Below are 114,672 nucleotides of genomic sequence, written 5' to 3' on the forward strand. Positions count from 1 at the left end.
ATTCACCCACGTAGAGCTAACCAGCCTCGACCGGGTGACTATCTCAGGACGTCACTTTCGCGTTGAACTGCGAAATGACGGCGATGACGATGTGTTTCTTCTGCGGGACGAGGAAAACGTCGCTCGTCCCCGCGCGTACGATGCTTTCGAAATTGCTGATGGGGTGGCGAAGAGACAGTTGATCATTTCCCGCGGTTTTTACGGCGATGAGAAAGCGTTCGAAGAAAGAAGGCAAAGGCTCGATACGTCGGCCATTCCGGGCTACATAATGTACCGCGTCAGAATGGTGAAAAGGTATCTTGAACTCGTACAGGACGGTACTTTCACACGCTCCCAGATCAACGAGTTCTATGACTACTATACCGCAGAAAACGAGAGACAACTGCCTGCCCCGCGGGCCGGACGGAAGAAAATCATTGTCGAGACTCATGATCGCGGGAGCCCAAGGAACTTCCAGCGCTGGGTAGCTCGTTTTGTGGCGAGCGGAGAGAACCCGTTTTCCCTTATGCCTCAGTACAAGGGCAGCTACTACCATGATCCCAAGTTCACCCCCGAAGTGAACAAGCTGCTCGACGAAGAAGCAAAAAAGCTTGCAAACGCTAAGCGCGCGTCGATAGCTCTACACTTCAGATTGCTGGAGATAGACAACAAAGCGCGGGAGTATCCGCGCGAGTTATGCGATCTGCGGACTTTCTATCGTCGTGTCGCGGCTCAGAAGAAGATGCTCATTGACATGGGCCAGAATGGCGCGGACGCCGCTAAGGACACTTATCAGCTATCGAAGACTGCGACCCGCAAGTTCCGCCCGCTGGAGCGCGTGGAGATGGACGAGGACAAGCTCGATATCATCGCGCTTCTGAAAGGCACCAGGCTTTGGAATATCATTCATCCAAAAATTCAGCTCGAAATTGAAAAGCGCAGATTTTGGGCGTCGGTCGCGATCGATTGCGGCACTCGTTCAATACTTGCCTTTCGTCTTCTCGACTCGGACCCGCACGGCCGGTCGGCAGTAGAGACGCTTCATATGGCGGTTATGCCGAAGACGGGTATCGTTCGATGGGCGGGCACAACGGCGGACTGGATCCAGTTCGGCGTGCCCGAGTGCGTTGCGACGGATCACGGCGCCGCATATCTCGACGAAGATTTTCAGTCGACGGTGCTGTCGCTATGCGGCACACACCTCCTCCCGCCGACAAGCAATCCTGGCCTACGCGGTAGAATAGAACGCTTCTTCAGAACCGAGAAAGGATGGCTACGCCTTTTCTCGGGCCAGACGTTCTCAAACCCCATTGAACGGGGGAACTACGATTCCAAAGCTAACGCGTCGATGGACTTCGAGGAACTAGCTCGCTGTCTGGTGAGGCTTATCGTTGATGCGTATCACCTTACCCGGCACAAGGGACTAGGTGATATCAAGCCGATCGATGCCTGGGCGACGATGACCAAAGGTCGCCGGGTAAAGGCCTTAACCGATCCTGAGGAAGAGGGCCGCATCTTCGGGCTCAACGTCGGCACGAGGAAGATTACAGATCGCGGCGTCGTGTGTCTCGGCATCCCCTACTACGACGACCGTCTGCAGCAGATCGTAGCTCATTATAAAAAGGCCGAAATCATCGTGCGTTCGAACCCTTATGACCTCGGGATGCTTGGATTTCGCACGGTAAAAGACAGGGGATTCTATTACGTAAAGGCCGCGGTTCACGGGTTCGACGGCGTATCTGCGATAGAATGGGCAGCGGCCCGCAAACTGATGAAAGAGGCTTACTCCCAGCACGATACTCAGGATGAGAAGATTGTAGCGGAGGCTTTGAACCACGTCCGAAGCGTCGCAAAGGTGGCCGAAGACCGCCACAACATCTCGTCGCACGTCCTGGTCCAGCAGGATTACGACAGGATGGAGCGTGAACTGTTCGCCGGGTATGTGGTGCACAGCAAGCTCACCATGGATTACGACCCCGATCCGGAGACGTTCCTTCTCGACCAGATTGGGAGGGACGGTGTCCTCGCAACCATGACCGACCCGCCGCTCGCGGAACATGTCGAAGAAGGCGTCGCCGTCAGTGCATCTAGCAAGGTTTTTCCGTCGGAAGGTACGTTCAACCCTAGCCAGTTCCAGCACGTCAGGACCGAGGAAGGGATACCTGAACCGATAACAACACCCCCTCCTCTGACAGGTTCGAGGCCAAAAAAGAAGAAGGAGAAGGCTCCCATCGTACCGACGATCGCCGATCTCCTGCGAGGCGGTCCGGCGCGCGGCGCCGAAGCCGAAAACTCGAAAACATCAGGCAGGCGGAGCAAGCTTTTCGACGCCAGCGGAAGTGATGAGGATGCAACCGAATGAATCTGACTTCAGGAAAGAAGCCGCGCTTGGCGGCGGCGACCGACCCCATGGTGCGACGTGTAGCGACTGCGGTCGGCGAGGCAATAAATCCCAAGACGGCGCGCGTTGCAGCGACGATGGACTATGTGAAATCTGCCTACTACACCACTCGGAACGATGCGCTGATCTCGGTTCCCATCGATCGAATGGCGGGGGCTATATCGATTATGGATCCCGACACCTTCGCTGTAACTGTCCACGCCGAGACAGGGGCTGGCAAGTCAACTTTGTTGGAACAGCACGTCCAGGACAGGAAGGAGTTCCAGCCCATTCCCGATGGGTACGGCGACTTCCTATATCCCGTACTCTACGTTCTGGTATCTTCGAAAGCCACCATGACGGATCTGGCGAACGACATCCTCGACGCGATGGACTATCACGTGACGCGTCCGAAGAAACCTTCTTTGCTTTTCAAAGACGTTCGTCAGCAACTACGACTTCGAGGAACACGAGTCATCATCCTCGACGATTTTCAGCACGTCCTTGACGCCCCGAAAACCAAGGGGCCTGAACATATCGCGGATTCCATCAAGAACATGATCCAGGATCGGAAGTGGCCGATCTTCATCGTGCTGCTAGGCCTGCCGGAGATCAAGAACGTCATCTTGTACGACCCAAAGGACCAGTTGCTGCGACGCGTGGACGACTTTCCGCTGCGACCGCTGACCTTGGTCGAAGACGGGGCATTCGTTTCCGCCGTCGTGATCGAGCTGGTTACCCAACGCGCGAAGCTCAATCTGTCGGGGGACTTGGTGGAGAACTTCACTGAACGTTTGATGTTTGGCGGACGCTATCAGTTTGGGGTGATCATCAGGATAATCTATCACGCCATCCAGGATGCTCTCGAAAAGGACAAGGATGCAGTGGATCGGCAGAGCTGGGAAGCTGGCTACCGCCGGCTAGTCAATGCTAGCGATGATCCAGCGGCGAACGTATTCTCTAACGATAATTGGCGACAGATGGCGATCCCCGTGAACCGAACTGGCCCCTACGTGCCGAGCGCAAAAAACTAGGGAACCCAGATGTACCGCGTGCCCCTCTTCGATGACGAGACCCTCACAAGCTACTGCTCCCGCCTTGCTGCGGCCAATGGCAAGGGCCCGGCTGAGTTCTGCCTGGATATGGGCTTCTCCTTCATGGACGTTTCTTACGGCCGGGATTCGGCCATCAAGCGTCTTGCGACGCTTGGGCAGATCGAGTCTGAGCGGCTACACGCGGCGACGGTACCCGTTGTCGAAGGCAATTGTGTCGTAGGCGTCGAGACGTTGTCTCCTTTCACGTACACACGCACTCGACTTCGGGTCTGCACGGCCTGCCTCAAGGAAGACGCCGCCTCGGCCGACAGGAGGCCGAGGACGCGGCAATACGTCAGACGAAACTGGGCGCTAAGATTCCTTCGTACGTGTCCGACCCATCTTTGCTCGATCGTCGATCTCGGCAGCACTAGCATGCGTAACGAAAAGCGGCACGACCTGATTGATGGGCTTGGCCAGTTCCAGCTAGAGCTGCGGGAGGCGACGAGGTCACAGACCGGCCGGGAGATGACGGCGTTCGAATTCTATGCGCTCGACCGCATCAACGGGTTGCGCAACCACGGTGAAATACTTGACGGGATGTCTCTCGACCGCGGCGGCACGCTTTGCGAGCATGTCGGAGTGACGGCCCTTTTTGGCCGACGTGCCGAGGCTGCGGAACTCACCGATGAGCAGCAGTGGGCAGCGGCTCAGTCGGGATTCGAGTTTTTGTCCAGAGGTATTCCTGGGCTTTATTCGTTTCTGGACATGATGCATTCTTCACTACCACACCTCAGGCCGGGGTCCGGGGGCCGGCATCTCTACGGCCGCTTCTATGAATGCTTATCGAGGCGCGAGCAGCCGGAATGGGCCGACGTCAGAAAGCTCATCCGTAATTACGCATTTTCGGTCCTGCCATTGGATGACACTTCAGAGGTGTTTGGGACGTCAACCGGCGCCCGTTATATAGCGGAAGCCGCGATACGTAAGCGGTACAATATGAACCCCAAACATCTGCGACGGATGGCGGTCGCTCTCGGGCTGCACCCATTGGAAGCCCAGGATTCCGGGCCGGTGGAGAAGACTGTCGCCGATAAGGTAGCCGACATACTCAACGATGCGCTCCTCCCGACGCAAGCCGCCAAAGTGATCGGCACTACCCACCCGAAGTTCAACATCTTCGTGAAAGAGGGCTTCTTCCAACCCATTATCCAGTCGGGACATGGAATAGCAGTGAGCCCCCGATACTCTCGTCGGGCGTTGGAGACGTTCATCGACGCTATAAAGCCGGTTGATCCCTATCTGGGCTCGGCCGAGCTTATGTCGCTTTTCGCCGTCTCGAGGAAACTGACGTGCAAGATCACTGAACTAATGGCGCTCCTTCGAGACGGGAAGCTGCACAAGGTCGGTTGGGATGCGGGACATACCGGGCTGGACGCAGTTAGAATTGATCCCCTTGAAGTGTCGGCGATCCTTACCGAAACGCTTACGGATGATCTACTAACTATAAAAGAGACGGCGAGCTTTTGCCAAACTTCCTGGACGGTCGCGGCTTATCTAATAAGCGAAGGCCACCTCCCAAAGATCGTCGCACGCAACCCGCGAAAAAGAGCGTCTCAGACGTACGTAAGGCGTGAGGACGCCAAGGCGTTCTGCGACAAGTATGTCAGCTTCATCAACGCCATGAAGGAATACGGAGTCGGGAAAGACTTACTGAGAGCCGCTCTGACTACTGCGGACATGTCCCCTTCAATTCCGGTCGACCTCATCGGCGTCAAGTTCTTTAACCGGGCTGAATTAAGAGTCGCGATCGACCGCACGCGACCTACATTCGTTCCAACAAAAGCAACGGAATACAATCGAGCTTATCAAGCCAAGCGTCGTGATAAGTTAGGTTTGCCAACATCAGGTTAGGACAGCCGCTATTCAAGGACTGCGACGTAACCGGGCGGGTGCTCAGGCGGCGAGCGCCTACTTCTCAAACCGATCGCTGAGCGTCGCACCATCGCACTTCAGTGAAATCTCAGGCTCCGACTTCCCCGGCGCCGTGCCAATCACCCCCTGGAAGCAATTTCAACAGCGTCAGGTTCCGCCGATTTGTCGACGATGAATGTTCCTATCAGCGCTCGATTGTCCGCCGTTATGCCGCTCCACCGTGCATCCCAGACCTTGTAGGCATGCCATGAATATCCAAGTTTCATCGACCTGCTCATGCTATCCATCGAGAACTTCACAGCCTCTAGGAAGGTCTTCTCCACCGCCGTGTTTCTCACGTCAATTAGGCTTCCGAGGTATGTCAGCCAAGAGGCAAGCTGCACGTATTGAGGCCACGCCTGAGACTGGCCGGTCAGCGCCATTTTCTTTGCGATAACGTCCTTGAACGTCTCAACGACGACGTCCTCTTCAAGGCTAACACCGACCGCGCCGATGGAAGAGGCGATCTCATAGAACGAGCTTTCGACCTGGAGGTATGCTTCAGTGAACTTGTGCTTCTCGTAGAGGACCTTCTTGATGTTGGTAACCGAGTCAACGAGGCACTTTTCGGCCGCAGGCAAATTACCATTCAGATTTTTGAAGAACTCTTCGACCTCGGTGTTCGGTATGACTCGGATGCCGTAGCAGTTCGAATAGTAGTCAGATATTCTTTGATCGACCGGCCTTCTTGAGACCAAGAACACGCTGTTGCTGACGAAATGATTCCTTACGAAACCTCGATAGTCGCTAAGGATCGACTTTAAGTTCGTATCCCCGAGTGAGTATCCCATGATGACGACGGTGTTCTCGTGGAGAACCGTACTAAGCTTTCGCGAGAAATAGGATTCGGAGTGCATGAAGCTGAAATAGTCGTCCGCAGTCACTACCATTCTTCCCGGAACGTCAATCGATCCATGAACGTGATAGACCTTCACCCGGCTGGTCGATCGCGGTACCGGCCGTCCGGGAGCGAGCGGCTGGCAATCAGGCCCGGCAAGATTTTCCGAAAGCTTGTCGTAGTTCGTGGTGACCACACGAAAGCTGCGTTCCTTGAAGAACTTTTCGGTCTCAGGATAGCTTCCTGATAAGGCCACACCCGATATGAGCGAGGCGATCTCCTCATGAATGTCCTTCCCGATCTTCGAGAGCTCAATCGAAATCACTTGGGCAGCTTCATCGAGCTGGAGGGCGTTCACGCCGTTGAGAGGAAACAGCGCCTCTTTGAAGTCCGGCTTTCCAATGTGCGTGTCGCAGATCTGCTCGAGCAGCTCCTGCCAGCCGGGCGCGGCGTTCGCACTCAAAGCCTTGGAAAATCCGGTCCCGGTAAAAATGCATAGACGTTTCGCTGCCGCCGCGTACGCAATCTCGAAATACTCGCTCATCGAAAACCTCCCCGCGGACCACTCAAGTGGCACATCAAGCGCAAGTTGTGTAGCGCGTCATTCGCGACTCGTGAAGCTGATTTGGCCAGCGACGTCATAAACTGGAACCATGTTGCCAGACTAAAACACTGTCATGGGAGCCACCAAGATATGTCCTGCCTAACAGTGATCGGACAGCTCCAGCATTCTGGGCGATAAGTGCCGTATCAGACGAATTGCTTTGAAGCTCGTCAACTGTCGCGTGGACCAAAAAGCGTACTCCTACCGAATTGTCGACGCTCTGGACCTGACTGGGCTGAAAAGGTCGAGCTTAGCTCTTATCATTAAGTCGCGACGAACTATCCTGTCGGGATGACAAATTGACTGTCATATACCCCTTTGAATATTCAGATGTTTTATCATTGTCGGCGGACAAAATGACTGTCATCTCGCAGTTCTCCTATTCTGACTTAGCAAAACCGAATATCAGGAGTGATGATGACAAGGCTTGACGCCTTCAAACTCAAGCATCTGCGCATGCTCGTCGCTCTGGAAGAGCACGGCAAGGTCGGCAGCGTAGCCGGAATGTTCGGCTTGTCCCAGCCCTCGCTGTCGCGAACGCTGGTCGAGCTCGAATCACTGGCCGGGCATCGGCTGTTCGAACGGCACAACCGCGGAACGGCGCTGACGCCGGAGGGCAAGGTTCTGGCGCGCTACGCCCGGACCTTGCTGGCGGAAGCGGCACGCGCCGAATACGACATGAAGGTCATTGCCTCGGGCAAGCGCGGCAGCGTCAGCATCGGCACGGTGATGACGCCCGCTTCCGAGATCGTCGTTCCCGCCCTCAACGATGCGCAGGCTGGGTATCAGGATCTCGACATCAACGTCTCGCACGGCAGCAGCGATGCGCTTCTCGCACAGCTGAGCGCCGGGAGCCTCGATTTCGCGATCTGCCGTCTGCCCGAGAATTTCAACCGGACAATGTTCGACTACGAGCCGCTCGGCGAGGAAACCTTCCGGATGGTGGTGGCGCGCGGGCATCCGCTGGCTGCAAAACCGGCCGTAGAGGAGGCAGATCTCGAGGGGCTCGACTGGGTGCTGCAGCCGGAAGGCTCCTATCTGCGGGATGTGATGGATGATTATCACCGGGCGCATGCCATCGTGCCGCGCAGTGTCATTTCCACTTCGTCGGTGCTCATGACCATCCTGCTCGTCAAGAGCAGCGGCCGGGTCGGGATCTTCGCCAAGACCGTCGCCGAGATGCTCGACCAGCACCAGCTGCTGACGGCGCTGCCGATCCACGCCCGCATCGACATTCCGGGCTTCGGCCTGGTGCAATTGAAGGGCAAGGAGCTTTCGCCGCAGGCTCGAAGCGTGTTCGAGGCATTGCGGCAAAAAGCTCGCGAACGCAAGACGTGGGATTGAGGCGAGCAATCCCTGGCCTAAGGCGCCAGACGCCGCACCAGATGATACGCCGTCGAGATGTCGTCGTTGACGACACGCTTGATGCCTCGCACATTTCCGGCAGCAGCACCTGCCGCCTCGCGCGTTCCCGTGCTTGCCAGCCGCCCCTTGAGGGTGACGACGCCGTTCGCCACGGTCGCCTTCACCACGTCATGTGTCAGCCCGAGTTCCATCTGCAGCCGGCTGCGCACGGCAGTCGATAACGCGTCATCGCCGATCGGCACGATATCGTTCACAAACATCACGGAGCTCCTTCTCTCACCGCGAAGTGAACAACGGGCGGGAGCGCTACGCCTTGACGTAGATCAAGCGCCGGCAGGCGTCAGCTTCGCGTCTGATACGAGAGAAGGCACCGCGATCGCCTGGCGGATCTCGCCGATCAGCTGCCGCTCTTCTTTGATATGCCGGCGCGCCGGGCAGCAGAATGAACGGAGCGCATAGGCGATGGCGTCCGCCGAGAGGCTGCTTCGCCCCCTGCTCAAGTCGCACAACACCTTGACGGCGCGCTCTGCCATATCGCGTTGCTCGAGCCGATCGGAAATCCGGCGCTGCTCTTCGTCTCTCGGTGCCGGGACGCTGATAGCGAGGGCAGGATGCCGATCGACGCTGGTCTCTTCCAACTGATGTATCCTCACCAAAAGCGGAACGAGGTCTCGCGTCAGTGTCCTGCACAATCCCTCATCGACATGGCAGGGCAGAAAATCGGCAATCGCCTCGATCAGATCGCACCAAGACGACAATTCGCTAAGGTGCGTTTCCAGTGCATCGAGGCCGCCACGTGTCTCATCTATCATTCCAAGCCCCCTTGAACCGGCGAACACGAGGCCATCGGCGTGTTCGTCCGAAGACGGGCTATAGAGAACAGTCAGGATTTTCTTTGAGATCGATCAACAAGACCGTGATTTGGGCGGCAATGGGCTGTCACTTGACCTTGAAATCGACCAGCAGGGATTTCAGCTCGATCTCGCGAACGCGCCGCGCCGCCTCTTCCGGCTCGACCCAGGCAAGCACCCGCTGGCCTCGCTCCTTGAAGTTCTCGGACTGCTCCAGCACCTCGACCGTATAGACATCGACGATGCAGGGGGCGACGTCGCCATTGTCGAGCCATTTCAGGTACGTGTAGCGGCCGACCGGCTTCTTGCCGACGGTGCCACGCACGCCAGCCTCTTCCCAGGCTTCGGTCGCCGCCGCCTCATAGGGCTTCTTCTTCTTCATCGGCCAGCCCTTGGGGATCACCCATCGCCGGCTTTCGCGCGAGGTCATCACCAGCACTTCGATGCCGGAGCTGCCCGGCGCCTTGCGGTAGCAGAGCGCCCCATATTGCTGGCGGAAGGCGCCGGTGAACAGCTTGTCGGGCGTGGCGGCGAGCTGCTGGAGAAGCGTCTTCGGCTTTTCCGGCGCAAGCTTTCGCTCCTTCTTCTTCGGCACCATCTGAAGGGGCTGGCTCCGCCACCCATCGTGGTGGAGATCTGTGACGAAAAGATTCATTGCTGCTCCGACGGACAGGCACGGCCATCCGTTTTTCATGCCACGTCGGTCGGGCATTAGCAGACAATTTGCAGCCATCGGCCAAAAGGGCAACCCCGCGGGCAGCGCCCACTATGAGATTTTGATCGCAATCCCCGGCTATGGAGGGGTCGCCTCGTCAGAGAGTTGTAGCCGTTTCAGGCACCCTTGCTATGCGTGCGCCCCGGCGCTCCGAGATAGGCATCGAAGGCAGCGGCCACGGCGCGCACCATGAAGCGTGCTTGCTGCGAAACGGTCAGCCGCCCGTCCGCCAGCGTCACCACGCCGTCGGCCAGCAGTTGCGCCAGCCGCTCGTTGCGGCGCGTCAGGAAGGCAGGGTCATATCCGGCTTCGCCGCTGAGCGCAGCAAGATCGGCCTCGAAGCTGCACATCAGCCTTTCGATGACCTTTGCCCGCAGCCTGTCCTCAGCGCTCAGCACATAGCCTTTCGCAGTCGGCAGGATGCCGGAGGCGACGCGCTCCGCATAGCGGCCGGGGGCGACCTCGTTCTGGACATAGCCTCCGGGAAGCTTGCCGATCGCAGAGGCGCCGAGACCAATCAGCGTTTCGCAGTCGTCGGTGGTATATCCCTGAAAATTCCGCCGCAGCGTTCCCTCATGCGATGCCAGCGCCAGCGGGTCATGCGGCAGCGCGAAGTGATCGAGGCCGATGCGGACATAACCGGCGCCGACGAGTTCGTCGGCGATCGCCTCGGCCTGGGCATTGCGCTGGCTGGCATCCGGCAGCTGCGTCTCGTCGATCAGCCGCTGATGCTTCTTGAAGGACGGGATATGGGCGTAACCGAATACCGAAAACCGTTCCGGCCGGAGCTCGACAGCCATCCTGACCGTCTCAAGACAGGAGCGCACGGTCTGCAGCGGCAGGCCGTAGATCAGGTCGAAATTGATGCTGCGGGTGCCGTTTTCCCTCAAGCCTTCGACGGCTGCTTTCGTCTGATCGAAGGTCTGTATCCTGTTGATCGCATGTTGCACCCGCGGATCGAAACTCTGGACCCCGAGGCTGGCGCGATCGACGCCGTTGTCGCCGAGCGCGCCAATCATTGCTGCGGACAGGGTTCGCGGATCGATCTCGACGGCAACGCTGCAATCCGCCTCGAACCGGAAGGCGCTCCTCAGCTTCGCCATCAATGCGGCAAAGGCCTGAGGCGTCATGATCGTCGGTGTGCCGCCGCCGAAATGGATGTTTCGAACCGGCAGATCATTGCCGGCTGCCTGCGACACCAGTTCGATCTCCTCGCTCAGCACGTCGAGATAATCGGCAACCGGTCCGTCCTGGCGCGTCACCGACGTGTGGCAGCCGCAATACCAGCACATCGAGCGGCAGAACGGGATATGCAGATAAAGCGATACCGGATCGGCCGCACCGAGCCGCGCCAGCCCATCCGCATAGGCCTCCGGGCCGACGGCAGCCGAAAAGGCCGGTGCTGTTGGATAACTGGTGTAGCGCGGCAGGCGGGCTTCACCATATTTGGCGACCAGGGCATCGGACATCGTGATTTCCTTCATCTTCGTCTCGCGGGCTTATGCCGCGCGGCCGCTCACCCTTCCTTGTCCTAGATCAACGAACCGGACACGCCTCAGGCGGTCTTGATCGAAATCAAAGTATCGTCTCCATGCATCGCGTAGACTTGGCGCGTTGCGGGCGTGAGAGGACCATTCGATGCGATACGCGATCATTGCTGCGCGACTGGACGAGAGGGAAAAGTGCGGCCGTATCGAGATGCTCGATGGGGCAGTGGCACGCACCGTCATCATCACCCGGCGCGCGCTGCTCAGCATCGCTTCCCCGCCAAGGGCAACAGAAAGCCGGCTTCTGCAACATCTCGAAGCCTTCTGCGATGTCATCAGGACACAGAATATCGAACCCGACGCCACCGGGATGATCTTCATCAATGCCAACCACGTCCGAAACTGGCGTGGCCTGCGCGCGATGGACGATCCGGCGGACAGCGCTTCGATCCATACGCCAAACGCGGCCGGGCTCCCCTTCCCCAACCGGCCAGCCTTATAAATCCGCGCACGCACCCGCTGGAAATGGCAACGGGCAGGGACTATCGTTGCCTACTGAAACCGCAGGCTTCAAGGACACACAATCAGATGAACCTGCCGACTTTCTCTCTGGGCATCCTGGCACTGCTCATCCTGCCCGGGCCGACGAACGCCGTCCTTGCCATGATGTCACCAGGCCTGACGGTGAAACGCCTGACGTCCCTGCTGCTCGCTGTTGTCTCCGCCTATCTGCTGGTCATCCTGCCGGTATCCGGCATCGCCGGTCCATTCCTTCACGCGCATCCGGCCATTGCGCAGGCAGTGCGGCTGATATCGGCGGTCTGGGTTCTGTTTCTGGCATTGAAGCTCTGGCGGTCGCAATCTGAAGGGGCGGCAGCGCCGGTCGGCATCCGCGAACTTTTCCTCACCACCCTGCTCAACCCGAAAGCCATCATCATCGGCCTGACCATGGTGCCGGCCGTCGAGGCGCCGCTCCTGCTGACAGTGCTGATCTTCGTGGCATCGGTCACGGTGACGTCGACGCTCTGGATTGTCCTTGGCCGGCTGATCATCGGGCGGGGCACCGCCATGCCTCTGCTGGCGCAGCGCTGCGCCTCTGCCGTGCTGATGTTTTTTTCCGTGACCCTGGTGATCAGCGCCGTCGGCTGATCAGGGTTTGGTCTTTGCGGTCGAGGTTCTGACGACGAGCGGACCATCGACCTTGATGGTCATCGGCCGCAGCGTCTTGCCGTGGATGGCCATATCGATGAGCGTCTCCGCCGCCTTCTGCCCCATCTCGTAGTTCGGCAGGACCAGCGTCGAGAGCGGCGGATGGGTGTAGCGCGCCAGCTCCTGGTCGTCATAGCCCATGACGGAGAGATCTTCGGGAACGCGAAAGCCCTTCTCGGCCGCCGCTTTCATCACGCCGATCGCCATCAGATCGTTGCCGCAAAAGATCGCTGTCGGCGGATTGCTCATCGACAACAGGTCGAGACCAGCCTCATAGCCGCGCAAGGGCAGCCAGTCGCCGTCGCGCACCAGCGTCTCGTCGAAGGCGACATCGACGGTGGCGAGCGCCTGCTTGTAGCCCTTGAGGCGATCGACCGCCGCGTCCATCCAGGGTTCGCCGTTGATGAAGCCGATGCGCCGGTGGCCGAGCGAGGTCAGATGCGCCGTCGCGGCAAAGCCGCCCGCCACTTCGCCGGGCACGATCGCCATATGCTGACGCGGCTCGGCATAGCAGTTCAGCAATACGGTCGGGATGTTCTTCAGCAGTTCCGGCACCTTCACCTTGCGGGTGAAGATCGTCGCATAGATGACGCCGACGATCGTCGGGTCGCGCAGGATCGAGCGCAGCACGGCGTCTTCGAGATCCGGATTGGAACGCGTTGCATGCGCCGAGGTCAGGAAACCCTGCTCGAAAGCAAAATCGCGCACGCCGTCGAGGCTGACAACGGGATGCGGGCTGGTGGAGATTTCGTCGACGACGAAGGCGATCGTGTCTTTCTCGATTCGCGTGTCCGGCTGAGCTTCATGACGAACTCCAGGTAATTTATAACCAATTTTATGAGCAGCCTCCAAAACCTTGGCCTGGGTGTCCGGCGAGATGCGTGATCCCGACATTTCATTGAGCACAAGCGACACGCTGGACTGCGAAACGCCCGCAATACGGGCAACATCGGTCATTGTAGGCCGTCCAGCCTCACCGCGGCGCCCGTTTTCCCCGCCGCGGCCATTCTTTTTCGTCATCACAATATCCTCCCGATGACTTGCTGCAGCACAAACCAAAATTTGTGCAATAGCTCATAAAATGACGCTTGACTGCTAATATTATTAGCTACAAGATTAGCTCATGTGAAGCAGTTATTGCTCACTGCCGGTTGGGAAGATACCGGAAAATTCGGGAGGAGAAACTGAGATGTCCGCATTCTCACGTCGTACATTCATGCTTGCTGCAACCGCACTCGGCGCCGTCGCCGTGGCCGGCACAGTTGCCATGGCAGAAGTGCCTGCGCTGAAGCAGAAGGAAAAGTACAAGGTCGGCTTCGCGCAGACCGAATCAAACAATCCGTGGCGCATCGCCCAGACCGAAAGCATGAAGGCGCAGGCTGAAAAGCTTGGCTACCAGCTGGTCTATACCGATGCCGCCGGCTCGGCCGCCAAGCAGGTTGCCGACGTCAACTCGATGATCGCCCAGGGCGTCGACCTGATCTTCCTCTCGCCGCGCGAAGAAAAGCCGCTGATCCCGGCCGTCAAGGCTGCCGAGAAGGCCGGAATCCCGGTCATCCTGCTCGACCGTAGCGTCGATCCGAAGCTCGCCAAGCCCGGCAAGGACTACCTGACCTTCATCGGCTCCGACTTCATCAAGGAAGGCCAGCGCGTTGCCGAATGGCTGGCGAAGAACGCCAACGGCAAGAAGAAGATCATCGAGCTCGAAGGCACGACCGGCTCCTCGCCTGCCAACGACCGCAAGAAGGGCTTCGACGACGCCATCAAGGCCGCTGGCGGCTTCGAGATCGTCGCATCGCAGTCCGGCGATTTCGCCCGCGACAAGGGCCGCCAGGTTGCCGAAGCGCTGCTTCAGGCGCATCCGGATGCGGATATCGTCTACGCCCACAATGACGAAATGGCGATCGGCGCCATCTCCGCCATCGAAGCCGCCGGCAAGGTGCCGGGCAAGGACATCCTAGTGCTGTCGATCGACGGCGGCAAGGAAGCTGTCGGCCTCGTGGCTGAAGGCAAGATCGGCGCAGTCGTCGAATGCAACCCGCGTTTCGGACCGAAGGCTTTCGAAACGATGGCGCGCTATGCAAAGGGCGAGAAGATCGAGCCTTGGGTCATCAACGACGACAAGTTCTACGATGCATCCAACGCCAAGGCCGAGCTCTCCAGCGCCTACTAAACTCCCAGCGTGACCGCTCCGGCCGGTTCGGCAGACGCCGTTCCGGCCGGCTTTTCCTTTATTGAATACGGAGTCGACCGGCATGCTGCTGTCGATGCAGGGTATCTCCAAATCCTTTGCCGGGATCGCCGCGCTGCGCGCCGCTTCCCTCGATATTGCCGAGGGCGAGATTATGGCGCTTGTCGGCCAGAACGGCGCCGGCAAGTCGACGCTGATCAAGATCCTGACCGGCGCCTATCAGCGCGACGAAGGATCGATCTGTTTCAACGGCGAGGACGTCGCCTTCTCGACGCCGGCAGAAAGCCAGGCCGCCGGGATCGCCACGATCTATCAGGAGATCAACCTGGCGCCGCAGCGCTCCGTCGCCGAGAACATCTATCTGTCGCGGGAACCGAAGAAATTCGGCTTCCTTGACCGCCGCGCCATGCGCGATGGCGCCCGCAAGGTGCTTGCCACCTTCAATCTCGATATCGACGTCGATCTGCCGGTTGCGCGCTTCAGCGCCGCCACCCGCCAGATGGTGTCGATCGCCCGCGCCGTGACCCAGAACGCCCGGCTGCTGATCATGGACGAGCCGACCTCATCGCTGGACGAGCGCGAGGTCGCCGTCCTTTTCGAGACGATCCGCACACTGCAGAAAAGCGGCGTCGCAGTGATCTTCATCGGCCACCGCCTCGACGAGCTCTATGCGATTTGCGACCGCGTCACCATCATGCGTGACGGCCAGACGGTTGCCGTCAGCGCCATGAAGGATATCCCCAAAATGGAGCTGGTGCGCCACATGCTCGGCCGCGAACTGGCGGCTTTCGAAGCGCTCAGCCGCGATGCCGACAATGCGATCGAACGGCCGGTGCGCCTTGAGCTGCAGGGCGCCGGTTCGGGCCTGCGCGTCCGCGACGTCGATCTGCTGATCCGCGAGGGCGAGATTTCCGGACTGGCCGGCCTTCTCGGCTCCGGCCGCACGGAGACCGCCCGCATCATCTTCGGCGTCGACAAGCTGGAGCGCGGCAGCCTGAGCTTCAACGGCACCTCGCGCAGCTATGCCGAACCGGCCGCGGCGATCGCCGATGGCATCGGGCTCGTTTCCGAAGACCGCAAGATCGACGGGATCATTCCGGATATGAGTATCCGCGAGAACATGACGCTGGCGCTGCTGCCAAAACTGAAGAAAGCAGGCATCGTCGACCGCGCCCGCCAGGACGAGATCGTCGCCCGCTTCATCAAATCGCTCGGCGTCAAATGTGCCTCTCCGGACCAGCCGATCAAGGAACTGTCGGGCGGCAACCAGCAGAAGGTGCTGCTGGCCCGCTGGCTCTGCACCGATCCGCGAGTGCTGATCGTCGACGAGCCGACACGCGGCATCGATATCGGCGCCAAGTCCGAGATCCTGCGGCTGCTGCGAAACCTCGCAGATGATGGCCTCAGCGTGCTGATGATCTCGTCGGAACTGGAAGAGCTGCTGGCCGCCGCCGATCGCGTCACCGTGCTCAGCGACGGTATGTCGGTCGCGGTTCTGCCGAGACGTGAACTCTCGGAGCAAAGCCTCCTTGCCGCCATGGCGCATCAGGTGAATTGACATGACGATATCGGATACCGCCATCAAGCCGTCAACCATGTCGAAGGCGTCAGCGCTTCGCATCGCCAGCCGCTACGGCACCTTAGCTGCATTCCTGCTCTTGATCGCCGTCAACATTGCGATCACCCCGAACTTCTTCTCGTGGCAGACGCTGAACGTCAATCTGACCCAGGTCGCCACGATCGTCATCGTCGCAACCGGCATGACGCTGGTGATCGCCACCGGCGGCATCGATCTTTCGGTCGGCTCGCTGATGGCAATATCGGGCGCCATCGCGCCGATGATCTTCCTGGGAACCCTGTTCCCGATCGACAACGTCGCGCTTGCCGTTGGCCTTGCTTTCGTGGTGCCGGTCATCGTCGCCATGCTGTTTGGTTGGTTCAACGGCTTTCTCGTCACGCATTTCTCGATCCAGCCGATCGTCGCCACCCTGGTGCTGTTCATCGCCGGGCGCGGCATCGCGCAGGTGATGACCAATGGCAATCTGCAGGTCTTCAAGAACCCGGCATTCCAATGGATTGCCATGGGCCATTTCGCCGGCATCCCGGCGCAGGTGGCTCTGATGATCGTCATTGCCGCCCTCGCCTATGCGCTGATCCGCTTCACTGTCATCGGCCGCCAGATCATCGCCGTCGGCGGCAACGAAAAGGCGGCGCGGCTGACGGGCATTCCGGTCAAGCGGGTGAAGACGCTGGTTTATGTGATCAGCGGTGCGCTTGCCGGTATCGCGGGGCTGATCGTCGTGGCCAGAAACTCCGCCAGCGACGCCAATCTGGTCGGCATGGGCATGGAGCTTGACGCGATTGCCGCCGTCGCCGTCGGTGGATCGCTGCTGACGGGCGGGCGGGCCAATATCTTCGGCACGCTGCTTGGCGCCTTCGTCATTCAGCTGGTGCGCTACACGCTGCTTGCCAATGGCGTGCCCGATGCCGCCGCGCTGATCGTCAAAGCGGGACTGATCGTCATTGCCGTCTTCATCCAGCAGCGCGCCGACAAGACCTGAGGACACCGAGATGCTTTCCGCCCTCTTCAAACCCTTCGCCCCGAAATCCGCCGGTGACCTTGCCCGCCTCGGCGTACTGATCGCGCTGGCCGCGCTCATTCTCTTCGGCGCCCTGCGCTACGAGAATTTCCTGTCGCCCTTCAATATCCTGAGCTTCCTGCGCTACAATTCGATGTTCGCGCTGATCGCGCTCGGCATGGCCTTCGTGATCATGACCGGCGGCATCGATCTCTCCGTCGGCGGGGTTGCGGCGCTGGCAAGCGTCGTTTCCGCACTCGCCTCGCCCTATGGCTGGGCGGCGGGGCTGGTGGCGGGCGTCGGCGCCGGTCTGCTCGTCGGCATGCTCAACGGCTTCGTCATCTCCAAGATGCGGATTCAGCCGTTCATCGCCACACTGGCCGCTATGCTCGCCGCCTATGGCACCGCCTTGCTGCTAGCTGACAATCAATCGGTCTCCGTCGACTACGACACCGCTTTCGTATCGATCGGCCAGGACGATTTCCTCGGCTTTCCGATCCCAGCCTGGATCGCGCTCGCTGCTTACATCGCCGGATGGATTTTCCTCGAACGCCGCCCCTCCGGCCGCCATATTCTGGCGATCGGCGATGGCGAGCACACGGCCGCGCTGATGGGCCTGAAGGTCAATCGCACGCTGTTTGCGATCTATGCTCTCTCGGGCGCGCTTGCCGGACTTGCAGGCGTGATCCTCGCTGCCCAGTTCGGCGCGGGACAGCCGACCGAAGGCGTCGGCTGGGAGCTTTTCGCCATCGCCTCGGTCGTCGTCGGCGGCACGCTCCTGACCGGCGGATCCGGGTCGGTCGGGGCAACGCTGGCAGGCGCGCTGCTGCTAGGCATGGTCTTCAACGTGTTGAATTTCGAGAACGGTCTCGGCTGGATCTCGCTGTCTGCCTATTGGCAATCGGTGATTCGCGGCGCTTTCCTGCTCGTCGTCGTCATCCTGCAGGCACGGCTGACGGCCAAATCGGCCACCTAGGAAACCGCGAGACCGCCATCGACAGGCAGCGACACACCGTTGACCATCGATGCACCGTCGCTGAGCAGAAACAGGATCGCCTCGGCGACCTCGTCCGGATCGAGGAACCGGCCAAGCGGAATGCGGGCCTTGACCGGATCGGCCTTGGCCGGATCGCTCCAGGCAAGCTCGCCCATCGGCGTCAGCGTCACCGTCGGGTTGACGCTGTTAACCCTGATGCCTGACGGGCCGAGCTCGGCTGCCATCACCCGCGTCATCGCATCGAGCGCTGCCTTCGAGGCGCAATAGGCGGTGTGATTGGCGACACCGCGCCGCGCCGCATCGCTGGAAACGTTGACGATCGCGCCCTTGATGCCGCGGGCCAGCCAATCCCGCACCACGATCTGCGACAGCACCATCGGCGCGACCGTGTTGACGTTCATCACCCGGTTGAATTCCGCGAGATCACTGGTCACGAAGCTCTGCAGCACGGTCGTTCCGGCGCAGTTGACGAGCAGATCGACCGGAAGCGCCAGGCGGACCGCCGCTTCAATCGCACCGATCCCGGCAAGGTCGGCGCAGATCGTCTCGCAGGCGATCTCCGCGGCAAGGCTCGCCAGATCATCGGCACTGCGGCTGAGAGCGACGACCTTTGCCCCGCGCTTTGCCAGCATCACCGCCGTCGCCCGGCCGATGCCCTTGCCAGCTCCCGTCACCAGCACGCGGCGCCCATTCCAATCCATTCTGTCGTCCTCCTGCTCCTTCATTGGGCCGGATCATGAATGGCGAGCGAAGCGAAATCCACATCTATCGTGACGCCCGTGCCGGAAATTCTGCCGGGACCGCGCCCCCTCCAACCCTCTGAAATAGCGCTTGCATCCGCATCCGCTAAAGACGCCGCGATAGGCTAAAGCGGACGGGGGCTCCAGCGAACTTAAATATCGCCATTGACTAATTGATACGTAGCAATAAGTTGTTGCTACGTATCAATTATGGATATCTCAGGTGACGGGACGGCGGATTACGCAGAAGGAGGTGGCCGAAAGAGCGGGCGTTGCGCAAGCCACCGTCTCGCTGATCCTCAATGGTGGCCGTGAGAAGGTTACGCCTGAGACCGCCGAACGCATCGAGGCGGCAATCCTGGAACTCGGCTATCAGCCGAACCGGTTTGCGCAGGCGCTGCGGACCAAGCGGACCTATGTGATCGCCTGCGTGGTTCCGGATCTCGCGAACCCCTTTTATCCCTCGCTCGTCGTTGCCGTGCAGAAGGTCGCGCGCGCCGCCGGCTACGAAGTGGTGACGATCGATACCGAGGGCGAGCTGAACAATGAGCGGCAGGTGATCCTAGCCGCGCAGCAGGGCCGCTTCGACGGCGTGGTCGGCGTATTCTTCAAGACCAGCGCCAGGGATCTCGCGCCGCTCGGCAAGACGGGCGTTCCCGTCGTCCGTATCGAAGTCTCCAGGAAGGTCGGCGGCCCGCTGCCGATCGACAACCTGTTCATCGACAACGTCGCCGCCGCCCGGACGCTGACCAAGCACCTTCTGAACCTCGGCCACCGGTCGATCGCCATGATCGCAGCGCCCGGCGGTCCGCAGCAGGTCCGCCTGCAGGGCTATCTCGAGGCGATGGCGACCATGGGTGCCGCGCCGATCGTGCTGGAAGCCGCGCATTTCACGCTGGAGGGCGGGCGCGAGATCGCCGACCGCCTGCTGGAAAGCGGCCGTCCGGTCAGCGCCATCATCGCGGCCAACGACCTGATGGCGATCGGCACCATGCAGAGCCTCGCCGCCCACGGCCTGTCCGTTCCCGGCGACGTTTCGGTTGCCGGTTTCGACGACATTCTGGCGGCAGCGCTGGTGACACCGGCACTGACGACAGTCGCACAGTTTCAGGATCGGATCGGCGCCCGCGCCGCCGAGAAACTGATCGAACGGCTGGCAGACGGGGCCTCCGAACCCGGCCAGGCAGAAGAAATGCCATACGAACTCATCATCCGCGCCTCGGTTGCCCCCTTCAAGGGACAGCCGGAGCACATGCATCAAACCAGGGAGGAAACATTATGACCAGGCTGAAGCTTTTCGCCGCCACCGCATTGATTGCCAGCACGTCGCATATCGCCATCGCGCAGGAGAAGGTCTCTTGGTGGTACGAACAGGCGACCCCGGACCAACAGAAGCTGATCCAGAAAGATATCGTCGAGCCCTTCGCCAAGGCCAATCCCGATTACAGCCTTGTCATCGACTATCGCGGCAACGAACTCGACAAGCAGCTGCGCGTTGCCATGCTCTCCGGCAACGGTCCTGATGTCGTCTATACGGCAGGCCCGAGCTATGTCGCGCCGATGGCCCAGTCCGGCCAGCTGATGCCGCTGGATGACTATGCCGCCAAGTACAAGTGGCAGGACCGTATCCTGCCGGTCTTCCTGAAGATGGGCGAGTATAACGGCAAGATCTACGCCCTGCCAAAGACCTACGAAACGGTCGGCCTGTTCTACAACAAGACGCTGTTTGCCCAGAAGAACTGGCAGGCACCGAAGACGCTGGACGAACTCGAGACCGTCGCCGACGCCATGCTGAAGGACGGCATCACTCCGTTTGCGGCAGGCAATGCCGATTGGCGCGGCGCAAACGAGTGGTTCGTGACACTGGCGCTCAACTCGGTTGCCGGCCCCGAAAACCTGAACAAGGCGCTGCGCGGCGAAATGCCCTGGACCGCCGAGCCCTTCGTCAAATCGATCGACCGGCTGAATTCCTGGTGGCAGAAGGGTTATTTCGGCAAGAATTACTTCTCGGTGACGAGCAGCGAACAGGCAGCAGACGCCATGGCATCCGGCAAGGCCGGGATGATGCCGACCGGCACCTGGCAGTTCCAGAATGTCGATACCTACGGCAAGAAGGCAGGCAGCGAGGCGGGCTTCGTCGGCTTCCCGAGTGCTTCGGGCGACCCGGTCTTCCCGCTCGGCATCGGCTCCACCTTCTCGATCGCCACCAAGGCCAAGAACCCGGATGGCGCGGCAGCGGCGATCAACTATGTCTTCTCGCCTGAAGTCTACGAGACGATGAATTCGGCCTGGCAGGGCGAATGGAACATTCCACTGAAGGATATCTCCAACGTCAAGATGGCGAGCGAAGTGACGCCGCTCTTTACCGAGACGATGAAGAACCTCTCCTCATCGGTAAACGACGGCAAATACGGCTACACGACCTGGACCTTCCTGCCGCCGGCGACAGACAGCTATGTCATCAACGGCATCGAGGAAGTCTGGCTGAAGAAGACAACGACCGCCGACTTCCTCGCCAAGATGGACGCTTCCTTCCAGAAGGAAATGAAGGCCGGAAAGGCGCCTGCGGTCCCGGCCCGCTGATCAAAATGGCCGTGAGGGCGCAGCTTCGGCGCCCTCACCTTCGCCTGCGCCGCGTCGGCGCGGGAGTGGCCTGTTTGCCTTGAAAGGTCTGCAATGCACCGACTTTACGTCCTGCCGACATTGATCATCAATGTCGTCATCATCGCCATACCGGCGCTGCTCACGGTGGCTCTCGCCTTCTTCGAATGGGACGGCATCAGCACGCCCGTGTTCGTCGGCCTCGACAATTTCCAGGCCCTTTGGGACGACAGCGTGTTCTGGACGGCGTTGACCAACAACATCATCTGGACGCTTATCTTCCTGACGGTACCGATCGCCATGGGCCTGCTGGCAGCCACCATGATGCTGGTCGTGCGCCGCGGCTCGAACTTCTTCCAGGTCGTCTATTTCCTGCCTGTTATCATCGCCACGGCGATCACCGGCCGTGTCTGGCAGGGCATGATCTATTCGCCGGTCACCGGCATCACCGGCCTTCTGCAGCGCATGGGTCTCGATATCGCCAATCCTCTGACCGAGACGTCGAGCGCGCTCTATGGTATCGCGGTCGTCGACCTCTGGCATTGGTGGGGCTTCCTCTGCGTCATCTTCTTCGCGGCCCTGCGTCAGGTGCCGAACGAACAGATCGAAGCGTCGCGCATCGAGGGTGCAACCTTCTTCCAGACCATCCGCTATGTCCTCCTGCCAGGCATCATGCCGACCATCACGCTGATGATGATCATGACCGTCATCTGGTCGTTCCTGGTCTTCGACTTCGTCTACATCCTGACCCAGGGCGGCCCGGCCTATTCCTCCGAAGTGCTATCGACCTTCGCCTATCGCTCGGCCTTCTACGACCTTGCTGTCGGCAAGGCGGCAGCGATCTCGGTGGTGATCAGCCTCTTCGGCCTGGCCGCAACCGTCTTCTACATCCGCGCCCAAGCGACGGAGTTCGAACAATGAACATCACCGAAAGCCGCCTCACCTTCGCGATCGTCTACATCACCCTGTCGGTGCTGCTGATCGTCACCCTGTTTCCCATCGCGCTGACCGTGCTCAACGCATTGAAGCCATCGGCAGAGATCGTCCAGAATCCGCTGGCGCTCCCCTCCGTCATCCGCTGGGACAATTTCACCCGCGCCTGGACGGACGCGAATTTCGGCCAGACGCTGCTGAACTCCGCCGTGCTGACGGGCCTGACGATCATCCTCGTCTGCTCGACCGGATCGCTGACCGCCTATGTTCTGGCCCGCCAGAAGATCAAGCGCTGGAAAATCCTGACCTTCTATCTCTTGGCCAGCACCACCGCGCCGATCCAGCTCTTCCTCTTCCCGCTCTATTTCGGCTTTGCCCGCTTCGGGCTGATCAACAACCCTGTCGCCGTCGCCTTCATCTATACGGCGGTCTATTCGCCCTTCGCGATCATGCTGCTGCGGACTTACTTCCTTGCGGTTCCCAAGGAGCTGGAGGAAGCAGCGCTGATCGACGGGGCGACGCATTGGCAGGTGTTCCGCCGCGTCTTCCTGCCGATCGTCTCGCCCGGGATCCTGACGGTGGCGCTGATCATCGGCCTCTATTCCTGGAACGAGTTCCTGATCGCCACGACGTTCCTGCAGGGCCAGGACAGGCTGACGGCCGTCGTCTCGTTCTTCCTGCTTTCCGGCCAATACTCGTCCGACTGGGGTGAGATCATGGCCGCCGCCCTCATCATCATTCTTCCCATCGTAATCCTCTTCGTCCTGCTGCAGCGCCACTTCATCGAAGGAATGGCCGGCGGTTCGGTGAAGGGCTGATCAAGGAGTTCGCATGTCCATTCCCGCAGACTACAACAACCGCGTCTATGCAGGCGTTCTCGGCAAGCTGATCGGCGTCTATCTCGGCCGCCCGTTCGAGAACTGGCGCTACAAGGACATTCTCGAAAAGCTCGGCCCGATCACCTATTACGTCCATGACCGCCTCGGCGATCCGCTGATCGTCACCGATGACGACGTGGCCGGGACCTTCACCTTCCCGCGAGCGCTTGACGACTACGGCATCTCGCCGGATCTGTCGGCCGAAGACATCGGCAAGGCCTGGCTGAACTACATCATCGAGGAACGTTCGATCCTCTGGTGGGGTGGTGCCGGCAATTCGACGGAACACACCGCCTGGCTCAACCTACAGCGCGGCATTCCGGCGCCGGCCTCCGGTTCGATCGCCGTCAACGGCGCCACCGTTGCCGAGCAGATCGGCGCGCAGATTTTCATCGACGGCTGGGCGCTGGTCTCCCCCGGCAACCCGGCGCAGGCCGCCAAGCTGGCACGCGCCGCAGGCTCCGTCAGTCACGACGGAGAAGCGGTGAATGCCGCCGTCCTCTGGGCTGCGATGGAGGCGGAGGCCTTCGTCAGCAAGGATGTGAACCATCTGCTCGATACCGGCCTTGCGCATATCCCGAAGGACAGCCTGATCGCCAGGCTGATCGCCGATATCCGCGGCTGGACATCGGGCAACGAGGATTGGGAAGCGACGCGTCAGAAGATCGAGGACAATTACGGTTACGACAAATATCCGGGCAATTGCCATGTCGTGCCCAACCACGCGCTGATGATCATGGCGCTGTTGCATGCGCCGCACGACTTCCAGCGCGGCCAGATGATCGTCAACACCTCCGGTTGGGATACCGATTGCAACGCCGGCAACCTCGGCTGCCTGCACGGCATCATGCTCGGCCTCGACGGTCTCGATGCCGGTCCCGACTGGCGCGGCCCGGTCGCCGACCGTCTCTACATGTCGACCGCCGATGGCGGCCGCTCGATTGCCGACGCCGCCGACGTCTCGTTGTGGCTGGCCAATCTCGGTCGCAAGCTTGCCGGACAGACAGCCGAACCGGCGCCGAAGAATGGCGCGAAATTCCACTTCTCGCTGCCGGGCTCGGTCCAGGGCTTCCGTCCGCAGGCGGGCCAGACCGCTCTTGACGGGCTGAAGGTGACAGGAACCGGATCGGCGCTGGCGATCGATTACCAGGCGCTTGCCCAAGGTCGTGAGGCTGCGGCCACCACGCCGGTCTTCACGCCGCTCGAAGTCACCAAGATGCGCACCTACGATCTGGTCGCCAGCCCGCGCATCCATGCCGGACAGACGCTGCGCGCAACCATCCGCGCCGAAGCGGCAAACAGCGGCTCCGTCGAGGCGAAGCTCCGCATCCGCCACTATGATGGCAGCGATGCCCTCGTCGATATCGACATGCCCTCCGGCAAGCTTCTCAACCCCGGCAATTCGGCAGCGCTCGAATGGACCGTCCCCGCAACCGGCCACCAGCCGATCGCCGAAATCGGCCTGGTGTTGACGGCACCGCAGGGACGAGCAAACGGGCGGGTCCTGGTCGATGCGCTCACCTGGGATGGTTGCCCTGATGTGACCTTCAAGCGTCCGGAAGGCGCCAGCGACTTCTGGCGCCGCGCCTGGGTCAGCAATGTGCATTTCTTCTCGAAGAACTTCCCGCAGGACTTCCGCATCAGCCAGAACCGCGGTGAAGGATTGATCCTGCAGGGCACGCGCGACTGGACCGATTATGCTATCGAGGCCGACCTGATGCTGCATCTCGGCGATCACGGCGGCCTGGCGATCCGCGCCGAGGGACAGCGCCGCTACTATGCGGCTCTGGTTACCCGCGACGGCAAGCTGCAGATCGTCTGCCGCAAGGATGAGAAGCAGACGGTGCTCGCCTCGACCGCACTCCAGGTCGAATTCGAGACGCGCTTTACGATGAAGCTCTCGGCCAGGGGCGACAAGCTTTCCGCTACGGTCGGCGGCACCACGGTCGAAGCCAATGACCAGACCTTTGCCGGCGGATCGGCCGGACTGATCATTCACGAGGGAGCCCTCTCGGCCACCCGCATCCACATCGGCGCGGCGTAAGGAGATCCCCATGGCAAGTGTCACGATCGACAAGGTCGTCAAGCGCTACGGCAGCGCCGAGGTCATTCACGGGATCGATGCGGCGATCGGTGACGGCGAATTCGTCGTCCTGGTCGGCCCGTCGGGTTGCGGCAAGTCCACGCTGCTGCGGATGATCGCCGGTCTTGAGGACATTTCGGGCGGAACGATCTCGATCGGCGGCAAGGTGGTCAACACCCTACCCCCGAAGAGCCGCGACATCTCGATGGTGTTCCAGAACTATGCGCTCTACCCGCATATGACCGTCGAGGAAAACATGGCCTTCTCGCTGACGCTGGCGGGCGCCGGCAAGGCTGAGAAGGAAAAGAAGGTCCGCGAAGCGGCCGAGATTCTCGGCCTGGAAAGCCTGCTGCAGCGCAAGCCGAAGGCACTGTCCGGCGGCCAGCGCCAGCGCGTCGCGATGGGCCGTTCCATCGTCCGCAATCCGCAGGTCTTCCTCTTCGACGAACCGCTGTCGAACCTCGACGCCAAGCTGCGCGTGCAGATGCGCGGCGAAATCAAGAGCCTGCACCGCCGCCTCGGCACCACCATGGTCTACGTCACCCACGACCAGGTGGAGGCAATGACCATGGCCGACCGGATCGTCGTCATGCAGGCGGGCCGCATCGAGCAGATCGGCACGCCACTGGAACTCTACGACCGCCCGGCCAATGCCTTCGTCGCCCAGTTCATCGGCTCGCCGGCGATGAACCTGTTCCCGGCAACCGTCACCGGCGGCAAACTGATCCTGCAGAATGGCCAACCGTCGGGACTTGCAGCGCCATCAGCTGTTCAGGAAGGCCAGAAGCTGCTGATCGGCAAGCGGCCGGAAGAAATCGGCCTTGGGGCAGAAGGCGACCTGCACGCAACCGTCGAGAATATCGAGCCGACCGGCTCCGAAGCCTTCATCGAGCTCAAGCTCGGCGATCAACTCGTCTCGGTGGTGCTTCGCGAACGGCCATGGTTCGATGTCGGCAGCAAACAGACACTGACCCTCACCAAAGGCGCCGTTCACATCTTCGACGCGGCGTCGGGCAACAGGATCGGCTGAGGAAGCGCGCCGCCGGGAAGGCGGCGCTCATTTCAGCCTGTCGAAATCGCGGTAGCCGAATTCCTCGGCCTGCTTGGCAAGCGTCAGCAGCACTTCGTAACGGGCGTCCGGCAGGATGTCGAAATCGACCAGCCCCATCGTATCGCGCGCCACCGCAAGAAATGGCGCGCGGATCGAGGCCATGAGCGCTTCACGAAGCAGCTCAACCTGTTCGTCGGTTGCACCGCCAGACGTGATGAAGGGCAACCCGGGACTGGCAGGCGTGAGCGCAAGCTGCCGGATTTCAGTCACGCGCTCACGGTCGAAGCGTTGGATATTTGCAAGTGTAACGCAATCGATGGCCGCACAATCGGCGCGGCCCTGGGCAACCGCATCGATGCTGGCGCCATGGCTTCCCGTCTCGATAAAGGCAGCAAAGAAGCGCCCCTCCCGGGCAAGAGGAGTAACGGCGGCGCGCAGGAGATTGGCGCCGGAATTGCTGGTCGGGCTATTGATCGCCGCGACTGCGCCACGCAGATCTTCGATCGCAGCAAAAACCGAGTCGCGTCTGACGACGATGACGCTGCGCATCAGCGGCCCGTCGCAGCCCGGATGGCTGTAGACTGGCGTTGCGACGAGGCGGACCCTGCCCCGTAGCTGTGTCACATAGGGATAGCCGCAGGTCTGCGAGAGCAGGAGGTCGGGACGAAGCCAGGCTTCGTCATAGGCCAGATCGGTATCCAGACGATCCGGCAATCCTGAGACACCCGGGCGCGCGAGATATGCGCGCAGGAACTCCCAGAGTTCAGCGGTCGCCGCGGCAAGCGGCGGCGGGGTAACATACATTGCCAGGCAGACAAGATGCATCTTGTGCCTCAGCCGTTCGGGAAGTGCCGCGCAAACGAGAACAGGCCGTGCGGCAGCGCGCTGCCGCCCTCCAGCGCGAGATCCGCCAGAAGTTCGCCGATGACGCTGGTGAATTTGAAGCCGTGGCCGGAGCAGGCGGAGGAGACGACGACATCAGGCGCACCCGGCACATGATCGATCAGGAAGTCCTCGCTCGGCAGCATCGTGTAGCGGCAGGTCGTCGCCCGCACCCGCATCGAAGCCGCATGCGGCAGACGCTTGAGGACGAAGCTGTCAAGAAGCGCGGTATCGGCCTCGTTGACGGGCGGATTGGGAGCACGCGGATCGATCGGCTCGCGGAAATGCGCGTGACGGCCGACCTTGACGCCGTCGATGCCGATATTCGGAAAACCGAAATAGGATCCGCCCTCGCCGTCATCCCGCAGGAAGCAGGGCATGCGCTGCGGCTCGGCAACGAAGCCATCGGATGGCTGATACCAGGCCACCACCTGGCGGATCGGCACGGCACGCGACCGCAGTTGCGGCACGAGCTCGGCGATCCAGGCGCCGGTCGCAACGATGACCTTGCGTGCGCGGTAGGTCGCGGTGCCCGAGACGATCGTCACGCCATTGCCGCTCTGGTCGATCGAAAGCACCGGTTCGCCGAAATGCAGCGCAGCACCGTGTTCGGCGGCCAGCTTCAGGTAGCCCATGATCGCGGCTTCAGGCTTGACATAACCGCCCTGCGGATCGAGCAGCCCGATCTCGCCGTCATCGAGGGCAAAGGCCGGAAACCGCCGCGCCATCTCCTGCTTGTCGAGGATCTGATGCGCCAGGCCATGCATCTCACAGGATGCCTTCGTTCCGCTGACGATCTTGCTGTCCGGTGCGCCGATCTGCAGCACGCCTGTGACGGTCAGGATATCGGTTCGCAGCTGTGCTTCCAGCGCCCGCCAGTTTTCATAGGCACGCTGCAGCAGCGGCACATAGGACGGGTCTTCGAAATAGCCGAGCCGGATGAGACGGCTGTCACCATGCGACGAGCTGAGCGCATGGGCCGGGAAATAGGCTTCGAGCCCGATGACTTTGGCACCGCGCGATGCCGCGAAGGCGGCGGCCGAACTCCCCATGGCACCAAGACCGATGACGGCGACATCGAATTCTGCAGACATGTCCATTCTCTCACTCGGCCGGCTGATGGGTTGATATCAGGGTTCGGAGCGCCTCGATATCGCCATGCAACGGCCGGTCGTCATGGTAATGGCCTGCAACGCCGCGCACCATCGCGTGAATGGCGCCGGTTCCGGTGGCGCGTGCACCGTTGACGGCCACGAAATCATGCGCCTGCGCTGCCGCCATCAGTTCGACGGCCAAGATATATTCGGCGTTATCGATGATGGCGAGCAGCTTGTTTGCCGCCGCCGTCGGATGGGCCAGGAAGTCCTCCTGCAAACCGGAGGTGATGCCGCCGTCGAGCGAGGCGGGTGCCGCGAGACGGCGATTTTCGTTGGCAAGTGCCACAGCGGTATATTGCGCGATCATGAAGCCCGAATGGCTGCCGGCATCGCTGGCGAGAAACGGCGGCAACCCGCTGACAAGCGGATTGACCAGCCTGTCCGCGCGCCGCTCGCTCATTGCGCCGATCTGCGCGATCGCGATTGCGAGAGCATCGGCGGCCTGCGCCAGGGCGGGCGCCACGGCATGCGCTTCGGAGGACACCACGGGACGATCCGGCGTCCCGGAGATCGCGGGGTTGTCGGTCACGGAAGCCAGCTCCTGATCGACGATCCGGGCCGTCTCCTCGAACACGTCCCACGCAGCGCCGTGGGCGTGGGGCACCGAGCGGAGGCTGAGCGCGTCCTGCGTCCGTTTGCCCTTGGCGGCGTCGACCAGCGCGCTGCCCTTTAACCGGGAGCGTAAGCGCCCGCCTACCTTCGCAATACCTTTGGAAGGACGGAGCGACAGCACTGATTTCTCAAAAGCGGCTATCTGGCAGCCGACAGCTTCGAGCGTCAGCGCTGCGGCGGCGTCGGCCCAATCGAGCAGCCGTTCGGCGCGGGACAGGGCAACGGAAGACAAGCCCGTTGCGCAGGCCGTTCCGTTGACGAGGCTCAGGCCTTCCTTGGCTTGAAGCACAAGCGGCGCGAGCCCGATCGCGAGAAGTGCCTCGCGCCCCGTCATGCGCCGCCCGCCGACGGTTGCATGGCCCTCTCCGATCAGCACTAGAGCCGAATGGGCGTTGTGGGTGAGATATCCGGCCGATCCCCTGGACGGCACATCGGGAATGCAGTCCTTCGCGAGGAATGCCGTGAGATGTTCGAGGATTTCAGGGCGCACGCCGGAATGGCCGTGGCCGAAATTGGCGATCTGCGCAGCGATGATCGCGCGCACTTCGCGCGGCGCCAGCAGAGGACCGACACCGCAGGCATGGCTCAGAATGATATTGCGCGACAGGCGGCTCTGCGAGGTGCGGTCAACGACCGTGTCGGACAACGCGCCGACCCCGGTATTAATGCCATAAGCCCTGACGCCGCTTTCGACGATGCTCTCCACGATCTGTCTGGCGCGGGCGACACGGTCGCGTGCTGCGGCCGACAAGGCCAGAGCTTCACCCTCGCCAACGCGGGCGACATCGCGCCACGACAGACGTTCATGCAGGACGATGGTCATTGCCCGGTTCCGAAATGGCCGATGAACTGGCGGAAGGCCGGCGTGGCCGCACTGCCGAACATATCGTCGGGCGCGCCGCTGCTTTCGATCAGGCCTTCGCGCATGAAGACGACGCGGTTGGAAACGTTGCGGGCAAAGCTCATCTCGTGGGTGACGACGAGCATCGTCATGCCTTCCTCGGCCAGCGCGCGCATGACGCGCAGCACTTCGCCGACCAATTCCGGATCGAGCGCCGATGTCGGCTCATCGAACAGCATGACCTTTGGCTTCATGGCAAGGGCGCGAGCGATCGCGGCACGCTGCTGCTGGCCGCCGGAAAGATGCGCCGGATAGGCATGGCGCTTGTCGGCGATGCCGACCTTTTCCAGAAGCGCCTCGGCCTCGGCAATACACTCGGCCTTCGGGCGCTTCAAAACGTGGACCGGCCCCTCGATGACATTCTGCAGGATGGTCATGTGAGACCAGAGGTTGAAGCTCTGGAACACCATGCCGAGTTCGGAACGGATGTGGTCGACCTGCTTCTGGCTGGCAGGACGGCTGCTGCCGTTCTTGTGCACCATGCGGATTTGCTCGCCATCGACCCAGATCTCGCCATCGCTCGCGGTTTCCAGGAGATTGATACAGCGCAGGAAGGTCGACTTTCCCGAGCCGGAAGCGCCGAGCAGCGAAATAACATCGCCGTCCTGGGCCTCAAGGGAAATGCCGCGCAGGACCTCATGGGTGCCGAAGCTCTTGCGGATGTTGCGAACGGAAAGGCGTGTCACACCGGGCATCGCGGTTGCTCCTTAGGCCTTGAGTGCCGGCGGGATGGCGCGGCGGTGTTTGGAGAGTGAATATTCGAGCAGCGCCATGGCCTGCAGGATGATGAAGTTCAGCACCAGGTAGATGATGGCGGCGCACAGGAAGACTTCCATGGTGCGATAGGTCTGCGAAATCAGCCGCTGCGCGACGCCGGTGACTTCCCAGACGGTGACGAGGCTTGCGAGCGCTGTCGATTTCATCATCAGCACGATCTCGGTGGAATAGGCAGGCAGCGCATGACGGAAGGCGATGGGCGCGATGATCCGCCGGATCATCAGCATGCGCGGCATGCCGATGGCGCGGGCCGCCTCGATTTCCTTTGGCGAGACGGCGCGGATGCCGCTGCGGAAGATTTCCGCAGAGTAGCCTGCCGTGCAGAGCGCCAGCGAAAGCACGGCGCAGACCATTGGCTCGCGCAGGAAGGGCCAGAGGAAGGAGTAGCGGATGACGCCGAACTGACCAAGCCCGTAAAAGACCAGGAACATCTGGATCAGCAGCGGGGAGCCGCGGAAGATGAAGATGTAGCCCTTGGCGAAACCGGCCAGCAACGGATTGCCGCTGACGCGAAGCGAGACGATGACGAGCGCCAGCAGGCCGCCGAAAAAGATCGACAGCGAAAACAGGATCAGCGTCGTCGGCACTGCTTTCAGCAGCGTCACCATGGTGGAGAACAGAAATTCGAAATCCATCACGCTTGCCCCATCGCCGACGCAGGCATACTGCGGTTTGCGCGCCGTTCGGCGGTGTTGAAGATCCGGTCCGAGAGACTGGTGAGCAACAGATAGAGAAGGCCGCCGGCGATGAAAAACAGGAAATACTGACGCGTCGAGCCTGCGGCCACCTGGCTGGTGCGCATCAGCTCGGCGAGACCGGTGACGGAGATCAGCGCCGAATCCTTGAGGCTTAGCTGCCAGACATTGCCGAGACCGGGGATCGCGAAGCGCAGGACCTGCGGAATGATGACGCGCCGCAGGCGCAGCGCGCGCGGCATGCCGATCGCCGAGGCCGCTTCCAGCTCTCCCTTGGAGATCGCCAGAAAGGCGCCGCGATAGACTTCCGCCTGATAGGCGCCGGAGATGATGCCGACGGCAAGGGCGCCGGCGGCAAAGGAGGGCAGGCCGAGGAAGCCCTCGTAGCCTAGCCATTGACCGACGGATGTCACCGCCGCCGAGCCGCCGAAATAGATCAAATAGATGATCAGCAATTCAGGCACGCCGCGAAACACGGTCGTATAGATATTGCCGAGCGTCACCAGCAGCATATTGCCGGAGAGTTTGGTCGAGGCGATGATGGTGCCGAGTACGGCGCCGATCGCCAGCGCAGTCGCGGTCACGGCGAGCGTCATCAAGGTTGCAACAAGCAACAATGCGCCCCATCCGTTCGAGCCGAAGCCCAAGAGTCCCAAGGTTCCCATTGCGTCCGTTCCCGTCGATAGCAGCTTCAGGCGTCGAGATTATCACAGGCGTCTCCGGCAAGGTGCCGGAGACCGTATCGGTGATAGCCCGAAGGTTGCTTATTGCGGGCTGACGTCGACCTTGAACCACTTCATCGAGAGGGTCTTGACGGTACCGTCGGCCAGCGCGGACTTGATGGCTTCGCTGAACTTGTCGCGCAGGTCGGTGTCTTCCTTCCGGATGCCGAGACCTTCGCCCTCGCCCCAGATCGAGCCGGCGATTTCCGGGCCGGTGAAGGCAAGCGTATCGTTTGCCGACGCGAATGCGTTGTTGAAATAGACCGCGTCGTCGAAGCCGAGATCGATACGGCCGTTCTGCAGATCGAGATCGCGGTCGGCGCCGGTCTTGTATTCGCGGATTTCGGCGATCGAGCCGAAGTTGTCATAGACGAACTTCGCATAGACGGTCGCGGCCTGGATGCCGATCGTCTTGCCCTTGAAGGCTTCCTTCAGCGCATCGATTTCCTTCACGCCGGTCTGGCCGGGCGTCATCTTGATCGTCACGCCGGTACCGGCGGCATTTGCCAGCGGGCTATCCTTGGCGGTCGCGAAAGCGGCAGGCGTCGCGGCATAGGGAACGGTGAAGTCGATGATCTTCTTGCGCTCTTCGGTGATCGACAGCGCATCCATGATCACATCGAATTTGCCGGCATTCAGCGCCGGGATCATGCCGTCCCAGTCGGACGCGACAAGCTTGCATTCGATCTTGGCGCGCTCGCAGAGCACCTTGGCCAGTTCCGGCTCGAAGCCGCCTAGCGTGCCGTCGGCATTCGTCATGTTCCAGGGTGCGTAGGCACCCTCGAGGGTAATCGTCGCAGTCTTCCAGTCCTTGCCGAGAACCGGCGTTGCGAGAGCGGAGATTGCCACCGCTCCAGACACGATGATGCTATGCAATTTCATGTTCCAAACTCCTCTGAAATTCGATTGACCGTCTTTCCTGCCGATCTCCGCCGGCTTGCCTTTTGCGAAGATCATATCTCGCCGAAGGTTGTATAGGGTACCATATGAATAATTTTGTGATATGCAAGATGGAAAGTTGAGTTTTGCGGCAATTGCTGTCGATGCCAAGGGATTAGGCAATGAAACGTGCCGGTGAAATGAAGCGGGAATTGGCCGAGAATGACGCGACCCCGCTTTATGCGGGCGTCAAGCAGATCATTCTCGACAGGATTCACAGCGGCGAGTGGCCGCCCAAATACCGCGTACCGTCGGAAAACGAGCTAGTTGTCGAACTCGGCGTCAGCAAGATGACCGCCAACCGGGCGCTTCGCGAGCTTGCCAGCGAGGGCGAACTGGTGCGTATTCAAGGCGTCGGTTCGTTCGTTGCCGAACGCAAGGGCGTCTCCGCCCTCTTCGAAGTGCGCAACATCGCCGAGGAGATCGCCGAGCGCGGCCACGCCCATGAAGCGGCGGTTATCGTGCTGGCGCAGGAGACTGCATCGCCTGAAATGGCGGATGCATTGGGTCTGGAGATCGGCTCGGCGGTGTTCCATTCACTCGTCGTCCACAGCGAAAACGGCGTCCCGGTGCAGATCGAGGACCGCCACGTCCACCCGGATGCCGCCCCTGATTACCTTACTCAGGATTTCCGCAGCAAGACGCCGAACGCTTACCTCTCGGAAGTCGCACCGCTGACGGGCTCGGAACACATTGTCGAGGCGGTCATGCCGCAGCCTTGGGAATGCAAGCTGCTGACGATCCTGAAGTCCGAACCCTGCCTGACAATCCGCCGGCGGACATGGTCTTCACGCGGCGTCGTGTCCGTCGCGCGCCTCATCTATCCTGGCCACCGCTACCGGCTGGAAAGCCGCAACGGCGTAGAAGCCAAGTAGTTGTATATGGGAGTTAACGGTGATTTAACCGTTCACCGCTTGTCGGCGTAGTCGCTGCGAACGATCCCGTGACGCTGCATCTTGTCATAAAACGTCTTTCTCGGGATGCCCAAGGCGGCGATCGTCTGCTGCACGTTGCCACCGAACGAGATCAGTGTATCGCGAATGATCCCGGCTTCGTAGTGATCCAGCCGCTCGGGCAGCGGCACGCCGTTGGAAGCGCCGGGATCGGCCTTCGGCGGTTCGGGCTCGGCGGGCTGCATGCCCAGGACGGTGCGCTCGGCGAAATGCGAGAGTTCGCGGACATTGCCCGGCCAGTCATGATCCCGCAGATGGCGGCTGACGGTTGCGGTGATCTGCGGCACATCGCGATGGAAGCGGCGGGCCGCCCGCTCGGCAAAATAGCTGAAAAGCAGCGGAATATCGTCGCGCCGCTCGCGAAGCGGCGGGATCGCCAGCGTCACCACGTTCAGACGGTAATAGAGATCTTCCCGAAAACTCTGGCGTTGTCCGGGATCGCCGAGATCGACCTTCGCCGCCGCAACGATGCGCAGATCGACGGGGCGCACCTCGTTCGTTCCGAGCGGCGTCACCTGGCGCATCTCCAGAACACGCAGCATCTGCACCTGCGTCGACAGCGGCATGCTCTCGATCTCATCGAGAAACAGCGTACCGCCGCTCGAATGCTCGATCCGCCCGACGCGTTTCTTCTGCGCGCCGGTAAACGCGCCGGGCTCGTGGCCGAAAAGCTCGCTCTCGATGATCTGTTCGGGAAGCGCGCCGCAGTTCAGCGCCACGAAATTGCCTTTCGAACGGCGGCTCCAACCATGCAGCAGGCTCGCCACAACCTCCTTGCCACTGCCGGTTTCGCCGGTGACAAGCACATCGACATCGGTATCGGCGATCTGGCGCAGCATATGGCGCAGGCGCTCCATCACAGGGGTCTGCCCAATCAGAGGCATGCCCGGGTCGGCCTGCTGCGCGGCTTCGCGGAGATTGCGGTTTTCGATCACCAGCGCCCGCTTTTCGGCCGCACGCCGTACGCATTGAATCAGCCGCTCGGTGGCAAACGGCTTTGCAATGAAATCATAGGCACCGTCCTGGATCGCCTTGACGGCCATCTGGATATCTCCGTGGCCGGTCATCAGGATAACGGGTAGCTCGGCGTCGAGCTGGCGGATGCGCTCGAACATCTGCAATCCATCGAGGCCAGGCATGCGGATGTCCGACACCAGCACGCCCGGAAATGTGCGGTCGAGCTTGCCGAGCGCTTCCATCGCCGACGTGCAAAGCGTGACGTCGAAGCCGCCGAGATCGAGCGTCTGCCCGGTGGCGCGCAACAGATCCTTGTCGTCGTCAACGAGAATGACCGGGGCTGCCTTGCTCATGCGGAAACCTCCTTCAGATGGACGATGAAGCGGGTGCCGTCGGCCCCGCTCTCGACATCGATGCTGCCGCCATAGTCGGAGACAATGTCCTTGGAGATCACCAGGCCGAGGCCGAGGCCTTTTTCCTTGGAGGAATTAAAGGGTTCGAACAGGGCTTCGAGAATATCGGGGGCAATGCCCGGACCGTTATCGGCGACCGAAATGGCAACGCCGTCGCCGGAAACACCTGCCGAAACCGTCACCCGGCCGCCATCGCGCGCCTCCACGGCTTCCAGCGCATTCTGAAACAGGTTGATGAACACCTGCTCCAGCCGCAGCCGGGTGCCCATGACCTGCAGGCCTTCAGGGACAGGCTCGACGGTCAGCATCTCAAGCCGGCCGGTGAAACGGCTGCGCAGCAACATCAGCGCGCCGTCTATCATCTCCTCGACGCCAACCGCTTCGGGCGCCGTTCGTCCGCGCCGGGCGAGTGCCTTCAGATCCTCGGTGATGGTCCCGATCCGCTCCGTCAGTCCGGCAATCAGCGCAAGGTTCTCCGCAACCGGTTCGGTCTGCTGGCGCTTGAGATAGACCGCGGAATTGTCGGCATAGGCGCGGATCGTCGCGACCGGCTGATTGATCTCATGGGCGACACCGGCCGCGATCTGGCCGAGGATCGCCAGCCGGTTGGCATTGACCAGATCCTGCTGCACGCTCTGCAGCCGCGCATCGGTCGCCCGGTGACGGGTGATCTCGGCCTCGAGGCTATCGCGCGTCCGGCTGAGATCACGCGTCCGCTCGGCAACACGCTGCTCCAGCTCTTCGCGCGCCAGCTGCTCGCGCACGATGGTCATCAGCGCCACATCCCTGCGGCGCAGCCAGATGGCGGCAATGGCAATCACGGTCAAAAGCGCCAGCGCCGTCACCAGCAGGGCCTCGCGCACGGCCGCAGCCACCGGCAATTCGACCGGCAACAGATACTGAAACGTCCAGTTCGTCGAAGGCACAGGCGCTATGATCTTGAGATAGGTCGCGGCCCGGCCACCCGGAAGGATGGCGCGGATCAGCAGCGCGTCGGCTCCCAGCGCCTTCACCGGCCGGAAAGGCAGAGGCAAAAGCGGCGCATCGCCGAACTGCAGGCTCTCGCGGATCGAAAGCAGGCTATCGGCAGCAAGCGCTTCCGACGTCATGAACCGCCAGGAGGGCACGCTGGTGATCAGCACCACGTTGTTCTGATCGACCACGAAGGCCGGACGCTGCGTGTCGCTCCAATCGCTCTCCAGCTGATCGAACTCCATCTTGACGACAACGACGCCAAGCGGAGCCGATGCAGGCCCGATACGGTGCGAGATATAGAGCCCGGGGCGCTTGCTGACGGAGCCGAGCGCAAAATGCTCGGCCATCCCCTCCCGCATGCCGCGGGTGAAATAGCTGCGGAACGTATAGTCGTTTCCGACGAAACTCGTCGCTTCGTGCCAGTTGCTGGCCGAAACCGCGATACCATCCGCGTTGACCACGTAGATGACGGCGGCATTGGTGCCCTTGACCAGATCTTCCAGCTTGCCGCTCAACGCATCCTTCTTTTCCTGACCGGACTGGGTCAGCGCGTCCTCCACATCGCGGTCACGCGACAGCAGAAGGGGCAGCGCACGCGGCCGTTCCAGAACGGCCTGAAGCAGGGCAACCTTCAGATTGGCATCGGTGCGGCCCTGCTGTTGCAGCGCCGAAAGTGCTGCAGAGCGCCCATAGATCGCCGCAGTGGTCAGTGCGGCAGCCGCGATCAGCGCCGATATCAGCGCAAAGACGACCCACGTCCGGCGAATGCCGAGGCGAAGGCGCGCGTCTTCCGCGGATGGAACGGCTATGGCCATCGCCAATATTGAGCACAAAACCGCACTTCATTCAATATAATCCGTGCGGATTTACGCACATTCCGCATCAGACGACTTGCAGACCAATGTATAGTCTCAAAATAAATCAATGCCTTAGTCAGAATTTCCGAGTCTGGCACGCCGATTGCTGATCGTTCTGCGACGAAACGCAATTCGCCCCGGGAGAGCCAAATCCTTGGTTGGGGCTTCATGGAGGATATCATGGACATTGCACACCAAGACACGCAGCCGCGTGCGCCTCTGCCGTTCTACCGGCATCTTTACGTACAGGTGATCGCCGCCATTGTCGCCGGCATCCTGCTCGGCCACTTCTATCCGGATACCGGTACGGCGCTGAAGCCGCTCGGCGATGCCTTCATCAAGCTCGTGAAGATGATCATCGCCCCGGTTATTTTCCTGACGGTCGCGACCGGCATTGCCGGAATGTCCGATCTGAAAAAGGTCGGACGCGTTGCCGGCAAGGCGATGATCTACTTCCTCGTCTTCTCGACGCTGGCGCTCGCCGTCGGCATGCTGATCGCCAACGTTCTGCAGCCGGGCGCCGGAATGCATATTTCCGCCGCCTCGCTCGATGCGAATGCCGTCTCCAGCTATGCCAGCAAGGCGCATGACGCGACCATCACCGGCTTCCTGATGAACATCATTCCGGACACGATCGTCGGCGCCTTCGCCCAGGGCGACATCCTGCAGGTGCTGTTCTTCTCGGTGCTCTTCGGTATCGCGCTCGGCATGGTCGGCGATCGCGGCAAGCCAGTTCTCGACTTCCTGAACGCGTTGACTGCACCGATCTTCCGCCTTGTCGCCATCCTGATGAAGGCAGCACCGATCGGCGCGTTCGGCGCCATGGCCTTCACCATCGGCAAATACGGCATCGGCTCGATCGCCAACCTCGCCTTCCTGATCGGCACGTTCTACCTGACGTCACTGCTCTTCGTGATCGTCGTGCTCGGCGCTGTTGCCAAGTACAACGGCTTCTCGATCTTCGCGCTGATCCGCTACATCAAGGAAGAGCTTCTGCTGGTTCTCGGCACCTCGTCGTCGGAAGCCGCCCTTCCCGGCCTAATGCAGAAGATGGAACGGGCCGGCTGCAAGCGATCCGTCGTCGGTCTGGTCATCCCGACCGGCTATTCGTTCAACCTCGACGGCACCAACATCTACATGACGCTGGCAGCCCTGTTCATCGCCCAGGCAACCGACACGCCGCTCACCTTCGGCGACCAGATCCTGCTGCTGCTCGTCGCGATGCTGAGCTCCAAGGGTGCCGCAGGCATCACCGGCGCCGGCTTCATCACGCTTGCGGCAACACTCTCTGTCGTCCCGTCCGTCCCAGTGGCCGGCATGGCGCTGATCCTCGGCATCGACCGCTTCATGTCGGAATGCCGCGCCCTCACCAACTTCGTCGGCAACGCGGTCGCAACTGTCGTCGTCGCCCGCTGGGAAAACGAACTGGACGAAGGCATGCTGGCCCGAGCGCTTTCCGGTCAGGCAACCGAAGAGCCGGTCCCGGTTCTTCAGGCCGCCGAATAATTCCTCCCAGGGAAGAGACCCGGTCTCCGGAAGGCCCGCCGCTTGCGGCGGGCTTTTCCGTTTGCGGCTCGCTTTATGCGAGATCGAGTGGGCGCTGAAGAAGATCAAAACCCTCATCGATATAGTACGTGAGCGGATGTGCGCCATTTGCCTGCCGCCAGTTCTCCTTGGCGAAGCGAAGTGTTCCCATTGCGGTGATCGCCGCCAGCCGCAGTGCCGACCGCCCTGCCTCACCCGGCCATAATTCGTACATCGCCTCCGCCAGCACGTCCTCCAACTGAATGTGAAGCGCATCCTTGCGCAGCCGAAGCGTTTCCGTCGAGCGCAGGATCCGGTCGGCGAGAATGGATTCCTTGCTTTCATATCTTGAAGCAAGAATCAGGAATGTCTTGCGAGCAGCCTCCAGCGGCGGCTGGTCCGGTGACTGCGCAAGAAAGGTGGGGCGCAGCATGTCGGGAATGCCGCCGCTCTCGTGCGCCAGGAGAACATCCTCCTTCGACTTCAAATAAGAAAAGAACGTCCGGCGCGATATTCCCGACGCCGCCGCGATCGCGTCAAGCGTGGTGGCCTCGTAGCCATTCTCCATGAACAGTTTCAGGCCTGCTTTTGCGATGCGGTCGAGCGTCGATCTGCGTTTGCTTTCGCGCAAGCCGATGGGGGCGGTGTCAGCGGTTTCCATGACCACAACTCTTACCGCAAAAAAGGCGCTTGCCAAACTTGCACTCAGTGCGATATTTATTTTCTGCACTCAGTGCAATTATATCAACGGAGAAGCGCAATATGACATCGGCCAAAGTTTGGTTCATCACCGGAGCGGCGCGAGGATTTGGGCGTGTCTGGGCTGAAGCCGCCCTGCGGCGCGGCGACAAGGTCGCTGCCACCGCACGAGACATCACATCGCTCGAAGAGCTCGCAGCAGCTCATGGTAATGCAATTCTGGTACTGCCTCTCGATGTTGCGGATCGCGGCGCGGTATTCGAGGCGGTCGGCAACGCGCACAGGCACTTCGGGCGTCTGGACGTCGTTGTGAGCAATGCCGGCTATGGCTATTTCGGGGCTATCGAGGAGATCGAGCCCGAGCAGGCCAAGGCCAATTTTGAAACGAACGTGTTCGGCACGCTGTGGCTGATGCAGGCCACCTTGCCGATCCTGCGGGCGCAGGCCAGCGGTCACATCATAACGGTGTCGAGCATCGGCGGCGTCATCGGCTTTCCGACCGGCGGGACATATACGGCAACCAAATTTGCGGTCGAAGCCATTTCAGAGGGATTGGCCGGTGAAGTCGCAGCATTCGGCATCAAGGTCACGATCCTTGAGCCGGGCCACTTCACCACCGGCTTCGGCTCATCGGCCCGGTCTGCACCGGCGATCGACATCTACAACCCGATACGCCAGGCCATTCGCGCCTCGTTCAAGCCGGAAGACTTCGGCGATCCGGAAGCAACAAGTGCGGCACTGTTTCAGGCCGTGGACGCAGATCAGCCACCGCTCCGCTTGGCGCTCGGCACGGGAACGATCGTGAAATTCAAATCGGTCTACGAGGCGCGGCTGAAAAATTGGGGTGAATGGGAAGCCGTGACGTACGCCGCTCAAGGCCGCCCGGACGCCTAAGCCATATAAGCCCCGGGAATTGCTTGACGGCTTCCGGGGCCAGGGCATTCTCTATGCCTGACAAGGCCGGCGTGATCTCACCCTATGAAAGAGCTGAAGATGAAGCTGCTATTGCTTGGCGCAACGGGACTGGTCGGCAACAAGGCATTGGAGTTGGCACTTGCCAACGCCGCGATCTCCGAAGTCGTCGCGCCGACAAGAACGCCGCTGCCTGCCCGCGACCGGTTGTTGAACCCCGTTGCCCCGCGTCTGGAGGCGCTTGTTCAAACCTCCATATCGTACCAGCCGGACGCAATCCTGTGCGCGCTCGGAACAACACAAGCTAAGGCTGGTTCGAAGGAAGCATTTCGCTACGTCGACCACGAATTACCGGTCGCGTTCGGCCAAGCGGCGTTTGACGCCGGCGTCAAAACCTATGCCATCGTCAGCGCCGTTGGCGCATCGGAAAAGTCCATGAATTTCTATTCGCGGACGAAAGGCGAGGTCGAGCGGGACATCCGGAATATCGGTTTTCGATCCCTGACGATCTGCAGGCCGAGCCTGATCGGCGGAGAGCGTAGCGAGACGCGGCGGGCGGAGAGAGCGGCACTCGCCGTGGTTCGGCTTCTGGCGCCGGTCCTGCCGAAGAAGTTTCATCTCAATCCGGCGGAAAGGATTGCCGCAGCCGCGCTCGACGCGGTCATCGCCGCAAAGCCGGGATGTCATTTCATCTATGCTGAACAGATGCGCTGACATCATTCGATAGCGACAGAATCTATGCCTTCGCCAGTTTCTCTATCGTCTGCAGATTGATCACCGCCTTGATCGGCAGATGATCAGAGGCAACGCGCGACAGCGGCGTATCATGCGCTTCAATCGTCGTCAGAACGCCCTTGCGGTTGGCGATGATGCGATCGAGCGCCAGGATCGGCAGTCGCGCCGGGAAGCTTGGAACAGCCGGCGGCTGCGGCCCGAAAGCCGATTGAAAGCTGTTCAGCGACGAGCGGTCGCCGAGCCGCCATTCGTTGAGATCGCCAAGCAGGATCGTCGGCATCTCGTGCCGGTCGGCCATCAGTTCGACCAGCATCTGCGCCTGACGGGCGCGCGAATGGCGCAGCAGGCCGAAATGCGCGGCGATGATGCGCAGTGCCCCGCCACGCTCCAGCTCGATTTCGGCCACCAACGCGCCGCGCGGCTCAAGGCCGGGGAGCTTGATCTGGTGGACGTCGCGCACCAGGCCTTTCTTGAAAAGCACGACATTGCCGTGCCAGCCATGCGCCTTCGCCATGCCGGTGATCGGCACCGGGATAAGGCCGGTCTCGCGCTCCAGACGGGCAAGATCGAGAATGCCGGTGCGCTCGCCGAAACGCGTGTCGGCCTCCTGAAGCGCGATCAGGTCGGCATCAATCTCGTGGATGACGCGGCTGGTCCGCTCAGGGTCGAACCGCCGGTCAGCGCCGACGCATTTGTGCACGTTGTAGGAGGCGATCAATGTGCCTTCGGCACGCGGCCGCGCTTCGGCAAGGGCGGCGTCAAGCCGCTTCTTCCTGTTGCGGATCGAGGCCAGGATGCTGGCGGGGATACTGTCTTTTCTGGCATGCATCGGAGTGGGCAAAGGCTCCGTTGATCGAAAATAGCTCTCCCGGGATTATAGGCGGCACAACAGAAGCTGCCATAGGGGAAGCGCAGAAAATCAGAGATAGGGCGAGCCGAGCCAGAGAACCTTCTCGACGAGACGAACCAGGAAGGGCCGGGCGCGCAAGCCCTCCAGCGTCACCGGCGTTGCCGTGCGCAGCACCTCTTCGGCGTGCTCGTCGATCTCGGCTGCAAATCCTTCATTGAACACTTCGAGATCGATCTCGAAATTCAGACGCAGCGACCGCGGGTCGATGTTGGAGGAACCGACATAAGCCCAGGCGCCATCGACCGTCATAAGCTTGGAATGGCTGAAGCTGCCGGTCGCCCGCCAGATTCGGCAGTAATTCTTGAGGATCTGGTCAAACTGCGCCGTCATTGCCCGGTCGACCAGCATCAGATTGTTGACGGCGGGAACGATGATATCCACCTCGACGCCGCGCCGCGCCGCCGTCACCAGCGCGCTGATCAGTTCACGATCCGGCAGGAAATAGGGAGACATGATGCGGATCGATTTTCGCGCGACAGAGAAGGCACCCATCAGCATCTTGTGATTGGTTTCGACGCTGCGGTCCGGCCCCGATGCAACGACGCGCATGAACACCGGATCACCCGGCTCGCGCTCCGGCGTGGCGGTCTGCCAGGCCGCGCTGTTCAAAAGCTCTCCCGTCGCAAACCGCCAGTCTTCGGCGGCGACATCGAACAGATCGGCGACGGCCGGACCGGTGACAGAAAAATGCGTGTCGCGGGCATAGCTCTCGCCCGACATCTCCTCGCTGAACCCTTCGCGGATATTCATCCCGCCGGTCAGCGCCAGCCGCCCATCGACAATGACGATCTTGCGGTGGGTCCTGAGATTCGCATAGGGCAGCCTGAGGCCTATGATGACGTTGCCGTTAAAGACCGAGACGGTCACGCCGCCCTCGGCGAGATAGCCGAGGATGCTCGGCACGGAATAGCGGGCGCCGACGGCATCGATCAGGACCCGCACTTCCACGCCGCGCTTGACGGCCGCTATCAGCGCATCGGCGATCCTGAGGCCGATCCTGTCGCGGTCGAAGATATAGGTCTCCAGCAGAACGCTGCGCTCGGCACCATCGATCGCCGCCTTCATTGCACGATAGGCATCGTCACCCGTTTCCAGCATGTCGATCGTGTTGCCCGTTGTCAGCGGATTGCGCGCAACGCGGTCGCCGAGCGTCTGCATGGCGGCAAAGCGGTAGCCATAGCCGCTGATCACCATCTCCGCATCGGCATCGAAGGTCTCGAGCTCGTCCAGCGCTTCATCGGGCAGCAGTTCATCGCGCCGGATACTCAGCGACTTGCGGCGGATGCGATTGACGCCGGCAATGGCATAAAGCACGGCACCGACGATCGGCGACAGGATGATGACGCCGACCCAGCCGATCGCGGCGCGCACTTCCTCCTTGGTCATGGCGGCGTGAATCGCCGCCGCGGCTCCCATGGCGATCGAGATGATGAAAAGAATATGCGGCCAGTAGGTCGAGATGAGATAAAACATCGGTCAGGAATATAGCCGCGAAATGGCAGCGTTCAATTCGCCACTCTTCGCGTCAGGCGTGAATCTTTCATGCGGCTGTGAAATGCGGTCAGGCAATGGCGAAAACCACCGATTCCGCCGGCAATCCCTCCCCATGTACCTCGCGGACCAGCTCGAAGATCGTCTGACCATTGACCGCGGGCAGCGTTATCGATTGCGACGTGAGGTTGGCACGCAGCTGCAGCCGCGCGCCGTCCATCGCCCAATCGATCGCCAGGGCGCCATCGGCGGTTTCCGGTGCCTCGGCCTGCATCCGCGGTGTCCGCTTCAGCAGCGGTACGACATGCTGTTGCCGGATCCGCGCAAGCTCCGCGACGAACGCTTTCCGGCGCCTGCCATCCGAAGTCTCGGCGCGCTGCCATTGCAGGGCTGAGCCATCGAAGGTCGCGCGCGCATTCGGGTCCGGCAGCGTCTCCTTCGATTGGCCTTCCTTCAGACCACCGAAGCCTTCAGCTTCCCTCATGCGGCCTTTGCGGATCATATCGCCGAGTTCGCCGGCGTAGTCGCAGAAGAAATAGAAGGGCTGCGTCTCCCCATATTCCTCGCCCATGAACAGGAACGGGATCTGCGGCGCCAGCATCATGATCGCTGTCAGCGTCTCCACCATCGGCGGCCGGGACAGGCTCAGCAAACGCTCGCCGAAGGCACGATTGCCGATCTGGTCGTGGTTCTGCAGAAAATTCACAAAGGCTTCGGGCGGCAGATAGACACGTTCGTCGCGCGGCAGCACCGGCGGATCGGCACGGTCGGGATAGACGAAGCCATGCTGCAGGGCGAGCTTCGTCTTTTCCCAGAGGTCGCCGGCAAAGGGCTTGTAGTGACCGTTGTCCTCGCCGGTTGCGATGATATGCGCGACATGGTGGAAATCGTCGTTCCATTCGGCCGTGTAGGTCTTGACCTCGCCTTTTTCATCCCGCTCCAGCAGACTGACGAGATTGCGCTGATCCTCGACGATCAGGTGAACCTTTCGGCCCGGAAAAGCGCTACGCACTTCTTTCGACAATTCTTCGAGGACATGGCGCTCCGACAGGTCATGGATCTGTTCGACGGCATCGAGCCTCAGGCCATCGAGCTGAAATTCGCCGATCCAATAGAGTGCGTTGTCGATGAAATAGCGGCGCACCGCGGGCTGAGCGAAATCGATTGCCGCTCCCCACGGTGTCTGGCGGTCGGCGCGGAAGAAATCCGGGGCATAGCCGTGCAGGTAGTTTCCTTCAGGGCCGAAGTGATTGTAGACGACATCGAGCAGCACCATGATGCCGCGGGCATGCGCTGCATCGATGAAGGCGCGAAAGTCATCCGGTGTCCCGTAGGCCGAATGCGGCGCGTAATGCAGCACCCCGTCGTAGCCCCATCCGCGCTCGCCGGAAAACTGCGCCACCGGCATCATTTCGATTGCCGTGATGCCCGCCCCTGCCAGATGATCGAGCTTGGAGATCGCGCTTGAGAACGTGCCCTCGCCGGTGAAGGTGCCGACGTGGATCTCGCTGATGACGGCCTCTTCCCAGTCCCTTCCCTTCCAGTCGGTCCGCCAGCGATAGACGCTGGCAGGCACAAGCGACGGGCCATGCACATCGCCGCGCTGCTGGCGCGAAGCAGGGTCGGGCACGGCGCGTCCATCTCCGAGAACGAAGACGTAATCCTGTCCTTCGAGCGGTCCGGGCACGCGCGTCTCGAACCAGCCATCACCGGTATCTTGCATTGCATGGCCGGCGCCAGCCAGCTGCAGAACAACCGCCGCTTCTCCCGGTGCCCAAAGCCGGAACTTGGTCTCATCGCCGTCCCTGATTGGCCCCCAGGCGTGCTTCGCATTGCCGGTCATGCCGTCCCCTTGTCGCTGATATCCGAACATGTTCCGAAATCCGTGATCGCGCCGGTTGTTCCATCGGTACAGACCCACGAACATTAGCAGTGAGAAAAGCACAAGTTTTGTGCAGTATTGCAGGCTGCCAGCGAGCAAAACTGCCCATTTATATTGCACCGCAAACAATATTTTGCAGTGTGTCAAAATTCTTCTTGAAACTGCATGATTCCTCTGGAACCATCCCATCTAGTCTAGCGTTTGACTGCGGCATGTTGTGACGGGAGATCAGCGATGGCAGAAACTCGCGACGAGTGGATCAAGAAGCGTGCATATTCCCTCTGGGAAGAAGAGGGCCACCCGACGGGGCGCGATTCAGTTCATTGGGAACAGGCAAGGAAAGAGCGCGAAACGCTCGAGACCTCTGCCGCATCCAAGGACGGCACCGAAGTCAAGACCAGGGCAAAGCGGACCACAACGGCCGGTGCCAAGACCAATGGCGCCGTGAAGGCCGTGGCCGCACCCAAGAAGACGGCAAGCCGCAAATCGGCTTAGCCTGACATCATTTATCCGATCTTCGCAGACGCGCGGAAACCCGCGTCTGCCTATTCGTGTCATATATCTGAATTACTTGCGTTTTATGGTGTGATTCATGGAGCAGACAGCTCCCCGGGGGATCGATCAGGCCAAATGAAGACCACAATCTGGCATCTTCAAAATATTGCCGCGAAATGGCCACGAATGGCGGAACCAAAGCCCGCCTGGAATGTTATTGGCGGGAATGGGAGAACCGCCATGAACAAAGGCTATTTCGACGTCATCCTCGTGTCCCTGATCGTAGCCAGCTGCTACATGTTCATAGCGCCGGTGTGAGGGAACAATGCTTGTCCTGACGATCGCCGCGCTGGCCTATTTTCTGCTCGCTATCGGGCTGGTGATTATCATCGACAATATGGTCGGCTTCGTCTTTCCGGAGCGCCGTCCGGCATCCGGCCGCTTCTTCGATCTGACCAAGGCGATCGCGGTTGCCCAGCGCTTCGGCCGCAAGTAGTTCCCCCATCTCCGGCAGTCCTTCGCGCGCAAGAATACACGCGTGTTAAGCTTATTTTCCGTCAGGCCTTTCCCAATACGTGCGACCCTCTATTTTAGCCTGCAATTGGGCAGAATCGCGCTGCGAAAGCAGCGGCATCGCACGGAAGTGAATTTGAATGACGGGGCAGACTGAAGGCGATTGGCCGAAGGGTGGCGGCGGGATCGGCAAAATGCTTCGGGATCCGGAGTTCCGCGCCTCAGGTCTGGGACCTGTCGATCAATGGCCCGCCTCGCTCCGCTTCATCGTCGACGCCGCCCTCGATTCCCGCCATGCCAAGTTCATCGCCTGGGGTCCGGACCTCGCCTTCATCTACAACGACGCCTATGTGCCGATCTTTTCGGAGCGCCATCCACATGCTCTCGGTCGTCCCTTCAAGGAAGTCTGGAGCGATATCTGGCCGCAGTTCGAGCCGATCGTAAAGGCAACGCTTGACGGCCAGGCGCAGCTTTTCGAAGAGCTGCTGGTTCCGATGCGCCGCGGCGGCAAGCTTGCGGATGCCTGGTTCACCTTCTCCTATACGCCGCTACGCGACGAGACCGGCTCGATCGTCGGCATTCTCTGTGCGACGATGGAGGTCTCCGGCCAGGTCACCGCGAAACGTGGCGAGCGGCGGGCGCTCGATGAACTCCGGATCAAGTCGGATGCGCTATCGATCGTCAATGCGGCGGGATCGGCGATCACCGCCGAGCTGAATGTCGAGCGTCTGACGCAAACCGCAGTCGATGCCGGCGTAGCACTGACCGGCGCCGAGTTCGGCGCCTTCTTCTACAATGTCGATGACGGAGAAGGCGGCAGCTATATGCTCTATGCCCTGTCGGGCGTTGACCGGAAGAACTTCGAGCGCTTTCCGATGCCGCGCAACACCAAGGTCTTCGCGCCGACCTTCAATGGTGAAGGCGTCGTACGCTCCGACGACATCCTGCTCGACCCACGCTATGGCAAGAACGCGCCGCATGCGGGAATGCCGAAGGGCCACCTGCCCGTGCGCAGCTATCTCGCCGTGCCGGTCAAGTCGCGCGACGGCTCGGTGATCGGCGGCCTGTTCTTTGGCCATGCGCAACCCGGCCGCTTCAATGATGCCGCGGAATCGAGCCTTGTTAGCCTCGCCGGCCAGGCCGCCGTGGCGATCGACAATGCGCGCCTCGTTCGCGCCCAGGAGATGGAACTCAATCAGCGCCGCAATGTCGAGGAACAGCTCCGGCGGCTGAACGAGACGCTCGAGGTTCGTGTTGCCGCAGAGATCGCCGATCGCCAGCATGCGGAAGCTGCCCTCCAGCAGGCGCAGAAGATGGAATCGATCGGCAAGCTGACCGGTGGCGTGGCGCATGACTTCAACAACCTGCTGCAGGTGATTTCGGGCAATCTCCAGCTGCTTGGCAAGGATGTCTCCAGCAATACCCGCGCCAAGGAGCGTATCTCCAACGCCCTCACCGCCGTCGATCGCGGTTCACGGCTTGCCAGCCAGCTTCTGGCCTTCGGCCGCCGCCAGCCGCTGGAACCGAAGGTGATCAATATCGGCCGCTTCGTCTCGGGCATGGACGACATGCTGCGCCGCGCGCTGGGTGAGGAAATCGAGGTTGAGACCATCGTCTCCGGCGGGCTCTGGAACACCTTTGCCGATCCGATCCAGATCGAGAATGCCCTGCTCAATCTGGCGATCAACGCTCGCGATGCAATGGATGGCTCGGGAAGGCTGACGATCGAGGTCGGCAACGCGTTTCTCGACGATTCCTACAGCCGCACCCATCCCGAGGTCGTTGCCGGCCAATATGTCGTGCTCGCCGTCAGCGACACCGGTTCGGGCATGACGGCTGATGTCATCGAGCAGGCTTTCGAACCGTTCTTCTCCACCAAGCCGGAAGGCAAGGGCACCGGGCTCGGCCTGTCAATGGTCTATGGCTTCGTCAAGCAATCCGGCGGGCATGTGAAGATCTATAGTGAGATCGGCGAAGGCACGACGCTGAAGCTGTATCTGCCGCGCTCCTTCCAGAGCGAGGATCGTATCGCCAGCATCGAGACCGTGCCTGCCGTAGGCGGCACCGAGACCATTCTGGTCGCCGAGGACGACGAAGGCGTGCGCGCCACCGTCGTCGAGATGCTGACCGATCTCGGTTATTACGTGCTTAAGGCCCGCGATGCGCAGAGCGCGCTGACGGTCATCGAGAGCGGCGTCCATATCGACCTTCTGTTCACAGATGTCGTCATGCCCGGCACGCTGAAGAGCCCGGAACTGGCCCGCATGGCGCGCGAACGGCTTCCGCATGTCGGCGTCCTCTACACATCCGGCTATACCGAAAACTCCATCGTCCATGGCGGCCGTCTGGATCCGGGGCTGGAGCTGCTTTCGAAGCCTTATACCCGCGAAGCGCTGGCCCGGAAGATCCGCCATGTGCTTGCCAATCAGGCCCAGCGCCGCCAGAGCGCCGCAGCGGCAATCAGCGCGCCCGGAACGCCGCCGCGCGAAATCGTCCAGGAAAAGCTCAAGCTGCTGCTGGTCGAAGACGACGCTTTCATCCGCATGGATACAGCCGAGATCCTGCAGGATCTCGGCTATGACGTGATCGAAGCCGAGAGCGGCGAACGCGGCGTCGAAATCCTCGCTGCTGCCTCGGTCGATATCATCGTCGCCGATGTCGGGTTGCCGGGTATGTCCGGCCCCGCCTTTGCCGCCAAGGCGCGTGCGGCATTCCCGTCCGTCGGATTGGTCTTTGCCACCGGCAATAGCAGCCTTCCGGAAGCGGCCCGCTTTGCCGGCTCCGTGTTGCTGACAAAACCCTTCAGCAGCACGGCTCTCGACACAGCCATCAAGACCGCGGCCCAGCAGCGCCCGATCGCCTAGAACCCATCGAGCTTGTGGCTGCCGCTGTTGAACTCGGGATATTTGCGGACGATGTCATCGGTGCTGACGCAGCTGTCGTCGCGCGCAATCAGTTCGACCGCCAGACTGTCGCCGATATTAAGCGCGCCGCCAGGGTGATAGACGGGAATACGCGCGCCACTGGCGCTGATCAGCACGGCATCGCTGGCGAAGCCGCGTTGCAGCAGCCAGTCGCGCGACGCCATCAGGCGAACGTTGATCTCAAAGGATTGGCCTGTGCCCTTCCTTACCTTGAGGCTGTAGGCCACAGGCGATAGCTGGCCATTCAGATCGATCTTGCCGTTTCCATCGGCTTCGCTGATGTGGTTGTCCATGTCTGTGCTCCTTCCTTTTTGGTCATGAGGTTTCAGGACTCGCCGCCAAAAACGGGGTCAACGCGATTTTTGTTCCGTTTACGTAAGAATCGTACCGCGCCGCGGAATGGACGGAACTTTTCAAGTTCCGGGCGGTTGAAACTTGTTTGGAGCAACAGGAGGCGATGATGCCCAGAGGCGAAAAATCGGCCTATATCGGCAAGCAGAAGCGCAAGGCGGAGCATATCGAAGAGAGCTACGAGGATCGCGGGCTCTCCCACGAGGAGGCCGAGCGCCGGGCCTGGGCGACCGTCAACAAGGAAGACGGCGGCGGCAACAAATCCGGATCCGGCCGCGGCAAGACGGACACCCACGTCTCCGCGGGAAAGGGCGGCCGGACCGGCGGCAAAGCCTCTGCCTCACGCACGCCCGCCGAGCGCTCCGCTTCCGCCAGCAAGGCAGCGGCAACTCGCAAGCGCAATGCGCAACACGCTCATCACTGATGGTAAAAGCCGCGCCTGTTGACGGATGCGCCAGCCGCTACACTTCAATGGATGAAACATGGCGTATCTGGCCGGGGAGTTGAATGGCATACGAGCTCTATTATTGGGACGGCATACAGGGTCGCGGCGAATTCGTCCGCCTTGCGCTTGAGGAAGCTGGCGCCAGCTACATCGACGTGACGCGGGAGCCCGGCAGAGGCACGGGCGAAATGATGGAAATCATGAAGAGCGGCTCGGGTAGTGACATCCCCTTCGCGCCGCCATTCCTGAAGGACGGCGACCTGATCATTTCCCATGTCGCCAACATTCTGTTCTATCTCGGAGCGAAGCTTGACCTGGCACCGAAGCATGATACGGCGCGCTATGTCCTCAACGGCCTGCAGCTGACGATCACCGATTTCGTCGCAGAGGTGCACGACACGCATCACCCGATCGCAACGTCACTCTACTATGAAGACCAGAAGGAAGAGGCAAAGGCGCGCTCGGGCGAGTTCATCAAGGAGCGCATCCCCAAATTTTTCGGCTATTTCGAGCGCGTCATCGCCAACAACCCGAAGGGGCCGGCGCATATCTCGGGCGACAAGCTAACCTATGTGGACCTGTCGCTGTTTCAGGTGCTCAAAGGACTGCGCTATGCCTTTCCCAAGGCGATGAAGGGCTCGGCGGAGACATATCCGTTGTTGCAGGCGCTGCACGATAGGGTCGAGCAGCGGCCGAATATCGCTGCCTACCTGAAATCCGCTCGCCGCCTCGCCTTCAACGTAAACGGCATTTTCCGCCACTATCCGGAACTGGACAAGGCGGCCTGAGGAGAACCGAGATGCCCCGGCAGACATTCTGGAAAGGCTATCTGAAGCTCTCGTTGGTGACGGCGCAGGTGTCGCTGACGCCGGCGACGACGGACAGCAACAAGGTGCGGTTCAACGTTTTGAACCGCAACACCAAGAACCGCGTCGAAAGCCGCTATGTGGACAGCGTTACCCACCGGGCGGTTGCGGCCAGGGAGCAGGTGAAGGGCTATCCGCGCGGCGAGGACGATTATGTGCTGCTCGAAGATGCCGAACTCGACGAGGTCGGCCTGGAAAGCACGCGGACGATCGATATCGACACGTTCGTGCCGCGCGGCTCGATCGACTGGATCTGGTACGACAAGCCGCATTTCCTGGCACCCGAAGACAAGGTCGGGACCGAGGCTTTCTGCGTCATCCGCGAGGCGATGGCTGCCAATGACGTGGTCGGCATCGCCCGGCTGGTGCTCTATCGCCGCGAACGCGCGGTGCTTCTGGAGCCGCAGGGCAAGGGGATCGTGCTCTGGACGCTGCATTACGGCGACGAGGTTCGCGAGGCTGTGGGAACGGTCGCTATCGACGCCAAGCCCGATGCCAAGGTGCTGGCGATGATGAAGAAGCTGGTGAAGGACCAGACGCAGGACTGGAGCCCCGCCCTGATGCAGGATCCGGTGCAGAAGCGGCTGCAGAGCATTATCCGCGCCAAGCTGAAAACCATGAAAAAGGCGGCACCGGCCAAGAAGGCACCTGCTGTCAAATCGACAGGCAATGTCGTCAATATCATGGATGCCCTGAAGAAGAGCCTGGCGAAAGAAAGCGGCCAGCCGAAGCGGCACTAACAGGCCAATTCCGGACCCAAACCGTCGCATTCGGAACGGTGCCTGTTTGCATATGCTCTAATCTGTGAGCACAGCCCGCAGCGGGAGGAGCCCTGCGGGATGGCGGCATTTTCAACGGAGGAGACGAGAATGAGCAAGAATAGAGGCGTAGTCTATCTGCGGCCCGGCAAGGTCGAAGTCCGCGACATCGACGATCCGAAGCTGGAGGCCCCCGATGGCCGCCGCATCGAACATGGCGTCATCCTGAAAGTCATTTCCACCAACATCTGCGGCTCCGACCAGCACATGGTCCGCGGCCGCACGACAGCCATGCCCGGCCTGGTTCTCGGCCACGAAATCACCGGCGAAGTCATCGAGAAGGGCATCGATGTCGAGATGCTCGAAATCGGCGACATTGTCTCCGTTCCGTTCAATGTTGCCTGCGGCCGTTGCCGCTGCTGCAAGTCGCAGGACACCGGCGTCTGCCTGACGGTCAATCCGTCGCGCGCAGGCGGCGCCTATGGCTATGTAGACATGGGCGGCTGGATCGGCGGTCAGGCCCGCTACGTCACCATCCCCTATGCCGACTTCAACCTCCTGAAGATTCCGGATCGCGACAAGGCGATGGCCAAGATTCGCGACCTGACCATGCTGTCCGACATTCTGCCGACCGGCTTCCATGGCGCGGTCCGCGCCGGGGTGGGCGTCGGCTCGACGGTGTATGTCGCCGGTGCGGGTCCTGTCGGCCTTGCTGCCGCCGCCTCGGCCCGCATCCTCGGCGCTGCCGTTGTCATGATCGGCGACTTCAACAAGGATCGTCTGGCGCACGCCGCCAAGGTCGGTTTCGAACCGATCGACCTGTCGAAAAGCGACCGTCTCGGCGACATGATCGCCCAGGTCGTCGGCACCAACGAAGTCGATAGCGCCATCGATGCCGTCGGCTTCGAAGCCCGCGGCCATGCCGGTGGCGAACAGCCGGCAATCGTCCTGAACCAGATGATGGAGATTACCCGCGCCGCAGGCTCGATCGGTATTCCCGGTCTCTACGTCACCGAGGATCCGGGCGCCGTTGATGCCGCCGCCAAGCAGGGCAGCCTGTCGCTGCGCTTCGGTCTCGGCTGGGCGAAGGCGCAGTCCTTCCACACCGGCCAGACCCCTGTCATCAAGTACAATCGCCAGCTCATGCAGGCGATCCTGCACGACCGTCTGCCGATCGCCGACATCGTCAACGCCAAGGTCATCTCGCTCGAAGATGCCGCACAGGGCTACGAGAGCTTCGACCAGGGCGCGGCGACGAAATTCGTCCTCGATCCGCATGGCGTGGTGTCGAAGGCAGCCTGATTTCGGAAGGGGCGGCGCAAGCCGCCCTTTTCATATGTGCTCGCGATTGACCAGCCCAAGGTTTGCCGCTAGCTCTAGGCAATGATGATCGCAACGGTTCTCGTAGTGGTGATAGGGCGCATGGGCAGGATGGCGTAGCCATCCGGCGAAAGCACCCATGCGCGGTAAGCAGGCTCCCGGCGGGGCCTTTTTTATTGCCTGGATTCCGGGCAGCGGCCTGCCGGACATCCCTCTTCCCATCACCCGAGAGACCGACCGATGACCGGACAATCCGCATCCGAACCCGCGCCCGCAGGGCAACTTCAATCCGTGCCGCCGCGGCTGATCACCCTGATCCTGCTGACCGCCCTCTCCGTCCTACCCGTCAACCTGATCCTGCCGTCCCTGCCGGAGATTGCCGCCGATCTGCGCGCCGATCCGGCACTGGTGGCGCTCTCCGTCGCCGCTTATGCTGCGCTGACCGCCTTTGCCGAGATCATCGGCGGCGCCCTGTCCGATCGCTTTGGCCGCAGGCCGGTCGTGCTTTCCTCGCTGTCTGTCTTCATCCTGGCCTCAGCTGGTTGTGCGCTTGCGGATAACATTCATGTCTTCCTGCTCTTCCGTACCTTGCAGGCGGCCATTGCGGCCTGCTTCTCGATCGCGCTCGTCATCGTCAAGGAAAGCTGGGGCGGGCAGAAAGCGGCCAGCAAGTTCGGCTATCTCGCCATGGGCTGGGCGGTAGCACCAATGATCGGGCCGACGATCGGCGGATCGGTCAGCGAGCTTTTCGGCTGGCGGGCAAATTTCGTGATGTTCGCGGTGCTCGGGGCAATCATGCTGGCGCTCGCCGCCCGTGAGATCCGTGATGAGACCGGGAAGCGGAAAACTCACTCACATGGCTATCTCGCGGCATACCGGCTGCTGCTCGGCTCGCCGCGTTTCCTCGCCTATGCCGCCTGCATGGCCTGCTCGATGGGAACGCTTTACGTCTTCCTCGCCGGCGCGCCGCTGGTCATGAACCAAGCGCTCGGCGGATCAAGCGCCAGGCTTGGCCTCTACATGGGACTGGTGCCCGCGGGCTTCATCCTCGGCAGCTATCTCGCAGGACGGTATGCTGGCCGCATTCCAATCGCCGCCGTATTGGTTGCGGGACGCGCAGTCACGTGCACCGGATTGCTCGGCGGCCTGGCTCTTGCCGTCGGCGGATTGACCGCGCCTCCCGCCTTCTTCGCGGCCTGCATCTTCATCGGCATCGGCAACGGGCTGACCATGCCTGCCGCCAATTCGGGGATACTGGCCGTCCAGCCCGATCTCGCGGGCACGGCTGCGGGGCTAGCGGCGGCCGTCAGCGTTGGCGGCGGCGCCGTCATCGCCTCGATCGCCGGACTTCTCCTCAATGACGCTTCGAGCGGCCGGGATCTGCTCTACGTGATCCTCATCCCAGCGGCATTGGCTCTTGTCAGCGCCGGTCTTGCTTGCCTGCTCGACCGGCGGAAGCCGATCGCGGCATGATCAGACGAGAGCGATCCCGATGCGTCAGGACCGCTTCTTCTTTTCTAGAGGCCTCGCTGCATCGAAGAAATCGGCCCAGGGGTCGCTTGACAGCGCGTTGACCCTCGCCGGCGCGTTGTCGACGGTGAAATAAGCGGGGCCGATCTCGCCTGTCAGCTCGCTCCAATCGATGGGCATCGAGACCGGCGCACCTTTGCGGGCGCGGGCCGAATAGGGCGCGACGGCAGTATTGCCGCGCCCGTTGCGCAGATAGTCGATGAAGATCCTGCCCGTTCGTTCGGCCTTTGTCGCCTTGGCGATGTAGCGGGATGGGTCGGAGGCTTCCATCGTGTCGGCGATCCATTTGGCGAAGGCTTTCACTTCGGTCCAGCCCGCCTTCGGCGCCAGCGGCGCCACGACATGCAGCCCCTTGCCGCCCGAGGTCTTGACGAAGGCAGCCAGCCCCTCGCCTTCCATGAGCGCCTTGATCTCATGCGCCGCCGATATCACCGCGTCCCATGGCACATCATCGGCCGGATCGAGATCCATGGTCACCATATCGGGCTTTTCCCATTTGGCGGTCGTCGCGCCCCAGGGGTGGATCTCCAGGACGGCCGACTGCACCAGCGCGACGAGCCCGTCGAAATCCCTGATCCGCAGCAGCTTCTCGCCGCTGCGATCCTTGGGGTCGGCGATCTCTTCGATATATTCGTTCATTCCCTTCCAGGCGTGTTTCTGGAAGAAACGCTGCTTGCCGGCAATGCCATCGGGAAGGCGCAGCAGCGAGAGCGGCCGGTTGACGACGAACGGCTTCATCAGTTCCCAGACATGGGCGTAGTAATCGGCCAGCCCGGCCTTGGTAATGCCCTCGTCGGGCCAGTAGATGCGATCGGGATGCGTCAACGTCACGCTCGATACCGGCAGTTCTTTTGCAGCAGTTCCACCCATTTCGCGCCCCACATCCTTTGCCGCCTTGTCTTCGCGCAAACCGCGGAAAGCCGCATGGCGGAGATTACCATCGGCTGACCAGGCGCCAAACTCAACCTCGGCAACCATATCAGGCTTGACGAACACCAACCCGCGGCGCTCCTCGGCCGTCAGCTTGCCGTCGAAAGGACTGGCGGATTGCTCGATCTTGGAGAGCTGAGTGTAGAGATTGTGCGAGAGCTTCGCGGTATATCCGGTACCGACGCGCCCGACATGTTTCAGCTTGCCCTTGTCATAATAGCCCATGGCGAGCGAGCCGATGGCGCTCTTCATCGAGGTCGAGGGCACATAGCCGCCAATGACGAATTCCTGGCGCTTGACGCATTTCGATTTGATCCAGTCGCCGGTGCGGCCTGACACATATTTGCTGTCGCGGCCCTTAGAGATGACGCCTTCCAGGCTGAGCTGGCAGGCGTGGTCGAGAACCAGGCCGCCATTCTCGTCGAAATGATCGCTGTAGCGCAACTTGCTACTGCCCGCCGGCAGCAGCTTTTCCAGCAGCGCCTTGCGATCGATCAGCGCTGCATTCTGCAGATCATGGCCGTCGAGATAGATCAGGTCGAAGGCATAGAAGGAGAAGCGGTCGCTACGCCCCTCGCTCAGATCGTGCTGGAGTGCCGAGAAGTCCGATGCACCGTTCTCGCGTTCGACGACCAGTTCGCCGTCGATCAGCGCGGTCTCGACAGGCAGTTCGCCGAAGGCGGCAGCGATCTCTTCCCCGAATTTCTCCGTCCAGTCCAGGCCGGTGCGCGTCAGCATCGCCACCTTCCCGTCGCGGATGCGGATCTGCAGGCGGTAGCCGTCGAACTTGATCTCGTGGATCCAGCCGTCGGCGGCCGGAGGACGCGGCTTCAGCTTGGCAAGCACCGGCTCGACGAAATCGGGCATCGCCGCCTTGCGCACACCCTTCGGCCATTGGTGAGCCTGCGGCTTCGCCTTGGCCTTGGTTGCAAGCCTGGCTGCCGCCTTCCGGCCATTCGGCTTCGAATTCCAGGTATCATCTGGGTTCTTGGCGACCTGTTCGATCGTCCGGCCGCTCTTGGCCGATTCCGGACGCTTCTTGAGGATGTCCTCGCGGCCATGGCGGGCTTCGGCGTCCTCGCCCTTGATCAGCAGCCAGTTCTCGTGCTTTTCGCCCGGCTTGCCGTGCATGCGGACGAGATGCCAGCGGCCTTTCAGCTTGTCGCCGTCGAGCTCGAATTCGATATGGCCCTTTCGATAGGCTTTCTTCGCATCGTAAAGCGGCGTCCAGGTTCCCTGATCCCAGACGATGACGGTGCCGCCGCCATATTGCCCCTTCGGAATGACGCCTTCGAAATCGCCATAGGAGAGAGGATGATCCTCGACATGGACGGCCAGCCGCTTGTCATCGGGGTTCAGGCTGGGGCCGCGCGTCACCGCCCAGCTTTTCAGCACGCCGTCCATCTCCAGCCGGAAATCGTAGTGCAGCCGCGTCGCGTCGTGCTTCTGGATGACGAAGCTGTTGCCCTTGCTCTTGCCTTTTGCGCCGCGCGGTTCGGGAGTGGCCTTGAAGTCGCGCTTCTGCTGATAGGTTTCGAGCGCCATCGTCAGCTCGCCTTCTTGCGGCGGCTGGATGCGCTGGCGGCAGGCTTACCAGATCCGGATTTGCCGCCGATCTTGGCGCTTTGGCGCAGCGCCTCCATGAGATCGACGACCTTGCCCTCCGGCTTCGGCTTGCGCTTCGGCGGCTCCCGGCCCTCGATCTTGGCTTTCACGAGTTCGGTCAGTGCCGCCTCGTAGCGGTCCTCGTATTCGGCCGGATTGAAGCTGCCCTTCTTGGTGCCGATGATGTGGCCGGCAAGCTCCAGCATTTCCTTGTCAAATTTGATATCGGGAATGTCCTTGAAGACTGTCTCGGCGGAGCGGACTTCGTAGTCGAAATTGAGCATGGTGGCGATGACGTGATCGCCCTGCGCGCGGATCAATAGCGTCCGGTTGCGGCGGAACAATACGGCCTGGGCGAGCGCTGCGACCTTGTTGTCGCGCATGCTGCGCATGATCAGGCTAAGCGCTTCGGCATCGTGATCCTCGACTGGCGCCAGATAGTACGGACGATCGAAATAGAGCTTGTCGATCTCTTCCAGCGGGATGAAGCTCTGGACGCCCATCACCTTGTCGCTCTCCGGCATGACGCTGGCGATCTCGTCACCTTCGATGACGATGTATTCGCCATTGTCCATCCTGTAGCCCTTCACCTGGTCTTCGCGGTCCACGGGCTTTCCGGTTTCGCTATCGACAAACTGCCGCTCGACGCGATGGCCGGTCTTCCGGTTGATGATATTGAAGGACAGGCGGTCCGACGATGAAATGGCCGTGTAGAGACCGACGGCGCAGACAAGGTCGCCGATCTTCAGATGGCCTTTCCAGCTTGCCCGCGCCGCCATGTCACTCTCCTACGCTTGTCCCGTCAGAGCCTGCTTCCGCTCTTGTCCGTTTCCAGGGGTTGAAACTGCCAGCCGCCATCCGGCGAGGGATAGGCGAGCGTGGCATCGCCGGCCCCGATCTTCTGCCGCGACGCAGCACTTCGCGCCCGGTCTGCGGCTTCCTCGGCCGTGGCATAGGTCTCGGAAATGGTTTCGCCGAGCTTGTAGGCCCAGCCTTCGTCATGCGGCACGATCTGATATGTAATATCCACCATCTTCAGCTCCTCTTTCTTCAGTCGTAGTCGCGTGGCGCACCTTTGCGGCGCTCATCCAAAGCTATGATCTTTTCGACCGATGCGATCTCGTCGCTGGTCACCGGCCTGACGGGATCGGAGGCGATCGCTTCCAGCACCGCGTCCGACAATCCGCCATTGCGGATGACCCATTCGAGCGTCTCGCGCGTCTCCCGCTCGGCTTTCAGCTGCGCGTAGAGAGCGACGATCAACCGGTCGCGGGGATCGAACTTTCGGTCCTTGTCAGCCGCCTTGCGGACATTCGGCATGGGAGCGCCCTTTCAGAATGACTTCCGATCAAGCTTTTCAACGAGATGTAAGAGAATTTGTTCCGCGGCCACCGCTTTAAAGCCAAGTTTGCAGATCGCGCGTCGCATTTCAGGAACGATCTGGCGCTTGAGTGGTTCTACTTCTGCGACCGCACTGATTGGAGCGCGCATTTACTGCGACATCGGCGCGGCGAGTAGATCGAGGAAGGCCGTCTTTCAGAAGCGGCTGCTTGATAAGACCTCCTGTTATCTTGAGAAGCCCGCGCTCCCGAGCGCGGGCTTTTTTCATCATCTTGAAGAGGGCGTGATGCCCGCTTCGCGCATCAGGAAATCGAGCAGGCGGTTTTCCTCGGCGCGAAGACCGCGCAGCGGCTCCGCCGGCTCCGGCAGTTCTTCCGCCAACGCGCTGCCGCGGTCCGAAAGAGCGATGATGCGCGGGTGGATATAGCTGGAGCGCGAGATGGCCGGCGTGTTGTGCAATACTTCGGCCGAGGCCTCCGCCATCTCTTTCACAGTTGGGTGGCGGCCATCGAGGATTGCGCCGCGTGCCGCGCCGAACCCGGCAAGCGAGCCCGCCCAGGTACGAAAGGTCTTGGCGGAAATCGCGATGCCGGAAATTTCGGCCAGATAGGCGTTGAGCCTGCCGGACTCGACCGGCTTCAGCGATCCCGTCTCGTCCTTCCAGACAAAAAGCTGGCGGCCGGGGAGATCGGCGATTTCTTCCAGGATTTTCTGCAACCGCGGATGCTTGAGGCTGCGCTGCACGCGCTTGCCGCCCTTCGCCCGAAATTTGAGCTCGATTCTGCCGTCGTTCAGCTTGATGTGGCGCTTGAGTAGCGTCGTTGCGCCATAGGTGCCGTTTTCCCTGACATAGGCCTGATTACCGACGCGCAGATGTGCTTCATCGAGCAGCGTCGTCAGCGCCGCAAGGACGCCCCTGACATCGTCGGCGCCGGTGTCGAGATCTCTGAGAGCCTGCCGGCGAATCTTCGGCAGCGCCTGGCCGAATTCGATCAGCTGATGGAATTTCTCGACGCTGCGGAAGCTGTTCCAGTCCTTGTGATAACGGTACTGCTTGCGCCCGCGCGCGTCGTAGCCGGTTGCCTGCAGGTGGCCGTTTTCCTGCAGGCAGATCCAGACACCCTCATAGGCGGGCGGCAGACCGAGCGATGCGATGCGCTTCTTTTGATCCGGATCGGATACCAGCGAACCATCCGGCAGACGGTAGGAAAAGCCCTTGCCCTTCCGGCTGCGGCGGATACCCGGTTCGGTATCGTTCACATAGGTCAGTCCGAGCTCAGTTATCGCGTCCGCATTCATCGCTTTGTTCTGGGCCTGTCACTTCTTCTTGCGGCCGAAACTGAACCAGCGGCGGCGCTCGGCGGTATCGGCATCCTTGGGCGGCTCGGTGGCGCCTTTTGGCGCAAACACCGCGATACTTTCGCGATAGAGCGTGAACGGGTTCTCTGCGTGGATGACCTCGAAGGCATCGTCCGCCCCGGTCTCGACGAGGCGTTGCCATTCCCTGACACCGTTCACCTCCGGCAAATTGATCTCGCAATCGCCACCGGCATTGAAGAGCATGTAGAGACCCTGCATGTCCTCGTTCTCGGGTGCGCTGACGCTGCGCGACAGATAGACCCCAAGCACGCGCAGCTCGCCATCGTTCCAGGCGCCGTCATCCATGAAGCTGCCGTCGGCCTTGAACCACGCGATCTCGATCCGGCCATCCTCGCTGGTTTCGCCGGTCAGGAAGCGCTCCTGGCGCAGCTCGGGATGGGCTTTGCGGAAGCCAATCATCTTCTGGCAGAAGGCCAGGAACGGATCGTCGAGACCGCTCCAGTCGATCCAGCCGATCTCGTTGTCCTGGCAATAGGCGTTGTTGTTGCCATGCTGGCTGTTGCCGACCTCATCGCCGGCGACGATCATCGGCACGCCCTGAGACAGCATCAGCGTCGCCATCATGTTGCGGCGGCGCCGCGCGCGATTGTCGTTGATGCCCTGATCGTCGGTCGCGCCTTCGGCGCCCATATTGTCCGAATGATTGTCGGAATGGCCGTCATTGTTGTCCTCGCCATTCGCTTCGTTGTGCTTGTCGTTGAAGGACACCGTATCCATCAGCGTGAAGCCGTCATGGGCAGCCAGCAGGTTGACTGAAGACGTTGCGCCGCGGTCGGAATGATTGAACTGCACCGAGGAGCCGGTGATGCGCTGCGACAGGCTGGAAACCAGACCGCCGTCGCCCTTCCAGAAGCGCCGGACATCGTCGCGGAACTTGTCGTTCCACTCGCGGAAGGGATGCGGGAAACCGCCGACCTGGTATCCGCCCTCGCCGACATCCCACGGCTCGGCGATCAGCTTGACGCCCGCCAGCATCGGATCCTGACGGATGGCGCTGAAGAAAATGCCGGCACGGTCGAATTCGAGATCCTGGCGGCCTAGCGTGCTGGCGAGATCGAAGCGGAAGCCGTCGATATGCATGACGCCGACCCAATAGCGCAGGCTGTCGAGCACCATGCGCATCACCATCGGGTTGGCAATGTTCAGCGTGTTGCCGGTGCCCGTCGTATCGAACGTATGGCGCGCATCGTCTGGCGAGAGAATGTAGTAGCTCGCATTGTCGAGGCCGCGGAAGGAGAGTGTCGGGCCGCGCTCGCTGCCTTCAGCGGTGTGATTATAAACGACGTCCATGATCACTTCGATGCCGGCCGCATGGAACTTGCGGACCATCGTCTTGATCTCGGTGATCTTGTCGCTCGACATGTAGCGCGACTGCGGCGCGAAGAAGCCGAGCGTCTGGTAGCCCCAGTAATTGGTCAAGTTCTTTTCTTCGAGATACCGGTCGTTCGGGAAGAACTGGATCGGCAGAAGTTCGATGGCGGAAATGCCGAGCTTCGTCAGATGATCGATGATCGGATCGCTCGCCATGCCCAGGAACGTACCGCGCAGATGATCGGGCACCTTGGGATGGGTCATCGTCATGCCGCGCACATGCGCCTCATAGACGATGGTTTCCGTCCATGGCCTGCGGATCGCCTGGTCGCCATCCCAATCGAAATCCGGATCCTGGACGACACCCTTGACCATGAAGGGCGCACTATCGCGCTCGTCGAAGGACAGATCGTCCTTTCCGATCGCATATCCGTAGAGAGCATCATCCCATTTCAGATCGCCCTTCACCTGCTTGGCATAGGGGTCGAGCAGCAGCTTGTTGGGATTGAAACGGTGGCCGTTCTTCGGATCGTAAGGGCCGTGGGCGCGATAGCCATAGACCGTTCCCGGCCCGACGCCGGCGATATAGCCCGACCAGATGTCGCCCTCGCGCTTGGGCAGCGCCAGCCTCGCCTCTTCCTTCTTGCCGTCGGCCGAAAACAGGCAGAGTTCCATCTGTTCGGCATGGGCAGAGTAGACGGCGAAATGCGTCCCGGATCCGGTATATTCCGCACCAAGCTCCGGCTTGAGGAAATCGAGTTCCGAGAACGAATAGCTCATCTTTGTGTCGCCCATCCTTTATGTCGCTTCATTATACGGTTTTCGCTGCCGCGGCAGCTGACGAGGCGGATGGGCAATTCAGCCAGCAGACACAGCAAAGCACTGCGTCCGGCAGCGTTGCCCGGCACAGCGATTGGAGTGGCTTGGCTTGAACATGATCATCCGTCTCAGATAACAAGGAACGGCGATCGCCTTCCCCCGTCTCCGAAACGTCAAGGGAACCCGAAGGTTCCCTTGTGCAGTGCAAAATATCGGGGAGAGAAAATGCCGGATTACGGCATCAGCTGGCCGCCATTCACTTCGATGATCTGGCCGGTGATGTAGCCAGACAGGGTCGGCGAAGCGAGGAAGAGATAGGCGCCGACGCAATCTTCCGAAGTGCCGACAAAGCCCATCGGGATCGACTTGCGCTGCATCTCCATCTGCTCGTCATTGGTATAGCGCTCATGGAACGGCGTGGCGATAACGCCGGGCGCCACTGCATTGACGCGGATACGATCGCCGACAAACTCTTTGGCATGGCCGCGGGTAATCGTCGAGACGAAGCCCTTGGATGCCGCATAGAGGATCGCGCCGTTACCGCCGCCATTGCGGGCGGCGATCGAGGTGGTGTTGATGATGAATCCACCCTGCTTCTTCAGCCAGGGATGAGCGGCGCGCACGGCAGCGAGAACCGAGCGTGCATTGAGGTTCATGACGTTGTCGTAGTGCTCGTCGGTATATTCGGCGGTCGGCTTGCGGCCGAGCATGCCGCCGGCATTGTTGATCAGGCCGTCGAGATGGCCGAAGGTCTTTGCCGTTTCTTCGACGACGCGCTCGGTCTCGCCCTCTTTCGATACGTCACCATGCACGAGATGCACGGTGGCGCCGGTGGCGCGGATTTCCTCGGCGAGTTTTTCGGCCGGTTCGCGGCTGGCATTGTAATGAATGCCGACCTTCATCCCCTGTGCCGCGAAGGCGCGGGCAAGTGCGGCACCGATACCGGTCGAGGCGCCGGTGATGAGCACCGCCTTGCCGACCAGATCCGGCAACTTGATGGACGCGAGTGATTGAGCAAGATCAGCCATGGCTGCAAAGCCTCCCTAAAACCAATGAAGTGTGATTATGGCTGGGAGTCTTAGCAGCAGGCGTCGCTGATCGGCAATGCCGAACACGCGAATTTGTACGATGACCGGCTGTCCCTAGACCCGCTCCAGCGCTACGGCGATCCCCTGCCCGACGCCAATGCACATGGTCGAGAGCGAATAGCGGCCGCCGGTTTCGGCAAGTTCCAGCGCCGCCGTGCCGGTGATGCGGGCGCCCGACATGCCGAGCGGATGACCGAGCGCGATCGCCCCGCCGTTACGATTGACGCGGGCATCGTCATCGGCAATCCCGAGTTCGCGCAAAACTGCCAGACCCTGCGAGGCAAAAGCTTCGTTGAGTTCGATGACATCGAACTGCTCCTGTTTGAGGCCAAGCCGCGCCAAAAGCTTGCGCGAAGCCGGGACCGGGCCGATGCCCATGATCCGCGGCGGCACGCCGGCGGCGGCACCGCCGAGAATGCGGGCGATCGGCCTGAGGCCGTATTTCTTCGCCGCCGCTTCGGAGGCGACGATCAGCGCAGCCGCGCCGTCATTGACGCCGGAGGCATTGCCCGCGGTAACCGTCCCGCCTTCCTTCTTGAAGGGTGTGCCGAGCTTGGCGAGCGTTTCGATCGAGGTGGCACGCGGATGCTCGTCCCGGTCGACGACAACGGCATCGCCCTTGCGCTGTGGAATGGTGACGGCGCTGATTTCCTTGGCCAGCCGGCCGCTTTCCTGCGATGCCGCGGCCTTCGCCTGCGAGCGGACGGCAAAGGCGTCCTGATCCGCGCGGCTGACCTTGTAATCCTCGGCAACGTTCTCGCCGGTCTCCGGCATGGAATCGACACCATACTGCTTCTTCATCAACGGATTAACGAAGCGCCAGCCGATCGTCGTATCGTAGATCTCGGCATTGCGCGAGAAAGCCGTATCGGCTTTCGGCATGACGAACGGCGCCCGCGACATGCTTTCGACGCCACCCGCAATCATCAGCTCTGCCTCGCCGGAACGGATCGCCCGGGCTGCCGTGATGACTGCATCCATGCCCGATCCGCAGAGCCGGTTGATCGTCGTGCCGGATACGCCGAGCGGCAGGCCTGCCAGCAGCAGCGACATGCGCGCCACATTGCGGTTGTCCTCGCCCGCCTGGTTGGCGCAGCCGAAGACGACGTCATCGACGGCCTCCCAATCGACGGAAGCGTTGCGCTCCATCAGCGCCTTCAGCGGCACGGCACCGAGATCGTCAGCGCGGACGGAGGAGAGCGAGCCGCCGAAGCGGCCGATCGGGGTGCGGATGTAATCGCAGATGAAAGCGTCAGCCATCGGTCAGTCCTCAGAGTTCGGGCACGATGAGATCGGCGACCGGGCCTTCGACATGCAGCTTGGCGCCGGTCATTGCCTGCAGTTCCTCGACAGTCATGGCGGCAAGCTTTTCGCGCAGCACGAAGCGGCCCTTGACGATATCGATCACTGCATGGCTCGTGTAGATACGCGTGATGCAGCCGACTCCAGTCAACGGGAAGGTGCATGTTTCGACGAGTTTCGGCTCGCCGTTCTTGGTGACATGCTCGGTGATGACGCAGACCTGCTTGGCGCCATGCACCAGATCCATCGCGCCGCCGACGGCGGGCACGCCCTTCGAGCCGGCGCGCCAGTTGGCGAGATCGCCGTTTTCAGACACCTGATAGGCGCCGAGGATCGCGATATCGAGATGACCGCCACGCACCATGGCGAAGCTGTCGGCATGGTGGAAGAAGGCAGCGCCCGGCTTCAGCGTCACCGCCTTCTTGCCGGCATTGATCAGATCCCAGTCTTCCTCGCCCGCAGCCGGCGCCTCGCCAAAATTCAGGATGCCGTTTTCGGTATGGAAGATCGCCTCGCGGCCCTCGGGCTGATAGCGGGCCACCATCTCAGGAAAACCGATGCCGAGGTTGACATAGGCACCGTCGGTGATGTCCTGAGCGGCGCGCCAGGCGATCTGGGCGTTCGAAAGCTTGATGTCTTCGCGTGTGTCGATCTTGCTTGGTTCAGGGGTCATACGTAAGCCACTCCGGCTCGAATGAGCTCTTCTTCCTGTTGCGGATTGGCGATCTCGACGACGCCATCGACGAAGATGCCGGGTGTCACCACCTGTTCCGGATCGATGCCGCCGGCCGGCACCAATCTCGACACCTGGGCAACGGTCTTGGCCGCCGCCATGCACATCAGCGGGTTAAAGTTGCGGCCCGCCTTGTTGTAGGTCAGATTGCCATGCGTATCGCCGAGATGCGCCTTGACGATCGCAAAGTCGGCTTTCAGCCAGCGTTCCTGCACATATTTCCGGCCGTCGAACTCGGCAATCGGCTTACCCTCGGCAAGCTCGGTGGCATAGGTCGTCGGCGTATAGAATGCCGGGATCCCGGCGCCGCCGGCACGGATGCGCTCGGCAAGCGTGCCCTGCGGCACCAGCTCAAGCTCGATCTCGCCCGCCAGATACTTGTCGGTGAAGGCGCGCGGGTCGGACGAGCGCGGGAAGGAGCAGATCATCTTCCTGACCATCCCGGCATCGATCATCGCCGCAATACCGATCCGGCCATTGCCCGCGTTGTTGTTGATCACGGTCAGGTTCTTCGGCCCCTTGTCGATCAGCGCGTGAATGAGCTCGATCGGTGCGCCCGAACCGCCGAAACCGCCTATCATGACGACGGCGCCATCGCCGATTTCGGAAACGGCATCCGCCGCGCTCCGGATTGTCTTGTCCATGCCGGATATCTCCTCGCCTGGCATCGCGAGGCTCACCGGCCTCGATCTGACTGCTACGGATAAATCCGGGACCTTGGGTCAGGCAAGTTAATTGTGCGATATTTGATATTTGTTCGTATATCGCACCGATGATTATATGATGTGGTTTGGAAACATTACCCGTTATTTACAATTAGCCCGCATATTTGCTCGCAAAAGAGGTGGCAAATGGCGGTTGCTAGGGCATTTGGCAGATCATCGGTCGAGGCGGCGCAGCGCGAGCTGGAGCGCCTCAATGCGCTTGACGAGCTTGATATGCTCGATACGCCGAGAGACGAGGGCTTCGAACGGCTCGTCCGTCTCCTCAAGCAGGTCTTCTCCGTCGATATCGGCATCGTCTCGTTCATCGATGCGCACCGTCAATGGTACAAGGCCTGCTCAGGCCTGACCAACGACGAGATGCCGCGGGAAGACACCTTCTGCCGCTATGTCGTCGATGACGAACAGCCGATCGTCGTCCAGGATGCCACGCGCGATCCGCGCTTTGCGGCCAATCCTGCGGTCACAGGCGAGGCTCATATCCGCTTCTATGCCGGCGTTCCCTTGAAGACCCGCGACGGCCATACGGTCGGAACGGTCTGCGCCATCGACCGCAGACCGCGTTCTTTCGGCAGCAAGGACCTCGGCATCCTGGAAGAAATCGCCGGTATCGCGATGGATCGCGTCGAGCTGCTACGCTCTGCCGCGACCGACAGCTTGACGGGCGTCCTCAGCCGCCGGGCCTTCAATGAGGAAGCACGCCGCCTTCTCTCGCTTGCCACCCGGCATCAGCATGATGCGGCCTGCATCGTGCTCGATGTCGACCATTTCAAGAAGGTCAACGACACCTATGGCCATTCGGCTGGCGATGCGGTTTTGAAGGCGGTTGCCGCGACCTGCCGGGAACAAATTCGTGCCGGCGATATCCTCGGGCGGCTCGGCGGCGAAGAATTCGCGGTGCTGCTGCCGCATGCCGATCGGGACGCGGCTCTCGCCGTGGCCGAAAAGCTGCGCGGCGCGTTGGAGGCCAGTCCGGTTCCCGTTGCCGACAACGCGATCCGCGTTACGGCCAGCTTCGGAATAACTGGCATGTCGATCATCGCCAAGGACATCGATACGCTTCTGGCGCAGGCGGACGCCGCCATGTACCGGGCCAAGCAGGCGGGCCGGAATCGCTGCGCTTCCTCCGCCCCGGCCTCGTCATCAGAAGCCGGCGAGCGGCGCCGGGTGCTCAAAGCGGGCGTGATCATCTTCAATGACAGGCGCTCGACATTCGATTGCACGATCCGCTCTCTCGGACCTGATGGCGCCAGCCTTGCCGTCTCGAACGCAACGGGCATCCCGCCGGAATTCACCCTAGGCATTCCCGGCGATCGCTTCGAAACCGCCTGCCGGGTCGTCGCGCAAGATCGCCAGCATCTTGAAGTCCACTTCCGATAGCGGGCGCCCAGCTTTGCCGGAGAGCAATGCCGTGCTAGCAAACCGCTAGGCTCGATCGAGCCAGCAACAGAGATTCTGGACCGGATCGAATGCGCGAAACGGACTTCGTCAGCGGCTTTGCGAGAGGCCTGAAGGTCATCGAAGCCTTCGGAGAGATGCATCAGCGGCTATCGATTACCGATGCCGCGAAGCTGACCGGCCTCGACCGCGCAACGGTGCGGCGCTCGCTGCTGACGCTCTCCGAACTCGGCTATGCCGATTACGACGGCAAGTTCTTCACGTTGACGCCGAAGGTTTTGCGCCTCGGCCACGCCTATCTCTCGGCGACGCCGCTGCCCGCCATCCTGCAGCCGCATCTCGATCAGCTGTCGGATAAGGCCGGGCAGAGTGCCTCGGCCTCGGTGCTCGACGGCACCGAGATCCTCTATATCGCACGGGCCTCGCAGAAGCGGGTGATGTCGATCAACCTGACGCCGGGGAGCCGCCTGCCCGCCTATTGCGCCTCGATGGGCCGCGTGCTGCTGGCCGCCTTGCCCGAGCCCGAGGCGCGCGCCGTTCTCGCCCGCAGCGATCTCAAGGCCAGTACGCCGCGCACGATCACCGATCCCGAAAGGCTGATCGCCGAGTTCCAGCGCGTCCGCGCTCAGGGCTATGCGGTTATCGATCAGGAACTGGAGCTCGGCCTGTGCTCGATCGCCGTACCGGTGGAAAACGATCGCGGCCAGCTGATCTGCGCGCTGAACATCGGCGCCCCCGCCGCTCATGTTGCAGCGTCGGAGATGGCAGCGCGCTATCTGCCGCTGCTGAAGGAAACACAGGCCGCCCTTCGCCTGGTCCTGCGCTGATCACATGCCGAGCTTCGCCCGCTCGGCAATCCGCCAGGCCCGCGGCGTCTCGCCCGTCTGCTTCAGGAAAAAGCGGGAAAAATAGGCGGGATCGGCGAAGCCGAGCCGGTAACTGATTTCCTGGACACTGCCGAAGGTGAAGACCAGCTCGCGTTTGGCCTCATCGGTCAGGCGATGCGCAATCATCTCATGCGTGCCCTGCCCGGTCGCTGCCTTGACGATGCGGTTCAGATGCGTTGCGGAGACGCCGAGCTCACCGGCATAGAAGGCGGCCGGCCGGTGGGATCTCAGATGCTGCTGGATCAGGCCGTTCAGCAATTCCATCCGCCGCCCGTTTTCGTCGCCAGCCTGCCCGGCATCACTGCCGGAGAGCCGCATCGTCAGCTGCAGCGCGATCGTCACATAGGCTTCCAGCAGATCGGCGCGGCCACTGCCACGTCCCGCGAACTCGGCACCAAGGCGTGAGAGCGTCTGCCCGGCATAGACTGCGTCCGGATCGTCCCGGTGCAGGCTCGTCAGATGCGGGCGGGCAAGCCATTCGCCAAGCGGGCTGCGGCCACCCGGCAGCGCCTTCAGATGCGACGCAAGCACGGTGATGACGAAGCCGTCGATATCCTTCGAGAACCGGAAGCCATGGTTCAGCCCCGGCGGCACGGTGATCACCGTGTTGGGCGTGATCTCATGCCGCTCTGCGCCAAAGATCGCATCGCCGGATCCGGCGCTGATGTACAAGATCTGAAAGAAGCTCTCATGGCGATGCAGCTTGATCTCCCAATGATGCAAGCTGCTGCGCGATGGTATCGTCTCGCAATGCAGCCAGAAATCGGGATTTCTGCCGGTGTTCTCGCCATAGAGCTCATAGGTCGGGACGAATTTCGTCATGGCCGCATCCTCCTGCCACGTTCGATAAGTGCAATTTCTGGCGCGAAATGTCCATTGCTGCGGGCCACCGCGTTCCGCAAAATCCGGGCAAGAGGATGCAAGGAGGAACCATGCGCACCAAAGTCGCCATTATCGGCTCAGGCCCCGCCGGTCTGCTGCTCGGCCAGCTGCTGACTGATGCCGGGATCGACAACGTCCTCCTCGACCGCGCCGCCAAGGATTATATCCTCGGCCGGGTTCGCGCTGGCGTGCTCGAGGAGGGTACCGTCGGGCTGATGGACCGGGCGAAATCCGGCGCGCGCATGCATGCCGATGGCTTGCCGCATGACGGTTTTTCGCTCGCCTTCGATGGTAGGGATCACCGGATCAATCTCCATGGACTGACCGGCGGCAAGCGCGTCATGGTCTATGGCCAGACGGAGTTGACCCGTGATCTGATGGAACATCGCGAGGCGAGCGGCGCGCTGGCGATCTACGAAGCGGCCAATGTGACGCCTCACGATTTCGACGGTGCCGCGCCCTACGTTACCTATGACAAAGACGGCGTGACGCACCGCATCGACTGCGATTTCATCGCCGGCTGCGACGGCTTTCACGGCGCCAGCCGCAAGGCGGTGCCGGAGAAGGCGATCCGCACCTTCGAGAAGATCTATCCGTTCGGCTGGCTCGGCATCCTGGCCGATGTCGCGCCTGTCAGCCACGAGCTCGTCTATGCCAATCATCCGCGCGGCTTTGCGCTCTGTTCGATGCGATCGGAAAGCCGCAGCCGCTATTACATCCAGTGTCCGCTCGACGAGAAGATCGAGGATTGGAGCGACGAGCGTTTCTGGGACGAGCTGCGCCGCCGCCTGCCTGCCCATCACGCCGAGGCGATGCAGACGGCACCGTCCTTCGAGAAATCGATCGCGCCGCTGCGCTCCTTCGTCGCCGAGCCGATGCGCTTCGGGTGGCTGTTCCTTGCCGGTGACGCGGCCCATATCGTGCCGCCGACCGGAGCCAAGGGGCTGAATCTCGCCGCGAGCGACGTCCATTACCTGTTCTCCGGCATCGCCGAATATTACGCCGAGCATTCAAGCGCCGGGATCGATGTCTATTCGCAGCGCGCCCTGTCGCGCGTCTGGAAAGCCGTTCGCTTCTCCTGGTGGATGACGACGATGCTACACCGCTTCCCGGATACCGGCGATTTCGGCCAGAGGATCCAGGAAGCCGAACTCGATTATCTGACCCATTCGACCGCCGCCTCGACCGCGCTTGCCGAAAACTATGTCGGGTTGCCCTACTGACGACACGCCTTCCGCCATCCACGGAAGGCGGCCCACCGATGAATATGCTCGACAACTGAAATACGATGGCCGATCCTGTCGCCCTTGGGTTTTGATATCGATCAGCGGGTGGGGCAGATCGTGGCGACGCGGGAAAAGGAAATATCGACAGCGCGCAAGAACGCGCATCTGATCGGATTGGTGACGCTGATCATGCTCGCCGGCCTGCCGCTTGCGGCCTGGCTTGATGTCAGCACACTGTCGCGCGATGCCGTGCACCGGCAGGCGCAGGACATGAGCTCGCTGATCACGAGTATCCGCTCCTATTACTCGACCAACGTCGTCGGCCGGATTCTCGCAGCCCACGCGGCGGGCCAGGAAAACGGGACGGTCCTCTCCCACAACTACGCCAATATTCCCGGCGCCATTCCGATACCGGCGACGCTATCGCTGGAACTCGGCGACGTCATCAAGGAGCAGCAGGCGAATATCACCTACCGCTTCGTCTCCGATCTTCCCTTCAAAAACCGGGCATCGCACGATCTGGACAAATTCGAGAGCGATGCGCTCACCGCGCTTCGCACCAATCCGAAGCAGACGATGACGGAGAACAAGCGTTCGGGCTTCACCAATATCTTCCGTCTCGTCACGCCCGTGCTGATGGGGCCTGCCTGCGTCGCCTGCCACAACACCCATCCGGAGAGCCCGAAGACCGACTGGAAGGTAGGCGATGTCAGAGGCATTCAGGAAGTGATCATCCGTCAGCCCTTTGCGGCCAATGTCTTTGCCTTCAAATATCTGCTCGCCTATTTCATCTGCGTCGCGGTACTTGGCGCGTCCTTCATCGTCATGCAGCGCCGCCAGGCTTCGGTGCTGCACGCCTTCAACCGCGATCTCGAATCCACCAACGAGTTCCTGGCCAGCATCTCGCTGAAGATCTCGCGCTATCTCTCGCCGCAGATCTACAAGAGCATCTTCAGCGGCCAGCGCGACGTCGTCATCCAGACCGAGCGCAAGCGGCTGACGATCTTCTTTTCCGATATCAAGGATTTCACCGCAACCACCGAGCGGCTGCAGCCGGAAGCGCTGACGGAGATGCTGAACGAATATCTGACGGAGATGTCGAAGATCGCGCTGAAACACGGCGGCACCGTCGACAAGTTCATCGGCGACGCGATCCTGGTTTTCTTCGGCGACCCCGAAACCAAGGGGGCGGCAGAAGATGCAAAAGCCTGCCTGCGCATGGCCGTTGATATGCAGCAACGCCTCGGCGAACTGAAGGCGAAATGGCGACGCGACGGTACGGCCGAGCCCTTCATCGTGCGCATGGGCATCAACAGCGGCTATTGCAATGTCGGCAATTTCGGCAGCACCGATCGCATGGACTATACGATCATCGGCGCCGAGGCCAATCTGGCGGCGCGGCTGCAATCAATCGCCGAGGGCGGCAAGATCGTCATGAGCTATGAAACCTATGCGCTGGTGGAGGATATCGTCGAAGCCGTGCCGCTGGCGCCGATTACGATGAAGGGTATCCAGCGCGATATCGTGCCTTACGAGGTGCAGGGCCTACTCCTCGGTAACGACGGTCATTCAAGGGTGATGAGCGAGCATTTTGCCGGTCTGGATCTCCACCTCAACATGTCGCAGCTGGAGCCCGGCGAGAGGAGCAAGGTCAAGGCGGCGCTGATGGAAGCGCTGGCGGCCGTGGAAAAACCCACGGAGAAACCGGCCTAGCATTTCGCCGCGCGGGCGGCGATCGCCTTGATAACGGCAGCCATGTCGAGCCCTCCGAAACCCATCTCTTCGGTTTCGGCATAAAGCGCGCGGCAGACATCGAGCAGCGGTGAAGCGATACCCAGCCGCCGCGCGGCATCGACAACCAGCTGATTGTTCTTCAGCACGTCGGAGATCGCCGCCTGCGGCGAGAAATCGCCTTCTGCAAGCTTGGCGTTCTTGAGCCTCAAGATGCCGCTCGCCATCTGGCCGCCATCGGCAATCCGCTTGAAGAGATGCAGGTCGAGGCCGTGGCTGGCGGCAAAATTCGCGGCCTCGGCGAGACCTGTCACAGTCGAGATCAGGAAGATATTGACCGCCAGCTTCATCAGCAACGCGTTTGGAACCACGCCGCAGACGATCGCATCGCGGCAGAGCGGCTGGAGCAAGGGCTGCACAGTTTCGACTGTTTCAGGCGCTCCCGCCAGCATGGCCACAAGCTCGCCAGCCTCGGCCGGAACACGCGATCCTGAGACCGGCGCCTCGACATAGGCGCCTCCTGCTGAAAGCACGTCCGCTTCCAGTGTCTTTGAATAATCAGGCGCCGTGGTGCCCATGTGAACGAGGGTGCGCCCGGCAACGAGGCTGGCAAAGGCAGGGGTTCCGCGCTGCAGAACCGCATCGATTGCCACATCCGTCGCCAGCATCAGGATGATCACATCAGCGCCTGCGAAAAGGGCCGCGACGCTTGCCGCCACTTCGGCGCCTTCAGCTTCGAGAACGGCTGCCTTTTCCGCAGAGCGGTTCCAGACGATGACGTCGCGCCCCGATCGCACCAGATTGAGGGCCATGGGCGTCCCCATGATCCCGAGACCGATGAAGCCTATGCGCATGTGCCCTCCAATCGCCGATAGACGACAATGGCAGGCGGCGATGGCGTCGTCTTGAAGATTAGTGCTCCGTCAAATTGTCGCGGCACCGGGAAAAGACGTGTAGAACGGCACCATTCACAACTTTAGACCACAATTGAGCGGTAAAAAATACAGCAACCAGTTGTTTAGGACCGGCGCTCATAATATTCATCAGCATCGCCCTTGGTGCTTCGTTAGACAGTGGCCATGACAGTCGTTTTCAAGCGGATCAATAAAAACCAGGCGCTTCAGGGCGCCGCCATCATCGTCGAAGCCTATAGTGCCGCGCCATGGCACGAACACTGGACGATCAAGCGGGCAAACGCCCGGATGGTGGAACTGTCGACGACGCCGGGTTGGCTCGGGGTCGGTGCGCTTGATGGCGAGGATCTCCACGGTTTTGCGATCGGCTACCCGCACACAGCGGCAACCGGCTGCATGCTCTATATTCCGGAGATCGCCGTCATGCCTGCCCACCAGGGCAAGGGCATCGGCACCGCGCTGCTGAAGCTGCTGGAGGAAGAAGCGCTGGCGGCCGGATTTTCGAGCACATGGCTGCTGTCGCAAAATGAGGGGGTCGCGGCGGATTACTACCGGTCGGCCAACTACCGGCAATCTCCCAATCACCGTATCTATTCAAAGCCGCTCAAGTAGCGGTTTTTTTGGCATCGCCCGGCGCGTCCCATGCGGGCCGGTGGAATAGCGCTCCAAAGCGCACGACCACCCTGTGTGAGCAGCGCCGCTCGCTGCTCACATCGGCGATTGTGATGCTGGTTGTCTTAAGGCGTGACTAGCCGTCGTAGTGGCCGGCTGCGACAGTATCCGCCGACTTGACGGCAACGGCCAGATTGACGCCCTTGGTGATGACGCTGCCCTTGGCGGCGAGAGCCGCAGCCTCGGCAAGTGCGCCAGCCTTCGGCACGCTCAGCGGCGTGACCGTGCCACGGCCGAGATCCGCCACCCAGAGCCCCTTTTCACCCTCAACACTGATTACAACAACTTTGGTCATGCTCTTATTCCCTCTTCCAGAGTTGACGTTAAAAGCCTGCCTTCTTCAGTCCTTCGCGATAAAGGTCCTTGTGCCACTGTTCCTTGCTCGGAACGGCGGACAACCATTTATCGACATCGAAGTTCGGATTGGCCTCGCGGACGCGGCGCACCAGAACGCGCGCCTTGTCCTTGTTGCCAAGCATCGCCCAGCTGGCGGCAGCAAGTCTGTCTGCCAGGCTGGGATCGCTCATCTGGCTGATATAGTCGATCGACGCGGAAAACTCGCCGAGCGCATAGTTGGCGCCGGCCGCAGTCCAGAGATAGGGATCGGGGCTCAGCGGATTGAGCTCGATCGCGCGCTCGATCTTCTGCAGCGCCATGCCGGGGCGCGAGCAATGCACCAGCGTATCGGCATGATCGGCAATGACGTCGGCATAGTGCGGCGACAGGGTTTCGGCGATTTCCATCGCCTCTGCGCTGTCGTCGAAAGCGCCCTGCAGCAACTTGGCGACACCGAATTCGCGGTAGCCGTCGGCCAGATCGTTGCGCGCTTCGATGGATTTGGTCGCAAATTCCTCTGCCGACTTCAGAAGTTCCATATCGCCGCGGGCTGTCAGCAGCCATTCCTTCGAATAGGTTCTGGCGGTCGAGCTCAGCGCCGGTGCGAAATCGGGCGTCGCCTTCAGTGCCGAGCGCATCTCCTTGCGCGCACGGCGCAGGTTGGGCAGCGTCAGGCGCCCGAGGTATTGCTTGCCAACCAGATATTGATGATAGGCGGCCGGATTGAGCTCAAGGTACGAGCGCGTCGCCTCATGCCGCTCGATCTCGCTGGAAACAGACAGCGCCACGCGCCGTGAGATCACCCGCCTGTCGCGCAAGAGATCGGCCTGATTGAGGCTGAAGCGTTCGGCCCAGACGATCTGGTTGTCGTCGAAGAAGATCAGCTGCGCGAAGAGCTTGACCTCGTCGAAACCGGTGATCTGGGTTTCCAGCACATAATTGACGGCGTGCCGTTCGAAAAATGCGGTCTGGTCCTCGCTCTGATGGCCGATCTGTACGGCCGAATGCGGCGCGATGACCTGCAGACTGTTGAAGGCGCAGAAACCAATGGTGATATCCTCGATCAGCGAGGCGGCAATCATCACCGATTGCGGATTGCTGGAGAGATTGCGCGGCGCGAGCAGCACCAGGCGGGGAATGGCCGGGCGCCCTGCCCTTTCCAGTGACAGACCCTCGATCCCATCCCCTGCTGCGGTACCTACCGGTCTTGCTTCCAGCTTGCTGCTGCCATTGCCAACGGTGGGCGACACGGCATCGAGGCCGCGCGCGATCGAATTTCTCCGCTTCTCGATATAGTCGCGGATATATTCGACCTCTTCCTGCGCATCGAAAATATCGAGCAGCAGGCGCAGCATGTCCGGGTCTTTCGGCTCGTCGCGAAACACCAGAAGCCCGGCTTTCCTCAGAACCTCCCATTCCTCGGTCGTTTCGACGGGAAAAGAAACCGCTTTCAGCGTATCCTGAAGCACGCCGGAATGGCGGTAGTTCTGATCCTTCAGCCAGCCATCGAAAACGTGGCTCTGGCAATTGACCTGCCCCAGGAAAGGCTGGCCCATTGCTTTCGTTAGCTTCGCCAGCCGGGCCATCGGCTCGCCTGTTGCCTGCAGCGCAACGAAGTCGGCGCTCAGCGACGATGGATCGAGGGAGACGGAGCTTTCGGTGAATGTCAGGAATTCGGTGCCGAGCTGCTCCTGGCGGGCCTTGATGCGCGAGATGGTCTTGCGCAGGTTGGACAGCGAGATCGCCTTATCCTCATTGCCCCACAGAAAATCGGCAGCCATCGTGCGGTGCGCCGCATGCTTTTCGAGCGTCAGCAGATAGGCGACGAGCAGCAGGCCTTTCTCGGGGAAAGCAATATCGTTGCCTTCCGCGTCGGCAAGCCGCAGACGTCCAAACGTTTCTACGAGAAAAGCCATTTCAACCTTTGAGTTGCGCCGCCCTGATTCGCATCCTTCGTGCGAGATATTAATGCAACCAAAAATACGAATAATGCTCGGCAAAGCAAGCTTTTGCCGAGTGCCCTGGAAATATGAGTTTGGCTTAATGTGCGGGCAAATTCAACTGTTGTGCACCGCACGCGCCACCGCAGCTCAGCCGGGAGTTGGTGAGCCGGCTATTCGGGGCCGGACGCGGGCTGCGTCCGGCCCCGCTGTCTTCATTTTTTAACCGGATATCCGGCGGCCGCGAGGATCAGATTGGCGATCTCGCGCGGATGAGAAATCAGCGATACGTGGCTGGAATTGAGCTCGACCCTGGTGGCGTTCATGCGCTTGGCAAGGAAGCGCTCGAGATCCGGATTGGTCGTCCGGTCGTTCTTCGAAACGGCGTACCAGCTCGGCTTTGTCTTCCACGCAGCCTGCGTCGTCTTGGTCGAAAACAGCGTATCGGAGATCGGGCCCTGGACGGCGTAGAGCGCGAGCGCGTCCTTCTTGCTCAAATCACCCGCGAAATCATGGACGAAAGCATCCTCGCTCAGCTGCGCGAAGCCGCCGCTATGCACCAGGCCCTTGCTTGCGGGAGGAGCCGGGAACTTTGCGGCAAGCGCCGGATAGTCTTCACCGGCATCAGGTGCACGGGCGGCGACGTAGACCAAGGCCGAGACCTTGGGATCGACGCCCGTCTCGCTGATCACCATGCCGGCATAGGAATGGCCGACGAGCACGGTCGGGCCGTCCTGAAGGGCAAGAGCACGCTTGGTGGCGGCAACGTCGTCGGCAAATGAGGTGAGCGGGTTCTGCACCGCGGTCACATGCAGCCCGGCCTTCTGCAGCAGCGGGATGACTTTCGACCAGCTGGAGCCGTCGGCATAGGCGCCGTGGACGAGCACGACGTTGCGCGCCTTGACCGGCGCCTCACCGGCTGCCGAGGAGGCACCGGCAAAAGAGACCGCAGCAATAAATGTTGCCGCAGCAAAAGCGGCCTTCTGGAAAATGTTCATGATCTGACGTCCGTATCGTTTCGTGATGAAGCACGTCGCTTCAAAAGCCCTATTCGACCGGCATTTCAGGTCCGCAACACTATCACGCTTTTGTGACGGCCTCAATTTTTTCACCAGTCCATGTAACGAAACGCTGACAACAGCGAAAAGACGATCATGACCCCTCGCGAAGACAATTGGGCGGATGCCATGCGCGCTGCTCGCCGCGGCGATGCCGGAGCCTACGAAGCGCTGCTCGAAGATATCGGGCGAACGCTGCGCGTGCTCGTCGGCCGCAAGCTGACAAGGCTCGGCATGGGGACCGACCAGACAGAAGATATCGTTCAGGAAGCCCTGCTCGGCCTGCACATGATGCGCGACCGCTGGGACGATAGCCGGCCCTTCCTACCCTGGCTGCACGCAATCGTCCGCTACAAGATCGGCGACGCCATGCGCAAGGGCAGCCGCGAGGCGCGCCACCGCTGCGACGTGACGCTCGACGAGCTTTCGGATGTCATCGCCGCACCCGATCAGGGCGACCGCCACATGCCTGATATGGACCGGGCGCTTGCGAGCCTTTCTTCCGGCCAGCGCGACGTCGTCTCATCATTGGCGATCGAGGGGCAGTCGGTTCGCGAGACGGCTGCGAGATTGAAGACCAGCGAGGGCGCGGTCCGCGTCACCCTGCATCGCGCGCTTCAGCGCCTGACGGCCTTTGCCGATCCGGGGCCTGGCTACGCAAGAAAAGGCAAATCATGAAATCCGCCCAAGACACATCCGCCTTGATCCGCAGCCTGGCGCGCGAAGCCGCCGAGGAGGAACCGTCGCAGGGCCTGCGCTTCGATCGTCTGCTGATGCTGGCGGGCGGTTTCTCACTGCTGCTGTCGATCGCGCTGGCGCTCGGCCTGTTCGGCATCCGCCCCAATCTGCCTGCCGTTCTGATTGGCGCGCCGTTTCTCTTCAAGTTCGCGACGATGCTGCTTCTGGCCGCTGGCGGCTTGGCGCTGGTTCGCCGGGCGGGCGAGCCTGACAGCGGCGGCGCTGCCTGGATGATGCTCATTCCAGGCTTCCTGGTGCTCGCCATGGGGCTGGCACTCGATGGTTCCAGCTTTCCGCTTTTGGGCCGGCATGGCGGTGCGGTGCCAAGCTGCGTCGGCGCTATCGTGCTTCTATCGCTTCCGGCGCTTGCTGCCGCTCTCGGCGTGCTGAAGCGCGGCGTGCCGACGCAGCCCCTGCGCGCCGGTTTGTCGGCAGGATTCCTTGCCGGAACGATCGGCGGGGCGGCCTATGCCTTCGTCTGCAAGAACGACGGCGCACTCTTCGTTGCCGTCTGGTACGGATTGGCGATTGTCATCGTCGCAACGCTTGGAGCACTGATCGGCCGCAAAGCGCTCGCCTGGTAAAAGTCAGGTCTTCGCCGAAACCTCGTCTGCCGCCTCGCGGATCGTCTGCATCAGGATCGACAGCGGCAGAGACGGGATCGCATCGGTGCGCATCGTCAGGCCGACCGGGCCTTTCGTCTCGCTGGTATCGATCGGCAGCACCGCCAGAACCCCATCCTCGATATCCTTGGCGACGACGCCGGTCGAGATGATCCAGACCGCATCGCTCGCACGCACGAAAGCGCGGCCGAAGCTGTCTGAAACGGTCTCGATCTGGTTCGGCAGGCTCGGCACACCGTTGGCGATCAGGAAACTCTCGACGAAGGGCCGGATGATCGAAGCCCGCGTCGGCATCAGCACCGTGTAATCGGCGAGCGCTGCAAAATGCGATTGCCGGGTCTTCAGCAGCGGATGGCCGGCGCGCACGGCAAAGACCACCTGCTCCGAATAGAGATGCTCGAAGGAGAAGCCGGTCATCTTCTCCGGCCCGGCAAGACGGCCGACGACAAGATCGAGATCGCCGACGCGCAACTGCTCCAGAAGCACGGCGTTTTCGCCGGTGACGATCTTCAGCCGGCTCCAGGTATTCTCCTTGAGAAACAGCTCCATGGCCCGCGGCATGATGCGCGTCGACACGGTGGGCAAGGCCCCGACCCGGATCGGCGGTGCGTCGCCGACACGCTCCTGGGTGACGGAATCGAGCCCCTGCCGCAGCGCTGTCAGAGCAGCACCGGCATGCTTCAGAAATACTTCGCCGTAACGGGTGATCTTGATGCCGCGGCCGTCGCGCTCGAAGACCTCGACGCCGAGAACCTCCTCCAGCTCACGGATCGTCTTAGTCACCGCGGGCTGGCTGACATGCAGCAGCTCGGCCGCCTTCATCACGCTTTTCTGCCTGGCGACCTCGACAAAGGTTTGCAGATGGCGGAACTTTATGCGGCCGTCGATCATCGATCACATAACTCCGGAGTTATCGGAAAGCCACGAAATATCATTTTACCTAACCAGATTAAACCTTCAATTTCCTGTCCGGAGGAGTTTCCAGTGCAGTTTGCCCGCGTCAACGACATCGCCATTCACTATCAGGTTATCGGCGGCCCCGCCGACAAGCCGGTCCTGGTCTTTGCCAATTCGCTGGGCACCGACTTCCGGATCTGGCGTGATGTCGTCGTCCGCCTGGCAGGCGATTTCGCCATCCTGCTCTATGACAAGCGCGGCCATGGCCTTTCCGATGTCGGCCAGACGCCCTATTCGATCGAGGACCACGCGTCCGATCTCATCGGCCTGCTCGAAACGCTGGATATCAAGAAGGCCATCATCTGCGGCCTGTCCGTCGGCGGACTGATCGCGCAGTCGCTCTACCAGCAGCGTCCCGATCTCGTCAGCGCGCTGATCCTCTGCGACACCGCGCACAAGATCGGCACGGCCGAGAGCTGGAACAACCGCATTGCGGCCGTCGAGCAGAATGGCATAGCCAGCATGTGCGACGCGATCATGGAGCGCTGGTTCACGCCGGCCTTCCGCCGCCCTGAGAACGCCGCCTATGACGGCTATTGCAACATGCTGGTCCGCCAGCCGGTGGCCGGCTACGCCGCGACCTGCGCTGCCGTGCGCGACGCCGACTTTACCGAAGCGGCAAAGACCATCGCCGTACCAACGATCTGCATCGTCGGCGCTCAGGACGGATCGACACCGCCAGACCTCGTCAAGTCGCTGGCGCAACTGATCCCCGGCGCGCGCTTCGAAATCATTCTCGATGCCGGCCACATCCCCTGCATCGAGCAGCCCGAAGCGCTGACGTCAGTCATTCGCGCATTCATCGATTTCGCATTGCATGGAGAAAAGAGCCCATGAGTGACAGTTCGCGCGCCTCCGAGCGCTACAAGCAGGGCATGGCGACGCGCCGCGCCGTGCTCGGCGACAGCCATGTCGACCGTGCCGAGGCCGGATCGACGGATTTCGACAAACCGTTTCAGGACCTGATCACCGAAGCCGCCTGGGGTCATGTCTGGTCGCGCCCAACGCTTTCCAAGCGCGAGCGCTCGATCGTCACCATCGCGCTGCTCGCCGCTCTCGGCCAGGACGATGAAGTGGCGATGCATGTGCGCGCCACAGTCAATACAGGCGCCAGCCGCGACGATGTCTGCGAGGCGCTGCTGCATGTGGCGATCTATGCCGGTGTTCCGGCGGCCAATCACGCGATCAAGATTGCCAAGCAGGTCTTCGAACAGATGGACGCTGATAAGGCGGCATAAGAGGAAGCCATGTCCGACATACCGAACCGCAAGCCCGAAACAGGCGCCTTTTTCGCCCGCGACCACGCCTGGCATCCGCCTGCCTTTGCGCCGGGATACAAGACCTCGATCCTGCGTTCGCCGCAGCGCGCCCTGCTGTCTCTCGACGGCACGATCTCCGAGATCACCGGCCCCGTCTTCGGCCACGGCATGATCGGCGAACTCGACAACGACCTGCTCCACAATTATGCCAAGCCCGGCGAGAGCGCGATCGGCGAGCGCATCATCGTTCACGGCCAGGTGCTGGACGAGCGCGGGCGGCCGCAAACAGGCGTGCTGGTCGAGTTCTGGCAGGCCAATGCCGGCGGGCGCTACCGCCACAAGAGGGAAAGCTATCTGGCAGCGATCGACCCGAATTTCGGCGGCTGCGGCCGGGCGATCACCGACGAGGAAGGCCGATACTATTTCCGCACCGTGCGGCCCGGCGCCTATCCTTGGCCGAACGGCGTCAACGACTGGCGCCCGGCACATATCCATTTCTCGGTCTTCGGCCACGGCTTCTCGCAGCGCCTGATCACCCAGATGTATTTCGAAGGCGATCCGATGATCTGGAAGTGTCCGATCGTCAGCACGATCCCCGACAAGGCGGCGATCGAACAGCTGATCGCCCCCATGGATTGGGGCAACACCATTCCGATGGATAGCCGCGCCTACAAATTCGACATCGTGCTGCGCGGCCGCCGCTCGACGATGTTCGAGAACAAGCTGGAGGGCAACTGATGGCCCAGGAAATCCGTTACCTCAAGGAAACGCCATCGCAGACCGCGGGACCCTATGTCCATATCGGTCTCACGCCGAATTTCTGCGACATATCAGGTGTCTATGACGGCGACCTCGGCACCGCGATGGTCAACGACAAGACGACGGGCGAGCGGATCACCGTGACGGGCCGGATCTTCGACGGTGCCGGCGCTTTGGTGCGCGATGCGGTGATCGAGATCTGGCAGGCCGACAGCGCCGGGCTCTATAACAGCCCCTCGGAAATGCGCGGCGCCGCCGATCCGAATTTCACCGGCTGGGGCCGTTGCCCGACCCGGGCGGAGGACGGCGTCTACAGCTTCGAGACCATCAAGCCCGGCAAGGTGCCGTTCAAGGACGGGCGCAAACAAGCGCCGCACATCACCTTCTGGATTGTCGCACGCGGCATCAATCTCGGCCTGCACACCCGCATGTACTTCCCGGAAGAATCGGAAGCCAACGCTGCCGACCCGCTGCTGCAGCGGATAGAGCACCGCGACCGCGTGGCGACACTTATTGCCGCACGCGATGGCGCAACCTATACGTTTGACATCCGCCTGCAAGGAGAAAACGAGACAGTCTTTCTCGATATCTGACAAGCTTTACTGCCGCTGGATTTTCGCCTGATCTCGGAAATCCGGCAGCAGCCGGCTTTCGTTAAGCACGCGCAATTCAAAATACAACCGGGAATGTATTTTCCATGCTGCATCCGCGTAAAGCGGGTTGGCTTTCATGCTGCGCCGCGGTATGAAACGGACGGGCTGAAACGTTGATGGTGGAAACATGCAGAAAACTTTCGGACACGTCCTGGCGGCGCATAGGGGCCTCGGTCCAGGTTTTGATTTCTTGCGAATCGCGCTCGCTTTTTCAATTGTCCTCGCGCACTCCTTCCTACTGACCGGCAATGACGAATTCTTCCGCTCCACGCCACTGTGGTTTGCGGAATATGCGCTGGTGCCGATGTTCTTTGCGTTGAGCGGCTTCCTGATTGCAGGCAGCGCCCAGCGGCTGAGTCTCAAGAACTTCCTCCTGAACCGCGGGCTGCGTATCGTGCCGGCGCTTGCCGTCGATATCGTCGTCTGCGCCCTGATCATCGGCCCGCTGCTGACGCCTGTCGCGCTCAGCGCCTATTTCTCAAGCGCCGATTTCTTCAAATATTTCCTGAACATCATAGGCTGGATCCACTACAGCCTGCCGGGCGTCTTCGAGAACAACCCGACGCATCGCGTCAACGGCGCATTGTGGACGGTTCCCTGGGAGATCTTCTGCTACATCATCATGTCCGGCCTGATGATGACCTCGATCATCTCTTCCTGGCGGAAGACGGCTCTGCTGACCGCAGGCTTCATCGTCGCCGGTCTTTTGATCCAGGCCTTGGGACCGCACCTGCCCTACCGCGTCAACCTGGTGCTCGGCACGATCTTCGTCAGCCGCGGCGCCCAGCTGGTCTTTGCCTTCCTGCTCGGCATTCTTGCCTATCAGCTGCGTGACGTGATCCCGCACAGCCGCACTTTGCTTGCCGTCTGCGCCGCGATTGCGATTGGCGCGGTCTTCGTGCTCAACAGCTCGTCGATCGAGACGGTACCGAACCGCATCATCGTCATCCCGGCGCTGGTCTACATCACCACCTTCATCGGGCTGACACCGGTGCCGTTGCCCTCCGTCTTCCACAAGGGCGATTATTCCTACGGCGTCTACCTCTATCACGACCCCTTCCTGCAGATCCTGATCGGCCTGGCGCCGGGTGTCTTCCTGGTGCCGGAAACCGGCGCGCTGGCGCTTTATGCGATCGGCATCTGCGCAGCGATGGCGGTGGCAGTGATTTCCTGGCACATGATCGAGAAACCCATCCTCGGCATGCGCAAGAAGTTCTCCTTCGTCGCCAAGGCCCGTGGCGTCGATGAGACCAGCGAACCGAATATCCTGCCTGTCGAGAAGCCAGCCAAGGCATAGGCTTGAGGTCTATCGGCTATTGACGTCTCGACGGGCTCAAGGCTTTCTGCCGCCATAAGGCGGCAGCGGCCGGCCATGAAAGAAGAGACGACAGTGAGCGCAACGGCCTTCGACCACCCCTTCCTCTCCGGCCTTTTGGGCGATGAGGAGACCTCAGCTTATTTCACCGCGGAAGCCGATATCCGCGCCATGCTGCAGTTCGAGGCGGCGCTGGCGCGCGCTGAGGCGGCTCATGATGTCATACCCCTGCCCGCTGCCGAAGCCATTTCCGCCGCATGCACAAGCTTTGCCGCCGATATCCCGGCCCTGCGCACTGCCACCGCCCGCGATGGCGTCGTCATCCCCGAGCTGGTACGCCAGCTGCGCGCCGCTGCAGGCGAGGCCGGCCATCACGTCCATACCGGGGCCACCAGCCAGGATGTGATCGACACCAGCCTGATGCTGCGGCTGAAGCCCGTCGCCTTCATTTTTGCGGCACGGCTCACCGCCATCGAAGTCAGGCTTGCCGCTTTGGAAACAAGCCTCGGTGCAAAGCCTCTGATGGGCCGCACCCGCATGCAGGCGGCAATCCCGATCACCGTTGCCGACCGGCTGCTCGCCTGGCGCACGCCCTTCGACGGCTATCGCGAAAGGCTGACGGATTTGCGCTTCCCGCTACAATTCGGTGGTGCTGCCGGCACGTTGGAAAAACTTGGCGGCAAGGCGGCCGCCGTGCGCGGTTCGCTCGCCCAGGAACTGGGCCTCACCGACCTGCCGCAGTGGCAGAGCCAGCGCGCCTTCATCGCCGAATTCGCCGGACTGCTGTCGCTTGTCACAGGCAGCCTCGGCAAGTTCGGCCAGGACATCGCGCTGATGGCGCAGGCGGGGGACGAGATTGCGCTGAGCGGCGGCGGTGGCTCGTCGGCCATGGCGCACAAGCAGAACCCTGTTGCCGCCGAGACGCTAGTGGCACTGGCGCGCTTTAACGCCACGCAAATCTCGGCGATCCACCAGTCGATGGTCCATGAGCAGGAACGCTCCGGCGCGGCCTGGATATTGGAATGGCTTGTCCTGCCGCAGATGGTCGTGGCGACCGGGGCTGCCCTTCGTCTTGCACGCGAGCTTGCGGACAACATTCAGAGGCTCGGCGCCGCGAATTCATAACCGTTCGATCATGAATTCTGGCATTTATTTCATTTTACATTACCGTTTCGCATGACAAACTAGCGCGAAAAGTTTTAGCTGCGAGCTAATACGGCGCTGGAGTACGCCGAAAAAGGGAGAGAGAAGAATGAAGAAGCTGCTTCTGGCCGCCGCTGCGGCCATGCTCATGGGCTCGGGCGCCTATGCGGATACGATCAAGGTCGGCGTTGTCGGACCCTTTTCCGGTCCGTTCGCCCTGCAGGGCAAGAACTTCAAGGCAGGCATCGACGCCTATATGGCGACCAATGGCGCCAAGATCGGCGACAACACGGTCGAGGTCATCTATCGCGACCTGCCCGCCGCTGATCCGGCGCAGTCGAAGGCGCTTGCCCAGGAACTGGTCGTCAAGGAAAAGGTCCAGTATCTGGCCGGCTTCTATTTCACGCCTGACGCCATGGCCGTCACCCCGATCCTGAAGGAGGCCAACACACCGCTGGTCATCATGAACGCCGCGACGTCGGCGATCGTCACCAAGAGCCCGCTCGTGGTACGCACCTCTTTCACGACATGGCAGACCTCGACGCCGATGGCACAGGTCGCCTTCGACAAGGGCGTCAAGAAGGTGATCTCCGTCGTCAGCGACTACGGCCCCGGCGTCGACGCGGAAAATGCCTTCAAGGCCGGTTTCGAAAAGGCTGGCGGCGAGGTCGTGGAAGCGATCCGCATGCCGCTTGCGACCAACGACTTCAGCCCGATCATGCAGCGCATCAAGGATTCTGGCGCGACCGGCGTCTTCGCCTTCCTGCCGTCAGGCCCGACGACGCTCGGCTTCGTCAAGGCTTACAACGAAAACGGCCTGAAGACCGGCGGCATCCAGCTCTTTGCCCCCGGCGACCTGACACAGGAATCCGATCTTCCGGCACTCGGCGACGCGGCGCTCGGCATGCTGACCACCTTCCATTACGCGGTTTCCCACGACTCGCCCGAGAACAAGGCCTTCGTCGAAGCCGCCGGCAAGACGATCGGCAACCCCGCCGAACTGACCTTCCCGGCTGTCGGCGCCTATGACGGCATGCATGTCATCTACAAGATGATCGAGGCAACCGGCGGCAAGCAGGACGCGGCAAAGGCTGTCGAAGCGGTGAAGGGTCTCGCCTGGGTGAGCCCGCGCGGACCTGTTTCCATCGATCCCGATAGCCGCCACATCACGCAGAACATCTACCTGCGCGAAGTCGCCAAGGATGCCGACGGCAAATACATCAACAAGGAAATCCAGACCTTCGAAAAGCAGGGCGATCCGGGCCTTGCCGCTGTGAAGTGAGGATTTCGACTTCGACGTTGTGCCGTGAGCCCCCTCACCCTACCCTCTCCCCGCTGGGGAGAGGGGAAGCGACCGTGGTGCTCCAATTTCCCTTCTCCCCATCGGGGGTCCGAAGGACGGGTCGAGACGAGCGGCTCGACCCCGGGGTGGCCCGAAGGGCGGATGAGGGGGCCACGCGGCGCAAGGGCTGCTAGTCGCCGCTCGTATAGAACAAGGACCACACCAAACCCATGCAAACCGTCTTCAGCATAGCCGTCGATGCGCTGGCCTATGGAATGGTGCTGTTCGTGATCTCGATCGGCCTGTCCGTCACCATGGGCCTGATGCGCGTCGTCAATCTCGCCCACGGCGCCTTTGCCATGATCGGCGGCTATATCGCGTCCTATGCGGTGCGCGATCTCGGGCTTGGCTACGGCATCGGCGTCATCGCCGCCGTCATCGGCACGATCATCATTGCCATCCCGATCGAACGCTTCCTCTACCGTCGCATCTATGGCGCGCCCGAGCTGACGCAGGTGCTGATGACGATCGGCATCACCTTCTGCATCATCGGCATCGCCAACTATGTGATGGGTCCGACGCTAAAGACCATTCCGCTGCCGCAGGGGCTGCAGGGTTCGGCCGATCTCGGTTTCCGCACCATCCCGATTCATCGCCTCTTCGCGATCGTCTGCGGATTGGGTGTCGCCATCGCGCTGTGGTTCACGATCGAACGGACGAGTTTCGGGGTGAAACTGCGCGCCTCCGTCGACAACGCATCGATGGCGGCGGCCCTCGGCGTGCGCACCGAGATCATCTACGCGCTGAGTTTCGCGGTTGCCGTTGGCCTTGCCGCGTTCGGCGGCGTTGTTGGGGCGGAGCTGCTGCCGGTCGAGCCCTACTATGCGCTGCGCTACATGGTCACCTTCCTCGTCGTCGTCTCCGTCGGCGGCGCGGGATCGATCCCAGGCGCGCTGATTGCCTGTCTCGTGCTCGGCGGCATCGATACGACAGGACGCTACCTGATGCCTGAGTTCGGCGAGTTTTTCTTCTATCTCGCCGTCATCGCCATCATCTGCATCTTCCCGCGTGGTTTTGCCGGGAGGACGAAATAGGATGACGCTCGCCATGAACACTGACACGGCCGCCGCTGCCGCACGCCGCCATCGCTCGGCGGGGAGAGACTTCGCCGGCGTTGCGGCAATCATCGTGCTTGCCGCCATCGGCTATCTGCTTTTCCCTGATAATCTGGCTTTGCTGACCCGCATCATCGCCATCGCGCTGCTCGTTCTGTCGCTCGATCTCGTGACCGGCTATTGCGGCGTGGCGACCCTCGGCCATGCAGCCCTCTTCGGTTCCGGCGCTTATGCCGCCGGTATCGTCTCGGCCCATTACGGGATCACCGATCCGCTGCTGATGGCGCTTGCCGGTATCGCCGGCGGCGCGATTGCCGGTCTGATCTGCGGCGCCGTCATCCTGCGCGCCCACGGCTTGCCGCAGCTGGTTCTGTCGATCGCGCTGATCAACCTGTTCCATGAATTCGCCAACAAGGCGTCCTCCTGGACCGGCGGCAGCGACGGTCTCTCCGGTATTTCGGCCGATCCGGTGCTCGGCTATTTCGAATTCGATCTCTACGGGCATACCGCCTATATCTTCGGCGTTATCCTGCTGCTCGCCGTCTTCATCCTGCTTCGCCTCCTGGTGCGCTCGCCTTTCGGCATGCTCTGCCGCGGCATCAAGGAAGACCCGTTGCGCATCCGTGCCATGGGCGCATCGCCGAAGGCTGCGCTGATGAAGATGTATGTCATCTCGGGTGCGGTGGCCGGCATCGGCGGCGCGCTGACGGCGATCTCGACGCAGGTGGTCGGCCTCGACAGCCTGTCCTTCACGCTCTCGGCCGAAAGCCTGGTCATGCTCGTGCTCGGCGGCACCGGCTCGCTGTTTGGCGCACTCTCCGGCACCGTCATCTTCATGCTGTTCGAGGACTACGTCTCAGCCGCCAACCCGTTCCACTGGCTGACGATGGTCGGCGCACTGCTGATCGCCGTCGTGCTCTTCGCACCAAAGGGGCTCTACGGCACAGCTGCTGCCGTCCTCTCTCGTCGCAAGGAGGCAGGCGAATGAGCGCCGTATTCGAAGTCGCCAACCTGAAGAAATCTTTCGGCGGCCTTGCCGTCACCAACGACGTGTCGATTGCAATGCATCCGGGCGACCGGGTGGCGCTGATCGGGCCGAACGGTGCCGGCAAGACCACCTTCGTCAATCTGGTCACCGGCAATCTGGCCCCCGATTCCGGCGAAGTCCGCCTCGGCGGCGAGACGGTGACGAAGGTCGATGCGGCCGGGCGCGTGAAACGCGGTCTGGTCCGTTCCTTCCAGGTGACCCGCCTTTTCCAGGAGATGACGCCAGCCGAACATGTCGCACTTGCCATCCTGCAGCGCGACGGGAAGACCGGCCGGATGTTCGGAAACTTCCTGTCGATGCCCGGCGTCATGGACGAAGTTGCGGGCATGTTGCAGACGCTGGGGCTGACAGGCCTCATGCACCGCAAGGTCAGCGAGATCGCCTATGGCCAGCAGCGCCTGCTGGAGATCGCCGTCGCCATGGCCTTGAAGCCGAAGGTGCTGCTGCTCGATGAACCCGCCGCCGGTGTGCCGCAGAGCGATACCGGCCGCATCGAACAGGCGCTGGCCGATCTGCCTGCCGATCTCGCGGTGCTGATGATCGAGCACGACATGGACCTCGTCTTCCGCTTCGCCAGGCGCGTCATCGTGCTTGCCGCCGGCGCCATCATCTTCGACGGCTCGCCCGCCGACGTCACCAAGGATGCCCGCGTGCGCGAGGCTTATCTCGGGAGCTATGCCAATGCCAGCCACGCCGCTTGAGGTGGAAAACCTGTCGGCCGGCTACGGCCCGACCCGCGTTCTCGAAGGCGTGTCCTTTTCGGTCCCGGCAGGCGCCCGCCTCGCCGTGCTTGGCCGCAACGGCATGGGCAAGACGACGCTGCTCGCTACCCTTGCCGGGCAGACGAAACGCTATGACGGCCGCATCCGGCTGGGTTCGACCGACGTGACGGCGATGCCGAGCGCCGCACGCGCGCATCAGGGGCTGGGCTTCGTGCCCCAGGCGCGCTGCGTCTTTCCGACACTGACCGTCGAGGAAAACCTCTTCGTCGGCCTCAAGGGACGCCCGAAGACAGCGCTCGACGAAGCCTACCAGATGTTTCCGCGCCTCAAGGAACGCCGCCGCAATCTCGGCAACCAGCTTTCCGGCGGCGAGCAGCAAATGCTCTCCACCGCCCGCTCGATCCTCGGCCGCCCTTCGGTGCTGCTGCTGGACGAGCCACTCGAGGGCCTGGCGCCCGTCATCTGCGAGGAACTGATGGCTGCCTTTGCCGAACTCGCCAAGACCGGAGATATGACAATCGTTCTGGTCGAGCAGCGCATCCAGAGCGCGCTCGATTTCGCCGACCAGGTCATCATCCTGGAACGCGGAAGGCTCGCCTGGAGTGGCACGCCGGCAGCGCTGTCTGAGGATCATGGTTCGGTGGAACGGCTGCTCGGCGTAGGTGGGCTGCACTAACGCTCAGCTCGCGGAAAAGCCCTCGTCATATGTCACCTCGCCCGACGGTGTGTCACCGCTGAAAGTCGCTGCCTGAAAATACTCGGCCGGGACGCCCGGAAGCGTTAGTTTCGCATCTGCCTGGAAGCCGAAGCGGCTGTAGAAAGCCGGATCACCAAGCAGAACGCAGCCTCTGGCACCAAGCGCCAGGCCCGCGTCCATCAGCGCGCGTCCAATTCCCTGTCCCTGCCATTCCGGTGCAACGGCAATAGGGCCGAGCCCGTACCAGCCGAGATCGGCGCCATCGATCGCCACTGGGGAGAATGCAACATGGCCGACGACATTCCCTTCATCTTCGGCAATCAGTGAGACACTGAGCTTACCGCGGTCGCGTAAGGCGTCGACAATCGCCGCCTCCGTCTGACTGCTGAATGGCATCGGCGCAAAGGCACGGGTTATCAGCGCCCGGATGAGCGGAATATCGGCTGCGGTTTCTTCGCGAAGCTTCATCGCTGTCCTCTAATAGCAGCAAATCGGGTAGCAAATAGCAACACTTGCGTCAAAGCCGCGGCTTGCATTGGCGAGCCGACTCCTCTTTGATCGCAGGCCAAAGAGGAGTATCCCGCTTGTCCTTCCCCCTATTCGACCTCACCGGAAAACGTGCGTTGATCACCGGCTCCAGCCAGGGCATCGGCTATGCGCTGGCACTCGGGCTGGCCGAGCATGGGGCGTCCGTGGTCATCAACGGCCGCAACGCCAGCAAGGCTTCGGAGGCGGCGGAAGTGATCCGGGGCAAGGGTCATCATGCGCTGAGCGCCGCCTTCGACGTTACGGACGCGCAGGCGGCGCGCGGCGGCATTGCCTATATCGAAGAGGAAATCGGGCCGATCGATATCCTCATCAACAATGCCGGCATGCAGTTTCGCACGCCGCTCGAAGATTTTCCGGTCGAGAAGTGGGACGAGATCTTCAAGACCAATGTCTCCAGCGTCTTCTATGTCAGCCAGCCGGTCGCCAAGGCGATGATTAGCCGCGGACGCGGCAAGATCATCAACATCGCTTCGGTTCAGGCCGAACTCGCCCGCCCGAGCATCGCGCCCTATACGGCGACGAAAGGCGCGGTGAAGAACCTGACGCGCGGCATGGCGACGGATTGGGCCAAGTACGGTCTGCAGGTGAACGCGATTGCGCCCGGATATTTCAAGACGCCACTGAACCAGGCGCTGGTCGATGATCCGAAATTTTCCAGCTGGCTGGAAGGGCGCACGCCGGCCGGGCGCTGGGGCAATGTCGAGGAGCTGGTGGGTGCTGCGGTATTCCTGTCCTCGGAGGCTTCGTCCTTCGTCAACGGCCATATGCTGATGGTCGATGGCGGGATCACCACCAGTCTCTAATCGGCGGCGATATTTCCGCGCCGCATCAGCCGCATCAGGATGAGCGGCAGCAGCGTGGTAATGCAGATGGCGATGAAGGCCATGGCCATGCCGAGGCCGATCGAACCCTGCTCGAACTGCCGCCAGATGAAGGTGGCGATCGTCTGCATTCCGACCGGGGCGACGACGACGGATGCGACAAGCTCGCGCGAGGCCAGTGCAAAGACCAGCAGCATCGAGGAGGCAAGGCTCGGGAAGACCAGCGGCAGCAGAATGCGCCGGAAGGCCACGGTGCCGCTGGCGCCGCAGACGCGGGCGGCGGCTTCCAGATTGTCACCGATCTGCTGGAAGGCGGCTGCGGTGTAGCGCACCGGCTGCGGCAGCAGGATGCAGCAATAGGCGAGCAGCAGGATGAAGCCGGTATTGTAGGGCGTGAACGGCAGGCCCGGCATGTTCCAGGCGAGGATCAGCCCGACAGCGACGACGATGCCGGGCAGCGCGTTCGGCAGGATGGTCATGATATCGATCACCATCCGGCCCCGCATCTTCGTCTTCACGACGGTATAAGCGGCGGTGACGCCGACGAGGCCGGTGATAACAGCCGTGCCGATGCCGAGCGAGAAACTGTTGATCAGCGCGGTGACGGCACCGGCACTGTTGCTGAAAACGGCGATGAAATTGTCGAGGCTGACATTGTCGAGCGCAAGACCGCCGGAAATGGTGCGCGCCAGCGCGGTTGCAAGGATCGCCAAAAGCGGCACGCCTGTCGCGAGGAAAGCGACAACGGCAAAGCTGATCATGACCGGGACCTTCAGCGCGCCGAGCGGCCGCTTGTCTTTCGCGGTCGGCTTGCCTCCAACCGTCTGGTAGGAGCGGCGCGCCAGAATCCAGCGCTGCAGCAGGAAGGTGGCGAGCGACATGGCGACGAGCACCAGCGAGAGGATCGCAGCGCCCGGCAGATCGATCGGCCAGTCGGTGACGCGAAGGTCGATGCCCGTCACCAGCACCTGGAAGCCGACCCGGCGGCCAAGTGCCGCGGGCGTGCCGTATTCTTCGATCGCTGCGGCGAAGACGAGCATCAGGCTGGCCGTCAGGCCGGGTGCGGAGAGCGGCAGGGTGATGCGCCAGAAGGCGCGCGCCGGGCTGGCGCCGAAAACACGGCCGACATCGGCATAGCGGGCACCGACGGCCTCGACAGTGCGCGACACCGCGAAATAGACGACCGGGAACGTGTTGAAGGCCATGACCACGGTCATGCCGGCCAGCGAGAACAGGAAGGGCGCCAGGTTGAAGCCGGCAAGCTGCTCAAGATAGCCGCGCGGCTGCAGCGTCATGATCCAGCCGAGTGTGGCGATATAAGGCGGGATCATGAAGGGGACGAGTAGCACCACATCCCAGAGGGTCGCGAAGGGGATGCGGTAGAGGGCGCGAAAGACGCCGAGCGGCACGGCAACGAGCGCCGAAGCCAGGACGACGCACGCGCCGAGCAGGATGGTATTGCCGCCCATTCGGATCAGCGAGCTATCGGCAAGCGTCGCGTAGAGCGAGGAGAAGGGGCTCCCAAACGAGCCCCGTCCAAGTTGGGGAAAGATGCCTTGCAGGACGACGGCGATGAAGGGAACGGCAACGACGAGGATGAGACCCGCTGTTGCCAGCCAGGCGGCCGGAGCCGTGCCGCCGATGCCGTTCGCTTTCATCTCGTCAGACCTTACTTGGCGCCGTAGAGTTCTGCGAAGGACTTCAGCGTTTCCTTACGCTTGCCGTAAACGGCGGCCGTATCATACTTCAGGAGCTTCAGATCGCTGATCAGCGGGCGGGCAGCCGCAATATCGGTGCGCGACGGCATCAGCATCTCACCGGCAACGAGCTTCTGGCCTTCGTCCGAGAGCATGTAGTCGATGAACTTCTTGGCATCGTCCTGGTTCTTGGACCAGTTCATGATCATAGCCGGGCGCGGCGCGATGACGGTGCCCGAAGCCGGGAACACGACTTCGATATTCTCGCCCTTCTTCTGGGCGGCAAGCGCGATGTAGTCGACCGCGCCGAAGACAACGGCCTTGGCACCCTGCAGAACCGGGTTGAGGGCGTCAGCATTGGCACCGGCGATGATGGCACCGTTGGCCTTCAGATCCTTGAACAGCTTCCAGTCGTCTTGGCCACCGAGAGCGGCGGTCAGCTCGAAGGACGAGCCAGACTGCGCGGGATCCGGAATGTTGACGAGGTCCTTGTATTCAGACTTCGCGAGATCGGCCCATTCAGACGGCTTTGGCGTGCCGCTCTTCGAGTTCCAGACGATGCCCAGAGCCGAAATGCCTTGCGCAACGGCGCCTTCCGACTTCAGGAAATCAGGAACCTTGGCAGCGTTCGGGCTTGCATAATTGACGAGCCAGCCGCGCTTGGCGAAATCGTTTGCCGTATCCCAGGAAGCCGAGATGACGACATCGACGACCGGGTTTGCAGCTTCGGCTTCGATACGGGCCATGACCTTGCCGGTCGTTGCCTGGAAAACATTGACCTTGACGCCGGTCTGAGCGGTGAAGCCAGCCGACAGCTTGTCGATCAGGCTCTGCGGGCCAGCGGTGTAAACGGTGACGTCGGCATGGGCGACGCCCGCCATAAGCGCGGCAGCAACCACGCCAAAAGTGATGCTCTTCAAAGACTTAAACATTTTCGAGTCTCTCCTGTTTTGAATTATCGGCAGTCTGTTCAAAAAAGCGGATCTGCGTGGGATCGACGGCAAGGCCTATGCGTTCGCCGGGGCGCAGCTTGAGACGGCTGAGCACCTGCAGCTCGACGCCAGGCAACCCGGCGAGCGAAACCGTGGCCAGATGGCCGTCGCCGCGAAACTGCGAACGCAGCACTTCGGCGCTCAGACGATCGGGGGCGTCTCCAGATGCGGAAATCCCGGCGGTCGGGATCAGGATGCGGGCGCTGCGCGCCGCCGCCTCTTCGGCCGGCATTAACGCCACATCGCTGTCCTTGAAAAACCAGATCGCACCGCGGCGCTCGATATCGGCCAGACAGCCGAGCCGCAGGAAGTCGGCAACCTCAGGCGTCGCAGGGCGCTCGATCAGCATATCGGGTGAAGCAAGCTGCTCGATCAGCCCGCCGCGCATCACCGCAACGTGATCGGCAAGCGTCAGCGCCTCGCTGTGATCGTGGGTGACGTAGATCGCCGTCAGCCCCAATGTCGCAATCAGATCAGCAAGCTCACCGACCATGTTTTCGCGCAGCTCGCGATCGAGGTTCGAAAGCGGCTCATCGAAAAGGATCAGCTGCGGCTCGGCAACGATGGCACGGGCGATCGCCACGCGCTGCTGCTGGCCGCCGGAAAGATCGCTCGGACGGCGGTCGGCAAAGGCTGCAAGCCCGACCTTGTCCAGCGCCCGCATCGTCCGCTCCCGGCGCTCGGCCTTTCCGACGCCGCGCATTTCAAGCGGAAACGAGACATTGCCGCCAACCGTCAGATGTGGCCAGAGCGCATAATCTTGGAAGACCATGCCCAGCCCGCGGCGCTCCGGAGGCACGAAGGTGCCCTCGCCTGCAACGCGCTGCCCGGTAATGGCGATATGGCCCCTCGTCGGCGCCAGCAGGCCGGCGACAAGCCTGAGCAGCGTGGTCTTGCCGCAGCCTGATGGGCCAAGCAGCGCCAATGTCTCACCCTTGCGAAGAGAGATGTCGATCCCCTTGAGGATGCGCGTCTGCCCATAGCTCAATTCGAGCCCGGCCGCGGAAACGGCGGTATTCGACGGAATTGCGGGGGCGTTCATGGGGAACCGGATGTCGCTTCAGAAATTACGGCGACATTTAGGCAGGCCGGATGACAGCTTTGCGACAGTTCGATTTCAGTTTCATGACAATGGGTTGATGCGCTCTTGGACGCGAGGTCCGGTGGTCAGCGATCCAGCAATTCGATCGGCCCCAATGTCTTGCCCGATATCTTGCTGGCGGCGACCGCATAGCCGCCGCTGGCGCCGTCGATGAAATGGATGTGGTCGCGCGACATCGGCGTCGGCACGAAACAGGTCATCAGCGCCGAATCCTGCCGGTGCAGGCCGTAACGGGCGATCCCCTTGCTCTGCGCCTCCTTGAGCAGGGCTTCGATCCGCTCGAACCGCGCGCTATCGACATCGATCGTCATTTTCAGTCCGTCGTCGAATTTGCGGAAATCGGAATTTCCGGCGACGTCGCGCTTGTATTGACGCGCGTCGAACCTGCCGAAGGGGATGCACAGCTTGAAGAAAATCACGGTCAGTGCCAGCTGCAGCATGATGAACAGTTTTTGGCGCCATTGCCTGCCAGCCGCCGCGGTTGCCTTGGCCTCGCGCTCGATGCCCTTCCTCGAGAAAGACAGGTCCGGGCCGTCTGCAGGCACTGGATGGCCGCCGCGGCCTTGTTCCGACGAGATGGCGACGATGGCGGTGACCAGCGACTGGAACTCCGGACCGGAGCCCGCTTCACCGGGAACGGCGATGATCGAGACGATTTCCCCGTTCTCGGCCTCGATCGGGTTCCAGCGGCAGGAGAGACCGGCCAAATCCGGCCGGGTGCCCGCGGGGGCTGCGGCAACGCCGTAGCGTCCCGATTTCATCTGCTTTTCGGCCCAACTGTTGCCCCCGCCGGCAAACATTGCGTAGGTCACGTAGGGGCTTGCCGAATAGCGGGCAACGCGCACATCCAGCCCTTCCTTGCGGATATCGGCAACGGGAACGATCGCGGTCCGCAGGTCGAGGACGAGATCTTCCCTCACCCAGACCTGGACCGCGGCAAGTGCCGCGCGGGCAGCATCCTCATGCGATGCAGGCAGGGCGATCATCGCACCGTCGCCGCCGAAGACGAAGGGAAAGTCACCCTTTCCGACAGCGTTCAGCACGGCGGAAATCACCGAAGCGCCCGCCATGTTGACGTCCTTGTAGCGCCCGTCACCGATCGCCTTGGTGGAGCCGACGATGTCGGCCAGCGCCAGGATCCATCCCTCGGGCAGGGGGCGGTAATTGCCAGTATCGGCCACACCCTTGAACTCGGCAAAGACCGGCACGGAAGCAAAGAACTGATCGTTGGAAGCGGCGCTCATGACCCGACCTTATCACAGACAGTTGTAGCGGCGGCAACGCCATTTCAGGAGTTACGGCAATCGACTTCGCACAGTTTCGTGTGATAGCACCGCAAGATAAATGAATGACGGACAAGGACATAGATGAGCCGCCTCGACAGCTTCATCCGCCGCCTGACGGCTCAGCGCGATATCTTGAATTCGATCGTCGGTCTGGTCGGGCCGCTTGAGGGCCCGGTCATCGAATTCGGCCTCGGCAACGGACGGACCTACGACCATCTACGCGAGATTTTCGCCGGCCGCCGCATCATCGCCTTCGACCGCGAGGTCCGCTCCTATTCCGCCTCGACGCCGCCCGCCGAAGATATGGTGACCGGCGATATCCGCGAGACGGGGCAGCGTTTTCTCGGCGTCAACGCGGCGCTTGCGCATGCCGATATCGGCACCGGTCACGACGATATCGATGCCGTGACCCTGACCTGGCTGCCGCAGCTGATGGCCGGGGTTCTGCGCTCCGGCGGCATTGCCGTCTCCGGCCTGCCGCTCGACCGGCCTGAACTCGATCCCCTGCCGCTGCCTGACGGCATCAAATCCGGGCGTTATTTCCTCTACCGCCGCACATAGCTTTCAGTCGCTACAGATCTCCGGCATTGGGCCGGACGCGCCGAGCTTCGCGTAGCGGCGCTCGAATTCGCCGGCGAGATCGCCGAGCGTCACCGCTTTCAGCCGGGCGAGGATCAGCGCCTCGGCCTCCCGCAAGGTGTCGCCGACGGCATTGTTGACCGCCTGTTCGACCAGGCATTCCGGATGATCGGATGCCGGACCGATGGCGAACAGCTCCGGCTCGCCGATCGCCTGATAGACATCGAGCAGGGCGATCTCGGACAGTGGCTTGACCAGCGTCCAGCCACCATGATGACCCTTCTCCGAGCGCACATATCCCTGATCCCTGAGCCCCGCCATGGTGCGGCGGACGACAACGGGATTGGTGCTCAGCATCCCGGCGATCATCTCGGATGTCACCGGTTTCTGATACCGATCCATGTGGAGCAGCACATGCAGCATGCGGGACAGGCGGCTGTCACTTCTCATCATCATCCTCGTATGCGTCTACTCCGCACTATCCCATGCCATTCGTAACAACACAAGTGACGTAGGACTTGACGACATCATTTCACGTAACCTATGTAGATGCGTGAAATGCAAGAAGGAGCGACATCATGCATTATGAAGCAATCGTCATCGGCGGCAATTTTGCCGGGCTCTCCGCCGCCATGCAGCTCGCCCGCGCCCGCCGCAGCATCCTGCTGATCGATGCCGGGCGTCCGCGCAATCGCTTCGCCGAGGCATCGCACGGGTTTCTCGGCCAGGACGGCATGACCCCGGCCGCGATCATGCTGGAGGGCAAGCGCCAGCTTTCGGCCTATCCGACGGTGAGCTTCGCCGAAGGGGAAGCGATCACCGCCGAAAAGACCGGTGGCAAATTCAATGTGGTGCTGGCGGATGGACGGCAGTTCAGCGCCGACCGGTTGCTGCTGGCGACAGGCGTCAGGGATACGCTGCCGGATATTCCGGGGCTTGCCGCACGCTGGGGCCGCTCGGCGCTTCATTGCCCCTATTGCCACGGATACGAGGTGCGCGATCGTGCGCTCGGCGTGCTCGGCAGTCATCCCTTCTCGATTCACGCGGCGCTGCTGATCCCGGATTGGGGTCCGGCCACCTATTTCTCGCAGGGCCTCGTCGAGCCTGATCAGGAGCAGCTGGCGCAACTGGCGGCCCGTCAGGTTCGCGTCGAAAGCAGCCCGATCGTCGAATTCCTCGGCACCGCGCCAGATCTCGAGGCTGTCAGGCTTCAGGATGGCCGTGTCGTACCGCTCTCGGCGATCTTCGTCGCGCCCAAAGTATCGATGGCCACCCCGCTTGCCGAACAGCTCGGCTGCGAATTTGACGATGCGCCGCTTGGCCCTGTCATTCGTCTCGATGAGCGCAAGGAAACCACAGTGAAAGGCGTCTACGCCGCAGGCGACGCGACGAACCCGATGCACAACGCCACACTGGCCTCAGCCTCCGGCGTGCTTGCCGGCGTCCATTGCCACCACTCGCTGGCGCTGGGTATGGCGCATTAGGGTAGAAACAGCACGTCGTACTGGTCGATACCGCCGGGCAGCTCGCGCACTTTCATCTGCTGCTCGCCCTCCTCGAAAAACACGAGGCAGTTCTCGTAGAAGGAAGCCAGGGTGGAGATGAAATCGCGGGTCTGATCCGGGCCGTAAAAGAGCGGCGTGAACTCCATGTATAGAGGCACGCGCCGCTTCATCAGCTCGGTCATCGAGCGGCAGGCGACGGGCTCGTATCCCTCGATATCCATCCAGACCAGACCGACGGCGCTCTGTTCGAGGCCGAGATCGCCAAGGATTGCCGCGACCGGGCGGACGGGAACGCTGATCTTGATATCGGACGGGCTCTGTCTAATCGCGCTGCTCTTGCCATGATTGGCGGCGTTCATGAAGAAGTCGATCTCGCCTGCCATCTCTCCTGCGGCACAATTGACCGGTGTGACGATCCCGTCCAGCCGGTTCTGGCGGATATTCGTCTGCAGCAGGGGAAAGTTGCGCGGATCCGGCTCGACGCTGACAATGCGGGAATAGGCGCCGCTCAGCGCGAAATAGACGGTCTGGGTGCCGATATTGCCGCCGAGTTCCAGCAGCACGCTGTCTTTGCGCGACAGGCCGCGCTCCCGGAGCACGGCCAGCAACCGGTCGACATGATCACGCTCGAAATGCCCCTTCCGGAAGACCTTGCGGCCGATATAGTCGGATGGCGAAAAGGTCATGCGGTGGTCGCCGGCATCGACGGTCATCGTCAGTACCCGCGGCCCGATGCTTTCGATCAGCAGACGGCGGCCAAGGCGGGTATCGAAGAAGCGGGCAGCAGTGGCATTGCGCATCTTGCGAAGCCGCTTGATCCAGTATTTTTGCGTCAGCAGCGCATTGGCGGCCATCAGGCTTTTCCTTGCAGCGGCAGCGCCGCCTTGTCCTTGGGAATCACGAAGACCTTCAGCGGCAGCGCCCGGCCGCGGACGTTGATCTCGTGGCTTTCGATGCCGGTCATGTCGGCGCCGGCGCGCTCGGCGACTGGTTCGGAAATGACGATCGCCGCGTCGAATTCCTTGGCGGCATGCTCGAGGCGGCTGGCGACGTTGACGGTATCGCCGACGGCGGTCAGGCTGCGGACGCGGCCGTATCCCATCGTGCCGACGACTGCCGGACCGGTGTGGATGCCGATAGCGATCTGCAACGGGATCGACAGCTCCTCGGCCAGTTCATGACCGAGCTTCTCGATCTCTTCGGCGATGGTCGCGGCCGCCTTCAGCGCCTGCCTGCAGCCCTCTTCCGGCGAGGTGTTGATGCCGAACAGCGCCATGGCGCCGTCCCCGATGAACTTGTCGACGCGGCCGCCGGCCTGCTCGACAGCCTTGCCGACCAGCGCGAAATAGCGGTTCAGCAGGAAGACGATATCGAAGGGAAGACGGGGCTCCGTCAGCGCCGTGAAATTGCGCATGTCGCAGAAGAGTACCGCGATATCCCGCTCGCGGCCGGGGCTCGTTTCCTGCGTGTTGGCAGGTAGAGTCGCCTCCGTTGCCGGGATCAGCAGCGGCACGACGGTCAGGTCATGGTTCGGCCGCAGCTGGCAGGCAAGCCGGACATCCGGGGCGGCATTGATCCGCCGGAGCGTCGTCTGTTCCATTTTGTCGGGTGGCGGCAGGCTCTCATAGTCGCTGAGGATCTGCACGCGGCAGGTGGAACACTGCCCTTTGCCGCCGCAGACAGAATAATGCGGCAAGCCGCCAAGACGGCTCGCCTCCAGCACGGTGAAGCCGCGCGGCACATGGATGGTCTCACCAGCCGGGTAGTGGACGGCGATCTGATCGGTGGCTTCCTTCCATTTGCGCAGGCTGCGGGCGAGGACGACCGAGAGCAGCGCCAGCGAAAAGCTGCTGTAGAGACCGGCGCGGATCAAGGCGATCTGCCTTTGCGCTTCCGGGTCGGAATAGTAGCGGCGGTTCAGGTTCTGCAGATAGTGGCCGGTATCGACGAGACCCTCATAGGCAGGCTCGGCGATCGTCCGGCCCATTTCGGCAAAGCCGAGAAGGGCGAGCACCGGAAGCAGGATTGCCAAAGCCAGAAGCAGCGGCGAAAAAGCCTGATACCACGGGCGATAGCGCAGCCAGAAATGCAGGCCGATGCATCCGTGGGTCCAGACGACGACGACCGCAAGTGCCTGGCGCACACCCGAACTTGGCGAATTGATCCACAACAGACTGACGATCGTTTCGTAGTTGTCGGAGTAGTGAAACAGCTCGTGGACGATGCGCGTGCCGATCACATGGTCCATGATGATCAGTGGTATGGCCAGGCCGAGGGCGATCTGCGCCAGCTCACCCTTTGGCATGACGAGGCTGCGCCGGATATAAAGCGAGCGCAGCGCCAGCGTCATGTGGGTGAGGATGGCGCCATAAAGAGCAACCGTCCCGACCGGGTTACGCCACAGCATCATGAACAGCCGGCGGCCATCTTCGGCGGCTCCGACCGAAATCAGGCCGAGCGCATGGTTCGACAGATGCAGCGTCACGAACAGGAACATGATCAGCCCGGCGCCCAGCCGGGCACGCCGGATGTTCCGCTCGGTGAAAATGCTTGTGTCTGCGACGGCGGCCATTCATTCCCGTTCTTGAAGATCGAATCTCTTATGCAATAGAGATGTTCGAAGAGAAGCGGAATGCCGCCTTCTTCAACTGCGATCACATTCTATATGTTTATCAGCAACTCTTAAGGAAGCGGACCATAGCGCAGAATTTCGCCGCAGGCTGGATCGGGAATTGGAAACGCTCTGTCTCGGCGGGCGCTCGCTGATGAAGATTGCCTTTTACGCGCCTTTGAAGTCTCCCGGCCATCCCGTCCCCTCCGGCGACCGGCTGATGGGCAGGCTTCTGATGCGCGCGCTCGATCTGGCAGGCCATGAGGTCGAACTCGTCTCCAGCTTCCGGAATTTCGCCGCAACACCGGAGGCCGCAGCGCTCCTGGAAGAGGGCCGCCAGAGCGAATTGCAGCGGCTGCGGGCAGAGTTTGCTGCCGGCGCTAAGCCGGACTTCTGGTTTTGCTACCACCCCTATTACAAATCGCCGGATCCGTTCGGTCCCGTCCTTTGCGGTGAACTCGACATTCCCTATGTGACCGTCGAGGCATCCTATTCGCCGAAGCGTGATCAAGGCCCCTGGCAGCCGGCACAGGCGCTGGTCGCCAGCGCTATCCGGCAGGCGGCGGTTAACATCGCGATGACGGCGCGGGACCGCGCCGGTGTCGAGCGGGCGATTCCCGAGGCACGCATGGCCTCGATCCAGCCATTCATCGATCCGGCGCTCTATGCGGAGCCCGGCACGGTTGCCGATCCAACGCGGTTGATCGCGGTCGCGATGATGCGCCCGGGCGACAAGATGCAAAGCTATGCGATGCTCGCGGCCGCTTTGCATCAGATCCGCGATACGGCCTGGACGCTGGCGATCGCCGGTGACGGTCCTGAAAGGAATGCTGTCGAAGCGCTGTTTGTCGGTTTCGAGCCCGGACGCATCGAGTGGTGCGGTGAGCGCAGCCCGGTGGAGATCGCTGCGCTGCTGAAGCAGTCTGCGATATATGTCTGGCCGGGTTGCGGTGAGGCCTATGGCCTGGCCTATCTGGAGGCGCAGGCCGCCGGACTTCCCGCCGTCGCCCAGGAGACCGCGGGTGTCCCCGCAGTGATCGGCAACGGCTCCACCGGCGTATTGACATCTGAAGGCGACGTGGCGGCCTATGCAGTCGCGATCCGTGAGCTGCTGGAGCGCCCGGAGAAACGGCGTAAGATGGGCGCCGAAGCGCGCCGGTTCGTTCTCGAAGAGCGGTCGATCGCAACCGCGGCAGCGGCCCTCGACGATATCTTGAAGACCTATGCAGGAGTGAAGCGATGAGCGGCAATACGGCCTGGGAACCCCTTCGCGGCGAGTTGGCGCGGTGGACTGCCGCGGGCCGCACCGCGGCGTTCTGGTGGCGCGATGACGATGCGATCGAACCGACCGGCGCGCTCGACACACTGCTGGGGCTTGCCAATCGCTACGACGTGCCGGTGACGCTTGCTGTGGTGCCGGCGAAGACCGGACCGGCGCTCTCGCAGCGCCTGGCCAATGAGAAACATGCAGCCGTGGCAGTTCATGGCTGGGCGCATCAAAATCACGCCCCGGCGGAGGAGAAGAAGCAGGAGCTTGGCAGCCATCGCCTGGCCGAGGCGGTGCTTGGCGAGCTCTATCACGGCTTCCTCAATCTGAAGCAGCTTCACGAGACGTCTTTCGTGCCGATGCTGGTGCCGCCGTGGAACCGGATCGACGATGCGCTGATCCCGAAGCTTTCCGCACTCGGCTTCGAAAGCCTCTCCACCTATGGACAAGCCGCGCCGGGCCAGCCGATCGGCATTCTGAATACCCATGTAGATATCATGGATTGGCATGGTACCCGCGGCGGGCGGCCGGAAGAAGAGCTGATTGCAGAACTGGTCGCCGAGCTGCAGAACCGCTTCGAGGGCAGCGACGAGCCGATCGGTCTTCTGACGCACCATCTCGTCCATGACGCCGCAGCCTGGAATTTCTGCGATGCGCTGTTCAGGGAGACAGCCGGGATCAAGGCGGTCGCCTGGACGCCCGCCGCCAGCTTGCTCAAGACCTAGATATCGATAACCTGATTGTCGCGGGCGGCAAAGGATGTCGGGAAAGCGGCCTGCGCCTCACGCTCCATCTGGCCGAGCTGCTGGTCGGTACGCGACGGCGCGTGATGGAAGAGCGCGAACTGCTTCGTGCCCGCCATCTTGGCAAGCTCGACGCCGTGCTGCCATGTCGAGTGACCGAAACCCTTGAAGCGCTGCATCTCGTCTTCGTTATAGGTGCAGTCGTAGATCGCCAGATCGGCGTCCTTCATCATCTCCAGCGACACCGGATCGTAAGAACCCGGGATATGCTCGATATCAAAGATCAGCGCAACGGACCGGCCACCCCATTCGATACGGTAGCCGATGGCGCCGCCCGGATGGTTCAGCATGTAGGTCTTGATCTTGATGCCGTCGCGCGGCGACAGGACTTCACCGGCGTGGAAATCGCGGAAATCCATCGTCGCCTGGCAAATATCGGTCTTCACCGGAAACCAGGGCGGGCTGATGAACTGGTTGACCATCTCCTTGGTGGTCATCTTGCCGTCCAGATGTCCTGACCAGATGTTCAGGTGGATCGACGGGTAATAGATAGCCTTGAAGAAGGGCAGACCGATGATGTGGTCATAGTGGCAGTGGCTGAAAAACAGATCGACGTCGCTGACGCTCTCGTTGAGCATCGCGAGCCCGGCTTCGCGCAGGCCGGAGCCCGCGTCGAAAATCATACGGTGGGCGCCGCAACGGATTTCGATGCACGTGGTGTTGCCACCATAGTGATCGAACTCGGGTCCCGAAACCGGAATGCTGCCCCGGACGCCCCAAAACTTAACCTGAAATAGTTCTTTGCTCATTCTTTCGTCGATCGGACGTTCCCGTGGATGCGATCGTAACCACAAACTGATCTGGTTGCGAAGAGCACCATGCTACGGACATGCCGTTTCCTTACCAATCCGCCTACCGCTACAGGCAGAACAAGTAGATTTTCCTAAGCAAGCGGTTTTCGCCTTGGATTGCAACTGGATATGGTTTGTTTTCGGTAAACGGAAGCGGCTGGGCCTGCAAATGGCGGAGAACGGATCCGTGTTTCCTGACATTAGATGGGTTCTAATGTCGCAAATTGCAAATTGGAGCCTAATGCGACCTTCGTCTACAGAGGACTGATCTCAGTGCTGGAAAGAATAGGCACCGGGCCAAGCACCCTGCGATCACGCCTTGATGATGTGATCGCCAGCCAGGCCGAGGCGCGCGAATACATTGCGCGTATCGACGATCAGAGGCGCGCTCTTAGCCAGCACGCCGTAGTCAACCGCGTCATGATCGGTGGCGATAAGAACTACATCATAGTCCGCAAGCGTCTCGGTGCTGATCTCAACGGACTTCCGGCCCTTCAGCGCCTGGTATTCGCGCGTCGGCGGGATTTCGGCCACGAAAGGATCGCTGTAGTCGGCCTTGCCGCCGCGCTCCTCAATGATCTCGATCAGCCTGAGCGACGGGCTCTCACGAATATCGGCGACGTTCTTCTTGTAGGCAAGACCGATCACCAGCACCTTGCTGCGGCTCAGCGCCTTGCCGGCGCGGATATCGAGTGCCTCGGCAAGCTTTCCGACGACATAGCGCGGCATTGCGGAATTGATCTCACCGGCCAGCTCGATAAAGCGTGTGGGAAGCTCGTATTCGCGCGACTTCCAGGTCAGGTAAAAGGGATCGATCGGGATACAGTGCCCGCCGAGACCGGGACCGGGATAGAACGGCATATAGCCGAACGGCTTGGTCTTGGCGGCGTCGATCACTTCCCAGACGTCGATACCCATGGCGGCGTAAACGGTCTTCAGTTCATTGACGAGCGCTATATTGACCGAGCGGAAGATGTTCTCCGTTAGCTTGACAGCTTCAGCGGTCGCATTCGACGAGACAGGGACGACTGTCGAGACGGCCGCCCCGTAGAAGCTCGTCATCAGCTCCAGCGCATCCGGCCCGTCACCCGCGACGACTTTGGGAATGGTCGCCGTGTTGTAATGCTGGTTGCCGGGGTCTTCGCGCTCCGGAGAAAAGCCGATGAAGAAATCGGCGCCCGACCTCAGACCGGTCTTTTCGAGGATTACCTTGACGACGTCATCGGTTGTCCCCGGATAAGTGGTCGATTCCAGCACGACCAGCTGGCCCGGCCGAAGGTGTTCCGCAATGGCGCGCGACGTCGCCTCGACATAGGAAAGATCCGGATCCCGGTGCTTGGTCAGCGGCGTCGGCACGCAGATGACGATGACATCGCAAGCTTTCAGCCCGGCAAAATCGGTCGTTGCCGAAAAGCGGTCTGCGTCGATCTCAATGGCGAGCGCCACATCGGTCACCGCATCGATGTAGGATTTTCGCGCATCAAGCGCGACGATCTTCTTCGGATCGATGTCGAAACCGGTGACCGGAAAGCCGCTGCGGGCGATCGCCATGGCCAGCGGCAGGCCGACATAGCCAAGGCCGATGATGCCGGCGCGGGCGGTGCGATCGCTGATCTTTGCGGAAAGGGCGGCTGATGTCTGCGAGGTGGCCAAGACGGGGTCTCTTCTGACGAGGAAAGTCATGGGTGAGATAATGCAAGATCGCAATGATTTAAACCCGCCTTCTGCCTGACAGGATGGTGAAGCGGTCGTGATCGGCGCTGCCCGATACAAGCCGTAATCGCATCGCACCTCTTTTGCACTGTGGCCGAAAAGACTCGCTGGCCGCAGACATCGAAACCGGAGGCAGAAAATTATCCGGATAGCATTGTTTCGGATCGATCAAATGCCTATCTGATTAGGATAATGAACCACCAGAAAGGACACCCGTCCTCGCTCTTTTCGGGCTCTGACAGGTAGGTTTGCCGGGTCTTCGGCAGATCGTTGACACAATAATACCGCTCGTCCATCTTGCCCCCCGCCCTGCGCGTGACCGCGCTGCAGGCAGGTTTTTCGTCGCTTTCAGGAACGGACGTGCTTGATGAGGATAATACCAAAAATGAGCACCATCGAATCCAGCGTGTCCTCCATTCTTCTGGACCGCGTCGCCGAATGGCTGACCAATTCTTCGCTGGCCGGCGATGATCTGGAGAATATCGTTCGTGGTTTTTGCGAGCGCATCGCCGCTGCCGGTCTGCCGATCGCCCGCGTTCACCTGACCTTTTCAATGCTGCATCCGCTTTATGATGCGCTGAGCTTCACCTGGCGGCGCTCGAGTGGCGTCACCATCGAGGGTTACCGGCATTCGGCCGGCGCCAAGCCGGATCGTTTCCTCCAAAGCCCCTATTACTACCTGCTCGACAACAACCTGCAGCACATTCGCCGCCGGATGAGCCAGGAAGGACCGGCCGAATTCCCGATCTTCGACGATCTCCGCAAGGAGAAGATCACCGACTATCTCGCCTTCGTGCAGCCGTTCGGCGATGGCTCCGTACAGGGCATGATGGGCTCGTGGTCGACGGACGCGCATTCCGGCTTTTCCGACGACATGATCGAAGCGCTGCTGCGCATGCAGAACCATCTGGCCGTCGCCGCCAAGATGGCGGTGCTCGGCAAGCTCGCCAACAATATGCTGACCACCTATCTCGGCGGCGATGCCGGCAAGCGGGTGCTGAACGGCCAGATCCGCCGCGGCGACGGCGAGACGATCCGTGCCGCGCTCGTCATGGGCGACATGCGCCAGTCGACGATGTTCGCCGAAAAGGAGGGCCGCCAGGCCTATATCGATACGCTGAATGAGTTCTTCGACGCGATTGCCGCACCCTTCAACCGCAATGGCGGCGAGATCCTGAGCTTCCTCGGCGACGGCTTTCTCGCCGTCTATCCATGCGGCCGCCACAAGGATCCTTCAAAGATTGCGGCACAAGCAGCACTATCGGCCGTCCATCAGGCACAGTCGCGTGTTGCCGAGCTCAACAATGAGCGCGCCGGAAAAAGCATGAGCCCGGTGCGCTACGGCATCGGCCTGCATATCGGCAACGTCATGTTCGGCAATGTCGGGCTGAAGGACCGGCTAACGTTCTCGGCCTTCGGTTCGGCCGTCAACGAAGTCCAGCGCCTGCAGTCGCTGACCAAGAAGTATAATCGTGAGGTTGTCGCCAGCCAGGCGTTCGCCGGCTATTGCGGCGGCGAATGGACGACGCTCGGCGAGGAAAAGCTGCGCGGCATCCGCCAGAAGGTCACCGTGCTGCAGCCGCGCATCACGCCGCCGCCGCTCGCCGATGGCGGAACCTTCCAGGACGTCGCCCAGAATGGGCTGTCCGAAGCCGAACAGGTGATCCTGCTGCATCGTGACGCGAAGAAGCAGGAGAAGCGTCCGATGGTTGAAAGGTTCGTTCAGTAAGTGGCCTTCAAAGAGGCCGATTTTTGCTTGAATATCAGCGCTAAAGCGCCAAATTCTCCAGAGCTGTCATAAACTGGACACCCCGCTTACGGTAGGCTAGTGTGCCTTAACGGGAACAGAATAAGACTGGGGAATATCATTGGTATGGCGTCCGCGTCCGACTTGTTGCGTATCGAGAATCTCGACGTCTCATTCTCGGTTTTCGGGGACAAGCTGCGTGTCGTAAAAGACGCCGGGCTACGTATCCTACCGGGTAAGGTCACCGCACTTGTCGGTGAATCCGGCTCCGGAAAATCCGTCATCAGTCAATCGATCATGGGCATTCTGCCGACGCCGGCCAAGGCGACGGGCAAGATCCTGTTCACCGATCCCCTCGACGGCAAGACCACCGATATTCTGCAATATGGCCGCGACAGCGAACAGATGCGCGATCTGCGCGGCAAGCGCATGGCGACGATCTTTCAGGAGCCGATGACCTCGCTTTCGCCGCTTCATACGGTTGGGAACCAGATCAGCGAGTCGCTACTGATCCACACCGACGCCGACAAGAAGGAAGCGCGCGAGAAGACCGAGGAGATGCTTGCCCTCGTCGGCTTCGCCAATCCGAAGCGCACCTACGACATGTACCCGTTCGAGCTGTCTGGCGGCATGCGCCAGCGCGCGATGATCGCGATGGCGCTGATCTGCCGGCCGGCGCTGCTGATCGCCGACGAACCGACGACGGCGCTCGACGTGACGATCCAGGCGCAGATCTTGGAACTCCTGCGCGACCTGCAGCACAAGCTCGGCATGGCGATGCTCTTGATCACGCACGATCTCGGCGTTGTCGCTAACATGGCCGACGAAGTGGTCGTCATCTATCACGGCGAGATCATGGAAGCCGGTCCGGTCAAGGAAATCTTCCGCAACCCGCAGCATCCCTATCTGAAGGGCCTGATGGCCGCGGTCCCGCATTTCGACATGAAGCCCGGCGAACGGCTGAAGGCGCTACGCGACGTGCCGGTCAATCTCGAATCGCTGATCGGCAAGAAGAAGTCGTCCGTCGATCACGACGCGCCGAAGGTGCTGCTGTCGGTCAACAATCTCTCGAAAACCTATGCGATCCGCAAGCGCGGCCTTTTCGGCCAGGGCGAAAAATCCGTGCTGCGCGCCGTCGATGACGTCAGCTTCGACATCAGGCGCGGCGAGTGCCTGGGTCTCGTCGGCGAATCCGGCTGCGGCAAGACCACGGTCAGCAAGATCCTGATGCGGGCGATCACACCGGATAGCGGTTCGGTGGTTTTCAACGACGGCAAGGAAGTCATCGACGTTCTGACCGTCAAGGGCGACGAGCTGCAGGAGCTGCGCACCAAGATCCAGATGGTGTTTCAGGATCCGGTCTCATCACTCTCGCCGCGCATGACGGTGCGAAATATTCTCAGCGAGCCGCTCGAGATTCACGACCGCGGCGACAGCGAGGAGCGCAAGCGCAAGGTCGAAGCGCTGATGGGCGCCATCGGCCTCGACCGCCGCTACCTCAGCCGCTATCCGCACAGCTTTTCCGGAGGCCAGCGCCAGCGCATCGGTATCGCTCGCGCGCTTGCTCTCGGCCCCAAACTCATCATCCTCGACGAGCCGGTTTCGGCGCTCGACGTCTCGGTTCAGGCGCAGATCCTCAATCTCTTGAAGGACCTGCAGAAGGAACTTGGCCTGACCTATCTGTTCATCTCGCACAATCTTGCCGTCGTCGACTACATGGCCGACCGCATCGCCGTCATGTGCAAGGGCCGCATCGTCGAAATCGCACCGCGCGAAATCATCCTGCGCGATCCGGTTCACCCCTATACCAAGTCGCTGCTGGCAGCCGTCCCCTTCCCCGATCTCGACCGGCCACTCGATTTCGAAGCGCTGCGCAAGAATGGTGCTGCCGACAAGCAGAACTGGGGCCTGACCTTTACCGCCGAACATGACGACGCTTCCGAGCTTGCCTATGCCGATCTCGGCGAAGGCCATTTCGTGCGCGCCCGAAAAGGTGCCGACGTCAAGGAGCTACGCGCATGGTAACGCGTCGCACCTTCCTCGGCGGCATGATCGGCGCAACGGTTGCGCCTACCCTTGTCCGCGCCGCCTCCGACGATCGCGATATCGAGCCGGAATTCCTGCGCGACCAGCTGCGCGCCGACGCCATTCCGCCGATGGCGCAGCGGCTGCCGAAGCATCCGCGCATCATCAACATGAAGGAAGCGGGCCTGGCGCCCGGCACCTATGGCGGCCAGGTCAAGACCATCATCGGCGGCCCGCGCGACGTCCGCTACATGACCGTCTATGGCTATTCGAGGCTGATCGGTTACGACAAGCACCTGCAGTTCCAGCCGGACATTCTCGGCGGTTACACGACAGAAGACGACCGCATCTTCACCTTCCACCTTCGCGAAGATCACAAGTGGTCGGATGGCAAGCCGTTTACGGTCGATGACTTCCGCTACTGGTGGGAGGATGTTATCCTCAACAAGGAAGCGACCCCAGGCGGCGGTGCGTTGGAGCTGCGTCCGCACGGCGACCTGCCGAAGTTCGAGGTGCTCGACGACCTCATCGTCCGCTATACCTGGGAAAAGCCGAACCCAAGCTTCCTGCCGGCACTCGCCGGTCCGCTGCCGCTCGTCATCTTCGGGCCGGCACACTACCTGAAACAGTTTCACAAGAAGTATCAGGACGATTTCCGCCTTTCGGCGCTGATGAAGGAAAACCGGGTCAAGAAGTGGGCCGACCTGCACATCAAGATGTCGCGCGCCTCGCGTCCCGAGAACCCGGATCTGCCGACTCTCGACCCCTGGAAGGTCATGACCAAGCCGCCGGCCGATCAGTTCATCTTCGACCGCAACGCCTTTTTCCACCGTGTCGATGAGAACGGCGTGCAGCTTCCCTATATCGACCGCTTCATCCTGAATGTCAGCTCCTCGTCGATCATCGCCGCCAAGGCGGGCGCCGGCGAATCCGACCTGCAGGCAACCGGCATCGACTTCAACGACTATACCTTCCTGAAAGAGGCCGAGCAGCGCTTCCCGGTGAAGGTCAATCTCTGGAAGCAGGCCCGCGGCTCGCGCGTTGCGCTGCTGCCGAACCTCAATTGCGCCGATGAGGTCTGGCGCAAGCTGTTCCGCGACGTCCGCTTCCGCCGGGCGCTGTCGCTGGCGATCGACCGCCACGAGATCAATATGGTGGCGTTTTATGGGCTTGGCACGCCGAGCGCCGATACGGTTCTGCCCGACAGCCCGCTCTTCAAGCAGGAATATGCCGACGCCTTCATCCAGCATGATGTCGATCAGGCAAACAAGCTGCTCGACGAACTCGGCCTGACGAATCGCGACGAAGAGGATATCCGCCTTCTGCCGGACGGGCGGCGTGCCGAGATCACCGTCGAGACACCCGGCGAAAGCACGCTCGATACCGACGTGCTGGAACTCGTGCGCGATCACTTCCGCACGATCGGCATCGCGCTCTACACGCGGACCTCCCAGCGTGACATCTTCAGAAGCCGCGCGATGAGCGGCTCGATCATGATGGCGATCTGGTTCGGCATCGAGAACGGCGTGCCGACCGCCGACATGGCGCCGGTACAGCTTGCACCGACCGTAGACGATCAGTTGCAATGGCCGATCTGGGGCATGTACTACCTCTCGGCCGGCCAGGAAGGTAGCGCGCCCGATATCCCCGAGGTCGTGCAGCTCGTCGATCTGCTGAGCCAGTGGGGAGCAACCGCCGACTTCAAGAAACGGGAGGAGATCTGGCACAAGATGCTGGCGCTTTATACCCAGCAGGTCTTCTCGATCGGCCTGATCAACGGCGCGCTGCAGCCGATCCTGATCTCGAAGAAGATGCAGAACGTTCCGGAACGGGCGCTTTACGGCTTCGACCCGACCTCCTTCCTCGGCATCTACATGCCTGACGCGTTCTGGCTGAAGGAGGCGTGAGATGCTGAGATATATCCTCTGGCGTATCGCCGCCATGGTGCCGACGCTGTTCGTGATCTCGGCTCTGGTCTTCACCATCATCGAGCTGCCGCCGGGCGACTTCTTCGAAAGCCAGATCGCCGAGCTGCGCGCCCAGGGCGAAGCCGCCAACCTCCAGGAAATCGAGGAACTCCGGAAGCAGTACGGCTTCGACAAGCCGGAGATCGTCCGCTATTTCTACTGGGTCGGCGGCATGCTGCATGGCGATTTCGGCTATTCGTTCGAATACCAGCTGCCGGTTTCCGATGTCGTCGGCGACCGGTTGTGGCTGACGATCCTCGTCTCCTTCACCACCATCCTCGTCACCTGGCTTATCGCGTTCCCGATCGGCATCTATTCGGCCACCCATCAATATAGCTGGGGCGATTACGGGTTGACCTTCTTCGGTCTGCTCGGCATCGCCATCCCGAATTTCATGCTGGCGCTGATCCTGATGTATTTCGCCAACGTGTGGTTCGGCCTCTCCATCGGCCATCTCATGGACCAGCAATATCTGAACGAGGCGATGAGCTGGGAGAAGGCGAAGTCGATCCTCGCGCATCTCTGGATCCCGGTGATCATCGTCGGCACCGCTGGAACAGCAGGCATGATCCGCCGCCTGCGTGCCAACCTGCTCGACGAGATGCAGAAGCAATATGTGACGACGGCGCGTGCGAAGGGCCTGCATCCGACCCGGGCGCTGATCAAATATCCGCTGCGCATGGCGCTGAACTTCTTCGTCGCCGATATCGGCTCCATCCTGCCATCGATCATTTCGGGCGCCGAAATCGTTGCCATCGTATTGTCGCTCGAAACGACCGGGCCGATGCTGGTCAAGGCGCTGCAGAGCCAGGACATGTACCTTGCCGGTTCGTTCCTGATGTTCCTCGCCTTCCTGAACGTTATCGGCGTGCTGATCTCGGATATCGCTCTCGGCTTCCTTGATCCCCGCATCCGCTTGCAAGGCAGGAGCACCAAATAATGTCGCCCTTGCCGCCACCAGGCGCCCCCCTGGAGCACTTTGTCTCGACCACCCCGTTCGATCCGCAAGCGCAGGAGACGATGACCTCTGCGCAGTCGCGCATTCATCTCGCGTCGCAGAAGCAGCTGATGTGGTGGAAGTTCAAGCAGCACCGCCTGGCGCTGATTTCCGGCATCTTTCTCGCACTGGTCTATTTCGCGATCCTGATCGTCGAGTTCCTGGCGCCTTACGGCCTGCATAGCCGCAATGTCGACTACATCCATTCGCCGCCGCAGCGGGTGCATTTCTTCGACAAGGGCGAATTCATCGGTCCCTTCGTCTATGGCCGCTCGATGCGGCTCGATATCGATACGCTGCGCCGCATTTACACCGAGAAACCCGACGACATTCAGCCGATACGCTTCTTCTGCAGCGGCGATGCCTATCGTTTCTGGGGTCTGTTCGAATCCAGACGGCACCTCGTCTGCCCGGCCGAAGGCGGACAGATGTATTTGCTCGGGACCGACCGGCTCGGCCGCGACGTGCTGTCGCGCATCCTCTATGGCGCGCGAATCTCGCTGACGATCGGCCTGATCGGCATCACCATCAGCTTTGTGCTTGGCATCGTCATCGGCGGCCTCGCCGGCTATCGCGGAGGCGTCTTCGATCTGATCGTGCAGCGCATGATCGAGGTGCTGCAATCGCTGCCGAGCTTGCCTCTCTGGATGGCGCTTGCCGCCATCATGCCGGTGACCTGGAGCCCGATCGTCATCTATTTCGGCATTACCGTAATCCTCGGCATCATCGACTGGACCGGGCTGGCACGTGCCGTCAGATCCAAGCTTCTGGCGCTTCGCGAAGAGGATTATGTGCAGGCCGCACAGTTGATGGGCGCCAGCACACCGCGCATCATCGGCCGCCATCTGGTTCCCGGTTTCATGTCGCATCTCATTGCTTCTGCAACGATTTCCATCCCCGGAATGATCCTTGGCGAAACGGCGCTGTCGTTCCTCGGCCTTGGCCTTCGGCCACCGATCACCAGCTGGGGGATCTTGCTCACCGAAGCGAAAAGCGTCAGTGTCATCGCTTTCTACCCGTGGCTTCTGTTCCCGATAATTCCGGTGGTTCTTGTCATTCTTGCCTTCAACTTTCTGGGAGACGGGTTGCGCGATGCCGCAGATCCCTACAAATAACAGCAAGTCCAGCGGATCATCGGCCCGCTGTCTCTTGGCCTCCGGCAAACGGGGGTGAACTATGTCATTCGCCCCAGAGGTACTCTCCATGGCCAGACGTGTTGAAGATGCACGTATCCTCATGTACAGCCACGACACGTTCGGTCTCGGCCATCTGCGCCGCTGCAGAACGATCGCCCATGCCCTGGTCGAAGACTATCGCGGCCTCAACATCCTGATCATCTCGGGCGCCACGATCGCCGGCGCCTTCGATTACCGCGCCCGCGTCGATTTCGTGAAGATCCCGAGCGTGATCAAGCTTCGCAACGGCGAATATACGTCGATGGCGAGCCATATCGATCTGCAGGATACGCTGAAGATGCGCGAATCCAGCATTCGCCATACCGCCGAGACCTTCCAGCCCGACATCTTCATCGTCGACAAGGAGCCCATGGGTCTGAAGGGTGAAGTCGAGGATACGCTCGCCTATCTGAAAGCGCGCGGTACGACGCTGGTGCTTGGCCTTCGCGAGATCATGGACGCGCCGCACCTGCTCGATGCCGAATGGAAGCGCAACGGCATCATGCAGAAGATCGACCAGTATTACGACAGCGTCTGGGTCTATGGCCCGCCGGACTTCTACGATCCGTTGGTCGGCCTCGATGTTCCCGCCAATGTCCGACGCAAGATGGATTTCGTCGGCTTCCTGCAGCGCAGCGTTTCGAAGAGCAAGAAGTCGGTGAACACGCCTAAGGAAAAATACATTCTCGTCACGACGGGCGGCGGAGGCGACGGCTCCGATCTCGTCCACGACGTGATGAACGCTTACGAGCAGGATTCGACCCTTCAATTGAAGGCGCTTGTGGTGCTCGGCCCCTATATGCCGGCCGCAGAGCGCACGAAGCTCGTCAAGAAGGGTGAAAAGATCCCGTCCATCGAGGTCATCGAATTCGACAATCACATGGAAGAGCTGATCGAGGGGGCAACGGGCGTGGTCGCCATGGGCGGCTACAATACCTATTGCGAGATCCTCTCCTTCGACAAGCCCGCGCTGATCGTGCCGCGCGTCAAGCCGCGTGAGGAGCAGTTGCTGCGGGCGCAGCGCGCCAGCGAACTCGGCCTCGTCGATATGCTGCTGCCGGATCAGTCCGCCAATCCTGCCATCATGGCCGAAGCCCTGAAACAGCTGCCAAACCGCCAGCCGCCGTCGCAGAGCGGCTGCACAATGCGGCTTGAGGGCCTCGATCATATCTCGCAGACCGTCGGCCGCTGGCTCGACAATCGCGGCCGTCATCTCTCCCTCGTCGGCGCAGAGTGAAGACACCGACATTGCCAGAGCGCCGGAAGATCCTCGTCGTCCTGAAAGGCTATCCACGCCTTTCGGAAACCTTCATTGCCCAGGAGCTGCTTGGCCTCGAAAAGGCAGGCTTCGACCTGACATTGATTTCCATGCGCCGCCCGACCGACAAGAAGCGGCATCCTGTTCATGACGAGATCAAGGCGCGCGTCGTCTATCTGCCGGAATATCTGCACGAGGAACCGCTTCGCGTCCTGAAGAGCCTTTTCGCCGGCTTCAGCAGGAAGGGGTTCGGAGCGCTGATGAAGCGCTTCTTCGCCGACCTGCCGCGCGACATTTCCCGCAATCGCTTCCGCAGGCTTGGCCAGGCGCTGGTTCTCGCGCGTGAATGGCCTGATAACGGCCAGTGGCTGCATGCCCATTTCATCCATACGCCGGCCTCGGTAACGGAATATGCCAGCATTCTGACCGGCGTCCCGTGGACGGTTTCCGCCCATGCCAAGGACATCTGGACCTCGCCGGATTGGGAGCTGAACGAGAAGCTTTCGAGCGCCCGCTG

At 61.5% G+C, this 114,672-nt stretch carries 105 protein-coding genes (2 of these 105 only partly in view); 58 read left to right on the forward strand and 47 right to left on the reverse strand.

The window, feature by feature from the left end:
• The 3 genes in view from J2X43_RS00660 to J2X43_RS00670 are tightly spaced (at most 9 nt apart) and all read left to right on the forward strand, a layout consistent with a single transcriptional unit that may run on beyond the window.
• Positions 1–2,341: the 3' portion of a hypothetical protein gene (locus J2X43_RS00660; protein WP_310290072.1), read on the forward strand. It extends 20 nt beyond the left edge of the window; 2,341 of the gene's 2,361 nt are visible here — the last part of the coding sequence; the start codon falls outside the window, past its left edge; the stop codon is at positions 2,339–2,341.
• Positions 2,338–3,393 carry a TniB family NTP-binding protein gene (locus J2X43_RS00665; RefSeq protein ID WP_310290076.1) on the forward strand — a complete coding sequence of 352 codons (1,056 nt, stop codon included), beginning with the start codon at positions 2,338–2,340 and terminating at the stop codon, positions 3,391–3,393. The genes J2X43_RS00660 and J2X43_RS00665 overlap by 4 nt, the downstream gene beginning before the upstream one ends.
• 9 nt (positions 3,394–3,402) lie before the next feature.
• Positions 3,403–5,307, forward strand: a complete 1,905-nt coding sequence (locus J2X43_RS00670; protein ID WP_310290079.1) for a TniQ family protein — start codon at positions 3,403–3,405, stop codon at positions 5,305–5,307.
• A gap of 140 nt (positions 5,308–5,447) precedes the next feature.
• Here J2X43_RS00670 and J2X43_RS00675 read toward each other — a convergent pair whose 3' ends face one another.
• Positions 5,448–6,749, reverse strand: a complete 1,302-nt coding sequence (locus J2X43_RS00675; protein ID WP_310290082.1) for an SIR2 family protein — start codon at positions 6,747–6,749, stop codon at positions 5,448–5,450.
• Between the two features lie 477 nt (positions 6,750–7,226).
• Between J2X43_RS00675 and J2X43_RS00680 the strand changes: the two genes are divergently transcribed.
• Positions 7,227–8,153: a LysR family transcriptional regulator gene (locus tag J2X43_RS00680; protein ID WP_112386762.1), complete on the forward strand. Its 927-nt coding sequence runs from the start codon at positions 7,227–7,229 to the stop codon at positions 8,151–8,153.
• Positions 8,154–8,170: 17 nt separating this feature from the next.
• Here the strand turns inward: J2X43_RS00680 and J2X43_RS00685 are convergent, their stop codons facing one another.
• From J2X43_RS00685 to hemN, 4 genes are all read right to left on the reverse strand, one after another.
• A complete protein-coding gene (locus tag J2X43_RS00685) occupies positions 8,171–8,434 on the reverse strand; it encodes a BON domain-containing protein (RefSeq protein WP_112386730.1) in 264 nt (87 codons plus the stop codon).
• A 63-nt stretch (positions 8,435–8,497) separates the two neighbouring features.
• Positions 8,498–8,986 (reverse strand): hypothetical protein, encoded by a 489-nt coding sequence (locus J2X43_RS00690; protein WP_112386729.1) that lies wholly within the window; start codon positions 8,984–8,986, stop codon positions 8,498–8,500.
• A gap of 127 nt (positions 8,987–9,113) precedes the next feature.
• Positions 9,114–9,623, reverse strand: a complete 510-nt coding sequence (locus J2X43_RS00695; RefSeq protein WP_112386761.1) for an NUDIX hydrolase — start codon at positions 9,621–9,623, stop codon at positions 9,114–9,116.
• Positions 9,624–9,856: 233 nt separating this feature from the next.
• A complete protein-coding gene (hemN, locus tag J2X43_RS00700; protein WP_112386760.1) occupies positions 9,857–11,209 on the reverse strand; it encodes an oxygen-independent coproporphyrinogen III oxidase in 1,353 nt (450 codons plus the stop codon).
• 169 nt (positions 11,210–11,378) lie between these two features.
• Between hemN and J2X43_RS00705 the strand changes: the two genes are divergently transcribed.
• Together J2X43_RS00705 and J2X43_RS00710 are read left to right on the forward strand one after the other, a co-directional pair.
• Positions 11,379–11,729, forward strand: coding sequence for a hypothetical protein (locus J2X43_RS00705; RefSeq protein WP_112386728.1), 351 nt, complete (start codon positions 11,379–11,381; stop codon positions 11,727–11,729).
• Between the two features lie 86 nt (positions 11,730–11,815).
• Positions 11,816–12,376 (forward strand): LysE family transporter, encoded by a 561-nt coding sequence (locus J2X43_RS00710; RefSeq protein WP_112386727.1) that lies wholly within the window; start codon positions 11,816–11,818, stop codon positions 12,374–12,376.
• Here J2X43_RS00710 and J2X43_RS00715 read toward each other — a convergent pair whose 3' ends face one another.
• Positions 12,377–13,456, reverse strand: coding sequence for a LacI family DNA-binding transcriptional regulator (locus J2X43_RS00715; protein WP_310290085.1), 1,080 nt, complete (start codon positions 13,454–13,456; stop codon positions 12,377–12,379).
• Between the two features lie 169 nt (positions 13,457–13,625).
• On the opposite strand from J2X43_RS00715, the gene J2X43_RS00720 reads away from it, so the two are divergent.
• The 4 genes from J2X43_RS00720 (at position 13,626) to J2X43_RS00735 (ending at position 18,182) form a co-directional block, all read left to right on the forward strand.
• Entirely contained in the window at positions 13,626–14,609 is a 984-nt protein-coding gene (locus J2X43_RS00720) for an ABC transporter substrate-binding protein (RefSeq protein ID WP_112386726.1), read from the forward strand.
• Between the two features lie 82 nt (positions 14,610–14,691).
• Positions 14,692–16,185, forward strand: coding sequence for a sugar ABC transporter ATP-binding protein (locus J2X43_RS00725; RefSeq protein WP_112386757.1), 1,494 nt, complete (start codon positions 14,692–14,694; stop codon positions 16,183–16,185).
• Between the two features lie 37 nt (positions 16,186–16,222).
• The gene (locus tag J2X43_RS00730) at positions 16,223–17,188 is read left to right on the forward strand and encodes an ABC transporter permease (protein ID WP_405049562.1); all 966 of its coding nucleotides are present in this window, start codon (positions 16,223–16,225) and stop codon (positions 17,186–17,188) included.
• 10 nt (positions 17,189–17,198) lie between these two features.
• Positions 17,199–18,182 (forward strand): ABC transporter permease, encoded by a 984-nt coding sequence (locus J2X43_RS00735; RefSeq protein WP_112386724.1) that lies wholly within the window; start codon positions 17,199–17,201, stop codon positions 18,180–18,182.
• Here J2X43_RS00735 and J2X43_RS00740 read toward each other — a convergent pair.
• The gene (locus tag J2X43_RS00740) at positions 18,179–18,904 is read right to left on the reverse strand and encodes an SDR family oxidoreductase (protein ID WP_112386723.1); all 726 of its coding nucleotides are present in this window, start codon (positions 18,902–18,904) and stop codon (positions 18,179–18,181) included. The two genes, J2X43_RS00735 and J2X43_RS00740, sit on opposite strands and share 4 nt — an antisense overlap.
• Positions 18,905–19,166: 262 nt before the next feature.
• Here J2X43_RS00740 and J2X43_RS00745 point away from each other — a divergent pair, with 262 nt between their 5' ends.
• From J2X43_RS00745 to J2X43_RS00770, 6 genes are all read left to right on the forward strand, one after another.
• Complete coding sequence (locus J2X43_RS00745; protein ID WP_112386722.1) at positions 19,167–20,225, forward strand: LacI family DNA-binding transcriptional regulator; 1,059 nt, start codon at positions 19,167–19,169, stop codon at positions 20,223–20,225.
• Positions 20,222–21,526: an extracellular solute-binding protein gene (locus tag J2X43_RS00750; RefSeq protein WP_112386721.1), complete on the forward strand. Its 1,305-nt coding sequence runs from the start codon at positions 20,222–20,224 to the stop codon at positions 21,524–21,526. The genes J2X43_RS00745 and J2X43_RS00750 overlap by 4 nt, the downstream gene beginning before the upstream one ends.
• A gap of 93 nt (positions 21,527–21,619) precedes the next feature.
• Positions 21,620–22,465 (forward strand): carbohydrate ABC transporter permease, encoded by an 846-nt coding sequence (locus J2X43_RS00755; RefSeq protein WP_112386720.1) that lies wholly within the window; start codon positions 21,620–21,622, stop codon positions 22,463–22,465.
• The gene (locus J2X43_RS00760; RefSeq protein WP_112386719.1) at positions 22,462–23,295 is read left to right on the forward strand and encodes a carbohydrate ABC transporter permease; all 834 of its coding nucleotides are present in this window, start codon (positions 22,462–22,464) and stop codon (positions 23,293–23,295) included. The genes J2X43_RS00755 and J2X43_RS00760 overlap by 4 nt, the downstream gene beginning before the upstream one ends.
• A gap of 13 nt (positions 23,296–23,308) precedes the next feature.
• Positions 23,309–25,399, forward strand: a complete 2,091-nt coding sequence (locus tag J2X43_RS00765) for an ADP-ribosylglycohydrolase family protein (RefSeq protein WP_112386718.1) — start codon at positions 23,309–23,311, stop codon at positions 25,397–25,399.
• 10 nt (positions 25,400–25,409) lie between these two features.
• Positions 25,410–26,468 (forward strand): ABC transporter ATP-binding protein, encoded by a 1,059-nt coding sequence (locus tag J2X43_RS00770; RefSeq protein WP_112386717.1) that lies wholly within the window; start codon positions 25,410–25,412, stop codon positions 26,466–26,468.
• Between the two features lie 27 nt (positions 26,469–26,495).
• Here the strand turns inward: J2X43_RS00770 and J2X43_RS00775 are convergent, their stop codons facing one another.
• From J2X43_RS00775 to J2X43_RS00805, 7 genes are all read right to left on the reverse strand, one after another.
• A complete protein-coding gene (locus tag J2X43_RS00775) occupies positions 26,496–27,314 on the reverse strand; it encodes a phosphate/phosphite/phosphonate ABC transporter substrate-binding protein (protein ID WP_112386716.1) in 819 nt (272 codons plus the stop codon).
• Between the two features lie 8 nt (positions 27,315–27,322).
• Positions 27,323–28,465: an N-methyl-L-tryptophan oxidase gene (solA, locus tag J2X43_RS00780; RefSeq protein WP_112386715.1), complete on the reverse strand. Its 1,143-nt coding sequence runs from the start codon at positions 28,463–28,465 to the stop codon at positions 27,323–27,325.
• Positions 28,466–28,475: 10 nt separating this feature from the next.
• Positions 28,476–29,963 carry a histidine ammonia-lyase gene (gene hutH, locus J2X43_RS00785; protein ID WP_112386714.1) on the reverse strand — a complete coding sequence of 496 codons (1,488 nt, stop codon included), beginning with the start codon at positions 29,961–29,963 and terminating at the stop codon, positions 28,476–28,478.
• Entirely contained in the window at positions 29,960–30,736 is a 777-nt protein-coding gene (locus tag J2X43_RS00790) for an ABC transporter ATP-binding protein (RefSeq protein WP_112386713.1), read from the reverse strand. The genes hutH and J2X43_RS00790 overlap by 4 nt, the downstream gene beginning before the upstream one ends.
• A 12-nt stretch (positions 30,737–30,748) precedes the next feature.
• Positions 30,749–31,453 carry an ABC transporter permease gene (locus tag J2X43_RS00795; protein WP_112386712.1) on the reverse strand — a complete coding sequence of 235 codons (705 nt, stop codon included), beginning with the start codon at positions 31,451–31,453 and terminating at the stop codon, positions 30,749–30,751.
• On the reverse strand, positions 31,453–32,178 hold the full coding sequence (locus J2X43_RS00800) for an ABC transporter permease (RefSeq protein WP_112386711.1): 726 nt from the start codon (positions 32,176–32,178) through the stop codon (positions 31,453–31,455). The genes J2X43_RS00795 and J2X43_RS00800 overlap by 1 nt, the downstream gene beginning before the upstream one ends.
• Before the next feature lie 99 nt (positions 32,179–32,277).
• Positions 32,278–33,117 (reverse strand): transporter substrate-binding domain-containing protein, encoded by an 840-nt coding sequence (locus tag J2X43_RS00805; protein ID WP_112386756.1) that lies wholly within the window; start codon positions 33,115–33,117, stop codon positions 32,278–32,280.
• A 179-nt stretch (positions 33,118–33,296) separates the two neighbouring features.
• Between J2X43_RS00805 and hutC the strand changes: the two genes are divergently transcribed.
• The gene (hutC, locus tag J2X43_RS00810) at positions 33,297–34,049 is read left to right on the forward strand and encodes a histidine utilization repressor (RefSeq protein ID WP_112386710.1); all 753 of its coding nucleotides are present in this window, start codon (positions 33,297–33,299) and stop codon (positions 34,047–34,049) included.
• A gap of 32 nt (positions 34,050–34,081) precedes the next feature.
• Here the strand turns inward: hutC and J2X43_RS00815 are convergent, their stop codons facing one another.
• Complete coding sequence (locus tag J2X43_RS00815) at positions 34,082–35,437, reverse strand: sigma-54 dependent transcriptional regulator (protein WP_112538730.1); 1,356 nt, start codon at positions 35,435–35,437, stop codon at positions 34,082–34,084.
• The gene (locus J2X43_RS00820) at positions 35,434–37,287 is read right to left on the reverse strand and encodes an ATP-binding protein (RefSeq protein WP_310290109.1); all 1,854 of its coding nucleotides are present in this window, start codon (positions 37,285–37,287) and stop codon (positions 35,434–35,436) included. Before J2X43_RS00820 ends, J2X43_RS00815 begins: the two co-directional genes overlap by 4 nt.
• 222 nt (positions 37,288–37,509) lie before the next feature.
• Between J2X43_RS00820 and J2X43_RS00825 the strand changes: the two genes are divergently transcribed.
• Complete coding sequence (locus J2X43_RS00825) at positions 37,510–38,835, forward strand: dicarboxylate/amino acid:cation symporter (protein ID WP_405049552.1); 1,326 nt, start codon at positions 37,510–37,512, stop codon at positions 38,833–38,835.
• A gap of 73 nt (positions 38,836–38,908) precedes the next feature.
• Here the strand turns inward: J2X43_RS00825 and J2X43_RS00830 are convergent, their stop codons facing one another.
• Positions 38,909–39,514: a TetR/AcrR family transcriptional regulator gene (locus J2X43_RS00830; protein WP_112386707.1), complete on the reverse strand. Its 606-nt coding sequence runs from the start codon at positions 39,512–39,514 to the stop codon at positions 38,909–38,911.
• A 101-nt stretch (positions 39,515–39,615) separates the two neighbouring features.
• On the opposite strand from J2X43_RS00830, the gene J2X43_RS00835 reads away from it, so the two are divergent.
• Together J2X43_RS00835 and J2X43_RS00840 are read left to right on the forward strand one after the other, a co-directional pair.
• Positions 39,616–40,446 carry an SDR family NAD(P)-dependent oxidoreductase gene (locus tag J2X43_RS00835; protein ID WP_112386706.1) on the forward strand — a complete coding sequence of 277 codons (831 nt, stop codon included), beginning with the start codon at positions 39,616–39,618 and terminating at the stop codon, positions 40,444–40,446.
• 99 nt (positions 40,447–40,545) lie between these two features.
• Positions 40,546–41,178 (forward strand): NAD-dependent dehydratase, encoded by a 633-nt coding sequence (locus J2X43_RS00840; protein WP_112444406.1) that lies wholly within the window; start codon positions 40,546–40,548, stop codon positions 41,176–41,178.
• Positions 41,179–41,200: 22 nt separating this feature from the next.
• On the opposite strand, the gene J2X43_RS00845 is transcribed toward J2X43_RS00840, so the two are convergent.
• The 3 genes from J2X43_RS00845 to treZ all read right to left on the reverse strand — a co-directional run bounded on the left by J2X43_RS00845 (position 41,201) and on the right by treZ (position 45,443).
• The gene (locus J2X43_RS00845) at positions 41,201–42,028 is read right to left on the reverse strand and encodes an endonuclease/exonuclease/phosphatase family protein (protein ID WP_112386705.1); all 828 of its coding nucleotides are present in this window, start codon (positions 42,026–42,028) and stop codon (positions 41,201–41,203) included.
• A gap of 90 nt (positions 42,029–42,118) precedes the next feature.
• Positions 42,119–43,582: a phosphatidylserine/phosphatidylglycerophosphate/cardiolipin synthase family protein gene (locus tag J2X43_RS00850; protein WP_112386704.1), complete on the reverse strand. Its 1,464-nt coding sequence runs from the start codon at positions 43,580–43,582 to the stop codon at positions 42,119–42,121.
• An 88-nt stretch (positions 43,583–43,670) separates the two neighbouring features.
• Entirely contained in the window at positions 43,671–45,443 is a 1,773-nt protein-coding gene (gene treZ, locus J2X43_RS00855; RefSeq protein ID WP_112386703.1) for a malto-oligosyltrehalose trehalohydrolase, read from the reverse strand.
• Between the two features lie 273 nt (positions 45,444–45,716).
• Between treZ and J2X43_RS00860 the strand changes: the two genes are divergently transcribed.
• The 3 genes from J2X43_RS00860 to J2X43_RS00870 all read left to right on the forward strand — a co-directional run bounded on the left by J2X43_RS00860 (position 45,717) and on the right by J2X43_RS00870 (position 49,354).
• Positions 45,717–45,977: a DUF2934 domain-containing protein gene (locus tag J2X43_RS00860; RefSeq protein ID WP_112386702.1), complete on the forward strand. Its 261-nt coding sequence runs from the start codon at positions 45,717–45,719 to the stop codon at positions 45,975–45,977.
• A 325-nt stretch (positions 45,978–46,302) separates the two neighbouring features.
• Complete coding sequence (locus J2X43_RS00865; protein WP_310290116.1) at positions 46,303–46,473, forward strand: hypothetical protein; 171 nt, start codon at positions 46,303–46,305, stop codon at positions 46,471–46,473.
• Between the two features lie 157 nt (positions 46,474–46,630).
• Positions 46,631–49,354: a response regulator gene (locus J2X43_RS00870; RefSeq protein WP_112386700.1), complete on the forward strand. Its 2,724-nt coding sequence runs from the start codon at positions 46,631–46,633 to the stop codon at positions 49,352–49,354.
• Here the strand turns inward: J2X43_RS00870 and J2X43_RS00875 are convergent.
• Positions 49,351–49,707 carry a hypothetical protein gene (locus J2X43_RS00875; RefSeq protein WP_112386699.1) on the reverse strand — a complete coding sequence of 119 codons (357 nt, stop codon included), beginning with the start codon at positions 49,705–49,707 and terminating at the stop codon, positions 49,351–49,353. The genes J2X43_RS00870 and J2X43_RS00875 overlap by 4 nt on opposite strands.
• A gap of 167 nt (positions 49,708–49,874) precedes the next feature.
• On the opposite strand from J2X43_RS00875, the gene J2X43_RS00880 reads away from it, so the two are divergent.
• The 5 genes from J2X43_RS00880 (at position 49,875) to J2X43_RS00900 (ending at position 54,627) form a co-directional block, all read left to right on the forward strand.
• The gene (locus J2X43_RS00880; RefSeq protein WP_112386753.1) at positions 49,875–50,189 is read left to right on the forward strand and encodes a plasmid stabilization protein; all 315 of its coding nucleotides are present in this window, start codon (positions 49,875–49,877) and stop codon (positions 50,187–50,189) included.
• Between the two features lie 83 nt (positions 50,190–50,272).
• Positions 50,273–50,998, forward strand: coding sequence for a glutathione S-transferase (locus tag J2X43_RS00885; RefSeq protein ID WP_112386698.1), 726 nt, complete (start codon positions 50,273–50,275; stop codon positions 50,996–50,998).
• Positions 50,999–51,009: 11 nt separating this feature from the next.
• The gene (locus J2X43_RS00890; protein WP_112386697.1) at positions 51,010–51,816 is read left to right on the forward strand and encodes a Ku protein; all 807 of its coding nucleotides are present in this window, start codon (positions 51,010–51,012) and stop codon (positions 51,814–51,816) included.
• A gap of 129 nt (positions 51,817–51,945) precedes the next feature.
• Positions 51,946–53,136 carry a formaldehyde dehydrogenase, glutathione-independent gene (gene fdhA / locus J2X43_RS00895; protein ID WP_112386696.1) on the forward strand — a complete coding sequence of 397 codons (1,191 nt, stop codon included), beginning with the start codon at positions 51,946–51,948 and terminating at the stop codon, positions 53,134–53,136.
• 258 nt (positions 53,137–53,394) lie between these two features.
• Positions 53,395–54,627, forward strand: coding sequence for an MFS transporter (locus tag J2X43_RS00900; protein WP_112386694.1), 1,233 nt, complete (start codon positions 53,395–53,397; stop codon positions 54,625–54,627).
• 24 nt (positions 54,628–54,651) lie between these two features.
• Here the strand turns inward: J2X43_RS00900 and ligD are convergent, their stop codons facing one another.
• The 10 genes from ligD to J2X43_RS00950 all read right to left on the reverse strand — a co-directional run bounded on the left by ligD (position 54,652) and on the right by J2X43_RS00950 (position 65,837).
• Positions 54,652–57,159, reverse strand: a complete 2,508-nt coding sequence (gene ligD / locus J2X43_RS00905; RefSeq protein WP_112386693.1) for a DNA ligase D — start codon at positions 57,157–57,159, stop codon at positions 54,652–54,654.
• A 2-nt stretch (positions 57,160–57,161) separates the two neighbouring features.
• Entirely contained in the window at positions 57,162–57,998 is an 837-nt protein-coding gene (locus J2X43_RS00910; protein ID WP_112386692.1) for a Ku protein, read from the reverse strand.
• Positions 57,999–58,021: 23 nt separating this feature from the next.
• Complete coding sequence (locus J2X43_RS00915; protein ID WP_112386691.1) at positions 58,022–58,252, reverse strand: DUF2188 domain-containing protein; 231 nt, start codon at positions 58,250–58,252, stop codon at positions 58,022–58,024.
• 17 nt (positions 58,253–58,269) lie between these two features.
• A complete protein-coding gene (locus J2X43_RS00920; protein WP_112386690.1) occupies positions 58,270–58,539 on the reverse strand; it encodes a hypothetical protein in 270 nt (89 codons plus the stop codon).
• A 288-nt stretch (positions 58,540–58,827) separates the two neighbouring features.
• Entirely contained in the window at positions 58,828–59,859 is a 1,032-nt protein-coding gene (locus J2X43_RS00925; RefSeq protein WP_112386689.1) for a DNA topoisomerase IB, read from the reverse strand.
• Positions 59,860–59,877: 18 nt separating this feature from the next.
• Positions 59,878–62,031, reverse strand: a complete 2,154-nt coding sequence (gene glgX / locus J2X43_RS00930; RefSeq protein ID WP_112386752.1) for a glycogen debranching protein GlgX — start codon at positions 62,029–62,031, stop codon at positions 59,878–59,880.
• A gap of 272 nt (positions 62,032–62,303) precedes the next feature.
• Entirely contained in the window at positions 62,304–63,098 is a 795-nt protein-coding gene (locus J2X43_RS00935) for an SDR family NAD(P)-dependent oxidoreductase (RefSeq protein ID WP_112386688.1), read from the reverse strand.
• A gap of 114 nt (positions 63,099–63,212) precedes the next feature.
• Positions 63,213–64,418 (reverse strand): 3-oxoadipyl-CoA thiolase, encoded by a 1,206-nt coding sequence (gene pcaF / locus J2X43_RS00940; protein ID WP_112386687.1) that lies wholly within the window; start codon positions 64,416–64,418, stop codon positions 63,213–63,215.
• 10 nt (positions 64,419–64,428) lie between these two features.
• On the reverse strand, positions 64,429–65,133 hold the full coding sequence (locus J2X43_RS00945) for a CoA transferase subunit B (protein ID WP_112386686.1): 705 nt from the start codon (positions 65,131–65,133) through the stop codon (positions 64,429–64,431).
• A complete protein-coding gene (locus tag J2X43_RS00950) occupies positions 65,130–65,837 on the reverse strand; it encodes a 3-oxoacid CoA-transferase subunit A (RefSeq protein WP_112386685.1) in 708 nt (235 codons plus the stop codon). The genes J2X43_RS00945 and J2X43_RS00950 overlap by 4 nt, the downstream gene beginning before the upstream one ends.
• Before the next feature lie 207 nt (positions 65,838–66,044).
• On the opposite strand from J2X43_RS00950, the gene J2X43_RS00955 reads away from it, so the two are divergent.
• Positions 66,045–67,295, forward strand: coding sequence for a sensor domain-containing diguanylate cyclase (locus tag J2X43_RS00955; RefSeq protein ID WP_112444353.1), 1,251 nt, complete (start codon positions 66,045–66,047; stop codon positions 67,293–67,295).
• A gap of 89 nt (positions 67,296–67,384) precedes the next feature.
• Positions 67,385–68,140, forward strand: coding sequence for an IclR family transcriptional regulator (locus J2X43_RS00960; RefSeq protein ID WP_112386683.1), 756 nt, complete (start codon positions 67,385–67,387; stop codon positions 68,138–68,140).
• On the opposite strand, the gene J2X43_RS00965 is transcribed toward J2X43_RS00960, so the two are convergent.
• On the reverse strand, positions 68,141–69,022 hold the full coding sequence (locus J2X43_RS00965; protein ID WP_112386682.1) for a helix-turn-helix domain-containing protein: 882 nt from the start codon (positions 69,020–69,022) through the stop codon (positions 68,141–68,143).
• A gap of 110 nt (positions 69,023–69,132) precedes the next feature.
• On the opposite strand from J2X43_RS00965, the gene pobA reads away from it, so the two are divergent.
• Both pobA and J2X43_RS00975 read left to right on the forward strand, forming a co-directional pair.
• Complete coding sequence (pobA, locus tag J2X43_RS00970) at positions 69,133–70,305, forward strand: 4-hydroxybenzoate 3-monooxygenase (RefSeq protein ID WP_112386681.1); 1,173 nt, start codon at positions 69,133–69,135, stop codon at positions 70,303–70,305.
• Positions 70,306–70,497: 192 nt separating this feature from the next.
• Positions 70,498–72,021, forward strand: a complete 1,524-nt coding sequence (locus J2X43_RS00975; protein WP_112386751.1) for an adenylate/guanylate cyclase domain-containing protein — start codon at positions 70,498–70,500, stop codon at positions 72,019–72,021.
• Here J2X43_RS00975 and J2X43_RS00980 read toward each other — a convergent pair.
• A complete protein-coding gene (locus tag J2X43_RS00980; protein ID WP_112386680.1) occupies positions 72,018–72,893 on the reverse strand; it encodes an NAD(P)-dependent oxidoreductase in 876 nt (291 codons plus the stop codon). The genes J2X43_RS00975 and J2X43_RS00980 overlap by 4 nt on opposite strands.
• A 225-nt stretch (positions 72,894–73,118) precedes the next feature.
• Between J2X43_RS00980 and J2X43_RS00985 the strand changes: the two genes are divergently transcribed.
• Entirely contained in the window at positions 73,119–73,565 is a 447-nt protein-coding gene (locus J2X43_RS00985) for a GNAT family N-acetyltransferase (protein ID WP_112386679.1), read from the forward strand.
• Positions 73,566–73,701: 136 nt separating this feature from the next.
• Here the strand turns inward: J2X43_RS00985 and J2X43_RS00990 are convergent, their stop codons facing one another.
• From J2X43_RS00990 to J2X43_RS01000, 3 genes are all read right to left on the reverse strand, one after another.
• The gene (locus J2X43_RS00990) at positions 73,702–73,920 is read right to left on the reverse strand and encodes a hypothetical protein (protein WP_112386678.1); all 219 of its coding nucleotides are present in this window, start codon (positions 73,918–73,920) and stop codon (positions 73,702–73,704) included.
• Positions 73,921–73,948: 28 nt separating this feature from the next.
• Entirely contained in the window at positions 73,949–75,877 is a 1,929-nt protein-coding gene (locus J2X43_RS00995) for a hypothetical protein (protein ID WP_112386677.1), read from the reverse strand.
• Positions 75,878–76,116: 239 nt separating this feature from the next.
• Complete coding sequence (locus J2X43_RS01000; RefSeq protein WP_112386676.1) at positions 76,117–76,899, reverse strand: alpha/beta fold hydrolase; 783 nt, start codon at positions 76,897–76,899, stop codon at positions 76,117–76,119.
• A gap of 156 nt (positions 76,900–77,055) precedes the next feature.
• On the opposite strand from J2X43_RS01000, the gene J2X43_RS01005 reads away from it, so the two are divergent.
• Both J2X43_RS01005 and J2X43_RS01010 read left to right on the forward strand, forming a co-directional pair.
• Positions 77,056–77,637 carry a sigma-70 family RNA polymerase sigma factor gene (locus J2X43_RS01005; protein ID WP_112386675.1) on the forward strand — a complete coding sequence of 194 codons (582 nt, stop codon included), beginning with the start codon at positions 77,056–77,058 and terminating at the stop codon, positions 77,635–77,637.
• Positions 77,634–78,281 carry an NrsF family protein gene (locus J2X43_RS01010; RefSeq protein ID WP_112386674.1) on the forward strand — a complete coding sequence of 216 codons (648 nt, stop codon included), beginning with the start codon at positions 77,634–77,636 and terminating at the stop codon, positions 78,279–78,281. The genes J2X43_RS01005 and J2X43_RS01010 overlap by 4 nt, the downstream gene beginning before the upstream one ends.
• A gap of 3 nt (positions 78,282–78,284) precedes the next feature.
• Here the strand turns inward: J2X43_RS01010 and pcaQ are convergent, their stop codons facing one another.
• Entirely contained in the window at positions 78,285–79,211 is a 927-nt protein-coding gene (gene pcaQ / locus J2X43_RS01015) for a pca operon transcription factor PcaQ (protein WP_112386673.1), read from the reverse strand.
• A gap of 93 nt (positions 79,212–79,304) precedes the next feature.
• Between pcaQ and pcaD the strand changes: the two genes are divergently transcribed.
• The 11 genes from pcaD (at position 79,305) to J2X43_RS01070 (ending at position 89,249) form a co-directional block, all read left to right on the forward strand.
• Positions 79,305–80,114, forward strand: a complete 810-nt coding sequence (pcaD, locus tag J2X43_RS01020; protein WP_112386672.1) for a 3-oxoadipate enol-lactonase — start codon at positions 79,305–79,307, stop codon at positions 80,112–80,114.
• A complete protein-coding gene (gene pcaC, locus J2X43_RS01025) occupies positions 80,111–80,515 on the forward strand; it encodes a 4-carboxymuconolactone decarboxylase (RefSeq protein WP_112386671.1) in 405 nt (134 codons plus the stop codon). Before pcaD ends, pcaC begins: the two co-directional genes overlap by 4 nt.
• 9 nt (positions 80,516–80,524) lie before the next feature.
• A complete protein-coding gene (gene pcaH, locus J2X43_RS01030) occupies positions 80,525–81,274 on the forward strand; it encodes a protocatechuate 3,4-dioxygenase subunit beta (protein ID WP_112386670.1) in 750 nt (249 codons plus the stop codon).
• On the forward strand, positions 81,274–81,888 hold the full coding sequence (pcaG, locus tag J2X43_RS01035) for a protocatechuate 3,4-dioxygenase subunit alpha (RefSeq protein ID WP_112386669.1): 615 nt from the start codon (positions 81,274–81,276) through the stop codon (positions 81,886–81,888). The genes pcaH and pcaG overlap by 1 nt, the downstream gene beginning before the upstream one ends.
• 187 nt (positions 81,889–82,075) lie before the next feature.
• Positions 82,076–83,245: an acyltransferase gene (locus tag J2X43_RS01040; RefSeq protein ID WP_112386668.1), complete on the forward strand. Its 1,170-nt coding sequence runs from the start codon at positions 82,076–82,078 to the stop codon at positions 83,243–83,245.
• Positions 83,246–83,338: 93 nt separating this feature from the next.
• Positions 83,339–84,388: a 3-carboxy-cis,cis-muconate cycloisomerase gene (locus tag J2X43_RS01045; RefSeq protein ID WP_112386750.1), complete on the forward strand. Its 1,050-nt coding sequence runs from the start codon at positions 83,339–83,341 to the stop codon at positions 84,386–84,388.
• Positions 84,389–84,515: 127 nt separating this feature from the next.
• Complete coding sequence (locus J2X43_RS01050) at positions 84,516–85,688, forward strand: ABC transporter substrate-binding protein (RefSeq protein WP_112386667.1); 1,173 nt, start codon at positions 84,516–84,518, stop codon at positions 85,686–85,688.
• A gap of 230 nt (positions 85,689–85,918) precedes the next feature.
• Positions 85,919–86,782 (forward strand): branched-chain amino acid ABC transporter permease, encoded by an 864-nt coding sequence (locus tag J2X43_RS01055; protein ID WP_112386665.1) that lies wholly within the window; start codon positions 85,919–85,921, stop codon positions 86,780–86,782.
• A 1-nt stretch (position 86,783) separates the two neighbouring features.
• Positions 86,784–87,791, forward strand: coding sequence for a branched-chain amino acid ABC transporter permease (locus J2X43_RS01060; RefSeq protein ID WP_310290149.1), 1,008 nt, complete (start codon positions 86,784–86,786; stop codon positions 87,789–87,791).
• Positions 87,788–88,552 carry an ABC transporter ATP-binding protein gene (locus J2X43_RS01065; protein ID WP_112444355.1) on the forward strand — a complete coding sequence of 255 codons (765 nt, stop codon included), beginning with the start codon at positions 87,788–87,790 and terminating at the stop codon, positions 88,550–88,552. The genes J2X43_RS01060 and J2X43_RS01065 overlap by 4 nt, the downstream gene beginning before the upstream one ends.
• Positions 88,533–89,249 (forward strand): ABC transporter ATP-binding protein, encoded by a 717-nt coding sequence (locus J2X43_RS01070; protein ID WP_112386663.1) that lies wholly within the window; start codon positions 88,533–88,535, stop codon positions 89,247–89,249. Before J2X43_RS01065 ends, J2X43_RS01070 begins: the two co-directional genes overlap by 20 nt.
• Positions 89,250–89,252: 3 nt before the next feature.
• On the opposite strand, the gene J2X43_RS01075 is transcribed toward J2X43_RS01070, so the two are convergent.
• Positions 89,253–89,738 carry a GNAT family N-acetyltransferase gene (locus tag J2X43_RS01075; RefSeq protein WP_112386662.1) on the reverse strand — a complete coding sequence of 162 codons (486 nt, stop codon included), beginning with the start codon at positions 89,736–89,738 and terminating at the stop codon, positions 89,253–89,255.
• 116 nt (positions 89,739–89,854) lie between these two features.
• Between J2X43_RS01075 and J2X43_RS01080 the strand changes: the two genes are divergently transcribed.
• Positions 89,855–90,622, forward strand: a complete 768-nt coding sequence (locus J2X43_RS01080; protein ID WP_112386661.1) for an SDR family oxidoreductase — start codon at positions 89,855–89,857, stop codon at positions 90,620–90,622.
• On the opposite strand, the gene J2X43_RS01085 is transcribed toward J2X43_RS01080, so the two are convergent.
• The 4 genes from J2X43_RS01085 to J2X43_RS01100 all read right to left on the reverse strand — a co-directional run bounded on the left by J2X43_RS01085 (position 90,619) and on the right by J2X43_RS01100 (position 95,675).
• Positions 90,619–92,298 carry an iron ABC transporter permease gene (locus J2X43_RS01085; protein ID WP_112386660.1) on the reverse strand — a complete coding sequence of 560 codons (1,680 nt, stop codon included), beginning with the start codon at positions 92,296–92,298 and terminating at the stop codon, positions 90,619–90,621. The genes J2X43_RS01080 and J2X43_RS01085 overlap by 4 nt on opposite strands.
• 11 nt (positions 92,299–92,309) lie before the next feature.
• Entirely contained in the window at positions 92,310–93,269 is a 960-nt protein-coding gene (locus tag J2X43_RS01090; protein ID WP_112386659.1) for an ABC transporter substrate-binding protein, read from the reverse strand.
• Complete coding sequence (locus tag J2X43_RS01095; RefSeq protein WP_112386658.1) at positions 93,262–94,371, reverse strand: ABC transporter ATP-binding protein; 1,110 nt, start codon at positions 94,369–94,371, stop codon at positions 93,262–93,264. The genes J2X43_RS01090 and J2X43_RS01095 overlap by 8 nt, the downstream gene beginning before the upstream one ends.
• Before the next feature lie 125 nt (positions 94,372–94,496).
• Positions 94,497–95,675, reverse strand: a complete 1,179-nt coding sequence (locus tag J2X43_RS01100; protein WP_112386657.1) for a DUF3095 domain-containing protein — start codon at positions 95,673–95,675, stop codon at positions 94,497–94,499.
• 123 nt (positions 95,676–95,798) lie between these two features.
• Between J2X43_RS01100 and J2X43_RS01105 the strand changes: the two genes are divergently transcribed.
• The gene (locus tag J2X43_RS01105; RefSeq protein WP_112386656.1) at positions 95,799–96,278 is read left to right on the forward strand and encodes a class I SAM-dependent methyltransferase; all 480 of its coding nucleotides are present in this window, start codon (positions 95,799–95,801) and stop codon (positions 96,276–96,278) included.
• 3 nt (positions 96,279–96,281) lie between these two features.
• Here the strand turns inward: J2X43_RS01105 and J2X43_RS01110 are convergent, their stop codons facing one another.
• Positions 96,282–96,746, reverse strand: a complete 465-nt coding sequence (locus J2X43_RS01110; RefSeq protein WP_112386746.1) for an Rrf2 family transcriptional regulator — start codon at positions 96,744–96,746, stop codon at positions 96,282–96,284.
• 128 nt (positions 96,747–96,874) lie between these two features.
• On the opposite strand from J2X43_RS01110, the gene J2X43_RS01115 reads away from it, so the two are divergent.
• On the forward strand, positions 96,875–97,780 hold the full coding sequence (locus tag J2X43_RS01115; RefSeq protein ID WP_112538735.1) for an NAD(P)/FAD-dependent oxidoreductase: 906 nt from the start codon (positions 96,875–96,877) through the stop codon (positions 97,778–97,780).
• Here the strand turns inward: J2X43_RS01115 and J2X43_RS01120 are convergent.
• Together J2X43_RS01120 and J2X43_RS01125 are read right to left on the reverse strand one after the other, a co-directional pair.
• Entirely contained in the window at positions 97,777–98,655 is an 879-nt protein-coding gene (locus J2X43_RS01120) for an FkbM family methyltransferase (RefSeq protein ID WP_112386654.1), read from the reverse strand. The two genes, J2X43_RS01115 and J2X43_RS01120, sit on opposite strands and share 4 nt — an antisense overlap.
• Entirely contained in the window at positions 98,655–100,373 is a 1,719-nt protein-coding gene (locus J2X43_RS01125) for an adenylate/guanylate cyclase domain-containing protein (RefSeq protein ID WP_112386653.1), read from the reverse strand. The genes J2X43_RS01120 and J2X43_RS01125 overlap by 1 nt, the downstream gene beginning before the upstream one ends.
• Positions 100,374–100,566: 193 nt before the next feature.
• Between J2X43_RS01125 and J2X43_RS01130 the strand changes: the two genes are divergently transcribed.
• Positions 100,567–101,655, forward strand: a complete 1,089-nt coding sequence (locus J2X43_RS01130; RefSeq protein WP_112386652.1) for a glycosyltransferase family 4 protein — start codon at positions 100,567–100,569, stop codon at positions 101,653–101,655.
• Positions 101,652–102,404: a polysaccharide deacetylase family protein gene (locus J2X43_RS01135; RefSeq protein ID WP_112386651.1), complete on the forward strand. Its 753-nt coding sequence runs from the start codon at positions 101,652–101,654 to the stop codon at positions 102,402–102,404. Before J2X43_RS01130 ends, J2X43_RS01135 begins: the two co-directional genes overlap by 4 nt.
• Here the strand turns inward: J2X43_RS01135 and J2X43_RS01140 are convergent.
• Complete coding sequence (locus J2X43_RS01140) at positions 102,401–103,231, reverse strand: MBL fold metallo-hydrolase (protein ID WP_112386650.1); 831 nt, start codon at positions 103,229–103,231, stop codon at positions 102,401–102,403. The genes J2X43_RS01135 and J2X43_RS01140 overlap by 4 nt on opposite strands.
• A gap of 354 nt (positions 103,232–103,585) precedes the next feature.
• Entirely contained in the window at positions 103,586–104,956 is a 1,371-nt protein-coding gene (locus J2X43_RS01145; protein ID WP_112386649.1) for a nucleotide sugar dehydrogenase, read from the reverse strand.
• Between the two features lie 415 nt (positions 104,957–105,371).
• Between J2X43_RS01145 and J2X43_RS01150 the strand changes: the two genes are divergently transcribed.
• The 7 genes from J2X43_RS01150 to J2X43_RS01180 form a co-directional block, all read left to right on the forward strand.
• Positions 105,372–106,715, forward strand: a complete 1,344-nt coding sequence (locus tag J2X43_RS01150; protein ID WP_112386648.1) for an adenylate/guanylate cyclase domain-containing protein — start codon at positions 105,372–105,374, stop codon at positions 106,713–106,715.
• A 144-nt stretch (positions 106,716–106,859) separates the two neighbouring features.
• Positions 106,860–108,758: an ABC transporter ATP-binding protein gene (locus J2X43_RS01155; RefSeq protein ID WP_112386647.1), complete on the forward strand. Its 1,899-nt coding sequence runs from the start codon at positions 106,860–106,862 to the stop codon at positions 108,756–108,758.
• Positions 108,752–110,665 carry an ABC transporter substrate-binding protein gene (locus J2X43_RS01160; RefSeq protein WP_112386646.1) on the forward strand — a complete coding sequence of 638 codons (1,914 nt, stop codon included), beginning with the start codon at positions 108,752–108,754 and terminating at the stop codon, positions 110,663–110,665. The genes J2X43_RS01155 and J2X43_RS01160 overlap by 7 nt, the downstream gene beginning before the upstream one ends.
• Before the next feature lies 1 nt (position 110,666).
• Complete coding sequence (locus J2X43_RS01165) at positions 110,667–111,665, forward strand: ABC transporter permease (protein ID WP_112386645.1); 999 nt, start codon at positions 110,667–110,669, stop codon at positions 111,663–111,665.
• Positions 111,665–112,837 (forward strand): ABC transporter permease, encoded by a 1,173-nt coding sequence (locus J2X43_RS01170; protein WP_162698735.1) that lies wholly within the window; start codon positions 111,665–111,667, stop codon positions 112,835–112,837. Before J2X43_RS01165 ends, J2X43_RS01170 begins: the two co-directional genes overlap by 1 nt.
• Positions 112,838–112,925: 88 nt before the next feature.
• Positions 112,926–114,134: a glycosyltransferase family protein gene (locus J2X43_RS01175; protein WP_112386643.1), complete on the forward strand. Its 1,209-nt coding sequence runs from the start codon at positions 112,926–112,928 to the stop codon at positions 114,132–114,134.
• Positions 114,135–114,145: 11 nt separating this feature from the next.
• Positions 114,146–114,672, forward strand: the start of a protein-coding gene (locus J2X43_RS01180; protein ID WP_112386642.1) for a glycosyltransferase family 4 protein. Its footprint extends 721 nt past the window's final position; the window shows 527 of its 1,248 coding nt (coding positions 1–527); its start codon is at positions 114,146–114,148; its stop codon lies beyond the right edge, outside the window.

It is taken from the genome of Rhizobium sp. BE258 (genome assembly GCF_031457345.1).
Lineage (GTDB): Bacteria > Pseudomonadota > Alphaproteobacteria > Rhizobiales > Rhizobiaceae > Rhizobium.

Coding starts and splice junctions, on each gene's coding strand:
- J2X43_RS01135 (WP_112386651.1), top strand. CDS start 101,652: ATGAGCGGCAATACGGCCTGGGAACCCCTTCGCGGCGAGTTGGCGCGG.
- J2X43_RS00825 (WP_405049552.1), top strand. CDS start 37,510: ATGGACATTGCACACCAAGACACGCAGCCGCGTGCGCCTCTGCCGTTC.
- J2X43_RS01075 (WP_112386662.1), bottom strand. CDS start 89,738: ATGAAGCTTCGCGAAGAAACCGCAGCCGATATTCCGCTCATCCGGGCG.
- J2X43_RS01130 (WP_112386652.1), top strand. CDS start 100,567: ATGAAGATTGCCTTTTACGCGCCTTTGAAGTCTCCCGGCCATCCCGTC.
- J2X43_RS00920 (WP_112386690.1), bottom strand. CDS start 58,539: ATGCCGAATGTCCGCAAGGCGGCTGACAAGGACCGAAAGTTCGATCCC.
- J2X43_RS01000 (WP_112386676.1), bottom strand. CDS start 76,899: ATGAACATTTTCCAGAAGGCCGCTTTTGCTGCGGCAACATTTATTGCT.
- J2X43_RS00715 (WP_310290085.1), bottom strand. CDS start 13,456: ATGACGAAAAAGAATGGCCGCGGCGGGGAAAACGGGCGCCGCGGTGAG.
- J2X43_RS00900 (WP_112386694.1), top strand. CDS start 53,395: ATGACCGGACAATCCGCATCCGAACCCGCGCCCGCAGGGCAACTTCAA.
- hutC (WP_112386710.1), top strand. CDS start 33,297: ATGAAACGTGCCGGTGAAATGAAGCGGGAATTGGCCGAGAATGACGCG.
- pcaF (WP_112386687.1), bottom strand. CDS start 64,418: ATGGCTGACGCTTTCATCTGCGATTACATCCGCACCCCGATCGGCCGC.
- J2X43_RS01060 (WP_310290149.1), top strand. CDS start 86,784: ATGACGCTCGCCATGAACACTGACACGGCCGCCGCTGCCGCACGCCGC.
- J2X43_RS01055 (WP_112386665.1), top strand. CDS start 85,919: ATGCAAACCGTCTTCAGCATAGCCGTCGATGCGCTGGCCTATGGAATG.
- J2X43_RS00795 (WP_112386712.1), bottom strand. CDS start 31,453: ATGGATTTCGAATTTCTGTTCTCCACCATGGTGACGCTGCTGAAAGCA.
- treZ (WP_112386703.1), bottom strand. CDS start 45,443: ATGACCGGCAATGCGAAGCACGCCTGGGGGCCAATCAGGGACGGCGAT.
- J2X43_RS00735 (WP_112386724.1), top strand. CDS start 17,199: ATGCTTTCCGCCCTCTTCAAACCCTTCGCCCCGAAATCCGCCGGTGAC.
- J2X43_RS00995 (WP_112386677.1), bottom strand. CDS start 75,877: ATGGCTTTTCTCGTAGAAACGTTTGGACGTCTGCGGCTTGCCGACGCG.
- J2X43_RS00770 (WP_112386717.1), top strand. CDS start 25,410: ATGGCAAGTGTCACGATCGACAAGGTCGTCAAGCGCTACGGCAGCGCC.
- solA (WP_112386715.1), bottom strand. CDS start 28,465: ATGTCTGCAGAATTCGATGTCGCCGTCATCGGTCTTGGTGCCATGGGG.
- J2X43_RS00705 (WP_112386728.1), top strand. CDS start 11,379: ATGCGATACGCGATCATTGCTGCGCGACTGGACGAGAGGGAAAAGTGC.
- J2X43_RS01105 (WP_112386656.1), top strand. CDS start 95,799: ATGAGCCGCCTCGACAGCTTCATCCGCCGCCTGACGGCTCAGCGCGAT.
- J2X43_RS00925 (WP_112386689.1), bottom strand. CDS start 59,859: ATGAATGCGGACGCGATAACTGAGCTCGGACTGACCTATGTGAACGAT.
- J2X43_RS00775 (WP_112386716.1), bottom strand. CDS start 27,314: ATGCATCTTGTCTGCCTGGCAATGTATGTTACCCCGCCGCCGCTTGCC.
- J2X43_RS00845 (WP_112386705.1), bottom strand. CDS start 42,028: ATGCATGCCAGAAAAGACAGTATCCCCGCCAGCATCCTGGCCTCGATC.
- J2X43_RS01125 (WP_112386653.1), bottom strand. CDS start 100,373: ATGGCCGCCGTCGCAGACACAAGCATTTTCACCGAGCGGAACATCCGG.
- J2X43_RS00890 (WP_112386697.1), top strand. CDS start 51,010: ATGCCCCGGCAGACATTCTGGAAAGGCTATCTGAAGCTCTCGTTGGTG.
- J2X43_RS00755 (WP_112386720.1), top strand. CDS start 21,620: ATGCACCGACTTTACGTCCTGCCGACATTGATCATCAATGTCGTCATC.
- J2X43_RS01145 (WP_112386649.1), bottom strand. CDS start 104,956: ATGACTTTCCTCGTCAGAAGAGACCCCGTCTTGGCCACCTCGCAGACA.
- J2X43_RS00850 (WP_112386704.1), bottom strand. CDS start 43,582: ATGTTTTATCTCATCTCGACCTACTGGCCGCATATTCTTTTCATCATC.
- J2X43_RS01010 (WP_112386674.1), top strand. CDS start 77,634: ATGAAATCCGCCCAAGACACATCCGCCTTGATCCGCAGCCTGGCGCGC.
- J2X43_RS01165 (WP_112386645.1), top strand. CDS start 110,667: ATGCTGAGATATATCCTCTGGCGTATCGCCGCCATGGTGCCGACGCTG.
- ligD (WP_112386693.1), bottom strand. CDS start 57,159: ATGGCGCTCGAAACCTATCAGCAGAAGCGCGACTTCAAGGCCACTCCC.
- J2X43_RS01090 (WP_112386659.1), bottom strand. CDS start 93,269: ATGTTTAAGTCTTTGAAGAGCATCACTTTTGGCGTGGTTGCTGCCGCG.
- J2X43_RS01115 (WP_112538735.1), top strand. CDS start 96,875: ATGCATTATGAAGCAATCGTCATCGGCGGCAATTTTGCCGGGCTCTCC.
- J2X43_RS00860 (WP_112386702.1), top strand. CDS start 45,717: ATGGCAGAAACTCGCGACGAGTGGATCAAGAAGCGTGCATATTCCCTC.
- J2X43_RS00695 (WP_112386761.1), bottom strand. CDS start 9,623: ATGGTGCCGAAGAAGAAGGAGCGAAAGCTTGCGCCGGAAAAGCCGAAG.
- J2X43_RS01085 (WP_112386660.1), bottom strand. CDS start 92,298: ATGAAAGCGAACGGCATCGGCGGCACGGCTCCGGCCGCCTGGCTGGCA.
- J2X43_RS00945 (WP_112386686.1), bottom strand. CDS start 65,133: ATGACCCCTGAACCAAGCAAGATCGACACACGCGAAGACATCAAGCTT.
- J2X43_RS00670 (WP_310290079.1), top strand. CDS start 3,403: ATGTACCGCGTGCCCCTCTTCGATGACGAGACCCTCACAAGCTACTGC.
- J2X43_RS01120 (WP_112386654.1), bottom strand. CDS start 98,655: ATGGCCGCCAATGCGCTGCTGACGCAAAAATACTGGATCAAGCGGCTT.
- J2X43_RS01070 (WP_112386663.1), top strand. CDS start 88,533: ATGCCAGCCACGCCGCTTGAGGTGGAAAACCTGTCGGCCGGCTACGGC.
- J2X43_RS00985 (WP_112386679.1), top strand. CDS start 73,119: ATGACAGTCGTTTTCAAGCGGATCAATAAAAACCAGGCGCTTCAGGGC.
- J2X43_RS01040 (WP_112386668.1), top strand. CDS start 82,076: ATGCAGAAAACTTTCGGACACGTCCTGGCGGCGCATAGGGGCCTCGGT.
- J2X43_RS00740 (WP_112386723.1), bottom strand. CDS start 18,904: ATGGATTGGAATGGGCGCCGCGTGCTGGTGACGGGAGCTGGCAAGGGC.
- J2X43_RS01170 (WP_162698735.1), top strand. CDS start 111,665: ATGTCGCCCTTGCCGCCACCAGGCGCCCCCCTGGAGCACTTTGTCTCG.
- J2X43_RS00835 (WP_112386706.1), top strand. CDS start 39,616: ATGACATCGGCCAAAGTTTGGTTCATCACCGGAGCGGCGCGAGGATTT.
- J2X43_RS00760 (WP_112386719.1), top strand. CDS start 22,462: ATGAACATCACCGAAAGCCGCCTCACCTTCGCGATCGTCTACATCACC.
- J2X43_RS00915 (WP_112386691.1), bottom strand. CDS start 58,252: ATGGTGGATATTACATATCAGATCGTGCCGCATGACGAAGGCTGGGCC.
- J2X43_RS00830 (WP_112386707.1), bottom strand. CDS start 39,514: ATGGAAACCGCTGACACCGCCCCCATCGGCTTGCGCGAAAGCAAACGC.
- pcaH (WP_112386670.1), top strand. CDS start 80,525: ATGTCCGACATACCGAACCGCAAGCCCGAAACAGGCGCCTTTTTCGCC.
- J2X43_RS01050 (WP_112386667.1), top strand. CDS start 84,516: ATGAAGAAGCTGCTTCTGGCCGCCGCTGCGGCCATGCTCATGGGCTCG.
- J2X43_RS00725 (WP_112386757.1), top strand. CDS start 14,692: ATGCTGCTGTCGATGCAGGGTATCTCCAAATCCTTTGCCGGGATCGCC.
- J2X43_RS00990 (WP_112386678.1), bottom strand. CDS start 73,920: ATGACCAAAGTTGTTGTAATCAGTGTTGAGGGTGAAAAGGGGCTCTGG.
- J2X43_RS00805 (WP_112386756.1), bottom strand. CDS start 33,117: ATGAAATTGCATAGCATCATCGTGTCTGGAGCGGTGGCAATCTCCGCT.
- J2X43_RS00750 (WP_112386721.1), top strand. CDS start 20,222: ATGACCAGGCTGAAGCTTTTCGCCGCCACCGCATTGATTGCCAGCACG.
- J2X43_RS00880 (WP_112386753.1), top strand. CDS start 49,875: ATGCCCAGAGGCGAAAAATCGGCCTATATCGGCAAGCAGAAGCGCAAG.
- J2X43_RS01100 (WP_112386657.1), bottom strand. CDS start 95,675: ATGAGCGCCGCTTCCAACGATCAGTTCTTTGCTTCCGTGCCGGTCTTT.
- J2X43_RS00950 (WP_112386685.1), bottom strand. CDS start 65,837: ATGGACAAGACAATCCGGAGCGCGGCGGATGCCGTTTCCGAAATCGGC.
- J2X43_RS00790 (WP_112386713.1), bottom strand. CDS start 30,736: ATGCCCGGTGTGACACGCCTTTCCGTTCGCAACATCCGCAAGAGCTTC.
- J2X43_RS00675 (WP_310290082.1), bottom strand. CDS start 6,749: ATGAGCGAGTATTTCGAGATTGCGTACGCGGCGGCAGCGAAACGTCTA.
- J2X43_RS01160 (WP_112386646.1), top strand. CDS start 108,752: ATGGTAACGCGTCGCACCTTCCTCGGCGGCATGATCGGCGCAACGGTT.
- J2X43_RS00885 (WP_112386698.1), top strand. CDS start 50,273: ATGGCATACGAGCTCTATTATTGGGACGGCATACAGGGTCGCGGCGAA.
- J2X43_RS00800 (WP_112386711.1), bottom strand. CDS start 32,178: ATGGGAACCTTGGGACTCTTGGGCTTCGGCTCGAACGGATGGGGCGCA.
- J2X43_RS00765 (WP_112386718.1), top strand. CDS start 23,309: ATGTCCATTCCCGCAGACTACAACAACCGCGTCTATGCAGGCGTTCTC.
- J2X43_RS00875 (WP_112386699.1), bottom strand. CDS start 49,707: ATGGACAACCACATCAGCGAAGCCGATGGAAACGGCAAGATCGATCTG.
- J2X43_RS01155 (WP_112386647.1), top strand. CDS start 106,860: ATGGCGTCCGCGTCCGACTTGTTGCGTATCGAGAATCTCGACGTCTCA.
- J2X43_RS00865 (WP_310290116.1), top strand. CDS start 46,303: ATGCTTGTCCTGACGATCGCCGCGCTGGCCTATTTTCTGCTCGCTATC.
- J2X43_RS00820 (WP_310290109.1), bottom strand. CDS start 37,287: ATGGCCATAGCCGTTCCATCCGCGGAAGACGCGCGCCTTCGCCTCGGC.
- J2X43_RS00980 (WP_112386680.1), bottom strand. CDS start 72,893: ATGCGCATAGGCTTCATCGGTCTCGGGATCATGGGGACGCCCATGGCC.
- J2X43_RS01150 (WP_112386648.1), top strand. CDS start 105,372: ATGAGCACCATCGAATCCAGCGTGTCCTCCATTCTTCTGGACCGCGTC.
- J2X43_RS00730 (WP_405049562.1), top strand. CDS start 16,223: ATGTCGAAGGCGTCAGCGCTTCGCATCGCCAGCCGCTACGGCACCTTA.
- pcaQ (WP_112386673.1), bottom strand. CDS start 79,211: ATGATCGACGGCCGCATAAAGTTCCGCCATCTGCAAACCTTTGTCGAG.
- hemN (WP_112386760.1), bottom strand. CDS start 11,209: ATGTCCGATGCCCTGGTCGCCAAATATGGTGAAGCCCGCCTGCCGCGC.
- J2X43_RS01005 (WP_112386675.1), top strand. CDS start 77,056: ATGACCCCTCGCGAAGACAATTGGGCGGATGCCATGCGCGCTGCTCGC.
- J2X43_RS00955 (WP_112444353.1), top strand. CDS start 66,045: ATGGCGGTTGCTAGGGCATTTGGCAGATCATCGGTCGAGGCGGCGCAG.
- pobA (WP_112386681.1), top strand. CDS start 69,133: ATGCGCACCAAAGTCGCCATTATCGGCTCAGGCCCCGCCGGTCTGCTG.
- J2X43_RS00935 (WP_112386688.1), bottom strand. CDS start 63,098: ATGGCTGATCTTGCTCAATCACTCGCGTCCATCAAGTTGCCGGATCTG.
- J2X43_RS00665 (WP_310290076.1), top strand. CDS start 2,338: ATGAATCTGACTTCAGGAAAGAAGCCGCGCTTGGCGGCGGCGACCGAC.
- J2X43_RS00720 (WP_112386726.1), top strand. CDS start 13,626: ATGTCCGCATTCTCACGTCGTACATTCATGCTTGCTGCAACCGCACTC.
- J2X43_RS00690 (WP_112386729.1), bottom strand. CDS start 8,986: ATGATAGATGAGACACGTGGCGGCCTCGATGCACTGGAAACGCACCTT.
- J2X43_RS00840 (WP_112444406.1), top strand. CDS start 40,546: ATGAAGCTGCTATTGCTTGGCGCAACGGGACTGGTCGGCAACAAGGCA.
- J2X43_RS00870 (WP_112386700.1), top strand. CDS start 46,631: ATGACGGGGCAGACTGAAGGCGATTGGCCGAAGGGTGGCGGCGGGATC.
- hutH (WP_112386714.1), bottom strand. CDS start 29,963: ATGACCATCGTCCTGCATGAACGTCTGTCGTGGCGCGATGTCGCCCGC.
- J2X43_RS00685 (WP_112386730.1), bottom strand. CDS start 8,434: ATGTTTGTGAACGATATCGTGCCGATCGGCGATGACGCGTTATCGACT.
- J2X43_RS01110 (WP_112386746.1), bottom strand. CDS start 96,746: ATGAGAAGTGACAGCCGCCTGTCCCGCATGCTGCATGTGCTGCTCCAC.
- fdhA (WP_112386696.1), top strand. CDS start 51,946: ATGAGCAAGAATAGAGGCGTAGTCTATCTGCGGCCCGGCAAGGTCGAA.
- glgX (WP_112386752.1), bottom strand. CDS start 62,031: ATGAGCTATTCGTTCTCGGAACTCGATTTCCTCAAGCCGGAGCTTGGT.
- J2X43_RS00710 (WP_112386727.1), top strand. CDS start 11,816: ATGAACCTGCCGACTTTCTCTCTGGGCATCCTGGCACTGCTCATCCTG.
- J2X43_RS00680 (WP_112386762.1), top strand. CDS start 7,227: ATGACAAGGCTTGACGCCTTCAAACTCAAGCATCTGCGCATGCTCGTC.
- pcaG (WP_112386669.1), top strand. CDS start 81,274: ATGGCCCAGGAAATCCGTTACCTCAAGGAAACGCCATCGCAGACCGCG.
- J2X43_RS00975 (WP_112386751.1), top strand. CDS start 70,498: ATGCTCGCCGGCCTGCCGCTTGCGGCCTGGCTTGATGTCAGCACACTG.
- J2X43_RS00960 (WP_112386683.1), top strand. CDS start 67,385: ATGCGCGAAACGGACTTCGTCAGCGGCTTTGCGAGAGGCCTGAAGGTC.
- J2X43_RS01140 (WP_112386650.1), bottom strand. CDS start 103,231: ATGAGCAAAGAACTATTTCAGGTTAAGTTTTGGGGCGTCCGGGGCAGC.
- J2X43_RS01095 (WP_112386658.1), bottom strand. CDS start 94,371: ATGAACGCCCCCGCAATTCCGTCGAATACCGCCGTTTCCGCGGCCGGG.
- J2X43_RS00815 (WP_112538730.1), bottom strand. CDS start 35,437: ATGAGCAAGGCAGCCCCGGTCATTCTCGTTGACGACGACAAGGATCTG.
- pcaC (WP_112386671.1), top strand. CDS start 80,111: ATGAGTGACAGTTCGCGCGCCTCCGAGCGCTACAAGCAGGGCATGGCG.
- J2X43_RS01065 (WP_112444355.1), top strand. CDS start 87,788: ATGAGCGCCGTATTCGAAGTCGCCAACCTGAAGAAATCTTTCGGCGGC.
- J2X43_RS00910 (WP_112386692.1), bottom strand. CDS start 57,998: ATGGCGGCGCGGGCAAGCTGGAAAGGCCATCTGAAGATCGGCGACCTT.
- J2X43_RS00965 (WP_112386682.1), bottom strand. CDS start 69,022: ATGACGAAATTCGTCCCGACCTATGAGCTCTATGGCGAGAACACCGGC.
- J2X43_RS01175 (WP_112386643.1), top strand. CDS start 112,926: ATGGCCAGACGTGTTGAAGATGCACGTATCCTCATGTACAGCCACGAC.